The organism is Paraflavitalea devenefica, assembly GCF_011759375.1.
In the GTDB taxonomy this organism is placed as follows: Bacteria; Bacteroidota; Bacteroidia; order Chitinophagales; family Chitinophagaceae; genus Paraflavitalea; species Paraflavitalea devenefica.
Genome location: NZ_JAARML010000003.1, coordinates 115344 through 230686, shown reverse-complemented (window position 1 = coordinate 230686; position 115343 = coordinate 115344). Strand labels below are relative to the sequence as shown.

General features: G+C 46.9%; 103 protein-coding genes (2 of these 103 cut by a window edge). 64 read left to right on the top strand and 39 right to left on the bottom strand.

Annotated elements, in window-relative coordinates; genetic code table 11:
- Together HB364_RS19420 and HB364_RS19415 are read right to left on the bottom strand one after the other, a co-directional pair.
- Positions 1 to 1225, bottom strand: partial view of a hypothetical protein gene (locus HB364_RS19420; RefSeq protein ID WP_167289958.1) — the 5' portion only. The gene continues 317 nt to the left of window position 1, outside the view; only the first 1225 of its 1542 coding nucleotides appear in the window; the start codon lies at positions 1223 to 1225; its stop codon lies beyond the left edge, outside the window.
- Positions 1222 to 2262, bottom strand: coding sequence for a glycosyltransferase family A protein (locus HB364_RS19415; RefSeq protein ID WP_167289957.1), 1041 nt, complete (start codon positions 2260 to 2262; stop codon positions 1222 to 1224). Before HB364_RS19415 ends, HB364_RS19420 begins: the two co-directional genes overlap by 4 nt.
- A 108-nt stretch (positions 2263 to 2370) precedes the next feature.
- Between HB364_RS19415 and HB364_RS19410 the strand changes: the two genes are divergently transcribed.
- From HB364_RS19410 to HB364_RS19395, 4 genes are all read left to right on the top strand, one after another.
- On the top strand, positions 2371 to 3903 hold the full coding sequence (locus HB364_RS19410; RefSeq protein WP_167289956.1) for a hypothetical protein: 1533 nt from the start codon (positions 2371 to 2373) through the stop codon (positions 3901 to 3903).
- Between the two features lie 341 nt (positions 3904 to 4244).
- Positions 4245 to 5705 carry a B12-binding domain-containing radical SAM protein gene (locus HB364_RS19405; protein WP_167289955.1) on the top strand — a complete coding sequence of 487 codons (1461 nt, stop codon included), beginning with the start codon at positions 4245 to 4247 and terminating at the stop codon, positions 5703 to 5705.
- Entirely contained in the window at positions 5698 to 6507 is an 810-nt protein-coding gene (locus HB364_RS19400; RefSeq protein WP_167289954.1) for a class I SAM-dependent methyltransferase, read from the top strand. The genes HB364_RS19405 and HB364_RS19400 overlap by 8 nt, the downstream gene beginning before the upstream one ends.
- A complete protein-coding gene (locus HB364_RS19395) occupies positions 6504 to 7934 on the top strand; it encodes a B12-binding domain-containing radical SAM protein (protein WP_167289953.1) in 1431 nt (476 codons plus the stop codon). Before HB364_RS19400 ends, HB364_RS19395 begins: the two co-directional genes overlap by 4 nt.
- 11 nt (positions 7935 to 7945) lie before the next feature.
- Here the strand turns inward: HB364_RS19395 and HB364_RS19390 are convergent, their stop codons facing one another.
- Positions 7946 to 8902, bottom strand: a complete 957-nt coding sequence (locus HB364_RS19390; RefSeq protein WP_167289952.1) for a hypothetical protein — start codon at positions 8900 to 8902, stop codon at positions 7946 to 7948.
- A 160-nt stretch (positions 8903 to 9062) separates the two neighbouring features.
- Between HB364_RS19390 and HB364_RS19385 the strand changes: the two genes are divergently transcribed.
- The 3 genes from HB364_RS19385 (at position 9063) to HB364_RS19375 (ending at position 12546) form a co-directional block, all read left to right on the top strand.
- Positions 9063 to 9749 (top strand): sugar transferase, encoded by a 687-nt coding sequence (locus tag HB364_RS19385; protein WP_167289951.1) that lies wholly within the window; start codon positions 9063 to 9065, stop codon positions 9747 to 9749.
- Positions 9750 to 10315: 566 nt separating this feature from the next.
- Complete coding sequence (locus HB364_RS19380) at positions 10316 to 10870, top strand: RNA polymerase sigma-70 factor (RefSeq protein ID WP_167289950.1); 555 nt, start codon at positions 10316 to 10318, stop codon at positions 10868 to 10870.
- Positions 10871 to 12291: 1421 nt separating this feature from the next.
- Entirely contained in the window at positions 12292 to 12546 is a 255-nt protein-coding gene (locus HB364_RS19375; protein WP_167289949.1) for a hypothetical protein, read from the top strand.
- Between the two features lie 26 nt (positions 12547 to 12572).
- Here the strand turns inward: HB364_RS19375 and HB364_RS19370 are convergent, their stop codons facing one another.
- Complete coding sequence (locus HB364_RS19370) at positions 12573 to 13553, bottom strand: helix-turn-helix transcriptional regulator (RefSeq protein WP_167289948.1); 981 nt, start codon at positions 13551 to 13553, stop codon at positions 12573 to 12575.
- A 173-nt stretch (positions 13554 to 13726) separates the two neighbouring features.
- Between HB364_RS19370 and HB364_RS19365 the strand changes: the two genes are divergently transcribed.
- Positions 13727 to 14926: a phospholipase D-like domain-containing protein gene (locus HB364_RS19365; RefSeq protein WP_167289947.1), complete on the top strand. Its 1200-nt coding sequence runs from the start codon at positions 13727 to 13729 to the stop codon at positions 14924 to 14926.
- On the opposite strand, the gene HB364_RS19360 is transcribed toward HB364_RS19365, so the two are convergent.
- Positions 14897 to 15913: a metal-dependent hydrolase gene (locus HB364_RS19360; RefSeq protein ID WP_167289946.1), complete on the bottom strand. Its 1017-nt coding sequence runs from the start codon at positions 15911 to 15913 to the stop codon at positions 14897 to 14899. The two genes, HB364_RS19365 and HB364_RS19360, sit on opposite strands and share 30 nt — an antisense overlap.
- A 103-nt stretch (positions 15914 to 16016) precedes the next feature.
- Here HB364_RS19360 and HB364_RS19355 point away from each other — a divergent pair, with 103 nt between their 5' ends.
- The gene (locus HB364_RS19355; RefSeq protein WP_167289945.1) at positions 16017 to 17330 is read left to right on the top strand and encodes a gluconate:H+ symporter; all 1314 of its coding nucleotides are present in this window, start codon (positions 16017 to 16019) and stop codon (positions 17328 to 17330) included.
- A gap of 39 nt (positions 17331 to 17369) precedes the next feature.
- A complete protein-coding gene (locus tag HB364_RS19350; RefSeq protein WP_167289944.1) occupies positions 17370 to 18443 on the top strand; it encodes an oxidoreductase in 1074 nt (357 codons plus the stop codon).
- 3 nt (positions 18444 to 18446) lie between these two features.
- Here HB364_RS19350 and HB364_RS19345 read toward each other — a convergent pair whose 3' ends face one another.
- Positions 18447 to 19433 carry a LuxE/PaaK family acyltransferase gene (locus HB364_RS19345; protein WP_167289943.1) on the bottom strand — a complete coding sequence of 329 codons (987 nt, stop codon included), beginning with the start codon at positions 19431 to 19433 and terminating at the stop codon, positions 18447 to 18449.
- Positions 19434 to 19484: 51 nt separating this feature from the next.
- Here HB364_RS19345 and HB364_RS19340 point away from each other — a divergent pair, with 51 nt between their 5' ends.
- From HB364_RS19340 to bioB, 8 genes are all read left to right on the top strand, one after another.
- Entirely contained in the window at positions 19485 to 19952 is a 468-nt protein-coding gene (locus tag HB364_RS19340; protein WP_167289942.1) for a hypothetical protein, read from the top strand.
- A 97-nt stretch (positions 19953 to 20049) separates the two neighbouring features.
- Positions 20050 to 21162, top strand: a complete 1113-nt coding sequence (locus HB364_RS19335) for a M42 family metallopeptidase (protein WP_167289941.1) — start codon at positions 20050 to 20052, stop codon at positions 21160 to 21162.
- Entirely contained in the window at positions 21159 to 21341 is a 183-nt protein-coding gene (locus tag HB364_RS19330) for a hypothetical protein (RefSeq protein ID WP_167289940.1), read from the top strand. The genes HB364_RS19335 and HB364_RS19330 overlap by 4 nt, the downstream gene beginning before the upstream one ends.
- Entirely contained in the window at positions 21334 to 22719 is a 1386-nt protein-coding gene (locus tag HB364_RS19325; protein ID WP_167289939.1) for an SAM-dependent methyltransferase, read from the top strand. The genes HB364_RS19330 and HB364_RS19325 overlap by 8 nt, the downstream gene beginning before the upstream one ends.
- Positions 22716 to 24212 (top strand): sulfatase-like hydrolase/transferase, encoded by a 1497-nt coding sequence (locus HB364_RS19320; protein WP_167289938.1) that lies wholly within the window; start codon positions 22716 to 22718, stop codon positions 24210 to 24212. Before HB364_RS19325 ends, HB364_RS19320 begins: the two co-directional genes overlap by 4 nt.
- Positions 24213 to 24244: 32 nt before the next feature.
- Positions 24245 to 25738, top strand: a complete 1494-nt coding sequence (locus tag HB364_RS19315) for a sulfatase-like hydrolase/transferase (protein WP_167289937.1) — start codon at positions 24245 to 24247, stop codon at positions 25736 to 25738.
- A gap of 44 nt (positions 25739 to 25782) precedes the next feature.
- Positions 25783 to 27399 carry a hypothetical protein gene (locus tag HB364_RS19310; protein WP_167289936.1) on the top strand — a complete coding sequence of 539 codons (1617 nt, stop codon included), beginning with the start codon at positions 25783 to 25785 and terminating at the stop codon, positions 27397 to 27399.
- Between the two features lie 163 nt (positions 27400 to 27562).
- On the top strand, positions 27563 to 28567 hold the full coding sequence (gene bioB / locus HB364_RS19305) for a biotin synthase BioB (RefSeq protein WP_167289935.1): 1005 nt from the start codon (positions 27563 to 27565) through the stop codon (positions 28565 to 28567).
- 74 nt (positions 28568 to 28641) lie between these two features.
- On the opposite strand, the gene HB364_RS19300 is transcribed toward bioB, so the two are convergent.
- From HB364_RS19300 to HB364_RS19285, 4 genes are all read right to left on the bottom strand, one after another.
- Positions 28642 to 29046 (bottom strand): response regulator, encoded by a 405-nt coding sequence (locus HB364_RS19300; RefSeq protein ID WP_167289934.1) that lies wholly within the window; start codon positions 29044 to 29046, stop codon positions 28642 to 28644.
- Positions 29047 to 29312: 266 nt separating this feature from the next.
- Complete coding sequence (porQ, locus tag HB364_RS19295; RefSeq protein WP_167289933.1) at positions 29313 to 30359, bottom strand: type IX secretion system protein PorQ; 1047 nt, start codon at positions 30357 to 30359, stop codon at positions 29313 to 29315.
- Positions 30360 to 30584: 225 nt separating this feature from the next.
- The gene (gene lon / locus HB364_RS19290) at positions 30585 to 32999 is read right to left on the bottom strand and encodes an endopeptidase La (RefSeq protein ID WP_167289932.1); all 2415 of its coding nucleotides are present in this window, start codon (positions 32997 to 32999) and stop codon (positions 30585 to 30587) included.
- A 209-nt stretch (positions 33000 to 33208) separates the two neighbouring features.
- The gene (locus HB364_RS19285) at positions 33209 to 33733 is read right to left on the bottom strand and encodes a PhzF family phenazine biosynthesis protein (protein ID WP_167289931.1); all 525 of its coding nucleotides are present in this window, start codon (positions 33731 to 33733) and stop codon (positions 33209 to 33211) included.
- A 21-nt stretch (positions 33734 to 33754) separates the two neighbouring features.
- Between HB364_RS19285 and HB364_RS19280 the strand changes: the two genes are divergently transcribed.
- Together HB364_RS19280 and HB364_RS19275 are read left to right on the top strand one after the other, a co-directional pair.
- Positions 33755 to 34336, top strand: coding sequence for a Crp/Fnr family transcriptional regulator (locus HB364_RS19280; protein ID WP_167289930.1), 582 nt, complete (start codon positions 33755 to 33757; stop codon positions 34334 to 34336).
- 170 nt (positions 34337 to 34506) lie between these two features.
- Positions 34507 to 34998 (top strand): DoxX family protein, encoded by a 492-nt coding sequence (locus tag HB364_RS19275; RefSeq protein ID WP_167289929.1) that lies wholly within the window; start codon positions 34507 to 34509, stop codon positions 34996 to 34998.
- Positions 34999 to 35086: 88 nt separating this feature from the next.
- Here HB364_RS19275 and HB364_RS19270 read toward each other — a convergent pair whose 3' ends face one another.
- Complete coding sequence (locus HB364_RS19270) at positions 35087 to 35674, bottom strand: porin family protein (protein WP_167289928.1); 588 nt, start codon at positions 35672 to 35674, stop codon at positions 35087 to 35089.
- A gap of 154 nt (positions 35675 to 35828) precedes the next feature.
- Positions 35829 to 36842 carry a hypothetical protein gene (locus tag HB364_RS19265; RefSeq protein ID WP_167289927.1) on the bottom strand — a complete coding sequence of 338 codons (1014 nt, stop codon included), beginning with the start codon at positions 36840 to 36842 and terminating at the stop codon, positions 35829 to 35831.
- A 147-nt stretch (positions 36843 to 36989) separates the two neighbouring features.
- Between HB364_RS19265 and HB364_RS19260 the strand changes: the two genes are divergently transcribed.
- Positions 36990 to 37682, top strand: coding sequence for a LytR/AlgR family response regulator transcription factor (locus tag HB364_RS19260; protein WP_167289926.1), 693 nt, complete (start codon positions 36990 to 36992; stop codon positions 37680 to 37682).
- 96 nt (positions 37683 to 37778) lie between these two features.
- On the top strand, positions 37779 to 39986 hold the full coding sequence (locus HB364_RS19255) for a response regulator (protein WP_167289925.1): 2208 nt from the start codon (positions 37779 to 37781) through the stop codon (positions 39984 to 39986).
- 679 nt (positions 39987 to 40665) lie between these two features.
- Here HB364_RS19255 and HB364_RS19250 read toward each other — a convergent pair.
- Both HB364_RS19250 and HB364_RS19245 read right to left on the bottom strand, forming a co-directional pair.
- Positions 40666 to 41907 (bottom strand): metallophosphoesterase, encoded by a 1242-nt coding sequence (locus HB364_RS19250; RefSeq protein ID WP_167289924.1) that lies wholly within the window; start codon positions 41905 to 41907, stop codon positions 40666 to 40668.
- 183 nt (positions 41908 to 42090) lie between these two features.
- Positions 42091 to 42600, bottom strand: a complete 510-nt coding sequence (locus tag HB364_RS19245) for an NADPH-dependent FMN reductase (RefSeq protein ID WP_167289923.1) — start codon at positions 42598 to 42600, stop codon at positions 42091 to 42093.
- 82 nt (positions 42601 to 42682) lie between these two features.
- On the opposite strand from HB364_RS19245, the gene HB364_RS19240 reads away from it, so the two are divergent.
- The 7 genes from HB364_RS19240 (at position 42683) to HB364_RS19210 (ending at position 47775) form a co-directional block, all read left to right on the top strand.
- A complete protein-coding gene (locus HB364_RS19240) occupies positions 42683 to 43366 on the top strand; it encodes a metal-dependent hydrolase (RefSeq protein WP_167289922.1) in 684 nt (227 codons plus the stop codon).
- A gap of 101 nt (positions 43367 to 43467) precedes the next feature.
- Positions 43468 to 44268 carry a ParA family protein gene (locus HB364_RS19235; RefSeq protein ID WP_167289921.1) on the top strand — a complete coding sequence of 267 codons (801 nt, stop codon included), beginning with the start codon at positions 43468 to 43470 and terminating at the stop codon, positions 44266 to 44268.
- A 79-nt stretch (positions 44269 to 44347) separates the two neighbouring features.
- Complete coding sequence (locus HB364_RS19230) at positions 44348 to 45271, top strand: ParB/RepB/Spo0J family partition protein (protein WP_167289920.1); 924 nt, start codon at positions 44348 to 44350, stop codon at positions 45269 to 45271.
- Between the two features lie 11 nt (positions 45272 to 45282).
- Positions 45283 to 45969 (top strand): DUF5683 domain-containing protein, encoded by a 687-nt coding sequence (locus HB364_RS19225; protein WP_167289919.1) that lies wholly within the window; start codon positions 45283 to 45285, stop codon positions 45967 to 45969.
- Between the two features lie 71 nt (positions 45970 to 46040).
- The gene (gene dapB, locus HB364_RS19220) at positions 46041 to 46757 is read left to right on the top strand and encodes a 4-hydroxy-tetrahydrodipicolinate reductase (protein ID WP_167289918.1); all 717 of its coding nucleotides are present in this window, start codon (positions 46041 to 46043) and stop codon (positions 46755 to 46757) included.
- Between the two features lie 326 nt (positions 46758 to 47083).
- Positions 47084 to 47308: a response regulator transcription factor gene (locus HB364_RS19215; RefSeq protein WP_167289917.1), complete on the top strand. Its 225-nt coding sequence runs from the start codon at positions 47084 to 47086 to the stop codon at positions 47306 to 47308.
- Positions 47309 to 47364: 56 nt separating this feature from the next.
- Complete coding sequence (locus HB364_RS19210) at positions 47365 to 47775, top strand: RrF2 family transcriptional regulator (protein ID WP_167289916.1); 411 nt, start codon at positions 47365 to 47367, stop codon at positions 47773 to 47775.
- Here the strand turns inward: HB364_RS19210 and HB364_RS19205 are convergent.
- The gene (locus tag HB364_RS19205; protein WP_167289915.1) at positions 47772 to 48080 is read right to left on the bottom strand and encodes a phosphoribosylpyrophosphate synthetase; all 309 of its coding nucleotides are present in this window, start codon (positions 48078 to 48080) and stop codon (positions 47772 to 47774) included. The two genes, HB364_RS19210 and HB364_RS19205, sit on opposite strands and share 4 nt — an antisense overlap.
- Before the next feature lie 138 nt (positions 48081 to 48218).
- Here HB364_RS19205 and ahcY point away from each other — a divergent pair, with 138 nt between their 5' ends.
- The 4 genes from ahcY to HB364_RS19185 all read left to right on the top strand — a co-directional run bounded on the left by ahcY (position 48219) and on the right by HB364_RS19185 (position 51495).
- A complete protein-coding gene (gene ahcY, locus HB364_RS19200; protein WP_167289914.1) occupies positions 48219 to 49544 on the top strand; it encodes an adenosylhomocysteinase in 1326 nt (441 codons plus the stop codon).
- 393 nt (positions 49545 to 49937) lie between these two features.
- A complete protein-coding gene (locus HB364_RS19195) occupies positions 49938 to 50207 on the top strand; it encodes a hypothetical protein (RefSeq protein ID WP_167289913.1) in 270 nt (89 codons plus the stop codon).
- 19 nt (positions 50208 to 50226) lie between these two features.
- Entirely contained in the window at positions 50227 to 50736 is a 510-nt protein-coding gene (locus HB364_RS19190) for a YdeI/OmpD-associated family protein (RefSeq protein ID WP_167289912.1), read from the top strand.
- A 15-nt stretch (positions 50737 to 50751) separates the two neighbouring features.
- Entirely contained in the window at positions 50752 to 51495 is a 744-nt protein-coding gene (locus tag HB364_RS19185) for an EcsC family protein (RefSeq protein ID WP_167289911.1), read from the top strand.
- Positions 51496 to 51577: 82 nt separating this feature from the next.
- Here the strand turns inward: HB364_RS19185 and HB364_RS19180 are convergent, their stop codons facing one another.
- Positions 51578 to 51967: a winged helix-turn-helix transcriptional regulator gene (locus tag HB364_RS19180; protein WP_167289910.1), complete on the bottom strand. Its 390-nt coding sequence runs from the start codon at positions 51965 to 51967 to the stop codon at positions 51578 to 51580.
- Between the two features lie 367 nt (positions 51968 to 52334).
- On the opposite strand from HB364_RS19180, the gene HB364_RS19175 reads away from it, so the two are divergent.
- The 3 genes from HB364_RS19175 to HB364_RS19165 all read left to right on the top strand — a co-directional run bounded on the left by HB364_RS19175 (position 52335) and on the right by HB364_RS19165 (position 54884).
- Positions 52335 to 53372, top strand: a complete 1038-nt coding sequence (locus HB364_RS19175; protein ID WP_167289909.1) for a PhoH family protein — start codon at positions 52335 to 52337, stop codon at positions 53370 to 53372.
- 409 nt (positions 53373 to 53781) lie between these two features.
- Complete coding sequence (locus tag HB364_RS19170; RefSeq protein WP_167289908.1) at positions 53782 to 54183, top strand: hypothetical protein; 402 nt, start codon at positions 53782 to 53784, stop codon at positions 54181 to 54183.
- A gap of 140 nt (positions 54184 to 54323) precedes the next feature.
- On the top strand, positions 54324 to 54884 hold the full coding sequence (locus HB364_RS19165) for an inorganic diphosphatase (RefSeq protein ID WP_167289907.1): 561 nt from the start codon (positions 54324 to 54326) through the stop codon (positions 54882 to 54884).
- A gap of 102 nt (positions 54885 to 54986) precedes the next feature.
- Here the strand turns inward: HB364_RS19165 and HB364_RS19160 are convergent, their stop codons facing one another.
- Positions 54987 to 55757 (bottom strand): C40 family peptidase, encoded by a 771-nt coding sequence (locus HB364_RS19160; RefSeq protein WP_167289906.1) that lies wholly within the window; start codon positions 55755 to 55757, stop codon positions 54987 to 54989.
- Between the two features lie 193 nt (positions 55758 to 55950).
- Between HB364_RS19160 and HB364_RS19155 the strand changes: the two genes are divergently transcribed.
- Together HB364_RS19155 and HB364_RS19150 are read left to right on the top strand one after the other, a co-directional pair.
- Positions 55951 to 56517, top strand: a complete 567-nt coding sequence (locus tag HB364_RS19155; protein ID WP_167289905.1) for an RNA polymerase sigma factor — start codon at positions 55951 to 55953, stop codon at positions 56515 to 56517.
- Positions 56518 to 56547: 30 nt separating this feature from the next.
- Positions 56548 to 56907 (top strand): hypothetical protein, encoded by a 360-nt coding sequence (locus HB364_RS19150; RefSeq protein WP_167289904.1) that lies wholly within the window; start codon positions 56548 to 56550, stop codon positions 56905 to 56907.
- Here the strand turns inward: HB364_RS19150 and HB364_RS19145 are convergent.
- Positions 56904 to 57380 (bottom strand): nucleoside deaminase, encoded by a 477-nt coding sequence (locus HB364_RS19145; RefSeq protein WP_167289903.1) that lies wholly within the window; start codon positions 57378 to 57380, stop codon positions 56904 to 56906. The genes HB364_RS19150 and HB364_RS19145 overlap by 4 nt on opposite strands.
- Before the next feature lie 102 nt (positions 57381 to 57482).
- Here HB364_RS19145 and HB364_RS19140 point away from each other — a divergent pair, with 102 nt between their 5' ends.
- Positions 57483 to 59321, top strand: a complete 1839-nt coding sequence (locus tag HB364_RS19140) for a M61 family metallopeptidase (RefSeq protein WP_167289902.1) — start codon at positions 57483 to 57485, stop codon at positions 59319 to 59321.
- Positions 59322 to 59456: 135 nt separating this feature from the next.
- On the opposite strand, the gene HB364_RS19135 is transcribed toward HB364_RS19140, so the two are convergent.
- Positions 59457 to 60509 carry a hypothetical protein gene (locus tag HB364_RS19135; protein ID WP_167289901.1) on the bottom strand — a complete coding sequence of 351 codons (1053 nt, stop codon included), beginning with the start codon at positions 60507 to 60509 and terminating at the stop codon, positions 59457 to 59459.
- A gap of 273 nt (positions 60510 to 60782) precedes the next feature.
- Here HB364_RS19135 and HB364_RS19130 point away from each other — a divergent pair, with 273 nt between their 5' ends.
- Positions 60783 to 61217, top strand: coding sequence for a DoxX family protein (locus tag HB364_RS19130; RefSeq protein ID WP_167289900.1), 435 nt, complete (start codon positions 60783 to 60785; stop codon positions 61215 to 61217).
- Positions 61218 to 61255: 38 nt separating this feature from the next.
- Here HB364_RS19130 and queD read toward each other — a convergent pair whose 3' ends face one another.
- Complete coding sequence (gene queD / locus HB364_RS19125; protein WP_167289899.1) at positions 61256 to 61612, bottom strand: 6-carboxytetrahydropterin synthase QueD; 357 nt, start codon at positions 61610 to 61612, stop codon at positions 61256 to 61258.
- 102 nt (positions 61613 to 61714) lie between these two features.
- Positions 61715 to 62584: a DUF4382 domain-containing protein gene (locus tag HB364_RS19120; RefSeq protein WP_167289898.1), complete on the bottom strand. Its 870-nt coding sequence runs from the start codon at positions 62582 to 62584 to the stop codon at positions 61715 to 61717.
- A gap of 355 nt (positions 62585 to 62939) precedes the next feature.
- Between HB364_RS19120 and HB364_RS19115 the strand changes: the two genes are divergently transcribed.
- A complete protein-coding gene (locus HB364_RS19115) occupies positions 62940 to 63260 on the top strand; it encodes a hypothetical protein (RefSeq protein WP_167289897.1) in 321 nt (106 codons plus the stop codon).
- A gap of 33 nt (positions 63261 to 63293) precedes the next feature.
- Positions 63294 to 64520, top strand: coding sequence for a sterol desaturase family protein (locus HB364_RS19110; RefSeq protein WP_167289896.1), 1227 nt, complete (start codon positions 63294 to 63296; stop codon positions 64518 to 64520).
- A 248-nt stretch (positions 64521 to 64768) separates the two neighbouring features.
- Here HB364_RS19110 and HB364_RS19105 read toward each other — a convergent pair whose 3' ends face one another.
- Positions 64769 to 66688, bottom strand: coding sequence for a BamA/TamA family outer membrane protein (locus HB364_RS19105; RefSeq protein ID WP_167289895.1), 1920 nt, complete (start codon positions 66686 to 66688; stop codon positions 64769 to 64771).
- A 926-nt stretch (positions 66689 to 67614) separates the two neighbouring features.
- On the opposite strand from HB364_RS19105, the gene HB364_RS19100 reads away from it, so the two are divergent.
- Complete coding sequence (locus HB364_RS19100; protein WP_167289894.1) at positions 67615 to 68430, top strand: hypothetical protein; 816 nt, start codon at positions 67615 to 67617, stop codon at positions 68428 to 68430.
- A gap of 80 nt (positions 68431 to 68510) precedes the next feature.
- Here the strand turns inward: HB364_RS19100 and HB364_RS19095 are convergent, their stop codons facing one another.
- Positions 68511 to 71684: a ligand-binding sensor domain-containing protein gene (locus tag HB364_RS19095; RefSeq protein ID WP_167289893.1), complete on the bottom strand. Its 3174-nt coding sequence runs from the start codon at positions 71682 to 71684 to the stop codon at positions 68511 to 68513.
- A 121-nt stretch (positions 71685 to 71805) separates the two neighbouring features.
- Between HB364_RS19095 and HB364_RS19090 the strand changes: the two genes are divergently transcribed.
- From HB364_RS19090 to HB364_RS19070, 5 genes are all read left to right on the top strand, one after another.
- On the top strand, positions 71806 to 72570 hold the full coding sequence (locus HB364_RS19090) for a T9SS type A sorting domain-containing protein (protein ID WP_167289892.1): 765 nt from the start codon (positions 71806 to 71808) through the stop codon (positions 72568 to 72570).
- Between the two features lie 86 nt (positions 72571 to 72656).
- The gene (locus tag HB364_RS19085) at positions 72657 to 73397 is read left to right on the top strand and encodes a LytR/AlgR family response regulator transcription factor (RefSeq protein ID WP_167289891.1); all 741 of its coding nucleotides are present in this window, start codon (positions 72657 to 72659) and stop codon (positions 73395 to 73397) included.
- A 78-nt stretch (positions 73398 to 73475) separates the two neighbouring features.
- Positions 73476 to 74360 carry a YihY/virulence factor BrkB family protein gene (locus HB364_RS19080; RefSeq protein ID WP_167289890.1) on the top strand — a complete coding sequence of 295 codons (885 nt, stop codon included), beginning with the start codon at positions 73476 to 73478 and terminating at the stop codon, positions 74358 to 74360.
- A gap of 182 nt (positions 74361 to 74542) precedes the next feature.
- Complete coding sequence (locus HB364_RS19075) at positions 74543 to 75061, top strand: hypothetical protein (protein ID WP_167289889.1); 519 nt, start codon at positions 74543 to 74545, stop codon at positions 75059 to 75061.
- Between the two features lie 64 nt (positions 75062 to 75125).
- Positions 75126 to 75962, top strand: coding sequence for a hypothetical protein (locus tag HB364_RS19070; protein WP_167289888.1), 837 nt, complete (start codon positions 75126 to 75128; stop codon positions 75960 to 75962).
- A 66-nt stretch (positions 75963 to 76028) separates the two neighbouring features.
- Here the strand turns inward: HB364_RS19070 and HB364_RS19065 are convergent, their stop codons facing one another.
- Positions 76029 to 76907, bottom strand: a complete 879-nt coding sequence (locus tag HB364_RS19065) for a bestrophin family protein (RefSeq protein ID WP_167289887.1) — start codon at positions 76905 to 76907, stop codon at positions 76029 to 76031.
- A 635-nt stretch (positions 76908 to 77542) separates the two neighbouring features.
- Between HB364_RS19065 and HB364_RS19060 the strand changes: the two genes are divergently transcribed.
- The 4 genes from HB364_RS19060 (at position 77543) to HB364_RS19045 (ending at position 81519) form a co-directional block, all read left to right on the top strand.
- Complete coding sequence (locus tag HB364_RS19060) at positions 77543 to 77902, top strand: YciI family protein (RefSeq protein WP_167289886.1); 360 nt, start codon at positions 77543 to 77545, stop codon at positions 77900 to 77902.
- Positions 77903 to 77988: 86 nt separating this feature from the next.
- Positions 77989 to 79275: an RNA polymerase sigma factor gene (locus HB364_RS19055; protein WP_167289885.1), complete on the top strand. Its 1287-nt coding sequence runs from the start codon at positions 77989 to 77991 to the stop codon at positions 79273 to 79275.
- Positions 79276 to 79327: 52 nt separating this feature from the next.
- The gene (locus HB364_RS19050; protein WP_167289884.1) at positions 79328 to 80629 is read left to right on the top strand and encodes a hypothetical protein; all 1302 of its coding nucleotides are present in this window, start codon (positions 79328 to 79330) and stop codon (positions 80627 to 80629) included.
- Positions 80630 to 80970: 341 nt separating this feature from the next.
- Positions 80971 to 81519, top strand: coding sequence for a hypothetical protein (locus tag HB364_RS19045; protein WP_167289883.1), 549 nt, complete (start codon positions 80971 to 80973; stop codon positions 81517 to 81519).
- A 12-nt stretch (positions 81520 to 81531) separates the two neighbouring features.
- On the opposite strand, the gene HB364_RS19040 is transcribed toward HB364_RS19045, so the two are convergent.
- Positions 81532 to 82455 (bottom strand): NmrA/HSCARG family protein, encoded by a 924-nt coding sequence (locus tag HB364_RS19040; protein WP_167289882.1) that lies wholly within the window; start codon positions 82453 to 82455, stop codon positions 81532 to 81534.
- A 155-nt stretch (positions 82456 to 82610) separates the two neighbouring features.
- Positions 82611 to 83429, bottom strand: a complete 819-nt coding sequence (locus HB364_RS19035; protein ID WP_167289881.1) for an alpha/beta hydrolase — start codon at positions 83427 to 83429, stop codon at positions 82611 to 82613.
- Positions 83430 to 83547: 118 nt separating this feature from the next.
- On the opposite strand from HB364_RS19035, the gene HB364_RS19030 reads away from it, so the two are divergent.
- Entirely contained in the window at positions 83548 to 84501 is a 954-nt protein-coding gene (locus HB364_RS19030; RefSeq protein ID WP_167289880.1) for an ion channel, read from the top strand.
- Positions 84502 to 84559: 58 nt separating this feature from the next.
- On the opposite strand, the gene HB364_RS19025 is transcribed toward HB364_RS19030, so the two are convergent.
- Both HB364_RS19025 and HB364_RS19020 read right to left on the bottom strand, forming a co-directional pair.
- A complete protein-coding gene (locus HB364_RS19025; protein ID WP_167289879.1) occupies positions 84560 to 85006 on the bottom strand; it encodes a single-stranded DNA-binding protein in 447 nt (148 codons plus the stop codon).
- Positions 85007 to 85172: 166 nt separating this feature from the next.
- Positions 85173 to 86411: an alkaline phosphatase family protein gene (locus tag HB364_RS19020; RefSeq protein WP_167289878.1), complete on the bottom strand. Its 1239-nt coding sequence runs from the start codon at positions 86409 to 86411 to the stop codon at positions 85173 to 85175.
- Positions 86412 to 86607: 196 nt separating this feature from the next.
- Here HB364_RS19020 and mnmA point away from each other — a divergent pair, with 196 nt between their 5' ends.
- The 4 genes from mnmA (at position 86608) to HB364_RS19000 (ending at position 91466) form a co-directional block, all read left to right on the top strand.
- Positions 86608 to 87714: a tRNA 2-thiouridine(34) synthase MnmA gene (gene mnmA, locus HB364_RS19015; RefSeq protein WP_167289877.1), complete on the top strand. Its 1107-nt coding sequence runs from the start codon at positions 86608 to 86610 to the stop codon at positions 87712 to 87714.
- An 81-nt stretch (positions 87715 to 87795) separates the two neighbouring features.
- On the top strand, positions 87796 to 88566 hold the full coding sequence (locus HB364_RS19010; RefSeq protein ID WP_167289876.1) for a hypothetical protein: 771 nt from the start codon (positions 87796 to 87798) through the stop codon (positions 88564 to 88566).
- A 49-nt stretch (positions 88567 to 88615) separates the two neighbouring features.
- The gene (locus HB364_RS19005; RefSeq protein ID WP_167289875.1) at positions 88616 to 90589 is read left to right on the top strand and encodes a S8 family serine peptidase; all 1974 of its coding nucleotides are present in this window, start codon (positions 88616 to 88618) and stop codon (positions 90587 to 90589) included.
- Between the two features lie 286 nt (positions 90590 to 90875).
- Positions 90876 to 91466 carry an NYN domain-containing protein gene (locus HB364_RS19000; protein ID WP_208420022.1) on the top strand — a complete coding sequence of 197 codons (591 nt, stop codon included), beginning with the start codon at positions 90876 to 90878 and terminating at the stop codon, positions 91464 to 91466.
- Positions 91467 to 91499: 33 nt separating this feature from the next.
- On the opposite strand, the gene HB364_RS18995 is transcribed toward HB364_RS19000, so the two are convergent.
- Positions 91500 to 92669, bottom strand: coding sequence for an RsmB/NOP family class I SAM-dependent RNA methyltransferase (locus tag HB364_RS18995; protein ID WP_167289873.1), 1170 nt, complete (start codon positions 92667 to 92669; stop codon positions 91500 to 91502).
- Positions 92670 to 92793: 124 nt separating this feature from the next.
- Here HB364_RS18995 and HB364_RS18990 point away from each other — a divergent pair, with 124 nt between their 5' ends.
- The 3 genes from HB364_RS18990 to HB364_RS18980 all read left to right on the top strand — a co-directional run bounded on the left by HB364_RS18990 (position 92794) and on the right by HB364_RS18980 (position 97227).
- Positions 92794 to 95904 (top strand): sensor histidine kinase, encoded by a 3111-nt coding sequence (locus HB364_RS18990; RefSeq protein ID WP_167289872.1) that lies wholly within the window; start codon positions 92794 to 92796, stop codon positions 95902 to 95904.
- Between the two features lie 199 nt (positions 95905 to 96103).
- Positions 96104 to 96508, top strand: a complete 405-nt coding sequence (locus tag HB364_RS18985) for a hypothetical protein (protein ID WP_167289871.1) — start codon at positions 96104 to 96106, stop codon at positions 96506 to 96508.
- A 92-nt stretch (positions 96509 to 96600) separates the two neighbouring features.
- A complete protein-coding gene (locus HB364_RS18980; RefSeq protein WP_167289870.1) occupies positions 96601 to 97227 on the top strand; it encodes a response regulator transcription factor in 627 nt (208 codons plus the stop codon).
- A 96-nt stretch (positions 97228 to 97323) separates the two neighbouring features.
- Here HB364_RS18980 and odhB read toward each other — a convergent pair whose 3' ends face one another.
- Both odhB and HB364_RS18970 read right to left on the bottom strand, forming a co-directional pair.
- On the bottom strand, positions 97324 to 98571 hold the full coding sequence (gene odhB, locus HB364_RS18975; protein WP_167289869.1) for a 2-oxoglutarate dehydrogenase complex dihydrolipoyllysine-residue succinyltransferase: 1248 nt from the start codon (positions 98569 to 98571) through the stop codon (positions 97324 to 97326).
- Between the two features lie 87 nt (positions 98572 to 98658).
- A complete protein-coding gene (locus HB364_RS18970; protein ID WP_167289868.1) occupies positions 98659 to 101409 on the bottom strand; it encodes a 2-oxoglutarate dehydrogenase E1 component in 2751 nt (916 codons plus the stop codon).
- Positions 101410 to 101671: 262 nt separating this feature from the next.
- Between HB364_RS18970 and rpsT the strand changes: the two genes are divergently transcribed.
- Positions 101672 to 101935, top strand: a complete 264-nt coding sequence (gene rpsT, locus HB364_RS18965; RefSeq protein ID WP_167289867.1) for a 30S ribosomal protein S20 — start codon at positions 101672 to 101674, stop codon at positions 101933 to 101935.
- A gap of 406 nt (positions 101936 to 102341) precedes the next feature.
- The gene (locus HB364_RS18960; RefSeq protein WP_167289866.1) at positions 102342 to 104564 is read left to right on the top strand and encodes a S41 family peptidase; all 2223 of its coding nucleotides are present in this window, start codon (positions 102342 to 102344) and stop codon (positions 104562 to 104564) included.
- A gap of 4 nt (positions 104565 to 104568) precedes the next feature.
- Here the strand turns inward: HB364_RS18960 and HB364_RS18955 are convergent, their stop codons facing one another.
- The 4 genes from HB364_RS18955 to HB364_RS18940 are packed head-to-tail and all read right to left on the bottom strand — an operon-like array spanning position 104569 to position 108839.
- A complete protein-coding gene (locus HB364_RS18955; RefSeq protein WP_167289865.1) occupies positions 104569 to 105636 on the bottom strand; it encodes a glycosyltransferase in 1068 nt (355 codons plus the stop codon).
- Positions 105636 to 106640 (bottom strand): glycosyltransferase family 2 protein, encoded by a 1005-nt coding sequence (locus HB364_RS18950; RefSeq protein ID WP_208420021.1) that lies wholly within the window; start codon positions 106638 to 106640, stop codon positions 105636 to 105638. Before HB364_RS18950 ends, HB364_RS18955 begins: the two co-directional genes overlap by 1 nt.
- A gap of 52 nt (positions 106641 to 106692) precedes the next feature.
- Positions 106693 to 107970 (bottom strand): ABC transporter ATP-binding protein, encoded by a 1278-nt coding sequence (locus HB364_RS18945; protein ID WP_167289864.1) that lies wholly within the window; start codon positions 107968 to 107970, stop codon positions 106693 to 106695.
- Positions 107971 to 107975: 5 nt separating this feature from the next.
- On the bottom strand, positions 107976 to 108839 hold the full coding sequence (locus HB364_RS18940) for an ABC transporter permease (protein WP_208420020.1): 864 nt from the start codon (positions 108837 to 108839) through the stop codon (positions 107976 to 107978).
- A gap of 130 nt (positions 108840 to 108969) precedes the next feature.
- On the opposite strand from HB364_RS18940, the gene HB364_RS18935 reads away from it, so the two are divergent.
- On the top strand, positions 108970 to 110700 hold the full coding sequence (locus tag HB364_RS18935; protein ID WP_167289863.1) for a M14 family metallopeptidase: 1731 nt from the start codon (positions 108970 to 108972) through the stop codon (positions 110698 to 110700).
- Between the two features lie 20 nt (positions 110701 to 110720).
- Positions 110721 to 111833, top strand: a complete 1113-nt coding sequence (locus HB364_RS18930; RefSeq protein ID WP_167289862.1) for an energy transducer TonB — start codon at positions 110721 to 110723, stop codon at positions 111831 to 111833.
- Between the two features lie 129 nt (positions 111834 to 111962).
- Here the strand turns inward: HB364_RS18930 and HB364_RS18925 are convergent, their stop codons facing one another.
- The 4 genes from HB364_RS18925 to HB364_RS18910 all read right to left on the bottom strand — a co-directional run.
- Positions 111963 to 113177, bottom strand: coding sequence for an MFS transporter (locus HB364_RS18925; protein ID WP_167289861.1), 1215 nt, complete (start codon positions 113175 to 113177; stop codon positions 111963 to 111965).
- A 305-nt stretch (positions 113178 to 113482) separates the two neighbouring features.
- Positions 113483 to 113950: a carboxymuconolactone decarboxylase family protein gene (locus tag HB364_RS18920; RefSeq protein WP_167289860.1), complete on the bottom strand. Its 468-nt coding sequence runs from the start codon at positions 113948 to 113950 to the stop codon at positions 113483 to 113485.
- Between the two features lie 69 nt (positions 113951 to 114019).
- Positions 114020 to 114856: a sigma-70 family RNA polymerase sigma factor gene (locus HB364_RS18915; RefSeq protein ID WP_167289859.1), complete on the bottom strand. Its 837-nt coding sequence runs from the start codon at positions 114854 to 114856 to the stop codon at positions 114020 to 114022.
- An 18-nt stretch (positions 114857 to 114874) separates the two neighbouring features.
- On the bottom strand, positions 114875 to 115343 hold the end of the coding sequence (locus HB364_RS18910; RefSeq protein WP_167289858.1) for an alpha-2-macroglobulin family protein. 4946 nt of this gene lie beyond the right edge of the window; 469 of the gene's 5415 nt are visible here — the last part of the coding sequence; the start codon falls outside the window, past its right edge — the gene reads right to left on this strand; the stop codon is at positions 114875 to 114877.

Sequence of the window (115343 nt, the reverse complement as noted above, 5' to 3'; positions counted from 1 at the left end):
AATAGTCGCTCACCACTTTTTCATTGGCTGGCACCTTACCTACCAGTTGTCCTACCTTATTGAAGTTGGAAAAAGGATGGTCCCTGTCCTTCTCTATCGCAATGGCAGCAGCAATTACCTGGCAGATCAACAAACTATTCACGATCCACTGATGTAACCGGGCAGGTTTTTCCTCATAACAGTACAACCACCAGGCAGCCAGGAACCCAATATAAATAAGCCCGGCATACCTCGCGCACCCCAATGGAAACACGACTATGCTGATAAAGGCTGTTGCCAGCAGGTTACTGAAAAAGAGAACAGCACTCTTTTTATTTTTCCGCAGTATAAAAAATGCAGCCGTTATTATCCCCAACGACAACAACAAGGTAAAATACTTCAGCCACCGGTATTTGCTTTGCCATTCCATCAGGAACTCCGTATTCCAGAAATGTTCATCCCACCAAACCGGTATGGGTACAAATGATCTTACAGGCGATTGCGCCGTAATGATCACATTGGAAATATCCCAGCGTTCCATCCAGAAGTTGACACTCAGGGCCCCTTGGGATGGCGGGAAAATAAAATATAAGGCGGGCAACAGAAACAAAGCCCCCATCAGCAGGTGTAATGCAGTACGTTTTAGGGCTTTGTGCAATTCATAATCCCATAGCAGGAAATAAAGATGGAAACACCCGGCCAGGAGGAGGCCAAATAAATGACCATTGGACAACAACAGCAGCAATACATAATAACAGGCCATCTTGTACGGGAACGCCCGCCGGATGATGAGGCAGATACAAAAAGCCACCAATACACCTATCGCATAATTCCTGGAAAGAACAGCAAATTCAAAAGCAAAGTAATAGCCGAAAGGAATTAACAGCCTGGACAAGAGGGGAAGTGGCGCATAAAACAATATAATAAAAACAGTGGTGGAGGCAATGACGAGGTGCGCCGCCTGCACGAAAGCAAAGTTGTGGGTGAACTTTGAAATAACCCACATGATGGTGTACCAGGTAGGCGGATGCCCTTCATACCGGCTATTCCGGATCACATCGAGGTAGCCGGCGCTTCCTTTGGCAATATTCCAGCTATGGATCTCATCGCCCCAGGGCTCGTGCCTGATCATGGCATAGGCAGCCACTAACAGGTACAACAGGAAGGTGATACCTGGCAGCAGCCTCATCAGGGAGTCGCGTTCTCCCTGCGCGCGCTGTAAGTCCGTGGTTAGCTGACTATTCATAAAACAGGTTCTACTACTTTTTTATTGGCTTTGGCAGCTTTATAATAGGGATTTTTTTCCCAGGTTATTTGCCAGAAGGTTTTCATAGCAGCACGTACCATCGCGCCGTCACGCATACGTATGAACGACAGTATATTACCGGTCAAAGACCAAAGCAACCAGGTTTTACTGGCAGACCTTAATTGAGTTTTTGTTTTCATGAAATAATGCAGGGCCAGCATGCGGCGGTAGTATGTCAACGGACGCCGGAGGCGGTTTTCAGGCGCCTGGTGATGATACACAAAAGCATCATTCAATACATGCACGCCGGTAGCGGGAAAGCCCACGCTTACCCCATAATTGTCGCCTATCCCGTGCCTGTCCAGCACTTCTTCATACGGGGAGCGCAACAGCCATTCTTTCCTGATCACAGAAGCACCCAGACCATACACCGGTGTACTAAAATACGCACCGTTAAAATTGGTCACCACCGGCCACCCGGCTTTCGTAATATGATTGCCCTTACGCTGGTAATAGCTGGTGACCCGCCGAACCAGGAGATTGTTACTGCCACACAATATCTGACCCCAGATACTTAACTTAAAAACATAGCTCCATACCAGTGCAAAAGGAGAATGTACCGCATAATCGGCCTTCCATGCATCCGCTACCCATTGCATGACCAGTCCCGAAACAGCCCCCGCTTCCGGATGCCCGGCAACATGATCGGCTATCTTTTGCAGGTAGTCGGCCGGCATCTCAATATCATCATCACATAAAAAGATCCATTCCCCGCCGGCCATTTGTATGCCTTTATTGCGCTGTATGCATACCGATTTTTCGGAGGAGAGGTAATGAACAGACAAGCCGGGGAAGGCAGCAAGATCGGTAACGCTCAACCTGTCTTCTCCCGAATCAACAATAATGACTTCACGTATGGGATGGACAGACTGATGCAGGTTTTGCAATAACAGCAATACCCGCTGCTTTCTGTTACAGGTGGGAATGACTACACTTATATCCATGGTATATATAGGGCTGTAACCAACATCGGCCATGACAATGTTATAGAATTATTTCACAACACAATTCAGTGAATTGCAATAAATTAAATAAACTGTAAAGCAGGCAACCAACGCTTATATTATTCCGTATTCAGAGAATTCATGTTGAACCACTCCTATTCATCATCCCATAGCCGGCTTCCGGTATTACAAAAATCTTTCAACCTTCTACAGCATTATTCATTCTTTATAGCAGCGGCAGCCCTGGTTATTTTTGAAGGGTATGGTATCACGAGGCAAAACTGGACAGGAGATTTCTGGGACCATGCAGCCGTTATAAAAGCATTGTCGGAAGATCTTTTGCATCCTTCCCATCCATTGATCAAAGCCGATATTCCCCATGCTTTCTTTTCACCTTATGCCCTGCTGGTAGCGGCCTTTGCTAAAATAGCTCATTTGAATGCCATTCAGGCACTCAACTATGCGGCTTTTTTTAATCTACTCTTTTTCCTGTTTGCCTTTTATAGATTTTGTGCGGCCCTGTTTGGCAAAAAACGTAACGGGGTGGCCACGCTCAGCTTGCTGCTGATGCTTTTTTTGTGGGGTAAGCACCCCTTTGGGTGGAGTGGGTTCTATCATTTTATTGTACTGCACTATGTGCTGCCCTATCCTTCCACCTTCGCCATGGCCTTAACTTTTCTTATCCTCTCGTTCATGGCCAAAGAGCAGCATCCTGTGTGGTATAACCGCAAAACACCCCTGATCATCCTGCTGAACGCCATCGTATTCCTGACCCATCCCAATACAGCCAATATATTATTTATTGCTATCCTGGCTATGAACTTTTGCTGGAGCCATTACTCCTTCAAATATGCGATCCTGCGATCACTAATACTGATCCTGCCGGCTGTATTATTATCGCTATGCTGGCCTTACTTCAATACCTTCAGCCTTATCTTTGGCAATAATTACGATTTCCAGATCACCTCCAAAAGTCTTTATCACGGTGTACTCAGGATCAACTGGCCGCTTTTGTTAATACTACCGGGCTTATGGGCAGTGAAAAAAGACAAGACCATTTATTTTTTCCTGCTTTCCCTGGGTATAATGACCGCTCTCTTCCTCCTGGGGTATTTTACGCAAGTGTATGGCATCGCCAGGTTGATAGCCGGCATCATGCTGTTTGGCCAGTTCTTAATCGCGTACATCGCCATTCAATGCCTGTATGAAAAACCGGTACTGCGCGGCCGCCTCTACCTGGGTATGCTGGGTATGGCGCTGGTTGCCGCTGTATTCCTGAACCACCGGGTGATCGGTGATAATATGCATATTACCTCCGGGCATGTGTACGGGGGTTATGATTTTTTGAGGCAGCTCGTCAAAACCGATGATGTCATTTTGTCCGACAGAGGCTCCAACTCCGGCATTCCCGCCTTCAATGGCAAAGTAGTAGCCTCCGATAAACCGGCGTATTGGGTGGAGGATATGGCAGCAAGAAGAAAGGCCGTGGATGCCTTTTTCACCGGTGAAAATCCGGACTCATTGAGAAAGGCCATTATAGACCAATACGACCCGGACTATATCTTCCTCGATTATACCCGCAATACGCTCCAACCTGCTACTATTCAATGGCTACGCTCATTGGGTAAGGTAGTTTACCAAAAGGGCCAACTGGAATTGATCAGCTTACCATAATGGCTGATACGGCTGCCGGCCGGGGATTACAAGCCCGGCAATTGGAAGGCTTATGCCTGTCCACTTGCCTCTTCCTTGCCAAAACCTTCTGCCCGGATTTAGAGATATTCCGTAGATATTCCCTATATATCTCCATGATATCCCGTAGATGATCCCATCTTATAAAGAAGGGGATATCTACGGGATATTTAATGGTTAAGAACAGGATAAATACAGGTTATCCTTGAATACGGTGTATAAGTATCCCCCATCAGCAGGCAACCTAAGTACTGCAAAGCCGTAGTAGTGTAGGAACCAGGGGTGCATTGAAACTCATGGATTTGGTTAACCACAAGGCATTTATGAAGAAGATTTTATTTTCCCATTCCTATTTCCTGCGTTTCGACCCCAAACAATGGGCTACAGGCCAGCCTTATGCTCCTTTGGGTACCTTGTATGCCGCTTCCCTGATGCGGGAAAATGGGTACACCGTATCCCTGTTCGACACCATGTTTGCCCACGGCGCCGAAGAGGTGCTTCCCTCGCTCGACCATTTTCAACCGGATTTTTTTGTGATCTATGACGACGGGTTTAACTACCTCACCAAAATGTGCCTTACCAATATGCGGGAAGCCGCTTTCCGTATGAGCAAACTGGCCCGGGAAAGAGGTTGCACCGTGATTGTGTCCAGCTCCGACTCTACGGACCATTATGAACAATACCTGCAGGAGGGAGCCGATTTTGTGGTGCTGGGAGAAGGAGAAGTGACCCTCGCAGAATTGATTCAGGCAATTAATAAGGGAGCAACCAGTTTCACTTCCATACCGGGATTAGCCTACAGGCAGGGAGACGCTGTGATCAAAACAGGTAAACGGCCCGTTATCAGGGAGCTGGACGCCCTTCCCTTTCCAGCCTGGGACCTGATAGAAATAACGCCTTACCGGGCCATGTGGTTAAAGAGCTCCGGTTACTTTTCCATGAATATGGGTACCACCCGCGGCTGTCCTTTCAAATGTAACTGGTGCGCCAAGCCGATCTATGGCAACCGCTATAATTCAAGATCGCCCCAAAACGTGGTGCAGGAACTAAAGCTGTTGAAGGAACAATATCATTTTGATCATATCTGGTTTTGCGACGACATATTCGGATTAAAACCCGGCTGGGTACAGGAGTTTGCCGAACTGACCGAACAGGAAAACCTGCCATTGCGGTTTAAGATCCAGTCACGCGCCGACCTGCTGGTACAGGAAAACTATGTGCGGTCACTGGCGCGGGCCGGCTGTGAGAATACCTGGATGGGAGCAGAAAGCGGATCGCAGGAGATACTGGACGCGATGGACAAAGGCACTACGATTGAGCAGATCTATACCGCCACCAAACTGTTGAAGGAGCATGGCATCCGGCCTTCCTTCTTTATACAATTTGGTTATCCCGGCGAAACAAAAGAGGATATCCGGAAGACGATCCGCATGATCAGGGAACTGATGCCGGCCGAACTGGGCATATCGGTATCTTATCCATTGCCCGGCACGGTATTCTATGAAAGGGTAAAGAATGAACTGCAGGAAAAAGCCAACTGGACCGATTCAGATGAGCTGCAACTGATGTTCAAGAATACTTACCCGCCTGCCTTTTATAAAAGATTACACCGGCATGTCCATCATGTATACCGCACCCGGCAGGGATGGATGACTTTTAAAAAAGCATTGAAGAACCCCTTTGCCCTTAAGCTGGCGGATTATAAAAAAGTAGTGGCAGCCTGCCTGTACCTGCCGCAGATCTTTATTGGTAAATGGCAATTGAAACAACTGAGCTATGAATGAGCAAGCCGCTTTTGATGTGCTCGCAGCTGATTATGATACCTCCTTCAGCCAGAGCCTTACCGGGCAGGCACAACGCCAGGTGAGCAGGAGGTGGCTGCAGTCTTTCCTGGCAGGCAAGGGACCGCTTCGTATACTGGAGATCAATTGCGGCACAGGCGATGATGCCTTATGGCTGGCATCACTGGGGCATACAGTGGTAGCTACCGATCAATCGCCCGGTATGATCCGCGAAGCACAGGCCAAAGTGTTGCAGCAGGATCCTGCTACCAGTCCTGTGTTTATCACCTGTCCCTTTGATGAACTGGGTACTACCCTGCAGCATGAACGCTTTGACCTGGTATTTTCCAATTTTGCCGGTCTCAACTGCGTATCGCCGGACCAGCTTGCTGTACTCAGCCGGCAGTTAAAAGCATTGCTCACTGACAATGGCTATATCGCTGCCGTGATCTTTGGCAAATACTGCTGGTGGGAAACCTGCTATTACCTGTTGCGGGCAGATGGCCGCAATGCCTTCAGAAGATGGACCCGCAAGCCAGTGATGGCCGCCCTTACCAGCGAGGTAGCGCAACCTATATTTTATTATTCCGTTCGCCGGTTTATGCACAGCATGCAACCATTTTTACTGCAGGAAAAAAGGCCGGTAGGCCTGTTTATCCCACCTTCCTATATGGAACACCATATGCGCAGGAATAAGCGGGCATTTGGTTTCCTGGTAAAACTGGAACACCGTATACGCAGCGCTTCTTTCTGCAGTGCACTGGCCGATCATACTTATTTACTTTTAAAAAAGCACACACCATGAATATCGTGCTTACCCATGGGTATTTCCTGGAAGAGGACCAAAAAGAACAGGCTATTATGCGTCCCTATATACCATTAGGCATCCTCTATATTTCGGCCTACCTGGAACAGCATGGCTATAAGAACCGCGTATTCGACAGCACGTTTTCCTCTTTCGATAAGCTTTGCGCTACTTTACTGGAAGATAAACCCGGCGTGGTAGGCATCTATACCAACCTGATGACCAAGCTGAATGTATTGCGTATTGTGCGCTTTATAAAGAACCATCCCGATCTACAGCATACCAGGGTGGTGCTGGGAGGTCCGGAAGTAAGGAATCACTCGGCCAAGTTCCTGGAACAGCAGGCTGATTTTATTGTGCTAGGCGAAGGAGAGCAAACGATGCTGGAACTGGTGCAATGGGTGGATGGAACAGATCAAAAAGACCTGTCGGCCATTGATGGCATTGTGTACCTCGATGCACAGAACGGAATGCGGCAAAACCGGGAAAGAACAAAGCTGAAGAACCTCGATGAATTACCAATGCCCAACCGAAGCCTGGTAAACCTGCAATTGTATTTTGACGCCTGGAAAGGGCGGCATGGCACCAATGCCATTTCTGTTAGCACCATGCGGGGATGCCCTTATTCCTGTAAATGGTGCAGCAGGGCGGTATACGGACAAAGCTACCGGCGCAGAAGCCCGAAAGCAGTGGCCGATGAAATAGCCTGGATCAGGGAGCACTATACAGTAGACAGTATCTGGTTTGTGGATGATGTATTTACCGTGAGCCATAAATGGCTGGATGAATTTACAGAGGAAGTTACCAGCCGTAACCTGGTGATGCCTTATGAATGTATTACCCGGGCCGACCGGATGAATGAAGACGTCATCCTGAAGCTGAAAGCCAGTGGCTGCTTCCGCGTATGGATCGGCGCCGAGAGTGGCTCACAAAAGGTGATTGACCTGATGGACCGCCGGGTGGAAGTAGAACAGGTAAGGGATATGATCAGGCTGGCCAGGCGCCATGGATTACAGGCAGGCACCTTCATTATGGTGGGCTATCCGGGCGAAACGAAAGAAGATATTTACGAAACCGTGCACCATTTGAAATCAGCCGAACCCGACCTGTTCACCATCACGGTTACTTATCCTATTAAAGGCACTCCCCTGTATGCTGAAGTGGAAGACCGGTTCGTAACAGACCTGCCCTGGGAAACCAGTACCGACCGGGACATTGATTTTACGCGCACTTATAACCGCCGGTATTATGATTATGCGATAGAGATGATCAACAATGAAATGTATTATCACAAGGCATTGAAAAAGCCTTTGTCCAACCTGTTCCGCATACCCATGTTCAAGCTGAAATCGGTATGGGCGCAGCGAAAGATGGCATTGGAAGAAAGAAGAAGCTACGAGCTTCGAGCCGCGAGCCACGAGCCGTAAGCTTCGGGCAGTTACTGCGGATCGAGCCTTGCAGCTCGAAACTCACAGCTCGCCACTCGCAGCTTTTCCTGCCTCGCGTACACCGCTTCCAGCTTTTGCTGGTATTGCTCCAGGATACTTTTCTGAAAGAAGGAGGGATTGGGCCTTGCACAGTGTTTACCGGTAGTTAATCCCAATCTTACGCCGCGCATATTCAGCAGGCGCTTTTCCTCTTTTTGCTTCCACCTGCGCGTGGTAAGCTTCATCAGGTATTCATCCAGCCGGTCGCCCAGGCGGTTATTCAACAGGTATTCGAATAGCTTTTTCACCAGGTATCCCTTACCTGTATCTTTATACAACGGCATTCTATCGGCATAATTGGGATAAAAGTTCTTTGCCCAGTTATTGGCATGAAAGAAATGGCTGATAGCACCGTTGCCACAAACCGGCATAAAGGTGATGAGTTCTGTAGCCGTGAAAATATTCTGCTCTTCAATCTGTAAGGCTTCCTCATCAATATAGTAGTTCATGCAAAACCAATGCTGCTTGCCCAGCAGATAGGTGAATTTTTTAAACAGGTGCATGATGGTCCGGGCTATCCACATACGGTTGGGGGAGGTAATGATAAACAGGTCAATATCGGCCTTTTCATCGGCAAAGTTCTTGGATAGGGACCCGGAAATACCAATGCCCCGTACATAGGGGAAGTGGTACAATAGCCTGGATACACGGTGGGCAACCTTTAATAATTGCTGCGCACGCCGGTTCCCATTGGTCCGCCGGGTGATCAGCCATTCCTCCTGCTGCAAAGAATAAAAGCTATCCATACGGAAGATGGTCTTTTCCTCCACCAGGTACCCAAGCGCTGCCTTCAATTCCTCTTTGGGAAGCTGCCGGTCCAGGAAGAAATGGATCTCTGCTGCGGTAAGCGGATAATTGAACAGATCGAACCAGGCCAGAACTTTCAATATGCTATTTTCCGGTTTCAATGTTTCTCTATTTTGACGTGATGGAACCATGCTTTGAAGCAACTATTTCAGGATACTGCCGTATTCTACAATAAGTACTGTGGTTTCGGGAAAAAGGTTGCCCGGAAAGAGTGGCATCGTTTTTATTAGCCTACTTATTCTTTTTAAAGCAAATAGCGGCATGAGCACTACTATAACACTTGTTAGTCATGCGCCGGGAATAGTGACCGGCAAAAAATATTTGTCCTACCGTACCTATGTGGAAGGAAAAGCCGTTTACTTTTTCTTCAAACGTGTTATTGATATTACCGGGTCGATGCTGATGATCGGGCTGGTGTTTACCTGGTTATTCCCGCTGGTGGCCCTGCTGCTGAAGCTGGATTCGCGGGGACCTGTGTTCTTTCTGCAGAAGAGGGTGGGAAAAGGAGGTCGCTCTTTTACCTGCTATAAGTTCCGCACCATGTTTGTTAATGAAGAGGCCCATGAAAAACAGGCTGCTAAAAATGACAGCCGCATCACCCGGATCGGTTATTTGCTTAGGCAGAGCAATATAGACGAGTTGCCTCAATTTTTCAATGTATTGCTGGGCCAGATGAGCATCGTAGGCCCACGTCCGCATATGTATGCAGACTGTCACCAGTTTGGCAGCATGATCCCCCGGTATAAATTAAGGAACCTCATCAGGCCGGGTATTACAGGAATGGCCCAGGTGAATGGCTATCACGGCCCGGCAACAGATTATGACGCCATCTGCAAGCGTTATCAATGGGATATTTTTTACCTGCGCAATGCCTCTGCCTGGGTGGATCTGAAGATCATGACCAGGACGGTTGTTCAGCATCTTCGCTTGTTGGTACCCCGGCGATAGAAAGCAGTCCGGGACAGATTTAGCAGTGCAGGCATTTACGGCATGATGCTGAAACGTTTGTGCAAATCAGTGATTAAAATAAGACCCCGCTTTATATTTTCTAATAAATTGAGCGGAAAGGCTTATAATCATCAACACATAGACTCTTTTACTAAAAACTGTTAAATGCTCAATCAGTATAGCAAAATATGGTTTAATATTTCCTGCCGGTAGCCCAATAAGGGAATTTTGTAATATTGAATAATACTTTGTAAACTTGTTCCAGAAAAAATAGTATTCTCCTCCTCATTCTGGTAAAAGTAAGCTCTCAGGTAGCAATGTTTCATTGGTATGGTATCAATTGATACCACTATTGAATTATTCCTGTGTAGGTTAACGAGCAATTTGCTCAGCAACTGAATGCTCTAAAGCATTGCAAGAGCATTTACTTGTCCTTGTATTCCCTCAGTTAAAATGATCAACCCCTATCGGGTGGTTATTTATTTATTGTATTGTCCGATGTAACTGCCATGGCTGTTTTGCCTACGGGTACGTTATTGTTAAACCATTTCTAAAACCATCTGCTGATGTATCAAGAGGCGTGTACAACGATGTTAACCGAGCTTAAAGGAGAAAATCCGAAAGCTTTTGCTTTTTTCTTTGACCTGCACTACAATCCACTTTGCTATTTTGCTGAACGCCTGGTAAGGGACCAGCAGGTAGCAGAGGATATTGTGGAAGAAACTTTTATGAAACTGTGGGACAAGCGTTCCGACTTTGAGAGTGAGCATGGCATCAAAGCCTTTCTCTACATTACTACCCGGAATGCCTGTATCAACATTATCAAGCAATTGCAGCGGGACACCCTTTCACAGGCCGAAATGCTCTACCTGGCTGAGAAAAAAGAAGGTTTCGTCCTGAATGAAATGATCAGGGCGGAAGTATTGGGCGTCATTGACCAGGAATTGAACAGGCTTCCGGTGCAATGCCGGACGATACTGAAAATGAGCTATGTAAAAGGACTTAAAAACCATGAAATAGCCAATAAGCTGGATATTTCCATCCATACCGTCAGAAACCAAAAAGCAAGGGGCCTGCAACTATTGCGTACAAAATTTGAAGGCCATCATTTACTCAGCTAAGCATTTGTCTGTCGCCGTATACGTAGAAGTACTTTTTCGTGCAGTAATACCTGCTGCCCGGCAAAATACGTCGACGCAACAGAAACAATACAGCCGGGAATGACAGCTATCTGCAGCAAGCCTGCAGGCATAACCGACAAGCAGTAAAAATATATTTTGATTCTCTTTAGTACAAAATGCCTGGAAAGTTGTTTTATAAATAGACTGCTCAGGAGATAGGCAAAACGAGTAACCGAATGATGGAAGATAGTACAATAGTTGATGAAGCAGGTAACTAAAGTTCTTTACAACAATAAAGCCGAAGGGTGCATGGTATACCAGCCTGGCACCTGTAGTGCTTCAACTTTATAATAGCAGTTAGTTTTGATCTCATGTGACTGTTTGGTTGGGTCACAACAAGGGAGTGTTTCTACTCTCCCTTTATTTTCTTTCAAACTCCCGGTAGTAACCGGTAACTATATTAATACTTCAAAAAATCATATCCCAGGAATAAACAATTAAGATAGCCATCTAAAAATAAGTGAATCTATTCACAGTGTTTCCTCATGTGCATCAAGCCCTCTTCAGGGTACAGAAGAGGCGCAGGAATCCCCACGGCCGGGTAATCTTACCCGGCTATTTTTTTTGCTCTCTGCCAAGGCCATCGTCCGGAAAGCCAGCCTGCCATCAGTTCACCAGCAATAAATAGTTATCATCATTATAATCCGGGGACCGGTTATGCAAAGCCTCGCAACCACCCATTGATTCTCCTGCCAGGAGCGACAGAGCAGGAAAAAAGCACTACCATTCAATGACCTGCCTTGCAAATTATGCTGACCCTCTAACCTAAACATAACCAAGGCCTCATTGGCATAGAAACGGTATTTACCGCATAACCGGCCACCCGGATTGTAAAAGAGCTGCTACCATACGACCATTTTTCAGGCAGGCTAAAAAGGAAGGCGATTATCCTAAAAAGCCCACCGGTTAAACATACTATTCTTCCCCACCTAAATATCCAACCGATTCTGTCTCCTTGTTTATGTTATTGGGATAAAAATTTCCATAATTGACCACTAACCCATTTTTTTCGCGGATGCATTAAGGGTAAACCATTAGAGTAATCGTAATTTTAAAAATACACATCATAACTACAACTCATCTTATACGTTATTAACCAGCTATATAGAATACCTATAATATTGAACGATGGCTCAAATACCAGCACTTCATACCCATCAGCTCACTCAAATTTTAATGATATTTTTTGCACTCCCCTTTAGTACTAAAAGGCCATATAGTTGTTATAACTATAGTCGGGTATGCTTCTTTCCTCTTCCTATCCTGGTTAAACCAACCAACTGGTGGATTGGTCCACACATAAGCCATACATGCAATAACACCTTATGTCCACCAATACAGATTAACAAACTTTATATCCCATGGAAGAAAAGCAAATCAGTAAAGCGTTCCTCATTGCCGGCTTAATAAGCCGGTCCCTCTGCACAGATCCCGCCACCTGGGAAACTGAAATACTAACCACCTGGACAAAAGAAGAAGCCGATAACAAAGTATTGGCAGATGAACTAACCGACCTGGACAAACTGTACGGGCAATTAATCCATCTTCAGAAGTTCAGCCCCAGGCTCAGGTTAAAGAAAATCAATGAGCGGCTATTTGGCAATAATCACAACTGATAATACCGCCAGGCCTGCCAGACACACTACTCCCGAACTTCACTGGGCAGGATGCCAAACTTCTTCTTAAAGGCTACGGTAAAGCTTGATATGTTCTTATAACCTACGCCAATAGCAACGGCATGTACGGTCATATCTGTTTCCTGCAACAACCGGCGCGCTTTCTCCATGCGTGCTTCCAGCAGGAACTCAAAAATGGTAATGCCATATAATTGTTTAAATCCCTTCTTCAGTTTAAAATCATTCAGGCCTATAGCATGCGAAAGGGCTATTACTGTACCAGGACGATCTAAATGTTGCAGCAGGTATTCCCAGGCTTCCCGCAACTTGGCCAGCTCATAAGGTTGTAGCTTTATTTCATTCACAGGCACTCTTATAGGCGTAAGCCGGGTAACAGCCAGTAATAACAGCTTTGACAGCAATGCCTGCAAATAAGTGCTTTTGACATCGCCGGTATAAGGACAATGCAGCATATTGTGCAGGATGTCCATCATCTCCGGCGTAACATGCGCATGAATACTGTTCAGCAAACAGGAGAATCCCAATTCAGTCTTCACCAGGAATTCCTGTACGAGTGAGAAGTGAGGCATTAACTTTTCCAGGTAACTGCGGGAAAAATGAAGGTCATAGATCATGTATTTTTTCCCTTTCTCAAACCATATCTGGTTGTGCGCAGCAGGTGCATACAGAATATTGAACTGTCCTTCGGGCAGCCTTACTTTTGCAGTGCCCCGTTGCTGGAAACGCATGGTACGGTTCATGGCAACTACTAACTGGAATAACGGCACATCGGCAGTAGCAAACAACCAGGTGCTTTGCTTCATGAAATAAGCCTTGTGCCAGCAACTGAAATCCGGCCCGGCCTGCTCACTGAATAACAAGCTCCCAAAATCACCGGTGGCATATCCTTCCCGGGCTTCCGGCACACTGAAACGGGCAAAAGACGGCGGTATGGCCGACGACCAGGTTACTTCGGTATTTTCCCGTGTCAATAGAATAAGGTTCATAGTTGCTCTTTATCGTTCTCCTGCATGATCTGTACGCAAACCCACAAAAATATAGCAGTTACGGCTAACCTAAATCATAAAAGATAAGTAATTACTACTAAAAGAAGGTAGGTGCTTAAATGTAAATCACTGATTTTTTGACATAAAACAATATTTCATTAGCTTGTAGTCATATGGCTCCGGTAAGATCCAGGCCCTCATTTGCCTATACAAATCACAATACGGCCAAACTGATCCGCGGTGGTAAGGAATATTTTGCCCTGCTTGCCACGCTCATCCATAAAGCGCAGCATACGATCCATTTACAGGTATATATTTATGACGAGGACGAAACCGGCCTGACAGTGGCAGAAGCACTGATCGCCGCGGCCCGGCGTGGCGTGGCCGTGTACCTGTTGGCGGATGGCTATGCTTCGCAGGCTCTTTCGGGTTCATTCATTAAACGGCTGGAAGAAGCAGGCATCCACTTCCGGTTCTTTCAACCCATCCTTAAAAGCGATCACTTCTATTTTGGCCGCCGCCTGCACCATAAAATAGTGGTAGTAGACGCCCGGTATTGCCTGGTAGGCGGCATGAACATCAGCAATAAATACAATGATGGCCTTGACCGGCCGGCCTGGCTCGACTGGGCCCTGTACGCCGAAGGAGAAATAGCGCCGGAACTGGTAAAGGTATGCCTGGAGCTATGGACAAGATTAAAAAAAGAGCGCAATAAACTATTGTGGCAGGTGCAACCACCGGAGAAGCCGCCCAGTCATATATGCCCGGTACGGTTGCGCAGGAATGACTGGGTACAAAAGAGAAGCCAGATCACCAATAGCTATCTTGAAATGTTTAAAGAGGCCCGCTCACACATCTACATCATGTCCAGCTATTTTCTGCCGGGCATGCTGGTACGGAAAAAAATGGCCAGGGCCGCCAGAAGAGGGGTTACCATTAAACTGATCCTGGCAGGCGTATCAGATGTAAAACTGGCCAAGCATGCCGAACGGTATATTTACCGCTGGATTTTCCGGAATAACATTGAAGTATACGAATACAACCAAACCATACTACATGGCAAAATAGCCACCTATGATGGCAAGTGGGCAACCATTGGCTCCTACAACGTTAATAACATCAGTGCTTTTGCCAGTATAGAGCTCAACCTGGATGTAAATGAGGAAACGTTTGCCCGGTCTATGCAGCAACATATGGAGCAGGTCATACATAAGGATTGTGAGCAGATCACAGAAGAGGATTACCGTACCCGGTATAAATTCATGAAGCGGCTGTACCAGCAATGCTGTTACCAGATCGTGCGGGTAATTTTCTTCCTGTTTACCTTCTACTTTAAGCAACGGTCATTTAAGTCCGCGCATACGACGAAGTAAGGCCCCCACTGCTTTCCTGTCCCAGTCGGTAAACCGGCCCCGCTGTATCACCAGCGAATTCTCATCCGGCTTTTGCAGGTAATAATGAAATACAAAATGCGCCTCGGGATTTATCCACCCGATCATTTGCCCGAAACGAAGATCATTAAACACCAAGGTACTATCATACCTGTCGATCGTATAATATCCCTGGGAAAACCTCACCAGCCGGTGCAGGTCTTCCATATCTTTCACTGGTTCCAGGTACTCTTCATGGCGAAGGACAAAATGTAGTGAAGGAGTATTGGCGCCTTTATCAAACACAGAGCGGTGGCCGATATAATAGCCCTTTTCATTCTCCAGCACCACGAACCAAAGCATATTATTCAATGGCGTAGGCGTACTGAAATACCGGCTATAGGTAATTTTTTCCTGCTGTGCCACTTCCTTTACCGATCTGTCAACCGCTGTTTTATTAATAACACTCAGACCAATATAGGCGGCGCACAATATAAAAGCGCCGATCGCCCATTTCCTGCGGGCGGCATAACTGGTCCTGGCAAACAACAATACCATGAACGCAATAAAAGGCCATACTGAAAACAAAGGATCGGCCACAAACAGCAGGTGAAAAGAAACCCGGTAATGGGAAAAAGGCTCAAACCAGCCTGTGCCATATGCATTGCAGGCGTCCAGCACTACATGTACCAGCATCTCCAGGGCAAAAAACAAAGCAAATCCTTTGAAACTATAATTGTGCGGGCGATGCCACCGGTCGGCAGCCAATGCCAACAAGGGCGCTACCAGTGCAATGAATAAAAAAGAATGGGTAAAGCCACGATGCGCCAGCAAGTCATTCACAGGGTTCATCCAAAAAGAAGCTACAAAGTCTATATCCGGCAGGCTTTGGGTAAGTATTCCCCAAAACATAGCTTTCTTCCCCAACCGCCGGCCGGCAACGGCTTCACCAATACAGGCGCCCAGTACGATATGTGTAAGCGAATCCATAATGTGGCGGCAAGTTAATAATAGCAAATCACTTACCATGGGACACAGGGTTGGAATAATTGACTAAATTTAGTCAGCTGAGAGCACACCTAAAACCTTCCTCATGACGCTATTGATTGTATTGCTTTGCATCCTCTTACTCATATTACTGATCACCTGGGGAAAATGCAACCCCTTTCTGGCATTTTTAGTGGTATCCATTGTAGCCGCCTGGGGGCTGGGCATTCCCCTGGAACGCATCAACCAATCCATACAAAAAGGGTTAGGCGATACACTGGGTTCTTTAACCATCATCATTACACTGGGCGCCATGCTGGGAAAGCTGGTGGTGGAAAGTGGCGCCGCGCAAAAGATCACGTCAGTGCTCATGAAAGCATTTGGACCCAGGTACATTCAATGGGCCCTCATGATCACCGGTTTTGTGGCAGGCATTCCTTTGTTCTATAATGTAGGATTTGTATTGCTGGTGCCACTCATTTTTTCTGTTGTGTACCAGTATAAACTACCGGCAGTATACATAGGTTTGCCCATGCTGGCAGCCCTCTCCGTAACACATGGCTTCCTGCCACCGCACCCCTCTCCCACCGCACTGGTTGGACAGTTCAATGCCAGTCTCGGAGTAACCTTATTATACGGACTGGTGGTGGCCATCCCGGCCATTATTGTAGCGGGCCCTATATTTGCCAGCACCCTGAAAAAGATACCCTCCCAACCCTTACAAACCTTTCAGCCCAAACCTATACCCGACAATCAATTACCAGGAACGCTCAACAGCTTTTTAACCTCCCTGCTGCCGGTTATTTTACTGGCAGCCACTACCATACTGCCTTATATCATCAGCCTGGGAGATAAAGGCAATAGCCTGCTGACCTTTTTTGGCGACGCCAATATCGTGATGCTGGCAGCGCTGATCATGGCTGTTTTTACACTGGGCATAGCACAGGGCAAAAGCATAAAGACCATCATGGATATTTTTGGCGAGGCTGTCAAAGAAGTAGCATTGATCATATTGATCGTGGCAGGCGCTGGTATCCTGAAGCAGGTATTTGTAGATAGTGGCGTAAGCAATGAAATAGCTGGTTTGGTCAAAGGCTGGCGTATCCATCCACTGGTATTGGGCTGGCTCATTGCCACCATTATCCGCGTTTGCATAGGTTCGGCTACCGTGGCCGGCCTCACTACTGCTGGTATCCTTGCACCGGTTATAGCACAATTATCTGTCAACCCCAACCTCATGGTATTGTCTATTGGTGCAGGCAGCCTGATGTTCTCGCACGTTAATGATGCAGGCTTCTGGTTATTTAAAGAATACTTCAACCTCAGCATACGCGATACCATCCGCTCCTGGTCGGTCATGGAAACCATTGTAGGTATTATGGGCCTGATCGGAGTGCTGATACTGGACCTGTTTGTATAACGCCCTTTTAAAATTGGCTATCTTGCCAAAAAATACAGCATGGCACAACCAATCAGGGTAGGATTAGTGGGTTTTGGTATTTCGGCAACCGTATTTCACGCCCCTTTCTTTGTGACCTTACCGGAGTATGAACTGGTAGCCGTTCTGGAAAGAACGAAGAACGAATCGCAAAAAAAATATCCCTTTGTACGTGTAGTAAGAAGTATTGAAGAGCTGGTAGCCGATCCTTCTATAGACCTCATTGTGATCACTACGCCCAATGAAACCCATTTCCCTTATTCCAAAGCTGCCCTGCAGGCCGGCAAACACGTGGTAGTGGAAAAGCCTTTCACCAACACCACAGCTGAAGCAAAGGAATTGGTAGAATTGGCAGCAACCAGTGGTAAAATACTGAGCGTATACCAGAACCGGCGTTATGTAAGCGATTTCCTGACCATCAGGGACTTGCTGGATAAAAAACTGCTGGGGGATGTACATGAGTTTGAAGGACACTATGACCGTTACCGCGCAGAAGCCAGGCCCAATGCCTGGCGCGAAGCGGAGAAGCCCGGCAGTGGTATCCTGTACGACCTGGGCGCCCATCTCATAGACCAGGTGCTGTACCTCTTTGGTTTGCCGCAAAGCATTACAGCCGATATCCGGCAACAGCGCCCGCATGCCAAAGTGGATGATTATTTCGACCTGCGCCTGAATTATGGATTTACCAAAGTGATACTACATGCCGGTATGCTGGTGCGCGAACCGGGACCAAGGTATATGATCCATGGCACCATTGGTTCTTTTGTCAAATATGGTGAAGATCCCCAGGAGGCCAGGCTTAGGGCCGGGGCCTTGCCGGAAGGTGAAGACTGGGGACAGGAGCCGGCCGCTATTTATGGCCTGCTGCATACAGAAGTGAATGGTGAGCTGGTACGGCAACAGATACCTTCCCAGGCAGGAGATTATGGTTTATACTACAAAAACCTGTACAATACCATCGTACACCAGGCCCAGTTATTGGAAAAGCCTGAACATGGTTATAATACAGTGCGGATGATAGAGCTGGCTATAGAAAGCCATACCCGGCAATGCACCATACCCTGTTCAGGCCTGATCAATATACCCTACCGCTGATTATTACAGGCCTGCAACCATCAAGCTGCATCCCCGGATATCGCTGTTGTCCATCCGGCCCTGCACCTCAAAACTGCCGTCTTCATATACCCGCCCCACATCTTCTGTAGCGATAAATGAGCAGGAATAAATATTGGCCAGGTCTATTACATTGAGAATGCCACTACCTGTGGGGGTTACGGCAAACGGATCATCTTCTTCCCGTACCATCACCTTCATCCAGGGCGGACAATGCAAAATACCGGCCCCGGCAGCGTATGCCTGTGATAACAATTCCGTCATTCCATATTCTGCATGGATGGCCGGCAGACCGAATGCCGCCTTTAAAATATCGTGTACCTCCTGGCGGGTGATCTCTTCCCGCCGCCCCTTCATACCGCCGGTTTCCATAACGATCGTATGCTTTAGGGGCAGGGGGAATTTCTCCGCGAAATCCAGCAAGGCAAAAGTTACGCCGATCAGTATTGTTTTTTGCCCCTGCGCCTCCAGTTGCTGCAACAGCCCGTGCAGCTTTTCATGCTCATACAAATAAAACCCGCTGGCGCTATGGCCGCTCCGGCGGATCAATTCATCGACCATCACTACCAGGGAAGAATGCCGGCGTTCCAGGTAAGAAGGCAGCAGCCCGATAATGCACCAATCCTCCACAGGGCCATAAAACCGGCTGAAAGCCCGCATAAAGCTCCGTTGGTACAAACTCAGATCCTTCACATAATGCCGGCTGTTAATCGTTTGGGTGGTGCCGCTGCTTTCAAATACCGCCTGGGGTTCAAAGGCCGTGGTTTTTACCGTATGCGTCTTAAAGCACTGAATGGGCAGAAAAGGGATGCCGGCCAGCGATTGGACAGCCTTCCCAACTATTGGCAGGCTGTTTACGTATTGATTATAAACGGGGTTATGTTTATACTGAAAGTGAAACAGGTCAACAGCCAGTTCCTCAAAATGGGCGCTGTCCGTTGAAAAAATTTTATCTTCATGTTCACAAATCATATCATATTGTTAAACCACAAGCGGTTAAATTTGTACACAATCATGAAAAATATGCGTTATATAACCCTCTGTGCCGGTATTTTGTTGGCGTTGGCCTGTGGCAAAGATAAGCTGGAGACCAAACCATCCATAGAAATAAAGTCTATGAGTGGCGACATGATCCCGGTTAATGGGAACTTAGCCATTACCCTGAAATTTAATGATAAGGAAGGGGATGTGGATTCCCTCTATGTACAGAGAATACGCTTAAATAAAGAAAAAGACCCTCCCGGCGGAAGGACCCCACCAGATTTTTTCCACCTGCAGGTTCCTGAATTTCCCGAAAAATCAACCGGGGAGATCCTGTTAAACTTTGCCTACTCAGGTTACCTGGCAGATGCGATCACTCCCCGCGATGATCCAAACTCACCTACTGGCAAACTGGCCGACTCTATTGCTTTCCGGTTTGCCTTAATGGACAAAAGTGATCATACCAGTGATACGATCACTACTGCACAGATTGTGGTCATCCGCAACTAATGTCCCGGTAAACTTACCATATTGTTTCCCCCGTTGTGCCCCCTGCCTCTGCCATTTCCTGCAGATTTAATTACATTTGATGTTTTAAAGAATATATATGGCAAAAAAGGAGACTTCCGGATCAAAATCTGTTATTACCAAGGCGTCCATGCAATTCCTGAAAACCTACATCAACAATGCCTCTCCTGTAGGTTTTGAAAGCAGCGGTCAGAAATTATGGCTCGAATACCTGAAAGGATATGTTGATACTACTTTTGTTGATCCGTATGGGACAGCCGTTGGAGTGATCAATCCCAAAGCTCCTTTTAAAGTAGTCATTGAAGCCCATGCCGATGAAATAAGCTGGTTTGTCAATTATATCAATGCCGAAGGGTTATTGTACCTGAAGCGCAATGGCGGCGTAGACCATCAGATAGCCCCCGGACAAAGGGTGTTTATTCATGGTAAAAAAGGACCGGTGAAAGCTGTTTTCGGATGGCCGGCCATCCATACCCGCCTGGGCAATCCCGATGTGAAAGACCCCCAGCCCAAAGTAGATAACCTTTTCCTGGATACCGGCGCCCGCAACCGGAAAGAAGTAGAAGAGCTGGGCATACATATCGGCGCAGTGGTAACCTACCAGGATGGCTTCGACGAACTGGCCCATGATTATTACGTAGGCCGGGCTTTCGACAACCGCATTGGCGGATTTATGATTGCGGAAGTAGCCCGCTTGCTGAAAGAAAACAAGAAAACCCTCCCCTATGGCCTGTATGTAGTGAATGCAGTGCAGGAAGAGATCGGTTTACGGGGTGCAGAAATGATAGCCCGGCGTATTAAGCCCAATATTGCCATCATTACGGATGTAACCCATGATACCTATACGCCCATGATCAATAAAATGATCGAGGGGGATGTAGCCTGCGGCAAAGGCCCTTCACTGGCTTATGGTCCGGCTGTCCATAACAAATTACTGAGCCTGGTACAGGAAGTAGCGGAAGACAAGAAGATACCGGTACAATTAAGGACCGTATCCCGCAGTACCGGCACCGATACAGATTCTTTTGCCTATGCCAATGACGGCTGCCCCTCCGTACTAATCTCCATACCCCTGCGTTATATGCATACCACCGTGGAAATGCTACACAAAAGCGATATCGAACAAACCATACATCTGATGTATGAGACTTTATTAACTTTATCGCCTAAAACCAATCTTAGCTACCTATGATAATAACATCCATATTCCTATATGTCGATCCGGGCAGTGGCAGCTACCTTGTGCAAGCCATTATAGCTGCCATTTTGGGCGCATTGTTCTACTTTAAGAATATATGGTGGCGCATCAAGGCATTTTTCTTCAAACCTAAAAAGGATGAAACTGCCGGGAACGATACTGTAAATGACTAACTATATTACTCATCCCGCATCGTTTAAAGATCCTTCCGGCTTTGTATTCCAGGCCGGAGGAACCATCTACAGGCAGGTAAATCAGTCTTATGCAGCCACCTACGACAAGCTCATGAGTTCGGGATTATACCAGCAGCTTGTCAATAAAAAGCAGCTCATCCCCCATCGTGAAATAACAGAAAACCTTACCCAAAGCCCCGACTGGTATAAGACACTGCAGCCTGAAGCAATTCCCTTTATTTCCTATCCTTATGAATGGAGTTTTGAACAATTGCGGGATGCCGCCTTACTTACCCTAAGCGTGCTGCGAACAGCGCTCAGCCATGGCATGATATTAAAAGATGCTACCCCTTTTAATATCCAGTTCATGCGTGGCCGGCCGGTATTCATCGACACGCTTTCTTTTGATGTATATGATCATTCCAGGCCATGGGTAGCTTACCGGCAGTTTTGCCAGTGCTTTCTCTTCCCCTTATACCTGGAGCATTACCTGAAAAAAGACGTTCAGAAAATACTCAGCGCTTACATAGAAGGCATTCCGGTGGATGTAACGGCCCGCCTGCTGCCCTGGAAAAGCAACCTTAGCTTTGGCGTTTGGCTGCACGTATACCTGCAAAATACTGTTCAGCGTGGCAAAAAAGGAGGCAGTAACACCAATACAGTTCAGTTCCAGAAAAAAAAATTACTGGACCTCATCAGCCACCTCGAAAGCATCCTGCAGCGCTTCCCCGAAGAGCGGACTTATAAAACTACCTGGAACAACTACTACGAGGATAGCATACTAAGCCAGGATTACCTGCAACAGAAAGAAAAGATCTTCCGGGAGCTTTGTGAAGGGCTTACCATACAGCAGGCGCTGGACCTTGGGGCCAATGACGGTTATTTCTCCAAAATACTGGCGGCAGGGAATACGGCGGTTATTGCTACCGACGTAGACGGGCAATGTATCAACCGCCTGTACTGCGAGGTGAAGAAAAAGAACATTCCCAATATCCTGCCCCTGATCCTGGATATTTCCAACCCATCACCGGCTATTGGATTTCACAACAAAGAAAGAACAGCTTTCTTTGAACGCACCCATGCCGACCTGGTACTGGCGCTGGCGCTGGTACACCACCTTGTCATCGGAAAAAACATTCCCTTACCCATGCTGGCTGCCTGGTTCAGGGATATTGCCCCCCGCCTCATCATTGAGTTTGTTCCCAAAGAAGACGAAAAAGTGCAACAGATGCTCAGCAGCAGGGAGGATGTATTTGATCACTATACCCAGGCTGATTTTGAAAACGCTTTTTCTCCCTATTTTGACATACAGGCTTCCAAACCAATACCAGGTACACACAGGGTATTGTACCTGATGACAAGAAAAAATGCTTTATGATTCAGCAGTTAAAGCATAAGCCATTGTTTGTATTGCTGCTCCCTGTTTTTTTTGTGATACATGGCTATGCCGAGCATTTTGAGGTTATTGGCTTCCCCGATATTGCTTATTTACTGGGCGTTTATTGCATCATTACAACCCTTATTTGTTTGCTTTTCAGGTTTATCTTCCGCAATGACAATAAATCTGCCCTGATGACCAGCGCCCTTATGGCTGTCTATTTTTTCTATGGCGCCCTCTTCGATTTTCTGAAAACAAACGCTCCTGTAAATGGGCTGCACCGGTACAGTATATTGCTTCCATTACTTGGAATAGCTTTACTGACCTTCTTTATTTTTCTAAAAAAAACCAACCGGCTTCTCAGCCGCCTTGTGCTCTTCCTGAATATATTGTTATTGATCTATCTGGGTGTTGACCTCGTTACGGTTGGCTGGAAAGCCATGGACCTGAACAGCAATAAACACAATCATTACAGCCTCGCCCGGAATAACAACTGGCGAATTTCTGATTCCTGCAAAAAGCCCGATATCTACTTTTTCATCTTCGATGAATATGCCAGTTCCCGCTCATTAAGAGAAAAGTTCCACTTTGCCAACGACCTTGACAGTTTCCTCCTGTCCCGTCAATTTCGCCTGCAAAACAACAGCACCAGCAATTACAATTCCACCCCTTTTTCGATGGCTTCCATGCTGAATATGAAATACCTGGAAGGTATAGACAGCAGTGGAAAAGTAGGGAGAGAGGACTACCTGAACTGTAACCTGTTAATAAAAGAGAATGCAGTTACACAGTTCCTGGACATTAATGGTTATACCATCATCAACCTGTCTATTTTTGACCTGGCAGGCAATCCTGCCGGATTTCAACAATCTTTTCTTCCACTCAAAACAAAAATCATTACAGAAGGAACTTTATTTGCAAGAATATACCGTGACTTCGAATGGCTCTTCTTCGCCAATAAAACGCTTGCCGCTCTTTTCAATAAACCCGTCCATCCCTATCTTGAGCATAAGGATAATAATGAAACAATATTCCGGGAAGTAATCAAACAATCAGCTATTAAAAGCGAAAGGCCCCGGTTTATCTATGCTCACTTTTTCATGCCACATTACCCCTTCTTTTATGATCGCTTCGGTAATCCAAGAGCAGATTCTATCATATTAAAAGAAGCAAAGGGCGTTCATCCCCTAAGTTACATTGACTATATCCCGTATGTTAATAGCAGAATACGCCAACTGGTGGACACCCTGCAACAGAACACCCATTCATCTGCCGTGGTAATCCTGTTGGGGGACCATGGCTTTAGAAATGAGCGTGATAGCAGCATAAACGTTTTCAGGAACCTGAATGCTACTTATTTTCCGGGCGGAAACTATACGAAATTGTATGACAGTATGTCTACTGTAAATTATTTCAGGACTACTTTCAATACCCTGTTTAATCAGCAATTTCCCTTATTAAAAGACTCAAGCATCTATTTGAGGGACAAATAAGTTAACATTGTATATAACCATAACTCTTCTGCATGAAAAAAAGATTAGAAAATAAGCCTTATTTCATTATACTCATTGGTGTATTTTATCTGCTATCGCTTGTCAATCAGTACTACCCTATTCTGAGAGTAAGCGATCTCACGCTTCCTGTAGCCTTATTGCTTATTGCCATAAATGTTTTTCTATACATCATCTTTACTTTTATATTTCCAAAGCTGTTGAAATATGCGCTGCTGCTGTTATACCTGCAAATGGTCTACTTTTTCTATGGATCGCTGCAGGACTTTTTAAAAGACAATATCAATCTTTTATCCCGCTACCGGTACCTGCTGCCCTTATTGTTAGGCGTTGGGGTAATCATCTGGATCGCGCTAAAAAGATCATCTGCTTCCTTTGCGAAGCATTTCCGTTACCTCAACACCCTGTTTATAATACTGGTAGTCATTGAAGTGGTAAGAAGTATCACCATCACTGCTACAGATGGCCAGTCTAAGCTTTGGTTCAGTCAAAGAAAAGATCTCCGGATAAACACAGCCATCTGCGACACCTGTTTCAAACCGGATATCTATTTCGTTATATTCGATGGTTATACCGCGTCAAGAACACTGAAAGAATACTGGAACTATGACAATAATGGCCTGGATTCTTTCTTCCGGCAAAATGGTTTCTACTATGCCTGGCACTCAAGGAGCAACTACAACTCAACCCCTTACTCCATAGGGAGTATCCTCAACATGGGTTATCATGCTAAAAGGCCGAACAGGAAAATTGATGTTGTCCAGTTTTGCAAAGGAATAGAGAGCGTTCAAACAAACAGCGTGTGTAAAATACTGGAAAAGAATAACTACAAAATCATCAATCAATCCTGCTTTCCGCTGCCCAATCAGAAAGCGCCACTTACTATTACCTATCTTACCAGGAAGGAGAGAATACTGCTCGCTCAAACATTGTGGAGCCGGGCCATGGTTGATATTGGCTGGAACTTCCCGTTCCTAAACAGATCCTCTGGCCATGTTGCCGCACAAATAGCCCGTGCAAAATCAAACCGTTTACAGGTCACCAAAGCATACGATAGTCTCCTGAAAATCTCCGCGCAGCATTATCAGCAGCCGGTATTCGTGTATGCTCATTTTTTTGTGCCGCATGATCCTTACTTTTACGATAGTACTGGCAAGATTACACCAGATAGCACCTGGATCCATTCCAGGAATGCCAAGGAACGCTACCTTTCCCAGTTAAAATATACCAATACAATCATCAAAGACGTAGTAACTCATTTAAAAAAGGAAGGCAACAGGCCAAGGGTACTTATTATCCAGAGCGATCATGGTTTCCGCACCTATGGGAATGTAGCACTACGGCCGCTGGAATTTAATAACCTGAATGCTATCTATTTTCCGGATAAGGATTATGCGCAATTGTATGATTCTATTACTTCGGTAAACACCTTCCCTGTAGTATTCCGGAAGTATTTACACGCGCCCATTCCTTTATTAAAAGATTCAACCATATTTCTTATAAAATAGACGGCTAACCATTTTGTAACAATGAAAAGCATTACACAATCCGGATGAATGGACCTGTAATCATAACCTTTCTGAAAAAAAGAGCACTGCTTACTGCATGCCTCGGGAATACAGTCCTGTTCACCCTCCTGCTGCTGTTTACCTGGCCTGTATACCATACGGGGGATGACCTGAACATCATGAACCACCTCAGTGGCGGCTACCATACCTTACCTACTGAATGTTTACCCTATTTCAACAACTCGCATTATTTCCTTAGCCTTCCCCTCAACTACCTGTTCCGGCATCATCCTGCTGTTAACTGGTTTTCTGTATTACTACTATTGCTACAATACCTTTCGGGCATAGCTGTTTATTATCTTCTCTTATGCCGGAGAGATCTTGCCACAGCAACCCTGACATACCTGTCGGTATTTATTGTTTTTGGAACATGGATGTTCCTATACCTCAACATCTCCACCACCTCTACCGTATGCGGTATCGCCGGCCTTGCATTGATATGGCATTACTTTGAACAGCCGGTTAGAAAAAACGCCCTCCTTGTTAGCGGCATCCTTATCATCATAGCCGGCGCCATGACCAGGCTCCATACCCTGTTCCCCGTGCTGGCAACAGCGGCGCCTTTCTTCCTCCTCTTGCCGGGCATACGGAAAAAGGGGATGGCCATTGTCGCCATCGCCGGGACTTTTTTATTCATCTGGCTGCTTTTTAAAATCCAGTACCAGCATTACGCCTCCCATTGCCCGGAATGGGTACAGGAAGAACAATACAGGGAGGCCAAATACGCCAACATCAATTATTACAGAGATACTTCTTCCATACGGCAGGCTCCCTTCCAACTGGAAGCCGCTATGCTTAAAGAGTTAATGCTATTTGATACCAGCCTTCCAGGTGCACAAACACTCAATACCCTTGCCCGGCAAACAAGATCAGCCATGCCGGTCAAAACTTTTTTAAGTGCCGGCACCTGGTACTGGAATTTTGTTAACAACCGTCTATTCTTTTATGCCCTCCTCCTGGTATTCACCTGGTTTTATGCCGGTAGGCGGGAACGGTATGCTTCACTGGCAGCCATACTTACGGGCATTGGCATTGTTGCTTACATCCAGGCATTCAGGAAACATCCTGAATACCTGATAGCAGGCATTATCTATACCATCACTTATTTTTCCGTACTCACGGGGAAATATACTGTCTTCACCAATCCATACAAGGCAATAGCAAGAGCTTTCCTGTTGCTAACCCTCTTTGCCTGGGGGCTGATCCGCATCTATAAGATCAATCAACACAATGCCGCTTCCTTTCAGGAGTTCCGGCAAATACACCAGGAACTTAGCAGCCATCCGGATAAGCTCTTTGTAAACACCGGCGATGGAGCAGCCTTTAGTTATTTTTATTGTTTCGCAACACCGGCACACTATTCTTTTAGAAATATCCTCTTCCTTGATCATCCGGTTACTGCACGCCAGGCAGCCCTTTCGGCCGACTTTGGCATAATGGATATAAAAAAAGCGCCCCTGTATGACAATGTTTACTTCCGTGGGCCGGTGAAGCCTGTATTGACCCAATATTTTCAAAGGGTATTACAGCGCTCTGTTTACTATACTGATACCATACCCGGCTTTAAACATTCTGCCATTCGCAAACTAATTGTACGCTAACGATGTTATCCACAAATGCGAAAAAAATCAGGGCATACCCTCCGGTGATTGCAGAAACGAATCAAACCTAAGTCAGGGAAACTTGGTAATATTGCCGGAGCATTTGAGGTCAAACAAATAACCTAAAACATTATATTCGCTGTTAAAGTGTAAAAAATTAGCTATGATAAAATCCGACTGGACGCTATCCGAGGTAAAAGAGATCTATAACACCCCCCTGCTGGAGCTGGTTTATCGCGCTGCCACCATACATCGTCAATATAATGATACCGGAGAGGTGCAGGTATGTACCCTCTTATCCATCAAAACCGGGGGCTGTTCAGAGGATTGCGCCTATTGTCCGCAGGCTGCCCGTTATCATACAGATGTGAACGTACAGGCTTTAATGAAGAAAGATGAAGTGCTGGAATATGCCAAAAAGGCAAAAGAAGCCGGATCCACCCGCTTTTGTATGGGCGCTGCCTGGCGGGAAGTACGCAATAACCGCGACTTTGACAGGGTGCTGGACATGGTGAAAGGCGTAAATGAACTGGGTATGGAAGTATGTTGTACCCTGGGTATGCTTACAGAAGACCAGGCGCAGAAATTAGCCGATGCCGGTTTATATGCCTACAACCATAACCTCGACACCTCTTCAGAATACTATGGTGAGATCATCACTACCCGCACCTATGACGACCGCCTGCAAACGCTGGACAATGTACGCAAAGCCGGCGTATCTGTTTGTTGTGGCGGGATCGTAGGACTGGGAGAAACGCATGACGACCGGATTCAAATGCTGCATACCCTCGCTACCATGCCGCAACATCCGGAAAGCGTTCCGGTGAATGCCCTGGTGCCTGTAAAAGGAACACCGCTTGAGCACAATACCAAAGTGAACGTATGGGACATGGTACGTATGATTGCCACAGCCCGTATACTTATGCCCAAAGCTATGGTACGACTTAGTGCCGGCCGCACCAGCATGAGCATTGCCGATCAGAGCCTGTGCTTTATGGCCGGCGCCAATTCCATCTTCGCTGGCGACAAGCTGCTCACTACGCCCAATCCTACATTTGATGAGGACATGGCCATGTTTGATATGCTGGGCTTAAAACCAAGGGAAGCCTTTAAAGGCGAGCCAGAACAGGCTATTCATACCCATGCATTGGAAGCAGCTACTGCCTGAATAACAAGTACGCTATAAAAGCATAAAGCCTGAAGACTGCTCTTCAGGCTTTATTATGTAGTGATAAACCTTGGCTAATTAATAATATCAGCAATCTCTTTACAGAAATACTGCTGGCCTTCCATCACCAGCATAATAGCGCCGATCATCTCTTCCCCGGAGGAATTCTTCGTTACATAACCATTGCCCCCGGCCTGCATCAATGCATTGATATAAGAAAGGTCTGTATGTACAGAAATACCGATAATCTTAATATCGTTGGAGAATTCACGAATGGCCTTGGTGGCTTCAATACCGTTCATGGGGTCCATATTAATATCCATCAGCACCACATCCGGATGAAGGTTCCGGCAGGCTTCCACCGCCCGGAAGCCGTTTTCACAAATAGCAGCTACGGACAACCTGTTATCCCGGTTTAATACCAGCTTCCACGCTTCCCGCACCAGGCGGTGATCATCTACAATAACCACTTTGATCATTCAACGGATTTATTTTAATACGAACGCATGATAAAATATACAATTATCACTGCTCCGGCTTTGACAATTATCAACCCTTTCAGATTCATTGTTTCGTGCATACCAGGCAGTTACAAACATCCTGTCCCCTTCAGGGCATAGCTACTAAAATACTTGAATCCGGGCCAAATAAAGAAAATTGTGGCGTCTTTTTAAGAAAGTCAAAGAAAGTGGTTAACAAAATCTAAGGGTAAACAATTAATTACCAGTATCCTGATGCGGATTATTTACCGGCCGGCGCCGAAATAATCAGTCAGCTTAAGGGAAAGACCGAATTGGTTATAAGCAGTATTGTTCTGGTAATAGCTCCGGGCATACCTGATCTGGATCCTTTTAAACAAAGCGCCTGCACCCAAGGAAAAACCATTAATGCCATTGCCGGTATTGCCCACATTCAACTCCCTGCGCCGCAAGTGATTGTAACCCACGCTAACCTCTACTTTATCAGTGATATATAACTGCATGGACAATACGATATGACGAAATAATTTATCAAAAGTGAACTTTTTGTCCCCCATATTCTGGTCAAATCCATTTTCATTGTTGAAAGCCGTATCGCGATAAGCAATATCAAACAGGTGCAGGTGGTGGGCTGTGAGGGAGAATTGCAGGGGCGCCCTGGCCAACCTTTTGGAAATACCTGCCTGCAGGTCAAAAGGAAGATCGCCCGATGCTGTACCCGTATAAGCCTTGAGTTGGGCGCCCATATTTTTGATCACCAATGATGCCTGTATAAGCTGTGCTGTATCTGTATAGCTGAGGCCTGCATCCAATGCCAGCCCGGTAGAGCGGTATTGGCCATAATTGGAGTGAACAAACTTGATAGTAGCGCCATAAAACCAACGTTCCATATACTGACGGCTGGCCGACACCTGTACCACATAATCCGATGGCCTGAGATCACCGTATCGGTTACCAACCATGTCTGTTTCCGGTATAGAGCCATAATTGAAATAATTAACGCCTGCAGCAAAATTGGTTTTCCAGCCTTCATGTCTGAACCCCATCAGCAGGTGATAATTACGGATATCCCCATAAAAAGCATTGAAAACAAGATTGGCCTGTGTATGCATGGCCGGCCGCAACAGCGCAGGATTATGCCAGGCAAGACCTATATCAGCCGTTTGATTGGATACATTAATGCCGCCGAGCGCGGTTAATTGAGGCGTATTGGAGAGACGGAGGAAATTATAAACGGTGTTGCCACCCAGGGTTTGAGCCACCCCACAAACCTGTATCAGCAGTAACACCTGTATCAGCAATACTTTCCGCATGCAATAGATGCAAACGAAAATAGGTGATAATTCTCAAGGTTTTGTTAAAAAAAATTCCTCCATGGATATGGAGGAATTCCTTTAACCCTTAAAACAACCAACATGAAAAAATTTATAGTAATCTTGAATTTGCTTCGTTAATGATCACTATACTAATATAACAAGGGTTCAATTTCTTTGTTCATTTTACGAATCACAATTTTATTAAAATCCCATTAAAGGAAATTATACCAGCGCCAGTTCCAGCACCTGCTGCATCGTCTTCACAAAATGGAACTTCAATCCCTTGATAAAATTGGAATCTATCTCCTGGATATCTTTTTCATTCTGCCAGCAGAGGATAACCTCCTTTAGTCCTGCACGGCGGGCTGCCAATACCTTCTCCTTAATACCACCTACCGGCAATACCTGTCCCCGTAAAGTGATCTCACCTGTCATGGCCAGGTAAGGCTTTATGCGCCTGCCGGTTACAGCCGAGCAGATAGCCGACATCATCGTAATGCCCGCACTGGGTCCATCCTTGGGCACAGCGCCTTCCGGTACATGCACATGGATCGTTTTCTTTTCAAAAATGTGACTGTCAATATCCACCTTTTTGGCATTCGATTGCAGCCAGGTCAGTGCAGTGGTAGCGCTTTCCTTCATCACATTACCCAGGTTGCCGGTCAGCTTCAACTCTCCTTTGCCGTCACTAAGGCTGGTTTCCACAAACAGGATATCACCGCCTACATACGTCCAGGCCAAACCAACTGCCACACCGGGCATATTGGCCACCTTGTATATTTCATTGCTGAAGCGGGGCTTACCCAGTATCTTCTCTATATCATTGGCTGTAAGTGTACTCTTTACTTTGCCCTTAATAGCATATTCCTTTGCTTCATAGCGCATTACCGACGCCAGGTAACGGTCCAGTTCCCGTACGCCGCTCTCCCTGGTATAATCCTGGACAATCTTTTCCAGCACCTTATCACCTATCTTGAAATTGATATCCTTCAATCCATGCGCTTCTTTCTGCTTGGGCAGCAGGTGACGTTTGGCGATCTCGATCTTCTCTTCCACAGCGTAACCACTGAGGTCAATAATCTCCAGGCGGTCGCGCAATGCCGGTTGAATATTATTAATGTCATTCGCCGTGGCGATAAACAACACCTTGCTCAGATCATATTCCAGTTCGAGGTAATTATCATAAAAAGTATGGTTCTGCTCGGGGTCCAGTACTTCCAGTAAAGCGGAAGAAGGGTCGCCCCGGAAATCAGTCCCTACCTTATCAATCTCATCAAGGATCACTACAGGATTAGAAGATTTTATCTTGCGGAGCGATTGAACAATACGGCCGGGCATAGCGCCGATATACGTCTTACGGTGCCCCCTGATCTCACTTTCGTCATGCAATCCGCCCAGGCTGATGCGTACATACTTACGCTCAATAGCGCTGGCAATACTGCGCCCCAGCGAGGTTTTACCAATACCCGGAGGACCAATAAAACAAAGGATCGGGCTCTTCATATCACCCTTCAGCTTGAGTACTGCCAGGTATTCCAGGATACGTTCTTTCACCTTATTCATGCCATAATGGTCATGGTCAAGTACCTTCCTGGCTTTCTTCAGGTCATACAGGTCTTTTGTATAAATGCCCCAGGGCAGGTCAAGCATCAGGTCAAGGTGATTATATACCACCGAATAATCAGGCGTGCTGGGATGCATACGCTCCAGCTTCTCAATCCCCTTCTTGAACATCTCCCGGGCAGCTTCGGACCACTTCGTATTTTCTGCCTTGTTCTTCATCTCCCTGATCTCCCGGTCATTCGTATCGCCGCCCAATTCCTCTTTGATGCTCTTCATCTGCTGCTGCAGGAAATACTCCCGCTGCTGTTTATCCAGTTCCGTCTTCGTCTTCGTAGTCACCTTATTCTTCAGCTCTGCAAACTGCAACTCGCGTTGCAGTAACTGCATCAGCAGATCGGCCCTGGCTTCTATATTATTCATTTCCAGCAACTTTTGCTTCTCTATCAACTCCGTATTAAGATTGCTGGAAATAAAATGGATCAGGAAAGAAGGATTCTCAATATTCTTTAAAATAATAGCGGCATCTGAAGGAATATTCGGGGATAACTGGATGATCTGCGTGGCCAGGTCCTTGATATTGGACACATAAGCCTCAAAATCCTCCGGCTTATTGGCTATATCATCTTCTTCCAGTAAACTGATCTGCGCCTTGAAATAAGGGTCATCGGTAAGGATGCCGGCTATTTTAAAACGCTTTTTTCCTTGTATGATCACCGTGGTGCCCCCATCGGGCATCTTAATCAGTTTAATAATTCTCGCTACGGTACCAATATCTTCCAGGTCGCTGACAGTAGGGTCTTCCACATCACTGTCTTTTTGCGCCACTACGCCTACCAATTTGTCAGCCTTATAAGCATCATTGATCGCCTTAATGCTCTTATCGCGCCCCACCGTGATGGGTAATACCACCCCGGGAAACAACACCGTATTTCTCAGTGGCAATAGTGGCAATTCGCTTGGAATAACTACTTCAGGGCCGTTATCACCTTCATTTTCATTCAGAGGGATTATGGGGATAAAATCCATATCATCTTCGGGCTGAAACAATATCGAGGGTTCTTTTATACTACTCATACTACAGTTTATCAATGACAAAATAGCACGTCTATTCTTAAAATCCTTGGATTTTGAAGTGGAGGGTATATAGGTCAAGTTTAGTGCCAACCGGGTAGCAGGGATCAATACTGTCAGATTGAATGCCGGCTATACGGTAAGCACAAGGGGCACAGGACCTTACCGGTTCGACCAAAGATACAACCAATATAGGGTGCTATCGGGCCGGGTTAATGGACCGGCTCATCTGCTACAGGTTGCAGCGAAAAGATCTTTCCCTCCTGCAGATGCAGGTGAACAACAAGACGGGTCATAACGTCGGGCCTGGGGCAATAACCCAGGGAAATAACCATTTCCTCCTTCTTAATCATCACAATATCATACAGATAGCAGGCCAGGGCCCCGGCAGCCGGAACTTGGTAAAGGCTGGCAGGCTCCTGCGGCGAAGCGGTAAAAATGCAGGCGGTGGCATCAGCCTGCCCGCCGGTATGACGGCAAAAAACACAATACCCGGCCAGGCCATATTGCTCCAATAACAGGCGCAGGGGGATGGCAACAGGTCGCAGGGATTGCAGTACTTCCTTATTCCGTACTTCCAGCACCAGGAAAGCAGTGCCGGTATTTACGATCATGGGCAGGGCGGCAATATGATCGGGGGTAATACCCAGCGACCACAATACCTGCTCATTTTCTTTTACAGGGGCATACTCGGGGGCCTGTAGAACAGTACCCTTCTTGTCACTTTTCGTTTTCATATACTAACCTACCTTTAGTCCATGTATAATCTTATTCTCAAAAACATTGCCCGCTTCATACAACTCACGCCGGAAGAAACAGCACGCTTTACAGCGGTCCTTAAACCCCGCACCCTGCGTAAAAGGCAGTACCTGGTGCAGGCTGGTGATATATTCCGCTACGAATGCTTTGTGAACAAGGGTTCCCTCCGTACCTACCATATAGACAACAGCGGCCAGGAGCATATTGTTATGTTTGCTTTTGAAGACTGGTGGACGGGCGATATGTACAGTTTCCTGAGCGGGCAGCCCGCTTTATACCATGTAGAGGCCATGGAAGATTGTGAATTGCTTACTATTGAGAAAAGTCAACTGGAACAATTGTACACAGATATACCCAAATTTGATCGTTTCTACCGCATTTTGCTACAGAATGCCTATATAGCCATGCAGCGCCGCCTCAGTGAAAACATGAGCCTTTCCGCCGAAGAACGTTACCTCAACTTCATCAACCGGTATCCGCAATTTGAACAACGTCTTTCGCTCAAACAGATCGCTTCCTACCTGGGCATCACTCCTGAATCACTCAGTCGCATCCGCCGCCAGATAGCCGGCAAACCATAAAACCAGCCGATAAATCACAAGCCGGTCACCAATCAGTCAGCAACTACCACCCGCGGCAGCAACCCGAAACGGCTTATCCTATGTTAATGTTTTTTCTTACCACACGTCATTGGATATAGCTACCCTGTTGACGGATTTTTGCAAGATCATCAAAGATCAAAAAATCAGTTATGCAACAGCGATTATTAGCAACTACCAACAATTACAACTGGCTTATATTACGGGTATCCCTGGGAGTGGTCATGCTGGGACATGGACTTCAGAAAGCGTTCGGATGGTTTGGCGGCTATGGCTGGAACAATACCATGGGCTATTTTACCGGCACCGTGGGATTACCCGCCTGGCTCAGCGCACTCGTCATTCTCATTGAATCGTTAGGCGCTCTCCTATTGCTCATCGGTTTTGCCGGCAGGATCAATGCAGCCCTCATGGCCATCGTAATGGCGGGCGCTTTCTTTGTAGATCACCTGCCCAATGGTTTCTTCATGAACTGGTTTGGCAGCAACAAAGGAGAAGGGTATGAATTTGACATCCTCTTCTGGGCCATTGCCATCGTCATTACCATCAATGGCAGCGGGAAATTTTCGGTAGACAGGTGGCTGACTACCCGTACCGGTACAGCAACACAGCGCAAAACAATTAACAGGCCGGCAGTACAATAATATATAGCTGGTCAAAAAAGAAAGGTCTTGCCGGGTGTCCGCGCAAGACCTTTACGTTGGGTACTTTTGCATTGGGTACAAGAACCAATTACAAGATCGTTAATCCCAGGTACAACTGGAATCCCTGGTTCTTCCATTTATCCCTGTTGTCAATATCATTAATATCAGTTAAACCAACTACATAACGACCACCTACGCGCAGTGCACCCAGGTTCAGTTGAGCGCCGCCCAGCATAGAGAAATCGCCGCTTTTAAAAGCTTCTTTGGTTTCACCCAGCAGGTCTTTATCCTGGCTGGTTAAAATACCGAATTGAGGACCGGCCTGTAAAGAGAAAATTTTAACGGGCCGGTAAGTGAGCAGGATGGGAATACTGATATAATTCAGCTTACCTTCTACATCATTCTTACCACCGGGATACAGGTCATCAAAATTATCACCGGTACGGTAATTGGTTTGATTCCATAAAAGCTCTGGTTGAACACCCCATTTATTGCTAAAGTTGATTTCAGCAAAAGCTCCCAGGTTATAACCAAATTTGAATTCGTCGTTAAAGGATTTACCATCTACCTTAAAAATGTTGGCGCCTGCTTTGAAGCCAAGGTGAAAACCCTGGGCAAAGGTGACTGTGGTAAGGGCCAATGCGATTGTTAACAATGCCAGTGATTTCTTTTTCATATATGAAATTGATATTTGGTTCAATAAATATTTTCAACTTATATGCCAGCGAAACCAAATTGGTTGTTAATTCGTTGCATGGATAGTGAAGAAAGGTATAAAAATTCTATGCCTTGCCCTGATGCCTTGTTGCCTTTATGCCTTGTTGCCTTTCTTAAAAACTCACCCCGGCAGTAATAGAAAAGGCCATATTGAACTTATCATCCCCTTCGGGTAGATAATAATCAAACAATACCTGGGGCTGTACCAGTACTTTTCCTTTCATATAGCTGCCTCTTAACACCAAACTGGCCGACTGGGGTCTGAAATCAGACTTACCCGACAATTGCTGATTACTGGGCAGGGAATTAATGCGTACGGAACGGAATTGATAGGAATAAGAAGTATTGAAACCAAAATTCTGGGTGCCACTCGTCAGCATAAGCACCGGTATAAAACTAACATTATCATTTTTACCCAATACATCATACCAGTTAAAATCTTTGCGCAGGGAAACCGTCAATGAGAAATCCTGTATAGATTCCTCATTTTTGATCACCATATTACCAGGGTTTAAACCTAACCGGCGGAGTTGTGTTAACAACTTGGCCCGCAGTCGCCTCTTTATCTTTTCATAAGATGCCTTGCTCCCCCACCCATACGCAAAATTGACAGATGGCCGCAGCCACCATTTCTTATAAGAAAAATAAGCAAACAGCTCATGCTGCAAAGGCGTGAGGTAAAAACTCACGGAATCCTTATTCATGTAATGCGTATAAGAAACACCCGAAGAAAAAGATGGCCGGATCAGGTCATAGGATGGGCTGACCGAAAACTGGTACACATTCAGTGCACCCTGATCGCCTATCATAAAGCCTGTGGCAGAAAGCCCCAGTCCCGACTTATGAAAATAGCCGATAGACGGGGAAAATATAATCTTCCTTTCTGTGGATAAATACGCAGAATTCTTATTCTCAAAACTAAAAATACCGTTCCCGGCCCCTATACTGATATTCAAAAAGCTCTTAGGGGCTGTCAGGGAATCCAGGAAAAGGTCAAAATCCTTCATCAGGGAGTCCATAACAGCGGTCGTATCCCCGGAAGCAAATAAAGAATCCAGCGTTCCCTTTTGGGAAAACGACAGCTTTTGTAGCATAATAAACAGAACCACAAAGGAAACTTTCTTCATTTATTAGCATTTATGCCCGTAAACATTCACGTGGCAGCAGAGATAACGCAATTTGGATTAAAAAAATTATTAATGGTTTAATCATTGGCATATTTTTCATACCTTAAACTTAGCATTACCATTTTACCAACGCTCCTTCCTCTGAAAATGAAGTGCCTCATAGTCGATGATAACGATATGGCCAGGCTCATGCTTAGCCAACTGGTTACCCAGACAGGCCTGCTGGAAGTAACGGGAGAATGCCGGGACGCTATGGAAGCACACCAATACATTTCCCGCAACTTTCCCGATTTGGTATTCCTTGACATTGAAATGCCTGGTATGAACGGCATTGAACTGTTGAAATCCCTGCCCAAAAAACCGCTGATCATTTTCACCACTTCCAACAAAGACTACGCACTGGAAGCATTTGAATTAAATGTAATAGATTACCTGCTCAAACCCGTCACCTTACCCCGCCTGCTGCAGGCCATTGATAAAGCCCGTGAAGTTATGCGCCGGGACAATACCGAGGTCAATAACATAGATGATGATTACATTTTCATACGCGACAATGGCGCCCTCAAAAAAGTGAAGCTGGAAGACATATTATGGATTGAAGCAATGGGTGACTACATCAAGATATATACCCCCGGCAAATGGCATATTGTACATACCACCCTTAAAGCCGTAGAAGAAAAAATACGCTCCCCCAGGCTCATGCGTATCCACCGCAGTTACATCGTGGCGCTTGACAAAATTGATAGCATAGAAGATGGTGCACTTAACATCATGAACACCCCCATACCCGTCGCCGAAAGCTATCGTAGCCAGCTCATGAAGAAACTGAAACTGTTATAACCAACAGGCTGCGCCATCTTTGATATAACCTTGCACCTTTACTTCCGGAACATCTTTTGCTTTATCGTACATATACAGAGTATAAGCCGTCGTATTATGAAAATGAAATTAAAGCCCAAATATCTTATTGCGATCATTGTTCTATTCTTAGTGGTATTCATAGCTACCGGCATCTTTCTGCAAACAAGGCTGGAAAGCTCACTGGCGTCTGGCGATCCGCGGACCGCATCGGTATTGACCATCAGCCGCATCCTTACTTCCATCTCCGTTGCCGCCATCCTTTTTCTGAGCGTAGTGGTCATACGCCGCCTGCAACGCCAGCAGGCGCTTATCAAAGAACTGGAGCAGGCCCATACCAACGAACTGCAGGCACGCCAGAACCTGGAAAAAGTTTCCGCCGATATCTATGACCTTTACAACAATGCGCCCTGCGGTTATCACTCGCTCGACAAAGATGGTTACATCAGCGCCATTAACCAGACAGAACTCAACTGGATAGGGTATAAAAAAGAAGAAGTAGTAGGAAAAATGTTGTTTACAGATGTGTTGGATGAAGCCAGCGCCGAAATATTGAAAAAACGCTTTCCCCAGTTCAAGAAAAACGGAGAACTCAGGGAGCTTCGTTTAAACATGGTCAACAAAGAAGGGTTCATCATACCCATATCGCTCAGCGCCATTGCCATCTACAACGAACAGGACGAATACATATCCAGCCGCTCCACCGTCTTTGACGTCTCTGAACAGGAAAAAATAGAAGATGAACTAAAAGAAGCCAAACGCCGGGCCGATGAATCGGCCCGGGTAAAAGAACAGTTCCTGGCCAATATGAGTCATGAAATACGAACGCCTATCAACTCAGTCATCGGCTTTACCAACCTGTTACAGAAAACATCGCTTACGCCCGAACAGGAGCATTTCGTACACCTCGTACAATCCGCCAGTGAAAGCCTGCTTACTATCATCAATGATATCCTCGACATTTCTAAAATAGAAGCTGGTATGCTCCGTATTGAAAAAAGCCCCTTCAGCCTTCGTGGCCTCTGCAGTTCCCTCGAAACCATGTTCCAGCACAGGGTAAAAGAAAAAAGGCTTTCCTTTACCATCCATATACAGGAAAGCATTCCAGACACGCTTACCGGCGATGCAGTACGCCTTACCCAGATCCTGGTAAACCTCATCAGCAATGCGATCAAATTTACCCAGGAAGGTGGCATCAGCATCATCGTCATACCGGTAAAAGAAACCGATACCCGGGTACGCCTCCGGTTCTCCGTAAAAGACAGCGGCATTGGCATTTTAGCCGATAAGCTCGATACTATCTTCGAACGTTTTGAACAGGGAGAAACCAATACTACCCGGAAATACGGGGGTACCGGCCTCGGCTTATCCATCGTGCGCAACCTCATTCAACTGCAGCAAGGCAACATCGCCGTAAAAAGCGACGCAGGCGGCACAGAATTTTTATTCGAACTTGAATATGAAATATTACCCATGACCGACGACCAAAAGAACATACAATACCCCCACTTCGCAGAAGCAGGTAACGGGTTATTTGAAGGTGTTAAGATCCTCATCGTAGAAGACAACCAAATGAACCAGCTACTCATGAAACATACCTTCCAAAGCTGGCACCTCAACTTTGAACTGGCAGAGAACGGACAACAGGCAGTGGAAAAACTGAACCGCGAAAAATATGACCTCGTATTGCTGGATATCCAGATGCCTGTCATGGACGGCTACATCGCTGCCAGGACCATCCGCAATGACCTTAAAAGCAATATTCCCATCATTGCCATGACGGCGCATGCCATGGCCGGTGAAAGGGAAAAATGCCTCAGTCATGGCATGAACGACTACATTTCCAAGCCTATCCAGGAGAAAGAACTGCTGGGCCTGTTGAAAAAATACCTGGCCCGTCAAAAACACACCTTTGAATTCCTGAAGGCCAGCCTGCATTACATCAACCTCGACTTCCTGTATGACCTCGTCATGGGCAACAGCGCCTTCCTCAACAACATTATCCGCCAGTTCCTTAACCAGTTTCCCGGAGAAATGGACGCCCTCAGGGAGGCAGTAGAGAAAAAACAGGTTAAGCAAATTGGTACCCTCGCCCACCATATTCAATCCACCGTCTCTGTATTTGGGCGCAATACCCCCTTCTTTCGCCAACTGGAGAAAATAGAGCAACTGGCCAAGGCCAAATCCAATCCGGTCACTTTAGCCGCAGAGTTCAATAAACTCGATGATTATAAGCAACTTGTATTAAAAGAGATCAACCAGCTACTCATCCACAACGTTTTGTAGATCATTGAATATAAACCAGGATGTATTTACTCAGGTACACCAATCTATCAGCCCCACTCGCCACTAGCCATTTACCACTTGCCTTTCCTCCACCGTCAAAATAAACCACGCTGGCTACAAATTGACCGGGCTCACCGATTTCGGCAGCATACCCCTGCTGCACCGCCGTATATTTGCTATGTAATTATAAGTCAAAGGTTAAGAGATAGGGAAAGATTTTTTAACCTATGCCCCTGAGCCCTAAACTTTCCAAACTGACGATTCAATATATAACCGACCGTATTAAAAGATCAACAGGCCCCTAAACCCCTGTCGTAGCGTGAAGGAGATCGTTTTTGGCGGGTCTCATGAGATTAATTAAGTAACCCCCTCATCCTTTTGATTGGAAGCCTTAAAAGAGCCTTCTCCTGTAAAGTCCAGGTGCTCGTTTTTAGTACCGTACCCTTGCAAAGTATTCTGTGCTTATCCTGTACCCTGATCACGGCCGCAAGTGCCAGGTATACAATGACCCAACCCTAACAGTATGCCGCTTAACCGATCGTGATACCTCATTAAGAATTTGGTACAATGGTTAATGTTAACGGGTTCTGGTTCTGTAATTAGTAGCAAATTATTCCCTCCGTAGAAAAGGGCAGTTTACAAATCGTAAACTGCCCTTTGCCTTTATACCTCGTTGCCTTTACACAAGTTCAAGAAGGGTTATCTCCGGCAAAATACCCACCCTGCCCGGGTAACCGATAAATCCAAAACCACGGTTTACATACAACTTCTGTTTATCTGCTTCATACAATCCCGCCCACTGTTTATACATATACTGCACAGGGCTCCATTTAAAACCGGGGACCTCCAGTCCAAACTGCATACCGTGTGTATGCCCGGCCAGCATCAGGTCTACATCCTTATACTTGTCCAGCACCTCTGCCTCCCAATGGCTGGGATCATGGCTCATCAGTATCTTGAAAGCATATTGCTCAGTGCCCGGATGCGCCTCATGCATCTTACCATACTTGGGGAAATTGCCACGGGCGCTCCAGTTCTCAATCCCCAGCAGGGCAATCTGCTGCCCATCCTTTTCCAGTACCACATGCTCATTCATCAGCAAACGCCAGCCCATGGCGCCATGTACAGACTTCAGGCTTTCCAGGTTGGCAGCTTTTACGACGGCGCTATCCCAATGAACATAATCACCATAATCATGGTTACCCAGCGTAGAATACACGCCCATCGGCGCTTTTAACCTGCTGAAAACCTCCTTGTACTCTTCCATTTCAGTAGCGCGGTCATTCACCAGGTCGCCGGTAAACAAAATAAGATCGGGCTGCTGCTGCATAATCTTTTCAATTCCTTTCTCTACCGCCTTCCGGTCGGTAAAACTGCCGGAATGGATATCGGAAATATGCACAATCTTCAATCCTTTAAAGGCCGAAGGAAGATTCTCAAAAGCCAGTTGCAGCTTATTCACCTGGTAGCGATACTTATTGTTAAAACCATACAACAGGGTGCCAAATAAGCCGCCCCCGGCAGCAAGGCTCAGCCAGCTCAAAAAGGCAGAGCGCGTAATCCCGCCTGAACGGGCGGTAGCAGCAGTGGTATTACCCGGGAACCGGCTGATAACCCAGGCGCCTGCACGACGGATATCATCCACCGCAATAAACAGGGAGGCCAGCAGCTTACTCACGATCAGCCCGATCACGATCACAAATACATAATTCCGGATCCATTTAGGCCAGGTAGCAGCATTGCTGTAAGGCATTATAAAAATCATCGCTACAGAAACGACCGAAAGGAACCAGTAAACAGATATTACAATCAGCCGCATCCGTGGTGAGGAAGGAGCGACCACCCTGATCGCCTGGTATACATAAATATCCAACAGGATCATAAAACCGATCAGGAACCAGATAAAGCCAGCATTACGCATGAAGAAAATAAATTTAATGATCAATAAAATGAAATAACCGTCCTGTCATGGAGAACCCGCAGGCTTCCAGCAACAAAAGTTCAGATCGGTATTATTTGCATTTTTGTTCTATATCCCGGTAAGACGATCGGGAAGCAGGTATATTTTACCAGTAGTCAATTTTTTTTCAGGCTGCCGCTCCGGTTAAAAGGCTATAAACTCATCCACCTGTGTCTTAATGGCTTCCAGCGTGCCTGTATCATGAATAACGCCGGAGCCATTCAGCAGCTTATCCACAGAGGAAATGGGTAACTTATTGGGGTGCACCACCACCTTCATAAAATGGAGAATACCTGTTAAATGCTCCATGCCCCGCACATTGCCCGAGCGGCCAAGGGCCACTCCCGTCAGCAGGGCTTTCTTCCCCCACCATACCTTCTTGTAATCCGAAATATCCAGCATCACCTTCAATACGCCCGGGATGCTGCCATTATACTCCGGCGCCACAAAAATGAACTTCCTGCAAGGGATCAGCACCTCCTTTTCCAGTTGCACATACTCAGGCGTCTTCTCTACCGATTTCCAGCCCTCCAGCGATACCAGCCGGGTCTCAATTCCCTTCGCTTCCAGCAGGTCGCAATAATGTTGCGCTATCTTCCTCGTATTACTGCCCGCCCTGTTGGTGCCGGAAATGATAGTATAAAAATCATTCATGTTAAAGCATTAACAGCTAAGAAGGTTTTTGGTTCTTATTTCTTATACCGAAAACGTATTTTTGCCGTCCTGTAAAAAAATTATGAAACTAACTTATTACGGCCATTCCTGTTTTTCGGTGATCGTCAAAGATAAGAAACTGTTGTTCGATCCCTTTGTAACCTATAACGAATTGGCAAATAACGTAGTAGATGTTGATCAAATACCGGCCGATTACATCCTCCTGTCGCATGGGCATGCCGATCATATAGCCGACTGTGTACGTATCGCTACCCGCACCGGTGCCCAGGTCATCTGTAGCTGGGAAGTGGGCGAATGGCTCATGAAACAGGAGGTGACCAGTATACACCAGATGAATACAGGGGGAAAATGGAACTTTGGCCCTTTTACCGTTAAATGCGTTGTTGCCCAGCACTCTTCCGGCCTGCCGGATGGTAGCTATGGCGGTAACCCAATGGGATTCATCATCTATACAAATGAAGGAAATTTCTACTATAGTGGCGATACAGCACTCACTACAGACATGCAGTTAATACCACGTTGGGCAAAACTAAATTTTGCCATCTTACCGATTGGTGACAACTTTACCATGGATGCTGCCGATGCTGCCGAATGCGCACGCATGATAGATTGCCAGACAGTTGTAGGCGTTCACTATGATACCTTTGGCTATATCAAAATTGATCACCAACAGGCCATCAAAACATTTGCTGATGCCGGCGTTGAGTTGCAACTCATACAAATTGGTAGTACTATTGATTTATAAACATTCGAAGCAAACGTAATAATCAATAATTATTAATTATTGATTATTACGCAGAGATACAATATCCTGAACCAAACAAAAAAACAACCTTACTTAAAACAATGGCGCGAGTAATTGGAGTAGCCAATCAAAAAGGCGGTGTAGGTAAAACCACTTCAGCGATCAACGTGGCTGCCAGCCTGGCCGTACTGGAATTCAGGACCCTCCTGGTAGATGCTGATCCGCAGGCCAACAGCACCACCGGCGTTGGCTTCGACCTGCACAATATCCAGCAAAGCCTGTACGATTGCATGGTGAACGGGACCCTGGCCAAAGACGTCATCTTAAAATCCGACGTTCCCAACCTCGATGTGATCCCTTCACACATTGACCTCGTAGGTGCTGAGATCGAAATGATCAACTACCCCAACCGGGAAGGTGTATTGAAAGGCATACTGGAGCCGGTTAAAAATGATTACGATTTCGTTATCATTGACTGCTCTCCTTCACTGGGACTTATCACAGTAAATGCGTTGGTAGCAGCCGACTCCGTGATAGTTCCCGTTCAAACAGAATTCTTCGCCCTTGAAGGTCTTGGTAAGCTACTGAATACAATTAAAATAGTACAAACCAGGCTGAATACTGAGTTGATGATTGAAGGTATCCTCATGACCATGTATGATGGCCGCCTGCGCCTCTGCAACCAGGTGGTCAATGAAGTACGTAAGCATTTCGATGAAATGGTATTCAATACCATCATTCACCGCAATAGCCGCATCAGTGAAGCGCCCAGTGTAGGCAAGCCGGTCATACTCTACGATGGTCAGAGCAAAGGGGCCATGAACTACCTCAACCTGGCCAAAGAGATCCTGCAGAAAAATGACATGACCAAAATTAAACAGGAAGAAAGAATACTTGAATAAGCTGCGAGTAGCGAGCTACGAGCAGCGAGCCCCTTGCTCGTAGCTCGAAGCTCACAGCTCAAGGCTCAAAGAACAAACAATGTCAAAAGAAAAAGGTAACAATAAAGAGTTGCTGGGAAAAGGGATTCGTTCCCTATTGCAGAGTATTGACTCCGACCTGAAAAACACGACCGGCAATAGCCTCAAAACCCAGGTAGTGGAGCAGGTCACTGCCATGCAGCGCATACCGGTAGAAAACATTGAGCCCAACCCCAAGCAGCCACGCCGCGACTTTGATGAGCAGGCATTGAATGAACTGGCTGCTTCTATCAAAATGCACGACCTGGTGCAACCCATCACCGTATCCTCACTCCCCAATGGTAAATACAGGCTCATATCCGGAGAACGCCGCTGGAGAGCTTCCAAACTGGCCGGCCTTAAAGACATACCAGCCTACATCCGCCAGGCCAACGACCAGCAACTGCTGGAGCTGGCATTGCTGGAAAACTTACAGCGTGAAGACCTCAACGCCATGGAAATTGCCCTCAGCTACAAGCGTATGATGGAAGAGCTAAGCCAAACGCAGGAACAGGTAGCAGAACGCATGGGCAAAGAAAGAAGTACCGTGGCCAACTACATCCGCCTCCTCAAACTACCACCCGATATACAGGTAGCTGTACGCACCGGTGTTATCAGCATGGGACATGCGCGGGCGATCATCAACGTGGATACAGTAGATAAGCAACTCTTTATCTTCAACGAAATAAAAAGCAAAGGGCTATCCGTAAGACAAACAGAAGAGCTGGTACGCAGGCTTTACAAATCAGGTACTGCTGTTAAAAATTCGGTAAAAGCCTCTCTTCCACCTGCTTACAAGAAAATTGAAGATAACTTAGCGTCGCATTTCAGCACCAAAGTAAAACTCAATCACAACAAAACAGGACACGGCAGTATTTCTATTGAGTATTACTCCATCCAGGATCTGAATAAAATATTGGATGCAATTGGTGTCACTGCCAACTAAGTATCTTTTGCATGATCAGAGTAATTCTTGTTATTGCCGTCACCATCGCCATGCCGCTGTTGGCTTCATCACAGCGGCCAAAGGACACTACTCGCCCTGCATTGGTGGTCAGTGATACATCCGGCAAGGTCCTTGAAAAAGTGCCTGCCAAAATTGATACGGCAAAAATCAAAGACACTGCTGTCAAAAAACCCAAACACAGTCCCCGTAAAGCAGCCCTCCGCTCTGCGATCATACCCGGATGGGGACAGGTATACAACAAAAAATACTGGAAAGTGCCCATCGTGGCTGCCGCCATCGGTATCCCCGCTTACCTCGTCTACTACAACAATGAATGGTACAAAAGGACCCGCTATGCAGTAAGGGTAGCAGATGCCGGCAACAACCTGCCCATATTCCTGGATAAAGTAGATCCCGAACTACGGACATTGGTGAAAGGTAAAAATGTGAATGCGCTCATCAACTACCGCAATGAATTCCGCCGCAACATGGACTATGCCGTCCTCTTTGGCCTGCTCTTCTGGGGCCTCAATGTAGTAGATGCTACGGTAGATGCCCACCTCAAAGACTTCAATGTCAGTGACGATCTTTCCTTCCACGTAAAACCAACCATCCTGCCAGGCAATGTAGCTGGCCTTAGTTTCGTCTTCAACATCGGCAACAACAATCGCACAAAAACAATATCTTCGCTCCGCTAAAAACATACCCTGTATTATTCTGGATTCTGAATACTGGATTCTGGATTCTACATTCTTATATTCTTTTCGACATGAAAATTGCACTCATCGGTTACGGGAAAATGGGAAAGGCCATTGAAGAAATTGCCCTTCAGCGCGGACATGAAATTGTACTCAAAGTAGGCATCGAAAACCTGGAAGACAATACCATCAATAACATCCGTAAGGCAGATGTAGCCATAGAATTCACCGGCCCCGAAAGTGCTTTTGAAAACATAACACGCTGCATAGAAGCAGGCGTTCCGGTAGTCAGCGGGTCCACCGGCTGGCTGGCACGGTATGAAGAAGCTAAAACCTACGCCCTCGTTCACAAAGGCGCCTTACTATATGCCAGCAACTTCAGCGTAGGCGTCAACATCTTCTTTGCCATCAATAAAAAACTGGCCGAGCTCATGGCGCCGCACAGCGATTACAACGTATCGCTCACAGAAATACACCATACAGAAAAGAAAGACGCCCCAAGCGGAACGGCTATCACCCTGGCAGAACAGATACTCGACAAAAACACCGGAAAAAAGCAATGGGTCAACCAGCCAAGCAGCCAGGCAGCCGACCTCGTCATCCTCAGTGAGCGGACCGATCCGGCTCCCGGCACCCATATCATTAGCTATACCTCCGCCATAGACGACATCGAGATCAAACACACCGCCCATAACCGGAAAGGATTCGCAACCGGCGCTGTGCTGGCCGCAGAATTCCTCCCCGGTAAAAAGGGGATTTTTACGATGAGCGACGTGCTGGGAATTTGATCAGACACAACTATTTTGGTTAAAATTTTTTTCCTGCTCTTGAACAATTGATGTAATTTTTCAGGGCTTAACCAAAATGTCCTGCATGAAATTTAATTTCATGGCTATCAAAACCTTAGCCTTAATCCGGTCCTTTACCTCCCTTCCAGGGGTCTATCCATATTTGCCCACAAACCTATATCCCGGGAATAAGAGCCTACTTCCTTTTATTGTGCCGCTTCAGGCAACCTTGTAATAATATTTGTCATCTGATAAATCTATATATCCGGTATATGTTATATACCGGTTAACCATTAACCTTTGTCAACTGAAAATTACCTGATAATATGAAAAAGCAGCTACAGGCTACCACTAAGAATACCTCCCTTACTTTTCGTGAACTGGAAATTATCCGCCTTATAGAACGGGAATTCAACAACAGAGAGATCGCCGGGCAATTAGGCATCAGTGAGCGGACCGTTGAAACACACCGCAAAAACATCCTTCGCAAGACCCGGACCAACAATGTCATTGGCCTCATTAAATACATATATGAACATAAACTGGTCTAACTTCTTGGCTATTCAAAAAATTATTCTAACTTCTCGCCGCCAAACAAAAACGTCACATGCTTTCTAAAAAGGCCCAATACGCTTTTAAAGCATTGATGTACATGGCTGAGAAAAAAGACAATCAGCCGGTACTCATTGCAGAAATAGCCAAAAAGAAAAAAATACCATTAAAGTTCCTGGAGAATATCCTGCTGGAACTCAAAAAAGCAGGCATACTCGAGAGTAAAAAGGGAAAAGGAGGCGGCTACTTCTTTAAAGTGCCCCCCAAAGAAGTCCCTATGGCCAAGATCATGCGCCTCATAGATGGCCCCATAGCCATGCTACCCTGCGTAAGTCTTTATTTCTATGAGCGTTGTAAAAACTGTGATGAAAAACATTGCGGGCTTCACGAAACCATGATACAGGTGCGTGACGCAACCCTCAAGCTGCTGGAAAAGAAAACAGTAGCCGATATCTCCAAACATTAACCTGAATGCCGTACTGCCAGCTTCTCGATCATAGCCTCGCTGGCAGTTTCGGAACTGGGGCCAAAACCATCCACCAGGATGCCCTTTTCCCCGGTTTTGGATTCAATCGCATATACCACGGCTTCATCTGCAGGGTCAGAATTGCCCTCAAACCGGTACACTTCTGTAATCTCAAACTCGCTGGGCTGGAGGGATAAAGGGGTCGAATGACAGGTTATACACTCGTATCCCTTATTAAAATCAATAGTATACCCCCTTTTTTTCAGGCCATCAACAGCCTCGGTAACTGTGTCGTAAGTGTACATAGGAAAGTATTTGATGCACCTCAAATGTAGCTATTTTACCCACTCCCTCCCGCCCACTGGCGGGACTATTCACCACTCGCCTTTCTTGGACATTACATCCCTAAATTGTAGCTTTGCGACCTGAAATAAATAACAAATATGTCAACTATCTCAAAAAACATTGATTTCTCCTTACCCTATAAGGTAAAAGATATCAGCCTGGCTGAGTGGGGCCGTAAAGAAATTCGTCTGGCAGAAGCTGAAATGCCTGGTCTGATGTCCCTGCGCGCAGAATATGGACCTTCTCAACCCCTGAAAGGTGCCCGTATTGCTGGCTGCTTACACATGACCATTCAAACAGCCGTGCTCATCGAAACACTGATCGCCCTTGGCGCCGAAGTGAAATGGAGCTCCTGCAACATCTTCTCTACGCAGGACCATGCCGCTGCTGCCATCGCTGCTGCCGGTATTGGTGTTTATGCCTGGAAAGGTCAGACCCTCGAAGAGGCCGACTGGTGTATTGAGCAAACATTGTTCTTTGGTGGTGCAGACCGCCCCCTGAACATGATCCTCGATGACGGTGGCGACCTCACCAACATAGTATTCGACAAATACCCCGAGCTGGTTCAACATATTAAAGGACTGAGTGAAGAAACCACTACCGGTGTTCACCGTCTGTATGAAAGAATGGCGAAAGGCACCCTGCCAATCCCCGCTTTCAACGTAAATGACTCTGTAACCAAGAGCAAATTCGATAACAAATACGGTTGTAAAGAATCGCTCGTGGATTCTATCCGCCGCGCTACCGATGTAATGCTGGCTGGTAAAATAGCAGTAGTAGGTAGCTATGGCGACGTGGGCAAAGGTTCTGCCGCTTCCCTCGCAGGCGCCGGTTGCCGCGTTATCGTAACAGAGATCGACCCCATCTGCGCTCTCCAGGCCGCTATGGACGGTTTCGAAGTAAAGAAAATGATCGACGCAGTAAAAGAGGCCGACATCGTAGTAACTGCCTCTGGTTGCCGTGACCTCATCACAGAAAAGCACTTCCGTGCTATGAAAGATAAAACCATCGTTTGTAACATCGGCCACTTCGATATCGAGATCGACATGGCATGGATCAACACAAACTATGGTCATACCAAAGATACCATCAAGCCCCAGGTAGATATCTACAATGTAGATGGTAAAGACATCATCATCCTCGCGGAAGGTCGCCTCGTTAACCTCGGTTGCGGTACTGGTCACCCCAGCTTTGTAATGAGTAACTCTTTCACCAACCAGACACTGGCTCAACTGGAACTTTGGACCAATACCAGCAAATACGAGAACAAAGTATACGTACTGCCCAAGATCCTGGACGAAAAAGTGGCCCGCCTGCACCTCAAGAAGATCGGTGTGGAACTGGATGAACTGACTCCTGCACAGGCCGATTACCTCGGTATCCCCCAGGCCGGTCCGTTCAAACCCGAACATTACAGGTACTAATCGCCAACAGGCCAACATTATAGGCAATGCGGGGCTTTCAGCCCCGCATTTTTTTTGCGCTATACGAAGCTTACGCTATACGAGGCTTGCAGCCTCGTATCCCTATTATGCGGCTTGCAGCCGCATTTTTACCGCTATGCGATGTTCGCCAGCCTCGCATTCGGAATTTAATCCGTACCTTTGCAGCCACACGTTGTACCTGCCGGTACAGCAACTACCCCTCAACTTTACCTTAGACCTTTTTGGAAATCGTAGCCATAACGGCTAATAGCCGACAGCTAATCCCTAAAAGCTAAGCGCTATCCCTTCTGTGCAAAACTTTTCAGGTTATTAAGAAGGTTTTGGCAAAGTGTAGCATGAGAATTGATAACTCAAAATGTTTAATAGTAGCATATGCGCATCCAATTTGTAAAAAATATACAGTTCACCAAACTGCTGAAAGTAGAAGGCCGCCTGAGAGAGTTTAACTTCCGGAAGCTCGGCGGTGTTAATGAAGGTATTTTTACAGTTGATGTAGTGGACGACCGCGGTAACCGCATCCTCTTCCGTATGCAAAAAGAAGAGGGCGCCTGGAAAATCCTTCCCCAATCACTTCCCCGCTGGATCATGGATACAGAAGCTCAGTTTCACGACCAGATCGAAGAAGAGCTCCGCAACGTATAATGCCGTATATTAGCCCTGCTTGGTCAAATTCACGACTACCATATTACAATTCGCGGAGCAGGGCGACAAAACCGGCTGGACATACATTCTCATTCCTCCCGACATAGCAGAACAGCTAAAACCCGGCTGGAAAAAGGGCTTCCGGGTAAAAGGCAAACTGGATAGCCATGCCATCAAAGGCGTATCCTTACTGCCCCATGGCGGCGGCAGCTTCATCATGGCCATCAATGCAGCAATGCGTAAAGGCATCAAAAAACGGAAAGACGCCATGCTGAACGTGCAGTTGCAGGAAGACAAAGCTCCCTTGCAACTATCGCCTGAACTAATGGAATGCCTCAATGATGAGCCGCAGGCCCTCGCCTTCTTCAACTCCCTGGCGCCCTCGCACCAGCGGTACTTCAGCCAGTGGATCGAAAGCGCCAAGACCGAAGCCACCAGAACCAAACGCATCGCCCAGGCCGTCAATGGCCTCTCCCGGAAACTTGGCTACGGCGAACTCCTCCGCAGCCTGCGGTCACCGGAGCTTTAACGAAAATGGGTAACAATGAACAGCTACGACCACAACATACAAGCCGGTCTCAAAAAATGGCAGCGCCAGATGCTCCGCAAACCCGGCTTCATCAACCGGATTACCAGGCGTATGCAAACAAAGGTCAACAGCCTCATACCGGAGAAAATACACCAGTTGCTGACCACTACCATCAAACAAATGATACGCGCCGTACTCTTCGGTGCAGAACTTACCACGCCTCCTGTCTTGAAAGAAGCAACACTCGCTCACCGGGAAACATTAATAGAGGAAAAGATCCGTTTTTACCGCAATACAGCGGCGGCAGAAGGAGGTATCACCGGCGCCGGAGGCCTGTTACTGGGGCTGGCAGACTTCCCCTTGCTCATTGGCATCAAACTCAAACTCTTATTTGAAATTGCCGCTCTCTACGGATACCCGGTAGAAGACTACAAAGAGCGGTTATACATCCTGTATATCTTTCAACTCGCTTTTTCCAGTCATCAGCAAAGAAGGGAAGTATACCTTAAAATGGAACATTGGGCCGATCGCCGGCATCAGTTGCCGGCCAACATCCATGACTTCGACTGGCGCACCTTTCAACAGGAATACCGCGACTACATCGACCTCGCCAAAATGGCTCAGCTCATTCCGCTCATTGGCGCACCGGTAGGCATCGTTGTCAACTACCGTCTCATCCGTAAACTCGGCCATACCGCTATGATGGCCTGGCGCATGCGCTGGTTCGAAGAAAACAAAACAGAAAATCCCAAACCCTGAAACCACAACCAGCCAGGTATCCATCAACAACTTCCAACCGCGGTAGCAACGCTAAACCCGAAACTCCAAACCTGAAACCTCTTTACGCCTCCACAGCCCTGCTCTTCCGCATCACCCGTCTCCTGTGTTGTAAACCCCAGTTATGCAGCTCTTCCAGCACCTTGTTCAAACTGGCGCCATAAGCCGTGCGGGAATACTCCACCGCCACAGGTATCGTATCATACACTGTCCGCTGTACCAGTTCATTCATTTCAAGATCTTTCAACTCCTTGGAAAGCATCTTGGCAGTAATACCGCCTACTTCCCGTTGTATCTCTTTAAAGCGGAGTGGGCCGCCGGAAAGCGCCAGCAGGATCAATAATTTCCATTTGCCGTGCAAAACATCCAGTGCGTCCTGTACAGGACGCATATGGTTCTTGCATTCCGGGCTATTAAATCTTTGTTTTTCAGTAAAATCAACAAGTTGTACCATGAGGGTGTTTTTTTGGTAACTCAAAGAAACCCGGTTTACAAAAGCTAACCGGTTACAAAAGAATACCAAACAAATACAAATCGGAAAAGTTGAATAAACAGGTGCAATTCTTTTACAAAAAAGTAAAACATCCGTAATACGGATTGATACTTAACTATGTAATTTAACCAATGCAAAACACCAATAAAAACAAGCTTGCATTACCATTTAATGAAATCATAAATATCCCGAACGCAGCGATTTCCACACGCTGTTAATAAGTAACTTTGTGTTGTAGCGCTTCCAAAAATTATATTTGGAATAGCTGGAAAGGGTTAGAAGTATCGACACTAATCGGTACGCTTTTGTGAACTTAAACTGAAGTGAATTGACAGAAACTATCATTAGCCTGGACGCCGTAAACCCTATTGAGTTTTTCGGTGTAAACAACGGTAAGTTAGATATCCTCAAAAAGAGATTCCCGCTCCTCAAAATTCTTTCCCGCGGTACACAGCTCAAATTAAGCGGCTCACCCGAACAGGTGGACAATGCAAAAGAGAAAATTGACCTCATCGTTCAATATCTCCAGCGCAATGGCCACATGAGCCAGAATTACTTTGAACAAATACTTGGCGGTGATGATGCGGAAACCGTTGACAACTTCATTGAACGCAATCCCAATGATGTCCTCGTATTCGGCCCCAATGGTAAAACGGTCCGCGCGCGCACGGCCAACCAGAAAAGGATGGTACATGAGGCAGAGAAAAACGACATCGTATTTGCCATCGGGCCTGCCGGTACAGGCAAAACCTACACTGCAGTGGCGCTGGCTGTACGGGCATTAAAGAACAAAATGGTCAAAAAGATCATCCTTACCCGCCCTGCCGTAGAAGCCGGCGAAAGCCTCGGATTCCTGCCCGGCGACCTGAAGGAAAAAATTGACCCGTACCTGCGGCCGCTCTATGATGCGCTGGATGACATGATCCCCGCCGACAAGCTGGGCTACTACATGAGTACCCGCGTCATTGAAATTGCGCCCCTCGCCTACATGCGTGGTCGTACCCTTGACAATGCCTTCATCATCCTTGATGAGGCGCAAAACGCGACCGATCTGCAGATCAAAATGTTCCTCACCCGTATCGGCGCCAATGCCAAGGCCATCATCACGGGTGATATGACGCAGATTGACCTGCCGAAAAACCAAAAAAGCGGCCTGGAAAAAGCCGCCCGCATCCTGCGCAACATTGATGGCATTGCCCATATTGAACTGGATGAGGAAGACGTGGTACGTCACCGCCTCGTAAAAGCCATCATCAAGGCCTACGACAGGGATCAGAAGGAAAACCCGCCACCCGAGTACACACCCGGCAACTGGAGAGGCAACCGCCACAACAAAAACGACGAAAAACCCAATACCGAAGGGTAAAAAATAGAGAAGTCCCACCAGAAAGCCCCATGTTATATGGGGCTTTTTTTGTACCTTAAACCATGCGTTTAAAGGTCCCATACCGGCTTTCCGCCACACCCTCCTCCTCTGCCACCGGGCATACTGACAGCCTCTTTTAGACACCCTTATCGAGACCTTACCGAGACCTTGTCGAGACCTTATCGAGACTTTACCGAGACCTCCCTCCCTACCAGCTCCGAACCAGATACTACCCCCATCTATACCAGACAGGTACCTCCCCCCAACCTGCCATTAACCGCGACTATCCCATCCCCCGCCTTACCCCTTCCTCCAAAGGAGTCCTGTGTGGACCAGCAAACCCTTCATTTCCACTAAATCCATTCAATCCAATAAATCCCGGTTCAGACGAATCCTTTACTTTTGCATCATGATTAAATATCTCACAATCACCGCCCTGACAGTAGGATTGGTAGCCTGCACGGGCAGCAGTGGTTACCAGAAAGCCGAGGATGCCCAGGATGCCGGCCGCCAGTTCATACGCGCCTCCCTCGATGGCAACTATGAAAAGGCCAGATTTTACCTCCTGAAGGATGACGATAACCTTACCCTCCTCAAAAAACAACAGTCTAATTACCAGCAGTTAAGCAATGAGGACAAACGTTCTTTTGCCGATGCCAACATCAATCCGCTGGCCATCACCCCGGTAAATGATTCAGTAACCACCTATAAATACCATAACTCTTTCCATCCGCAGGATACCACCACCATTCGCATTGTTAAAATCAACAACGAATGGCTGGTAGACCTCAAATCCGTGATCAAAATGTAACCATAAGGGGGGTCACCTTCCAAAGGTGGCTCACCTTATGGTTGTACTGGAATCCACCCCTCAGACCAACCCAACAACGATTGCCATTGCCTGATTAACCTATTTACTGGTACAATTGTAAAACATTAATCGTAATCAGCATGACCACAACAGTTTCTCATCCCTGGCATGGAGTGCCGTATGGTGCCAATGCCCCCCGTATTGTAAATGCAGTGATTGAGATCCCGCAGGGCTCGAGAGCCAAATATGAAATTGACAAGGATAGCGGCTTGCTCAAACTCGATCGCGTCATATATTCCTCCTTCTATTACCCCTGCAACTATGGCTTCATTCCCCAAACCTATGGGGATGATAAAGATCCGCTGGACATCCTCGTCATCACGTCCCTGCCTGTACAGGCGCTTTGCCTTATGGAGGCTAAAGTAGTAGGCGTTATGCAGATGGTGGACAGTGGCGATGCCGATGACAAGATCATTGCAGTAGCCGCCAATGACCCGGGCGTGAATCACTACAACAATATAGAAGAGTTGCCCCGCCACTTCTTTGAAGAGCTGCGTCACTTCTTTGAAGAATACAAAAAACTGGAAAACAAAACAGTGGTAGTAGAAGAGTTTGGCGACAAATCCATGGCCCTGAAAGTAGTGCAGGATGCCATCAACACCTACAAAGAAAACTTCAGCCCCAAGCTGCTTACAAAATAAGCAGGCACTTTATAAAAAGACAAAAGAGAGCCACCTTCATAAAGTAAAGCTCTCTTTTGTCATTTATCGAAGCAAACGCACTGCCGGTTGCCGACTGCCGGTTCAAAAAAACCGCTTGATCACCCGCAACTGATGCGTGCGCTGTCCGGTATCCGTATTCACAATACCTGCATTGTCAATCTTATCAATCCGCACCTTCCCCGATGCATGAATAATCTCCTGCTCATTCAGCAAAATACCCACATGCACAATACGTCCTTCCGCATTGTCAAAAAAGGCGAGGTCGCCGCAATGCACCTCCTGTAAAAAGCCAACATCGGCTCCCTGCGTAGCCTGCAGGTAGGCATCCCGCAACAGGGATATATTAAAAAACCGGAATACCAACTGGCAAAATCCACTGCAGTCAATACCAAAAACAGAACGTCCGCCCCACAGGTAGGGTGTATTCAAAAATCGCTCAGCCCTGGCCTGTATAGCTGCCGGCGTAGGGGCCATGCCGGTAGCCTGCCAGGCACTGCCGGTTGTATATTGCAGTTTATAAGGACCTGCCTGTATTACCTCCTGCGCCGGCGCCAGGATGGGCGTGCCCATCGGTACCCAGGCCGCAACGCCATTGATCAATACCTTATCGGTCCAGTCGCCCACATACAAGCCATTATTCCTATCACCGGTCAAACTTTCTGTAATAGCCACCTGGCTGCGCTGGCACCAGCCTTCATAACCATCATGGAGGCAACGCAGCTTCACGAAATCTGCTGTCTCTTCCAGCAGCTCACCTGCCTCTCCCAACAACAACTGGCTCGTCATTTCACTTTTATGACTCGATTCAGCCCGCATAGGACTTACTGGTACAACACATACAACAAAAGCCATAATGAACGTTATATTTTAAACAAAGAAACAAAAAAACTGGAAGCAGATGTCACCCTGAGTTTGTCCAAGGGCTGTCGAAGCAGGCGACTAACAGCTAAAGGCTAAAAGCTAACAGCTAATATTACCAGCTAAACATTTATGAAAAACATTCCGGCTTGCATCTTACTAAAAGAAAATAGTTAATTTTCGCCCGGTGAAACATGACCAGTATGCACATATAACCGACCAGCAACTGTTGGAACGCTTTTATGCCGACCATAACAACCATTGGTTGGGCATCTTACTACAGCGGTACACCCTCCTGTTATTGGGTGTGTGCATGAAATACCTGAAAAACGAAGAAGAGGCCAAAGACAGTGTGCAGCAGATCTTCCTCAAAGCCATCACCGAACTGCATAAATACCGGGTGGATTACTTCAAATCCTGGCTGTACATGGTGGCAAAAAATCATTGCCTCATGAAGCTCCGCGATAAACCTGGCCGGCAAACGGAGATCAAAGAACAAATGGCAGTTACGCCGGGAGAAGACGATGGCGTACGCGCACACATGGAAAAAGACCGGCAACTGGAATTAATGGAGGAAAGCTTACAGGAACTTAACAATGAGCAGAAACAGTGCGTAACTTTGTTTTACCTGGAAAAGCGCTCCTATCAGGAAATAGCCGATCAAACCGGCTTTTCCATGATGCAGGTAAAAAGCTACATCCAGAACGGTAAAAGGAACCTGAAAATACTATTGGATAAAAAAATGAATCGTTGATCAAACAATGCACTACACCGCATAGACACCATGAACCGCGACTTGTTAAACATATTATCAAACAGTAACAAGGACATTGACAACCAGAAGCTCATGGACTACCTGGCCGGCAAACTGTCTGAGCAGGAAAAACATGAGGTAGAACGTTGGATGGTGGATAATGACTTCGCCAATGAGGCCATGGAAGGCCTGCAGGACTTTACTGCCAAAAAAGACCTCAATATATATGTAGATCAACTGAACAAGGAACTTAATCAATACATCCAGCATAAAAAACAACGCCGCGAGCGCCGCAAGATCCAGGACCAGCCCTGGACCTACCTCGCTATCTTCCTCATCCTGCTGCTCATCGTCATTGCCTACATCGTTATCAAAAAACTACAGAACTAATAGCTGATCTTATTCGGCTTCTTCATCCACTCTTCAAAAACCTTGATCGCTTCCTCCCGGCCGATATTCTCGATAGGTATCCGCCTGTTGGGCAGGGGCACATTCAGCTCCTCATAAATAAAAGAATCATCAAACCCTGCAAACGCCGCATCAAAACGCGTTCCGCCAAAAAATACCCGGTCCGGACGCGCCCAGTAAATAGCCCCCATACACATGGGACATGGCTCACAGGACGTATACAACTCACAACCCGTAAGCTGATACGTCTGCAGGTGATTACACGCATTACGGATAGCCACTACCTCTGCATGGGCAGTAGGGTCATTATTGGAAGTAACAGCATTGCAGCCCTGCCCCACGATCTCATCTCCCCGCACGATCACACAACCGAAAGGCCCCCCTTCGCCAGTATCCATACCCTTACGCGCCAGTTCAATAGCCGCCTGCATAAAACGATGTTCCCTTTCCGTCATATCAGCTTAATTTGACCCCTAAATTACAAAAATCCGGCAGGGCTTACCCGAAGACGGCCTGCCAAAATATTTCTCTATCTTGTCCATTCATAAAACTTCAAAATGAAGAAACTTCTTTTGTTTTCGCTTTGCTTATCGTCCTTGTCCGCTGTGGTTGCTCAAAAAGTGAGCTACATCGTATCCTTTCCCAACATCGTTCACCATGAAGCTAAGATCAGGGTCATTGCTTCAGACATTACCAGCAGAACAGCCATCTTCCGCATGAGCCGCTCTTCACCGGGCCGCTATGCCACCCACGAATTTGGTAAAAACGTATATGACGTCAAAGCCTTTGACAGAACAGGAAAACCCATCACCATCAACCGTATTGATGGCGATGTCTACGAAGTGCCCAGGCAGGACGGCTATGTACGGGTAGAATACACCTTATACGCCAACCATCCCGATGGCACCTATGCCGGCATTGATGAAACCAGCATCCACTTCAACATGCCCGCAGCCTTTATGTGGGTAAAAGGCATGGAAAAAGCACCTATAGACATCAAATTCGATATCCCCGAAGGGAAAAAATGGACCATTGCCACCCAGTTAAAACCGGTGAATGGCAGCCCTACCCTCTTCACTGCACCGGGATTGCAATACTTCATGGACAGTCCCACCAAAATTGGCGACCTCATCTGGAAAGAGTGGACCCTCAAAAATGCCAATGGCAAAACCTACACCTTCAGGTTGGCCATGGAAGCCAAAGCCAGTGATTCAGCCGCAACGGCCTTTGCCCGTAAAGTACAAACCATCACGGAGGAAGCCCAGGCCATCTATGGCGAAGTGCCCGCTTTTGACTACGGTACCTACACCTTCATTGCCAGCATCAATCCCTGGGTAAAGGGCGACGGTATGGAACACCGCAACTCTACCATGATCAGCATCCCTGCCGGCTTTGACGGCAACAACTACCTGCTCGATGTTTTCTCCCATGAGTTCTTCCACTGCTGGAACGTAGAGCGTATACGCCCTAAAACACTGGAACCTTTCAACTTCGAGAAAAGCAACATGAGCAATGAATTGTGGTGTGCCGAAGGCTTTACCCAATACTATGGCGACCTGCTCATCACCCGCTCCGGCTTCCAGACTGTAGACGAGTTCCTGCCTTCCCTCGCCGGCCTCATCAATACCAAGGAAAATACAGCCGGCGCCAAAAGATTTTCCCCGGCAGAAATGAGCCGTCATGCCGTATTTGTAGATGCCGGCGTAGCCATTGACAAAAGCAACTATGGCAACATGTATACCTCCTACTATCCCTATGGAGGCGCCATCGCCCTGGCCCTGGAGCTGGAACTACGCACCCGGTTCAATAACCTCACGCTCGACAGCTACATGACAGCTCTCTGGAAGAAATTTGGTAAAACAGAAGACGCCTATACCATCAGCGGACTGGAAAATGTATTGGCCGACCTTACCGGCGACAAGAAATTTGCAGAAGACTTCTTCGCCAGGTACATAACCGGCCATGAATCCTTTAACTACAAGCCACTGCTGGAAAAAGCAGGACTGGTATTAAAAAAGCCCAATGAAGGCAAAGCCTGGATAGGCAACGTGCAATACAAGGAAGGCGCCAGCCTCTCCATTGCCTCCAACACCATCATCGGCACACCACTCTACAATGCAGGCCTGGATATAGACGATCAGCTACTATCGCTGGATGGTAAGCCGGTGAAAAAGCAAAGTGATGTAGAATCCATACTGAAAGAGCATAAGCCCGGCGATGCGATCAAGATAGAATACCAGCACCGGGGCGAGGACAAAACAGCCACCCTTACGCTGGCAGGGAGCCCCTACTATAGCCTCACAACCTTAGAAAAAGAAGGTCAGACACCTACAGCCGAACAGTTGCAGTTCCGCAAAAACTGGTTCGGCAACAAAGCAAAACAACAAGGCTTCTAACAATCTTATAAAAGCAAAATGGCCTTGCAGGAATAACACCTTGCAAGGCCATTTCATTTTATTTAAACATTCAGCAGTTTAAACCAGTAACTACTTTCCAAAACCCATCCACCACTGCCGATTGCCGACTGCCGTCTACTGATACTGTATATACATCGGCTTCGGCTTCAGGCTCAGTACCTCTTCCGGCGTCATAATACGGCTGCCCGGTTCCCGGAAATCGTTCTTATAAAACAGTTTGAATCCGGTAAACTGAACAGGTTCTCTATGAATAAATGACTTGTAAGTAGTGATCTTCCTGGCCTTGGCACCCCATCCGTCCATATCCATCACGATCTGTACTTCGGGCTGTATCTTGATCTGCTTATAATTCGTAACCATCGCCTGGGTGAAGCGGTGTATCACCAGCATCTTGGGAGGCAGGTTATTCTCCTTTACAATCTTTGCCAGGTAGTTCGTCACGTAATTAATGTCAGCCGCATCAAAGCTGCCGATCACAGAGCCTGGCTTGGCGCCCGTTTTCATAGAAAACTCAGGATCAATACCAAAATGCACATGCGGCATCTTAAAATACTTCTCCAGTTGGGGCACTTCTTCCTGCACCGTTCCCAATCCCACCTGTATATCAATGAATACCAGTGCGTTGATCTTTGTTGCCATCGCCAATACCTTATCGATCTCCTTAAAAGGCATCCGCAGGCGGTACTTACCGGCAGCGCCCGGGCTTCCCTGTGCAGTAACGGCGATATAATGCAGCGCCGGCACCACTTCTACTGAAGTGTCAGCAGCCTGCCAGCGTTTCACTTCCCCCTGGAGCTTTTCCAGCATCTGTTGCTCAGGCAGTTCGCCCAAAATGCCCATCTGCTTGGAATACAGGTTGCCATAATAGGCCAGTACACGCTTCATGGGCAGGATAGCGCCGGGCAACGGGTAATCCGCCTTTACCGGCCATTTGCCGGTTGAATCACCATTTACCATCAGCTTCGTGCTGGCATCATACCAGGCTGTATCCAGTATGGTGGCTGGCGCCTCCTGTCCGGCAGGCGTCTTTTTCTCCGAAGTGTCCGTGGAATTTTGGGCAATGGCCGCTGTCTCAGCAGAGCTGGACCCGCAATTGCTAAATAAAGCAATACATACAACCGCAGAAGCATTCAATGCGGCAGCCTGGAGCCAGGTCTTTCTGTTCATAGTGAAAAACATTTTAAGGGAAGATTGGGCAGCTACTGCCTTTTGTGTTTGGTTCATAGAAGATTGCAATATACGTAACACTAAAAACGTGCCATCAATAAAAATAGTATGTAAGCGTGTATAAGTCGCTTTCGGATACCGCACACATGCATAACACCTTGCTAAAACAGGCCCGGCACAGGCCGCAAAATTAATCCCTGATGCAAGCATTAACCTGATAATAGGCGTAACTTTATAGAGATAGCATTCATTTGTTCTTTAAAATCATCTGCCATGGGTACGCTTCAACAAATCCACAACTGGAGCCTTGTGCATCATCCCCGCTGGCTGGTAGTAATACGGGTCGCACTGGGACTTTGCCTCATCTACAAAGGCATCTCCTTCATGTTTAACTCCGTCCACACCCATCAACTGCTGTATAATACCATCTTCAGCTCTTCTGCCGATGCGATCATCATCATCATTACCTGGGCGCACCTGCTGGGTGGGGTCCTCATCATCATCGGGCTGCTCACCCGCTGGGCCGTACTGCTCCAGATACCCATTCTGGTGGCCGCCATCATTATCCTGGCCAATGAATATGGCATCTTCGCTTCAGGCGCCGAACTGCCCTTTACAACCATCATCTTTTTGTTGCTGGTATTCTTCCTCGTAGAAGGCGGAGGCCCCCTGTCGCTGGACAACTACTTCAGACTGAACCCCAAGTAATGCAGGGATCTTCGGACTTCAAACCTCAGACCTCAGAGCTATTCCCCGTTATAAATTACGCCGGAAGTAGGCGTTTCATGCAACTCCAGGTGGTCCATTTCAGGCAGAAAGGGCTTCAGCCGGTTCCAGATCCATACCGCAATCAGTTCACAGGTTGGGTTCTCCAGCCCGGCTACATTATTCATGCATTTGTGGTCCAGTTCAGCTACCACCGGCTTTACAATGCCCTTCAGCACGGCAAAATCCATGACCCAGCCCAGGTGCTTATCGGGCTGCCCCTTGATCCAGATCCGCAGGCGGTAAGTATGCCCATGCATCTCCTTGCATTTATGGCCATCGGGCACATTGGGCAAATAGTGGGCAGAATCGAATGTAAACTCTTTATAAATCAGCATACAAATCCTTAAGTCGCAAAGTTACGGGCTTATCCATAAAAAAGTGGAGCTGAAAACAGCCCCACCTTCTTCAATTGGTATCTGATCTAATGGTAATTGTTACTATTTATGCAAGGTGATCGCCGGCAGATCAGTCTCCTTGTTCCGGATGATCTCTACCCCGGTGATCGTAGTATCCTGGTAGCCATTGGAGGCATTAACAAATACATCATAAGTGCCCTCCTTCAGCCCACGCACCTTGAACTCGCCATTGTGCCAGGGAATCGCATAACCCGTATCCGTCGCATTGTACACACTGATGACAGGATAGGCGTCTTTAGGCAGTACTTTGCCTTCCAGGCTGCCGGTAGTTTTTACCGTAAACACCTTAATCACCGGCCACAGCAGGAACTTACCCCTTACCGCGATAATAGACCTTGATACATCAAAGTCAAGCCATAACTGGCTGCGGCCCGGCAGGAACTCATCCCATTCCCCGCCTTTCAGCTTCAGCACAATCGTAGCCTGGGTACCGGGGAAAAGGTTCAGCGGATAAGTAACACTGTCTTTCACCAGGGAGTTATTAGTACCCAGCTCAATCTTGATCTTTTTGATCTTACCCTCAGGTATAATACCACTGGCCAGTAAAGTATCAACACCGTTGCGTAAAGAAAGCAGGTCGTACACACCTGGTACAATATCCAATGAATCCCAGTTTACGCAATGATCATCGTTGTCATCGTCATGATGGCCACGGTCATCATTATCATCGTTGCTTTTATCGCAGGTGTCAATCAATACCTGAACACTCCGGATATCAATCAAAACCTTGTCAAATAAAGCGGGATCATCAGTGAGGTACAACTTAACCTGTTGCTTACCGGCAGGCACCGGTTCATCATGCAGGGAATCATCTTTAGAACAGGCAAAGAAAACAATAGTGATAGTCACTACCATTGAGCATAAGCTCAATAGCTTTCTTTTAGTGGTCATAGTATGTAAGCGTTTTAGTGGTGAATAAAACCGTCCGGTTTTTATATTACAACTTCTATGCCTATGCCCTAAAAAGTGGATAAAAATAATATATAACCGGCATGCATCATTACCCAACCATTTGAATGTCTGTTACGTACCGCCGCCCCCGTGGTTCGTGTCCCACGGACCACCTATTCCCACCATATCATTCTCACCTGTAAAAAATAAAAGTCCACCAGTTTGGTAGACTTAATATATATTCCTATTATTGCACTCAGAATCTATTGCAGATGCTACCACAAAACTCAAAAGCACGATGTAGGTAATTCCTTATAACAGGAACATACACTCATTGTTCATCCAAACACGTAACATGAAATCTACATCCGCTTATAGCTGGCTCATAGCAGTACCGGCGCTCATCATGAACCCTTCAGACGTATTTCCGTCCAAACCGGTAAAAATAGAAGGTAACGTTATCCATAGCCTCAATGGCAGGCAGGTGGAAAATGCTTACATCTATATCATATCCGGTGAAGAAGAAGCGCTCTCCGGTAAAGATGGGGTATTCAGCATCTCTACCTGGCAGCAGCTACCGGTAACCCTTGTAGTAGAACATCCTAAATACAGGTCCCGGAAAATAAGCATCCAGGACCCCGCAAAAAGAACCATCATAAAACTCGATCCGAAATAGTCATCCGCTACTCCATAAACAATACAGTTCACTATGAAACTAAACATACTGGCCTTTGCAGTACCGCTTTTTGTTTCGTTCATGATATTGGAATATGTAGTGGCAAGGCGCAAAAAACTACCTTACTTTAACCTGCACCATTCTATTGCCAACATCAGTATTGGCATTGCCGAACGGCTGATGGATGTTTGGGTGGTTGGATTATTCTATTTCGTATACGATTACATTCAAAAACACTATGGGCTGTTCAACATAAAGCCCAACCTCTTACTCTGGATCCTGTTATTGCTGTGCACCGACTTTATGTGGTACTGGTATCACCGCCTGGCCCATGAGATCAACATCTTCTGGGCAGCCCATATCGTCCACCACCAGAGTGAGGATTTCAACTATACCGTATCGGCGCGCATTACGGTATTACAGGCCTTCATACGCACCGGCTTCTGGACAATATTGCCTTTGCTCGGATTCCCGGCGCCTATGATCACCAGTATCTTACTGGTACACGGACTTTACCCGTTTTTCATCCATACCCGGCTCATCGGCAAATTGGGTATCCTGGAATATGTGCTGGTAACCCCTTCACACCACCGGGTACACCATGCCAGCAACGAACAGTACCTCGACAAAAACTATGGCGATGTATTCATCATCTGGGATAAGCTCTTTGGCACCTTTCAAAAGGAGGAAGACAATATTGAGATCAAATATGGCTTAACGCATCCTATAAAAAGCTATAGCTTCCTGTGGCAGCACTTCCATTTTCTGGCCGAGCTTACCTACGCTATCCGGCGCACCAAAGGGGGATGGAACAAATTCAAGCTATTGTTCAGTAAACCCGAACAAATCGATCCCGCTGTACGGGAAATAGCGGAAGATCGCTTCAGGATACGGCAAAGCAATGCGCCGTTCGACAAGCCATTGAACAGGTATGTAGTATGGCAAATTGGCTTAACCATTGCCCTGCTCTTTATATTCATCCTGTTTGACCATTACCTACCATTAACACAGCAGGTACTCATCTCGCTGGCCATATTGCTGACCCTCATCAATTGCGGGGCAATCATGGAACAGAAGCAGTGGATCTATTACCTGGAGTTTTTACGCTTACTAACCCTCACCATAGGATTCATAATGGTGTATCCGGCTGTGTGGCTCAATATCCTGGCGTTGTTTGCAGCCATCCTGTTGGTGGCGTACTTCAACACCATCCGCGTGTATTACCTCCAATGGGTATATCACCGGCACAGGCGCTCCTAACATAACACGAGTTACGTGGCCGAGTGGACAGGCGAAGGTTGGCAAGACCTTCTACGGTGGTTCGACTCCACCCGTAACTGCATTGCATCGGTTCAACTTTCATACCTGAACCTCCGGGTGATGTTTCTACATCGCCTTCAATTTTATTGCATAGCAGCATGCCACTATGTGTCACATGAGTCAAACTTCTTTTTCGTATGGCAAGCAATCGTTGATGAACGGGCGGTGTTTCTACACTGCCTTTTTCTTTAATTCGCAATAATAATCTCAGGCCGCTTAATATACTGGCGGTTGTACTTGAACTTAACACTCGAATTCGCCTCTATCCGCCAGCGATCGCCAAAATAATTCTTGCGGGGAAAAAAATAGCCCTTTAACTCGATCGTCCCGAAAATAAGGCTTTCATTACGGGTGCGTATACCGCCCCCTACACTGGAGTAAAGATCACTCTTCTTGAGGTCCTGCTTTTCAGGAGTAAGTAGGGTAGCATTACCAAAAATAAAAGGAGCAAACCGGAAATTCAAAAACATCCAGGGACTAAAAAAGACAGATTCACCCTTTACTGTAGTGCGTATCTCTCCAAACGTCCTTTTCCCGTTGCGCATTTCCGGCAGGCCAAACGGGCTTTCCAGGAACAGCGGGGGATTCAGTTCTGTACCTGCCTGCAGGGTAATGCCCGCGCTGAGAAAACTACGCTGCTTCCATTTCTTGCTCAGCGTTTGCAGGCGGGAGAAAAAGTCCAGGTTAAACAGAATGTCCACATCTTCCAGCGTATTCTTATGCAGGTAGCCGCCTATGCGGGCAGTATAATTAAAATAATCTTCCTTCTCAGTGAAATAAAACCGCTGGAAATCAATGCCGGCATAAGGCCGGTCCCTTCCCTGCGTCCTTGTCCAGCCTGCAGTAAGTGAAACATCAACACCTTCAGGAACGTCTTCATTACGGCCAAAACCATACACATAACGCACCTTATAAAAATCCTGCCGGAAAATCGAAACAGAGCCCAGGGCAGCTACCCTATCAATATAGTCATAATAAAACTCCTCCGAAAACACCTTCGGCACCTCCTGGAACTGCTTCCTGAAAAAACGCACGCCCAGCAACGTACGCGTACGGCCGTTCTGGTTTTGTACATTACCCACACTATAAGCACCGGTATTCCATCCCAGCCAGGTATCATAATTAAAATAGCGATAGTGGGCGTCAGACTCATAAATAGAATCGGGGAGATACATATTTTGCGTCTTGTGGTAGGCCACCTCACCGGCATAAGTAAACCGCAGGTAAGGATGTACCAATGGCCTGATCAGCCGGGCATAATAAGTGATCTCCTCATCCCGCCCGCTGTTAAAGGCATCATTAAAATCATCGTAGCCTACATACCCATCAATAAAAGAACCGGCAATATTCCGCTTAATAAATTCCGCGCCATAACCAACCTTCTCCTTGCGTTGCTGATCATACAGCAGGCTGCCCTGCAGGCGGTCGCCCCAGCCGCCCAGGTTATCTTCCCGGATCGTTCCGCTCACGCTGGTACTATTGTGCATACGGAAGGAGCCGCCGATAGACAATACATCTTTGGTAAAAATGGTGATGTCCACTGAATCAAAACTCCTGTCGGATGACCGTATCACAATCCTGGCATCCTGCAAATAAGGCTGATCACGCAGGTGACGTTCATTATCGGCCAGCAGGTAAGGGAATACCCGGTCGCCCACCTTAAAGAACAGGTTATTCCTGATCACGTAGCCCCTTGTCTTATGATGGAAATTATTGGCCAGGTTCGTGAGCCAGTTCTTAAACGTTTTGCTGGTATCTGTAATAAGCGTACCGAAATCAAGTCCGGCGATCGTAATACTGCGGATGACCCGGCCATTATAAATACTGAAAAGCAGGTCGTTCCTGATGGGGCCGGTAACCACATCCCCGGTGGGATTATTGGAAAGCAGGTTCCGGGCCAGCTTGCCCAGCAGCCCTTTGCGTTTCAGGATAAAGCTATCAATAGAGGCCCTCTTTACGGTATCAGACTTCAGGTCGACCTTCTTAATGGCAGTATCAGGCGTTACCTGGGCCGGCGATTCTATCGCCGGCAACAGGGCCAGGGCACAACAAAAAAAAATGAATAACCACTTGAACAGCATAGCTTCCCACCTGATTATGAACGGCAAAATAAGCTTTTAGATAGAATTAGCGCTGCAAAAGCGATACCCCGCAAGTGGGTAGTGGCCAATAATGGCTTAATATTTTGTTAACCTGTGCTGAGCATTGTCACCCTGAGCCTGTCGAAGGGCCGTTGAAGGCAGTTTCTACAAACGTAGCCCGGTAAATACATCTCTTTTAAGGTCATCTACAGCCTCCGCCCAACAACTTATAGGCAATTTGCCACCATTCATTAACCAATAACTACACTTTGCTCAATACTTCTTTCTATAGGATGCTGTACGTAGTAGCTTTGTGTCAACAAAGGAACAATTAACCAGATGAACCTTATCAGACCAGAGAACCTTATCAGAATATTAAACCTTGTCAGCATGGTCTTTGTTCCTTTTGTTTTCAACACGTACCCTGTTTTCGTACCACAAAAGATGCAGAAGCAGAGGCAGAGCGGCCCGTGGGAACAGCAGTTCATTTAACCCTTATCCGTACGGCTTATCAGACAACTAAAAAAGCCGGGACTTTGTGCAGAGAGACGTGAGACAAGTATAGCAGACATTGAAAACGAATTTATTCAGGCATTACGGCAGTGAAGTATTGTGAAGGAAATCAAGTCAGCCAAACCCGTAACACCATGAATGAAGTGCAGTAAGCGAGCAAGATCAGTCCCGGTTCTTTTTTCCCAACACAGGTTACAGTTTTTTCAAAGGAATACATATTGGATGGTTTACCCAACTCCCTCTTTGTCTAAAGAGGGAGTTTTTTTATTTCCCTGTCAGCCTGAGCCTGTCGAAGGCGCTAACAACCCACCACAACCTCACCCCGTTAATTATCTCCCCGTACACACCAGTTATTCATCCCCCTTTCTTCCCCGCCCATATACACCCCAACTTTGCGACCGCATTCATTCAATCTTTAATCATTTAAATCAAACATGAAAATGAAAAATGTTAAGCACCTCGTAATGGCCCTCCTGGTAATCGTAGCAGGCATTACCTCCTGTAAAAAAGAAACCACACCTCCGGCACAGGCAGGCACCAATGAAATAACAGAAACACAAACCAATGTCCTCCTCCCGGCAACCAAATTCCGCCTCACCAAACAGGGAAATACTTATCTGCACTACCAGAACGACGGAAAACTGTGGAGGGTCATCTTCAGCCCCACCAACTACATCGAATATTCCTGGGTATTCAATGGAGTAATAGCCACCAACTACATTGACAACAAAAAATACTCTACCAATTATACGATGATCAATGGCAGTGGAAAATGCTACCACTCTACCTTTAAAAAATACAAAGGTGATTTGGTCGATTTTCAATGGAGCTGGAAATATGAATACTTCAACAACCAGCTCATCAAACAGGTAAACCCCGATGATGCAGACGAACGTTATGAATTTACCTACAATGTCGATGGAAACCTGGAAAAGATCAATTACTATAGCAAGCAGGGTGTCTTGACCAACACAACCGCCATTAAATACAATCTTGTAATTATCGGTCCGAAAGTCGACAAAAGCCCCATCAATCCCGAAACAGCAGAAATAGAAAGATACCTGCAGTTATACGGCAAATTCAGTGATTACCTTCCAATGAGCATAAAACAAACATTCATACCCAACAATACCATTACAAAAAGTACCAGCTACATCTATAGCCTCAATGAAAATGGTTATGTAAAAACCCGGAAATGGCAGGAATGGGGTATTCTTAAAGAAACAGCCGAATACCAATACCAGCAAATACGATAAGGCGCGATCAGTTAATAATGAAAAACTCCCTTGCATCATGCAGGGAGTTTTTATTTTATCAGGTCCTTAAAAATTAGGCGTTATTGCGATACCAATGGCAGGCAGATAATCACTTTGGTGCCAGTAGCTTCCTGTACACCATTATACAAGTCTACCACCTCCACACCGGCCGCTTTGCCCGTACGCTCACTGATAAGCTGCAAACGTTCCCTGGTTACCTGCAGGCCAACGCTTTTATGGGAGGTTAACTTCTTACTCTTTAATTCCTGCGCCTTGCCCCGACCTACCCCGTCATCTTCCACGATACACTCCAGGTGACCGTTGGAGGGCTGGATAGTCACCGTGATCATTCCCTTACTCTTTTTATGGGCAATGCCATGCAAAATGGAATTCTCAATATAAGGCTGTATGATCATCGGGGGCACAGAAGTATTCTCCTTGTGCAACGAAGCATCAACCTGCACAGAGAAATCAAACTTATTGTCGAACCGCAGTTGCTCCAGCTCCAGGTACAACTGCAATTGTTCCACCTCGCTGCCCAGGTTGATCCAGTCCTGCCGGGAATTGTCCAGGATCAGCCGCATCAGGCGGGCAAACTTTACCAGGTACTTCTCGGCATTGTCACTGTCGTTTTGCAGTACGAACAGGCGAATGGCATTCAAGGAGTTGTACAGGAAATGCGGGTTCATCTGCGACCGCAGGGCTTTCATCTCCGAAGAAGTAAGCCTTTCCCGGAACTCACTCTTCACCTGCTGCTCTTTCACCAGCCTTTTTTCACGCAGCTTTACGATCAGTACAATACACGCGATCACCAGCAGCCCCACCACAATCCGGAACCACCAGGTTTCCCAAAAAGGCGGCTTAATATAAATAGACAGGACGGTGGCCTCACTCCAGGGACCATCTTTATAGCGGGCTTTCACTTCAAACTGATAATCGCCGCCGCTTACGCCTGTATAAGGAGCAAAATTGCGGTTGCTGATCACCCAGTCCTTATCATAATTCACCAGGCGGTAGGCATATTCAATAGCAGCATCCTGATGCAGGCTCAGCGTAGAAAAGTCAATTGTAAAAAAGTTCTCCTTATAAGTAAGGTTCACAGAACTGTTATTCCGGTAGAGCGGCGTCAGTTTCTCAAAGACGGTAATGCCACTGATTACCGGAACGGGTTTATTACGCTTGGTATTGATCTGCAAGGGATCTACCACTATAAAACTACCCACGCTACAAAAAACCAGCCTGCCATCATTCAACAAGCACCGTCCCCCTGAGAAAAAATTATTCTCCCGTTGACCAAAATCTATATAAGGATTCTCAATGCTTTCATTCAAAGGATCGAATAGGGTATAACCTTCATAGGTCCCTATCCAGATCTTACCTTGCTTATCCGGCAGCACTGTTTTACACACATCCATAATTAGGCCGTCCGCCTCCATCCATGATTTAAAACTATTGTCTGCCGGATCAAAACGAATAAGCCCTCCACCTTCTGTTGCCATCCATACCTTGCCTCTTTCATCGGCATAAAGATCATTAATGGGCCGTTGCAAAACCAATGGCTTTTTATTCCGGTCAGGAATAAAAGATTCAAAATCATCCCTGGCCCGGTTATATTTGTACAGCCTGCCAGAGTAAGTACCCATCCATACATTACCCTGCTTATCCTCTGATATTGATTTCACATAACTGCCTTTAGAAGGATCAACATGCACACTATCCGGGTTATAACGCACACATTGCCTGGTTGCAGGATCATAGCGGTAAAGGAACTTTGACCAGGCAGAAAACCAGATCTGCCTTCGCTTGTCCATATAGGTCCAGTGAATATAGGCCTCATCTAATCGTTCTTCAGGTCCCGCAGGATTGAATTGCCTGAACCGGTGGGTAACCGGATTGAAGATATGGATACCTTCATTCGTGCTTAACCAAAGCTCATCATCAATACGGGCGATATGTATAATAGTATTAACAGCCACTTCCGTTTTCCCCCGGGCAGGTACCATGAAATGTTCATACTGGTTGGTAGTAAAGTCATAACGCACTAACCCCTTCCCTATACTGCCCAGCCATAAAACACCTTGCTCATCGGCAGCAAGGGAATTAAAGTTAGGCGACTTTTTAAGTGCTGGCAGTTGCTGTACAGGCTTGTGTACCGAACGAAAAGTATGGGCAGGATTATAAACAGACAACCCATACAAGCCGCCAATATACACAGCACCATCCCGGGTTTGCAGGGCTGCCCAGAAGAAATCAGAACCAATACTGGATGGGCTGGCTGCATCATGTGTTACCTCCCGCCAGGTTTCCTGGTTCGCTTGTTTGTAAGTCACAAAATAATGCGCACTGCTGGCCCAGGCATTGTTATTTCTATCAAAGAATAGCTGGGATAAAGGAGCAGAACTATTCCCGGGGTTATTTTTCACTATTGCATCAGTATCCGCCAATGATTTGGTATCCGGCGAATAATAAACAATCTGATTCCGGTTATAGTCACCATACACCAGTCTGCCCAGTTTATCAAAAGTCAACGGATAAGTATTGTGATTATCAAATAAGGGCAACTGCTGCGGGTTATGGCGGTAACTGAAGGCCACCTTCTTCTTTATATCAAAACAATTAATACCACTTACTGTGCCGATCCATAATAACTGATGCTTAGGATCCAGCGTCATAGCATTACGGTGCACCCGGTTTGAACTTAATGTAGTAGAATCAGCAGGATCAAATCTGTATCTTTTAAAATGATCGCTGCCCGGAATAAATTCATACAGCCCTCCTAAAGTAGTTACCCAGATAGTACCTTCATGATCACAAACAATATTGCTCACGTCATTTTCCCGGGAAGCATCCCCGGATCCTGTTGCAAGCAGGTAATTAATAAAAAGGTTACGCTCCTTATTATACCGGCTTACACCATTAGGTGTTCCCAGCCATATATCCCCTGTTTTGTCTTCACAGATGGCACTAACATTATTATGGGCCAGGGAATGAGGGTTATTACGGTCATATTTAAATACTACAAAGCGGGATCCATCATACCGGTTCAGCCCGTTGAAAGTACCTATCCAGATATACCCTTCCCGGTCCTGCCAAAGACTGTTCACCAAATTATAAGAAAGCCCGTCTTTAGTGGTAAAAGTCTTAAATACAAAGTCCTGCGACTGGGCAACAGTGAGCAGGTGCCACAAAAGGCCAATAATACCAAACAGCAGTTTTTTGTTCACGTTGGAGGCGATGGACGATAAATTGATCATTCAAAGATAGAAATACAGAAGAAGACTGCCATGTTAGTTATTAACCCAATGCTACCAGTTATTCATCTTGGCTTCCCGCCCCCTGCCATCCGCCCTAATTTGGTGGCGTAAATCAGCACTAATGAAACATCTTATACTACTCATGGCCATGTCGGGTGTACTCGCAGCAAAAGCGCAATCCCTGGAGCGGAAAACAATAGCGCCTGCCGGTGCCGACCTGGTAGCCCCCAACTGCCAAATTTCCTTCACCCTGGGGGAGATAGCCACCACTACCGTCAGCAATGGCAACCTCTTGCTTACCCAGGGCTTTCAGCAACCGCTTGCCGTAGGGCTGAACAATCCACTGCCAGTAACCCTCACTTACTTTACGGGTGCCATCAGGGAAGGTCAAACATTCCTGGAATGGAAAACAGCCCAGGAGTTCAATACCGATCATTACCAGGTAGAGCGGGCTGCCGATGGCATACACTTTACAACGTTGACCATTGTTAAAAGCAAAGGTAACAGCACCACGCCCACCTGGTACGATGCCATTGATGCCGCCCCCTTCGCCCCCGTTACTTATTATCGACTCAAGATCTTCGATAAAGACCTCAGCTTTAAATATTCTCCCATTGTCATCATCAAAAAGGAACTAACCGGCGGCGTGTCTGTATTCCCCAATCCGGTTGTAGGGAAAATTTCCATTGCCGTCAACAGCACACAGAAAATAAGTGACACCTGGTCTATCATCAACATGAGTGGTCAGCAGGTAGCGGTCAAGCCGGTAGCCCTGCAACAGGGATTGAATACCATCAACTGGGACCTGCATGCCCTGCCACCTGCTACCTATTTCATCCGGTCGGCCGGTAACACCTTCCCTGCCCTCAAAATCATTAAACAATAAACCTTACTGCAGATTTCCGATCTTTATGACGCTGCCGGGCAGGCCGCCGGAACAACTGTTATACTCACCATGAAATTAAAACAACCATGACCGCTATTATTGTTGATGACGAAAAACACTGCCGCGATGTGCTGGCCCTCTTACTACAGAAATTTTGCCCGCAGGTACAAGTGCTGGCTTCCTGCGCTGATGGTCAGGCAGGCGTGGATGCCATCACCCTTCACCGGCCCGACATGGTATTCCTTGATATAGAAATGCCCGGCATGAATGGTTTTGATATGCTGGAAGCCTGCCGCTATACCAATTTCAAGCTCATCTTTACCACCGCCTACAATGAATATGCCATCAAGGCCATTCGACACAATGCGCTGGATTATATCTTAAAACCGGTAGACAAGGATGAACTCGTACAGGCCGTACAAAGGGCCGCACAGCAACGTTCATCCCAACCCTCCAACCAAATAGAAGGGTTGATCGAATACCTCAACAGGCAAAAAGCAGGCGACCGTATTGCCCTGCCCACCCTCGAAGGCTTGCAGATACTGCAAAGCGAAGACATCTATTACTGTGAGTCCGAGGGCGGCTATACCCGCTTCTTCCTGAACAATGGCAAAGTATCGCTCATTTCCAAAACCCTCAAAGAGGTGGAAGAAGTACTGGAAAGCAAAGGATTTTGCCGTATCCACAACAGCTACCTCATCAACCTGCGCTACGTACAAAAATACATACGGGGCGATGGCGGGGAAGTCATCATGGCCAATGGCTCCAACATACCTGTATCAAGAAACAAAAAACAGGACTTCCTTAACCTCCTGGAAAAGATATAATACAACGCTAATTCATCATTTTAGTTACCTTCATTTCCAGACCCTGTAATTGATAATGAAGTCTAAAATGGATGTATAATGGTTTTTCGCGCTGCTGTCACATTGCTCGGATTATTAAAGGCCGCTTACCGGGAATTTAAAAAAAATGATCCCTTGCGCATGGCAGCCGCCACAGCATTCTTTACCACCTTTGCCCTGCCGGCTATCCTCATCCTGCTCATACAGATCTTCGGGCTCATCATGGGCCGCAGGACCATTGGCCGGCAGTTCTTCAGCGGGCTTACCGACATACTAGGCCCCAATGCAGTGGATGAAATGCGGGAAACCCTGCGCAACGTACGTTCGCTGGTACAAACCTGGTACATTGCCGCCGGCCTGTTCGTCTTCCTGCTCTTCGTAGCCACTACCCTTTTTAAAGTCATCAGGGATTCATTGAACCAGTTATGGGATATACGTATAAAAGACGGTTACGGGTTAAAACTACAGCTAAAGCAAAGAGGCAGGTCATTCATAGCCATTATCTTCGCAGGCATCCTCTTCCTGTCGGTACTCTTTGCAGAAGGCGTAATATCCCTGTTACCGGAGCGGGTGGTATTCCTGGTAAGGCTTTTAAAACAACTCATCTCCATAGCCGCCGCTACAGCCTGGTTCGCCGCCCTGTTTAAATACCTGGCCGATGGATATACTACCTGGCGTGTAACAATCGGAGGGGCCCTCTTTACCAGTTTGCTCTTTACCATAGGGAAAATGATACTGGGCGTATTGCTGTCGTACAGTGCCATCAAAAACATCTACGCCACTTCCACCTCTTTTGTATTGCTCCTGCTCTTTGTATTCTATTGCTCCTTCATGTTCTACTACGGCGCCAGTTTTCTGAAAGTATGGGCCGCACATAAACGCCAACCGGTCATTCCACACCACCATGCCCTGAAATACAAACTATCTCCTGCTGAAATGGAATAAAGAAAATAAAAACTGGCGGTCACCGGCGTTAAACTTTTGATATTTCTCACGGTCTCTTATACGTACCCGGTTTGAAACAGCGCCCTGCCCATCCTGCGGCAGTATAAGTACCTGTTTCATAATGTGGAACAATATACCCCGCCGTAAGATCGTAACTTTTTTATTTACTAAAACACACAGTTATGAAGACTATCAAAGTATGTCTGATCGCTATTTCCATGGCCGCAACATCAACGGCCAGCGCACAATTGGGATTAACAGGAGCTACATCAGCTACTGCAAAAGTACTAACAGGGATCAACACAGCAGGGGTTAGCAATGCATTAAGGGCCACTACGCTCAGCACACAAGCGGCCACCAGCAAGGCATTGCAGGCAACAAAAACGTTGACAACAGGCAGCAATGCGACTGTTGCAGGCAACACCAACACAACAGCAGCAGTAAACGCCGGCCTGGATGGGGACCTGCAGGTGAATGCCCAATCAAACAGTGAAATAAACCAAACGGTGACCAGCACTGCAAAAGAAACAATAACAGATACAAAGGAAAAAGCAGTAGAAAAAGTAAAGGAGATCAAAACCCGTACAGAGTCTGCCGTAAAATCAACAACCGGCAAAGTAGCTGAAGCAACAAGCGACAAATCTGTACAGGTAAGCTCTGCAACAACCGTTGCCACAGCATCAAAAGTTAGATCACATTAATAACAACAAACCGGGAAATCCTCCTGCGTGGAGGATTTCTTCCTTCCCTACACAATCACCTGTTATGAAAGCATTTCTGTTATACGGGTCTGTAAGCCTGCTGTCCATCTACGGATACAGTCAGGTATCCGATTCTGCTTCCACCGGCAGCAAAACAAACTTTGTTATAGGCGCCGCCTATAACTCCGCCATCAACTACTATGGCAGAACCGATAGCCTCCACAGTAAAGCATTCATTCCCTTTACCGGCATCAACTTCCGGAATGGGATCTACCTCAATGCCAGCTTTGCATTCATCAGCAATGAGCTTGCTACCAAATATGCAGCCTCCATTGTGGAAACAGGTTACCGGTTTAAGAATAAGAAAGAAAACTGGACAGGTAACATCTTTGTCAATGGCTTTTTCTATGACAAACAAAGTGGCCTGGTTCAATCGGCCCTGAAAGGTTCCGCCGGCATCAACCTATCCCATACCAATAAAATACTCAACCTCAACGTTGGCGGGGATGTAAAATGGAGTGATGCAGCAGACTTTACTGCCTTTGCAGGCCTGGACCATCTCTTCAGAACAGAGCAACTGGGCCCCGGCGTGCTCGTTATTGATCCATCTGTTTATCTCTATGCAGGTACGCAGCGTTTTACAGAAACTTATTACCAGGATAAGCAATTCCTCATTTTCCCGGCAGGGCAGGAAGCAATCACCCGGAGCAGCAGCCGGTTCAACCTGCTCTCTTACGAACTGTCATGCCCGGTAGTCTATGGTTACAAAAAAGTGCAACTGATCGTAAACCCGTCTTACGTAATACCGGAAAATCTAATTTCCGTTCCCGGGCGGCCCGATCTTTCAGAACAGGGAACCAACCTCTTTTACATAGTAACCGCCATCCGGTTTACATTATAAATAGGATAAGCTGTCACCCTGAGCAATGTCACCCTGAGCCTGTCGAAGGGTACTTTACAAAAGCAGTTACAATATTTCCCTGACATGCTTCCTGATATTATCCGCAATCTTTTGCGTAGGAAGGTCATTGGCATCATCGCCAAAGGGATCTTCAATCTCTTCCGCGATCAGCTCAAGGCTGGCCAGCACATAAAAAATAAAGGCTACTACAGGGATCGTGATATAGCCCATGCTGAACACAAAGCTCAGCGGCAGCGTCATCACATAAAAGAAAATGAACTTCTTCAGGAATACACTATAGGAGAAAGGAATGGGAGTATTCTTGATCCGCTCACAGGCGCCGCATACATCGGTAAAAGACTGCAGTTCCGCATTCAACGTAATCAGTTGATCGCCTTTAATAATACCCTCCTGGTATAGGCGGTTTACCCGTTGCAGTAACAAAGCGGCTACCTGGTTGGGTACATGCTTGGCCGCATCCAGTTGGCCCAGTTCAGGATGTTCTTTTTCATCCAGCGCCAGCCGGGTGCTCTCGGCGCCAAGGTGCCGGGAAAGCACAGAAGCATACATAGGAATGACCCGGCGGAAAAAAGCGCGGTTACCCTCATCAGTAGGCTCCAGCATGGCATTCATCTTAATAGCCAGGTTCCGGCTGTTATTGACCAGGGAACCCCAGAGCTTACGTCCTTCCCACCAGCGGTCATAAGCCGTATTTGTACGGAATACCAGCAACATCGAGATCACAAAGCTCAGTAGAGTATTCATCATCGAAATATTCTTCAGGTAATTATTCTGGCTGAGCCGGAAAATCTCAATCTCCAAAACAGCAATGATACCCGAATACACACAAATACCCAATATAAGCGGCGTCAGTGACCGTAACGTATCGGCTTTATGAAAGCGGAAAATAAAAGTAAACCAGTCTTTAGGATTATAAGTGATCATACTACAAAAATAGCCGCCTGCAGGAAATGAAAAAGAGGTTGTACAAAAGAAGCTTTAAATATTCCGTATACCGCTTACGCGGATAAACCAAAGAACGCAAAGTTTTAATCATTCATGTTCTTCATCATTGCGTTTTCCCCCTTTGTTTTATTGCGAAATAAGGCCCCTTTGACAACCTCTCATATCTTTTGGTTAGATAGCAATCGAAAGAAATGGGTGGAGTTACTCAAGGATTACCGTTTTGCCGGAGGTACGGAGTGTAAAGATCGGCTAACTGAACAGCGTAAAATTAAGGCGCTTTTTCGTAAACACCAATATTCCCGGCTGGGTTCATGACTTATTGCGCCTTACAGATCATAAGAAACGTACTATTACACAAATAATGAGTATTTTTTACATTTATTCCTGCCGGCCATGTGGAAATAGCCCATTACCAAACCCAGGCACAGCAAAACCTTTATCGTTCCATAAACCTATACAACATACTATCCTTGAAACACATAAAACCCGGCTAATGCCGGGTTTTTATAGGCGGATAGCGCTGCCCGGAAATATTTTCTCAAATTTGTCCTGCGCCTTCTTCTTTGTTCGTCATACTGGCGGCAACTGCATTATTAATCTTAAAACACAGTATTATGAAAGAGTTTATGTTCATTTTCAAAGCCCCCTATTATGAAGACCTGAATTTGAGCGCCCAGGAAGCGGAAAGCAATATGTACAAATGGATCAATTGGGTAAAGCAGCTCAGGAGCGAAGGCGTATATGTAGAAGGCCGCCCGCTGATGAAAGGAGGAAAGATCGTATCCGGTAAAAATGCCGTAGCAACGGATGGGCCTTTTGCAGAAAGCAAGGAACTCGTAGGCGGTTACTTCATTGTCAAGGCCAATAATATAGAGGAGGCCATAAAACTCACCAGGGGATATCCCGATTTCGACATCAATGGAAGCATAGAAGTACGGGAAGTAATGGTCGTGCCGAAACCAGCAGAAGCATAAAACCCAAAACACAATATACCGTTACGGATTACCAGTTGCCGGTACAGGTAACTGGTATCCGCTAACCAGCCATTCAACGCAGCAACGTGTCACACGAATCACCTCAGCAGGTTGTGGAGCATCTTTTCCGGCATGAATCCGGGAAAATGATGGCTGTGCTTACCCGTGTATTTGGTATACATAACCTCAGCATGGTGGAAGATGTGGTCCAGGAAGCATTCCTGAAAGCGGCACAAACCTGGCGTTATGGCCAGTTGCCCGATAACCCGGCAGCATGGCTCATGCGGGTAGCTAAAAACAAAGCCATTGACATCATCCGCCGGCAGCACCTGACACGTCTGTATTCAGAAGACCTCGCCCAACAACTACAGGCACAGGCCGATGAAGCAGTGGAGACAGCAGCGCAGTTTTTCCTCGATACTGAAATTGCCGACAGCCAGTTGCGTATGATCTTCGCCTGCTGCCATCCTTCCCTGAAAGAAGAAGACCAGATAGCGCTGACCTTAAAAACCATCTCCGGTTTCAGTACGGCAGAAATCGCCCGGGCTTTGGTAACCAACGAAGCCACCATCCAGAAACGGCTCTATCGAGCCAAACAATTCCTGCAGGAAGAACACATTGCTTTGGAGATTCCCATAGGCAACCAGCTCACAGAACGGCTGGAGATCGTGTATGCTGTATTATACCTGCTGTTTAATGAAGGGTATAACTCCTGTAAGGAAGATGAGCTGATACGCCGCGACTGCTGCGTGGAAGCCATGCGCCTGGTGGTCCTGCTGTCTAACCATGCGGTAGGCAACCGGCCGGCCACCTTTGCCCTGCTGGCCCTCATGTGTTTCCAGGCATCCCGCTTTGAAAGCCGCATAGGAGAAAACAATACCATCATCCTACTGCAACACCAGGACCGCAATACCTGGGATAAAGACCTTATCAACAAAGGCTTTCAATACCTCAATCATTCCTCGCAGGGACAGGAGCTGACCATCTTTCATATTGAATCGGCCATTGCAGCGGAACATTGCATGGCCGGCAGCTTCGAACAAACCAACTGGGAGCGCATGCTCTACCTCTATGACCTGTTGCTGGAACAAAAACCAACCGCACTGGTGAAGCTGAACCGCGCCATTGTACTGGCACAACTGGATCAGGCCGGACAAGCCCTCCGGGAGATCCGGCAAATTGAAGGCATTGACAAACTGTTGGCCACCCAATACCTGTACAGCGCCGTCATGGGCGACCTGTATAGCCAGGTGGGCGACTGCATCAATGCCCGTAAACTTCTACAGCAGGCGCATGAGCTCACCACTTCCCTCGCAGAAAAAAAGCTCATCCTGGAAAAGATCAATCAATTGGAGAAAATCCACCTCAGCTAAAAGAAGCCACGCTTCCTGCGATTCTAACACAACAGCGCTTTACATTTGTAGCATGAAATCATGGCTGGTATGCTTATCAGGCTTGCTCCTGTTACAATCCGTTTCCACTGCCCAATCGCGCCGGGAAGACATCTATTCCGGTTTTGTATTGTATGATAAACGGGCCTGGCTGGAAAAAGACCTCCGGGAAAACGTCATTGGCCGCACCTTCACCCAACCGGTTGACAGCAATTCGGAATACCGTTTTGAATCGGCCTGCCTGGCCATCTCCCAGTTTCAGTTTACCGGTACCGGGATCACCCAGGGCTTCGACAAGCTCTTCCTGCAATATGATTCCCTGCAATACGATACCAAAAGAGCCTTACTGGAAGCCGTATACGCCACCTATCCCAACAGCTATGCACCCCAGGTGCAAGCCATATTGCAGAAAGAAACACATCCTAAACTATTTGCGATGTGCGCTGCCTATCTCTTCCGCCAGGATACTTCCACCAACAATATCAACAATATCAAGATCAGGATGGTGGAGCAGTTCAGCAATTATGATTCTATACCATTGCTGTTAGCACTGGAAAATCACCTCAATAGCTGGCTGCCCAACAGCACACACAAAACACCCGACATAGCCGCCCTGTTTAGCTACCAGGCGGTGCGCAAACAAAAAACCATCTACTCCTTTCAACGCTGGAACCGCGATTATCCAGGCCTTGCTATTGTACAGGATGTGACCGGCCGCTTCATGCGGCATCCCGATGGCCGTTTAATGATCTTTGAGCAACTGGCACGTTCTGCTTCCAACCTGCCTTACTTCATTACCAATGGCAGCACCCCGCAGGGCATCTACAGCATACAGGGCACTGCTGTATCGGGCAATACATTCATAGGGCCTACACCCAATCTTCAACTCGTGATGCCCAATGAAAGCAACTGGGATAAATACTTCCAGCTACCGCCCTGGGAGCATTGGGACAGCACCCGGGATTCCATGCAGGCTTACCTTGAACTATTACCACCGGCCTGGAGAAAATACACACCGGCTACCGAAGCCTTTTATGCTGGTCTCATTGGCCGCACGGAGATCATTGCCCACGGCACTACCATCGACCCGGAATACTTCAAAAACAAGCCCTGGTATCCGCTCACGCCTACCAATGGTTGTCTTTGCGCCAAAGAACTATGGAATGTTTCCAATGGCCGCCTGTTGGTAAGTGAGCAGTTCAACCTCGTGAGCACTTTCATGGCCACGCCCGGCAACAAAGGCTATCTCTTTGTCATTAACCTCGATGACCAGCAGGCACCCGTCACCCGCGCCGAACTGGAGCGCTATGTAAAAGCCTATGAACGAGGGAAGTAATACAGATGCCCTGTACTGGTACACCTGGGTGGGACATTTAAAGTGCGCCTTTACCCCGGCGCTTAGCCGGAGGATAGTCGGAGGACAAGCGGTCACTGAGACCTGACGGATCTCGCTTAGCCACAGATTGTGGCAAAACCTGCCAGGTTTCCGGGCATGAGTTTCCCCTATGCAAGCCTCGCCCAATCCTTCTTTCATCCTTGTACCAACTATATATTGAGTGCGCTTTAACCTACAAGGATAGAACAAGGATCACACAAAGTTGGCACTACCCTGCCAATATACCCACTTCAGGGTATTGCCCTGACAGTCAATATTTATTAATTTCAATTTCAATATATATGGCAAGATTTACCGGCATACCGCCCATTACGGGAACCATTGGTCCCGTTTGCATCTACAAGATGTATGGAAGGTATTTTATACGTACCCGTAGCTCACTGACTGGCAAAAGGGTAAAGAAAGACCCGGCCTTCCGCAAGACCATGGAGTATGCCCGTCTGCTGGCCAAAGCCTCCCGCATAGGTTCAGCAGTATATACCGCCCTGCCGGCAGAACGCAGACAACATGCCCTGTACCGCAAGCTCACTGGCGAAGCCATGACCTGGCTAAAGTACGAGTGGAAGGAAGCAGATATTATAGCTTACCTCACCAAACAATATACCGGCCGGGAAGTACCGCCTGCCGAACCCGAAGTGGTGCAAATCCGGATGCCTTACCGCCGCGGATCAAAGCGGTTAAAAAGTACACTGCAAGACCTGATCAATCCAACACCGGAAAAGAAACTGCCGCACCGGCTTTATGCTTACCGGCTCGAAGAACGAAGGCTCCGACGGCAATACAATGCAGCACTTACTACTTATCCGTGGACCGAATATGTGATGACATGAGGAATGGATGCATTAACCGGCTACCATTCTCAACTGTTCATCAATCCTATTCATAAACGCTCCTTTATTCTTACGTACCCAGCTTTCAAATCTTTGCATAGATGGGTTTAATCCATAGCTTTCAATCAAATCCAATTGTCGTTGGGGAATGTACAGGCGTTGTACTTCAAACATGTTGGCCAATTCTTCTGCGCCGGAGAATCCAAATGCGGCATACGTATCCCTGGGAATGTAATTAAAATAGACATCCCGCTCCAATACCTTTGAAAAGATCTGTGCATATTCTGCACAAGTCAGATCTTCACCCACCACGCCTACTGTTCTACCCATATATTCCTGGGGATGGTCAAAAATGGAAGCTACCACAGTGCCAAAATCCTCCACACTAACCATAGAAAGTTTGGTATCTCCCTGTGGAAAACCAAAATAAAAACGGTCATGTTCATCTTTTTGCAATTGGAAGAAACTGAAGAAATTCTCATAATAAAATGCGATCTCGACAAATGTAGCCGGCAATTGCATTTCCTTCGTGTACTCTTTTAACGCGGCTTTCATATCGCAATGAGGAACAGGTAGCCTGCCACCACTCAACTTATTGTAATCGGGCAATGAGCTGTACACAAAATGCTGAATGCCCGCCTGCTTCACCGCATCAATAAGGTTTTTGCCTTGCTGGTATTCTTTTCCAAAATGTTCCCAGAAGTTGGTAACTCCAAAAACACCATACACATCTTTCAAAGCCTGCTGCAGGCTTTCGATGTTATCAAAATCACCTGCTGCTATTTCGGCTCCTGCCTGTTGCAATGCTTTTGCGCTGTCAGACTGAACATTCCTGGTAAGAATACGGATAGTAAATTTCTTGTTTTGCAGTAAAGCGTTGGCTATACTTCCCCCTTGTGCACCGGTAGCGCCGGTTACTAAAATGATCTTTCTCATAGCTGATAAATAATTGATACAATGTTTACGATCCGGATAACAGGGGCAAATTACCGGCGTTTATGGCCCAACACAATGAATGAAAGGTGTGAACTGGTGAAACGGGGGCATGAACTGTATATCGCTAACCAATTTCCTTTTTTATAAGAAAGCTGTCAGAATGATCTTTGTACTATTTGTATAAAGGCCTCCCGGTAATCATCGCGTTCACTCATTCCATTATGCCCGGCGCCTTGCAGGGTAATTAACGTGTCCTTTTCTTTGAAGAGCTTGCTTAATTTTACAGATGACTCATAGGATATCACCTCGTCGGCGTCACCATGGAAGAGCACAACAGGCATTTTACATTGGGGGAGGAATTGATTGGTTTCAAACTTATATTTAAGGAGAAAAGGAGGCAAAAACGGATAGTGGCTTCGCATCATGTGGGTAAGACTGTAATAAGGAGCCTGTAATAGCAACATTCGTGCTTTGCGCCGGGATGCCAGCCGGGTAGCAGCGCCTGTACCAATGGAATATCCAAGAATAATGATTGAATCTTCCTGGTAAGCAGTTTTAATACTGTCATAAACAGATTGAACATCACTATAGAACTGGTTTTGGCTGCTGATCACTCCTTCGCTTTTTCCATATCCCCGGTAGTCCAGCATAAAAAGATCATATCCTGCATCTGTGTAAAACGTTGCCACCTCACCCCAGCCATCCAGCGAACCGGCGTTGCCATGCAGGTAGAAAATAAGTCCGCGGGAACTATCAGCTTTGAATAACACCCCGTTCACCAACTTGCCGTCTTTCATCGTAAATGACATTTCCTGAAAGGGTTGATCAAACCTGAAGCGATGGTCCTTTGAAAGCTTCTCCGGGAAGAAGATCAGCTTCTCCTGCAGGAAATAAGCCAGACAGCAGATAACTACATAAAAGGCTGTTATAATGATAAGTGTGTTGACCAATAGTTTTTTTGTGCGGATATTCATATTATTAAAAGAAATGGCCTGACTGCAAATACACCAGGCTTCGCCTGTCTTTTGTAATAAAGCATATCAATATAGCGAAAGATTATTTGAGGTAGCTTTGCCGTCAAATAATTTTGTTATGTCTGCTATAAAACGCGTTAATCCTTCTTCTAATATTAACGACGATACTGGCTTCGGGAGCAACACCAACAACAAAGGAGGGCGCTTTGTCAACAGGGATGGTTCTTTCAACCTGCAAAAGGTCGGTCGACCATTGCGGGATAGGATCAGCATTTACCATACCATGTTGCACCTGCCTTCCTGGAAGTTTGTCACCGTGATCATCCTGTTCTTTATTGCTATTAACCTGCTATATACGCTCGTCTATTTCATATTGGGTCCGGGCCAGTTTACCGGCATGCTCAGCACTACCGATCAATGGCAGGTATTCAAAGAACTGTACTTTTTCAGTACCGAAACATTCACCACAGTAGGCTATGGACGTGTAAATCCGATAGGTGATGGAGCCAACTTTGTGGCATCCCTCGAATCCCTGAATGGCTTTTTATCCCTCGCTATCTTTACCGGCCTTATCTATGGGCGGTTTTCCAAACCACGCGCTTACCTGGCATTCAGTGACAATGCTGTTATTGCACCTTATAAAGATAAAACCGGGCTGATGTTCCGTTTTGCCTGCTACAAAGACCACCATACGTTAACTGATGTGGAAGTAAAAGCAACCATAGCCCTGCTGGTACAGGAGAACAGCAAAGCTGTTTATAAATTTTTTGATCTTCCGTTGGAACGCAATAAGGTACAAAGCCTTCCCATGAACTGGACAGTAGTGCACCCTATTGATGAGCAAAGCCCTTTACTGGGTTTAACAGAACAGGAACTAAAAGAAGCGGATGTGGAATTATATGTATTGGTAAAGGGATTTGACGATGTATTCTCCAATATTGTACTCAGGCGTACTTCCTATACCCACCAGGAGATCATATTCAACAGGAAATTTGTACCCATGTACCGGGAAACAGACACTACTACTATCCTGGAAATGCACAAACTGAATGAGACCATTGAGATAAAATAAAAATGCCCCCGCAATACGGGGGCATACACTTAAACTATAAAACAGTGGGTTAGTAACTTTAGAAAGGCAGGTCGTCCATCGGCTCGCTGTAATTACCGCCACCTGCTGCTGCAGGAGCAGCGCTACTGGCAGGAGCTGCATAACTATTGCCGCTGCTGTAACCACCACCCTGGCTATCACCACCTTCACCACGGCTGCCAAGCAATTGCACACTCAGCACACGTAAAGTAAGCGACACACCGGTAGTACCATCATTCTTGGAATAAGTCCTGATATCAGGCGTTCCTTCTACATACACCTGGGTGCCTTTACGCAGGTAAGGCGCAATACCCGTACGGTCGGTCCAGTAAGCACATTCCACCCAGATCGTTTTATCTTTCTGGTTGCCCTGGGCATCGCGGAACTTCTCGGTATGCGCTACGTTGAAGTTGATTACATTCTTACCATTCACTGTGTTGGTAACACAATCCTTACCCAGGTTACCGATTGCTGTTAACTTAATCATACTTAATAATTTTTAGCTTCGTACTAATTATTTGAACAGGCAATTTACAGCTTCCTGCAACGGTAACCATAAATAGTATTTTTTGTGTTAATAACATGTGTGTAGACAGACAAAGACCTGACAGAGCTTGCTCCGCACTGCGGAGTCTCACCTTAACGCAATCCGGTTATTGCTTGTTCTTCAACACAATCCAGCGGTTCAGCATATTGTGCGGCGCTTCAATAACGATCTTATAAAAATCAGCAGGCAACTGGCTCACATCAATTGTGGCCGCTCCTTTTTGAAGTGGGGTAGTAGTCATCAATGTATAATCATCCGAACCGCCCTCTTTAAAACGGTTGGTAGTAGCCACCCATATCTTCACATCACCCTTTTTTTCCAAAGCCTTCCACTGCACATGGATCTTGCCATTGTCATATACTGCCTGCGGCTGTACAGCCGACACCTTACCGGTAAGCGATACGCCATCAATCTCCATCTGCTGCGCACGGGCAGGAGTCAGGTGAAGAAAAGAAGCAACAGAAGGCATAATATCTACAATGCCTGGCTGGTGCTTACGGAAATAATCATTTAATTGTTGCGCACTCGTCACTATCCAGGTAGTCCGTTCACGGGTGCTTTGGCCACCATGATTTTTTCCCGTGGTACTGTCGCGCCCATGGTCGGTAGTAATATAAATCACCCAGTCTTCTTTAAACTGTTTCCGGCGGTATTCCATCGACTGCCAGATGCGGCCCACCTGGTTATCCATCATCTCCACCGCTTTATACATACGGTCGCCATCACCATAACGGTGTCCCATATCATCGGTATATTCCAGGTACACCCACGTAAGGTCGGGCGCTTCAGTCCTGATATAGGCAGCGGTCTGGTTGGTCACTTCTTCATCTATCAAATGAATATAACGACTGTCCTTATCATGCGGATAACGCACCGTATCCAGCTCCAACCCGTCAACATAATGGTCCAGTCGAATATTGCCCGCAGCCGGCAATCCCTCCCCCACCAGCTTCGTACGGTTATCGAGCCAGGTAGAGAATATGGCCGTTTTCTTAGCCGGGTATTGCGTTTCCATCAGCCTGAACAGGTTGTGGTAAGCATAGTTCGGCGCCTTGATATCATTGCCCCACACATTGTGCTTATTCACCCAGGTGCCCGTGAGCAGGCTATTATACCCTACGGCAGAAATAGTAGGTGTTTGGGAATAGCCGCCCTTTTCACCGCCCACATAGGCGCGGGCATAGCCACCCACTTTGGCAATACTGTCCAATACAGGCGTGGCCACTTTCTCTAACACATCGGCAGGAATACCATCTACGATCATAAAAACAGCTTTCCGGGCCCGTTGGGCGGTGGCGGAAAGGGCCAGGCAGGCAGTAACAAAAAGGATAAAAATGTGCTTCATATAAAACAGGCCATAATAGCCGCCACAAAAGTTAGGATTCTTTTGGAATAACAAGAGTTTATTGATTATGAATTTATTACACTTTCCCGCCAACCGTAAAGAGCCCCCTGTAACCAGCAACCGGTACCCGGCAACCAGAACCCACCGAACAGTTTGTATATTTGCCTGTTATTCTCCATACCAAACAAAAGCAACAATGAGTCGTAAAGGGAAAGTCCTGGTAGCTATGAGCGGCGGTATTGACAGTACCGTGGCCGCACTCATGCTCAATGATCAGGGCTATGAGGTGGTGGGCATCACCATGAAAACATGGGATTATGCCGCCAGCGGAGGTAGTAAGAAAGAAACAGGCTGCTGTAACGTAGACTCTTTCAACGACGCCCGGATGGCCGCCGTACAGCATGGTTTTCCGCATTTTATACTGGATATCCGGGAAGAGTTCGGCGACTTTGTGATCGATAATTTTGTAGATGAATACCTGGCAGGCCGCACCCCCAATCCCTGCGTCATGTGCAACACCCATATCAAGTGGCGGGCGCTGTTGAAGCGCGCCGATGCACTTGATTGTGAATACATTGCAACGGGTCATTATGGTAATATACACCAGCATGCCAATGGCCGCTATTACATCAGCAAAGGGGCCGACGAACTGAAAGACCAGAGCTATGTACTGTGGGGACTCCAGCAGGACCTGCTGGCCCGCACCATGCTGCCGCTAGGTCAATACCGCAAGCCCGAAATACGCCAGATGGCATTGGATTATGGTTATCCGGAGCTGGCCAAAAAAAGTGAGAGCTATGAGATCTGCTTTGTACCGGACAATGACTACCGCGGCTTCCTCAAACGCCGGGTGGAAGGGCTGGAACAACAGGTAGCAGGCGGCAACTTTGTAGATAAAGAGGGCAAAATACTGGGCAAGCACAAGGGTTATCCCTTCTATACCATCGGGCAACGCAAAGGGCTGGACATTGCCTTCGGCAAGCCGGTATATGTGACCAATATCATCCCCGAAACCAATACCGTTATGCTGGGCGATGAGGCCGACCTGAACCGCCATGATATGCTCGTGAGCAAGATCAACTGGCTCAAATATGATGGCGTAACCGACGGCATGGAAGCCATTACCAAGATCCGTTACAAGGATAAGGGTACATTATCAAACCTTTATACCCATGAAAAGGGGGTAATGGTACGTTTTTATGAAGATGCCAAAGGGGTAGCCCCGGGGCAAAGTGCTGTATTTTATGAGGGGGATGATGTTATTGGCGGAGGCATCATTCAAAGAGGAACACCCATGCTGTAGAGGTTCCTTCAGACCTGATTTTCAGGCAATAAATAATGCGCTGAGACGTTATCAATATCCATAGAATCTAACCGGTTTATCATGAAAAAATGCTTTACCCTGATACAATGGTGCGCCTGCCTGTTGTTCCTCGCAGTACTGAACAGTTGCGAAAAAAAGACCGACGATACAGTATATGATAAGCCGGCAGCCTATGCGCAGTTGGAACAGGGGAAATACATCATCTACCAGTTAGACTCGCTCCGTTTTGTCAACTACGGGTTGGATGAGCTCATTGTATCCTACCAGGCTAAGGACGTGGTGGAAGGAGTTACTACCGATCAGTTAGGCCGGCAGGCATGGCGGGTACAACGTTACCTGCGCGATATCAACAGCACCAATGAAAATGACTGGAAAGCCAACATCGACTACGAAATAGTACCGGGCGACAATTACCTGGAAATATACGAAAACAACCTTCGTTTTATAAAACTGCAAAGTCCCATGAAAGAAGGCTTTAGCTGGACAGGCAATGGTTATTTGCCAGATGAGCCTTTCAACCAATACGAATTCACCGCAGCCATGAACATCCATCTCTGGGACTATACCTATGAAGAGGCAGGCGCCACCATCGAACTGAATGGAAAAAATTACGACAGCACGGTTACCGTTACACAGGTACAGGATTCGTCCAACGTGCCTATTCTAAATCCGGACATGATTGCCCAAAAGACCGTTTGGGTAGAGAAATATGCCAAAAATATCGGGCTCATCTATAAAGAAGTAGCGATATGGGAATACCAGCCACCGGTTACCAACGATGGCCAAAGGGTCGGCTTTGGAATCAGGTTAACGATCTTAGACCATAATTAACCGGCAGCCACTCCTTTCTTTACAGCAGGCAATTACAAAACAAATCTGCATGAAGAAGATCTTTACGCTTATAGCGCTTATAGGTATTTGTGTTACTGCCGGGGCCCAATATTCCCGTTACATCGTCCAGTTTACAGACAAAAAAGGGACCACGCATACCTTGGCCAATCCCGCCACCTACCTCTCGGCCAAGGCCCTTGAGCGCAGAACAAAACAGCATATCTCCATAGATTCTACCGATCTGCCGGTATCAGCGGCCTACCTCGATAGCCTCCGGGCGATCTCTACTGTTACTATTCTCAATACTTCCAAATGGTTGAACCAGGTATTGATCCGGACTACCGATGCTGCCGCATTGGCTAAGATCAACAGCTTTCCTTTTGTAAAGGCTGCCGGGGCTATAGGACTAAGAACACAGGCAGGCGGCAGGCAGTACACCTCCAATAAATTCACGGAAACAATTACCCCATTAGACCAGGCAACAATTGATCAGGCAGCAGGGGTCAACGGTGCAGATGCCCTGAACTATGGCAGTAATTACAACCAGATCCATATTCACCGCGGCGAATACCTGCACAACCATGGTCTTACCGGCAACGGTATTACCATAGCCGTACTGGATGCAGGGTTCCGCAACTATACCACCAACCCGGCCATTGACAGTGTACGTTTACAGAACCGCATATTAGGTACCTGGGATTATGTGAACAATGAAAGCAGTGTTACAGAAGATCATACCCATGGCCTTTATTGCTTCAGCATCATGTCGGCCAACAGGCCTGGGATCATTGTAGGCACAGCGCCGCATGCGAACTACTGGCTGTTACGTACGGAAGATGCCGCATCAGAATACCCGGTAGAAGAACAATACTGGGCGGCAGGAGCAGAATTTGCCGACAGCGCCGGCGCCGATATGATCTCTTCCTCACTCGGGTATGTTGACTTTGATGATCCTGCCTTCGATCACAGCTACGCGCAACGCGATGGCAATACCTCCATTATTACCCGTGCCGCCGACTATGCTGCACGCAAAGGCATCATCGTTATGAACAGTGCCGGTAACAATGGCTCCAGAACCGATGACCTTAAATTTGTATCCTGTCCTGCCGATGGCGACAGTGTGGTGGCGGTAGGAGCTACCAATGCCAGTGGCGCTATTGCTTCCTTCAGCAGTTGGGGGCCAAACGGCGCAGGCCGGGTAAAACCCAATATTGTATCTGTAGGCCAGGGCACTGTATTTGCCGGCCTCACCGGCGCACCGGCATCCAGCAATGGTACTTCTCTTTCCAATCCCAACATAGCTGGCCTGATAGCTTGCTTATGGCAGGCTTTCCCCGAACTAAGCAACATGCAGATCATTGAGGCGGTACAAAAGAGTGCACACAAATACAATGCACCGGATAACCGCTTTGGCTATGGATTGCCCGACTTTAAGAAAGCCCTCGTTTCCTTATTGGAACAACAGGCTACAACCGGCAGTACGCTTAACAATTGTGTGGTAAACCTGCAATGGAGCAGTAAAGATGATACCAGTGTAACCTATATCATCGCACGAAAGCTGCCTGGCGAGATCACCTTCACTCCTATTAAACAGGTTGCCTCCGCTTCCTTAATGTTCAAAGCCAACAGCTATACCCTGCAGGATACCATTACTACACCTGGCAATGGTCTCGCAGCATACACCATCGTTCAATCTATTGGCACAGATACCACTTTTCAAATAGGTACGGTGCAACAAGCTGTCAACACAGTTTGCTTCCCGGCCAATACCATCCGCATATTGCCCAGTCCTTTTAATCAGCAGTTCACTATCGTGCTCAATACACCGGGCATCATCAACAATATGGGCATACAGGTAACTGATATGCTGGGCAGGGTCATCTATAAGCGTGTCATCAACAAGCCCGCTGGCTACTTTAGCTGGCCCATCTATACCTCCGGCTGGCAGAGCGGCATGTACCGGGTCTCACTATACGATGGCAGTAAGCGCTTTTATGGCCAGCAGGTATTAAAAATGCCATAAAACCTGGCATAACTAAACAGGGAGCAATATTTTTCAAATATTATTTTGTTATATATTTTTTCTCCTTTATCTTTATTGTACCATAGTGCTCCTGGCTTACGCATTTCTCAATTGTTATCTTTTTACTTCATAGCGAGAATGCCCTACCCAGGAGCAATTTTTTTTACCTCTAACTGCGATTTGCATGCCTCACCACAAGCATTCCGTCGCTATATTAATAGACGGAAGTTTTTTCCTTAAACGATACAATACGCTTATTAACACATCCAGGGATCATACTCCCGAAATGGTTGCCGTAAATCTTTATACCTTGGCGCGCAAGCATCTGCGTGCAGGCGACAACCTTTACCGTATATTCTATTATGACTGCATTCCTTTTGATAAGAAAGTACATAACCCGGTAACTAAAAAAATAATAGACTTTAGCAAAACCGACCAGTATAAGTTCCGGCTGACCTTCTTTGAAGAACTAAAGAAAAAAAGGAAAATAGCATTGAGGCTTGGCATGATAAAAGATTCTAAAAACTGGTCACTGAAGCCCGGATTGACTAAAGACCTGATTGATGGAAAAATAACCATCGCCAACTTAAAGGACACCGATGTGTCCTATGACTTACGCCAGAAAGGCATTGATATGAAAATTGGCGTTGATATAGCTACCCTCACCTTAAAAAAATTTGTTAGCCAGATAATCTTAATTTCCGGAGATGCTGATTTTGTCCCTGCGTCCAAACTTGCACGCAGAGAAGGTATAGATTTCATTCTGGACCCGATGTGGAACAGCATAGATGATACCCTCTTTGAACACATAGATGGCCTTCACTCAACCTGCCCGAGACCAAAGAACATACGCCTCAATAGTCACCCCATCACCTGATATCGCCGTTTTGTAGCCTTGCCACCCCAGCCATTACAGCTTTCGCATCAACGCCGCAAACATACTATCAGCCTGCTGATCATATCCTTTTAGTAATTCCATCTTTACAACCTGTAGGGAAAACTGTTGCTGCATAAAGTTTACCACCTCCTCATTTTCGGCTTTAAATACAGAACAGGTAATATACAGCAGGTGACCGCCGGGGTTCAGCTTTTCCCATACACGGTGCACGATCTTCTTTTGCAGACTGCTATAGCGTTGAATGGCGGCTATATCGAAATAATACAACTGCTCCGGCGTACGGCTCCAGGTACCGGATCCCGAACAGGGAACATCGGCAATAATGAGATCAGGTCTTATCTCAACAGGCAGGAATGAACGGGGATCACTAAGATCAGCAACAAACGATTTATACTTATTGATACCGGCTTCGGCAAAGCGTTTTTTCAGATTGGCAATAATGGATTCCCGCACATCGGAAACAGTAAGGTCAAGAGGACCTAACACATCCCAGGCCAGGATAGACTTACCCCCACTGGCCGCACAACAATCCCACACAGCAATTCCGGACTTGGAAGGTAGCAGAAACTCCCCTACCCTTTGTGAACTGTAATCCTGTATCACCGCCTCTTTATTAAGCCGGATCACCTCATCCACCTTCGACGCATTGGGCAAGGCAATACAACTTTCATTCAATCGGGTAGACAGGATACCCGCCGCTTCCAGCTTTTGCTGTACTACGGCCTGTTTACCCGGTCTTATGCGCAGGAACAGGTGAGGCTGTACAAGGAAAGAATTACAGAACGCAGCATGATCCAGTCCCCCGCTGAGGGCTTCTTTCCAGGGAAAAATATTGAGAACGGTCCCGATAGCTATCGGGAGAGCATTGAGCATTGAACATTTCTCCTCCACACTCAACGCTGCTGCCGCATTCCATTCCGGCTTCAATTGTCCCAGCATCTCATTGGGCGCGCTGGAGCACAGGAACAATCCCACCACTATCCTCTCTTCCACCGGCATATCCGGCAATACTTTTCCCAACCGGAAATAACAATAACAGAGATGGCTGATGCTCTTCCGGTCGCGCGAGCCATACTTCTTATCCTGTTTGAAGAAGTCCTTAATAAAAATGCCGAAGGGCTGCTGCCCTTTGTAACCTGTAAGAACCTGTACCGCTGTATTCAGATGAGCAAAAAATTTCATCCCGTGCAAGATAATGAATAGTGAGGGCTGTTTGTCAGGCTAGGCTGAGCCTGTCGAAGCCCTTCCCGCCTTTCCGCCTTCCCGGCTAAAACCTCCAGAAACAATCCCAATAAATTCCAGTAATTTGACTCCCGATCCTGCTTATCCCATGCATACAAGGCTCTCTATATGGTGTATTTTGCTCCTGCATATCCATGCTGCGGCACAACAGGCTACCTATTCCTTCCGGACTATTGATATTAACCAGGGGCTTTCACAAAACAGCGTCATTGATATTGCCAATGACGGGAAAGGCTTTTTATGGTTTGCCACACAGGATGGATTAAACCGCTATGATGGTAAAGGATTTGCGATCTTCCGGAAGAATTTTGACGATATCACTACCCCTGCCTATAGCCGGCTGGGAAAGATCATTCCAGGTATCAACCATGACCTGTGGCTTATTACCAGTGGGGGCAGGCTGGAAAGATTCAACCTGTATAATGATTCCTCCACTCCTTATAAAGCCCTCTCTTCAGGAACTATACTGCCGCCGGTGAGCTGCTTCCGGCAGGATGAAAAGGGAGCGCTCTGGATAGGCACGGAAAGGGATGGACTGTTTTACCATGATACCGCCACCCGTAAAACCATCCATTATACCAAACGCAATGGCCCACTGAATAGCGACAGCATTCAGTTCATCTTTCAAAGCCGTAATAAACAAAGCTGGGTGCTTACCAATAATGGCATTACTGTTATTACACCGGGCCAGTCAAAAACAACCCGGTTCCTGTACCGTACAACCGCTCCCTTTATTTCCTGTAGTGTATTGGAAGAAGATGCCACCGGCAACCTGTGGGTGGGCACCTATGCCAAAGGACTCTACGTAAAAAGCCCCCGGGATACTGCATTCAGGCCATTTACCGGTTTTAATAGCCTGCAAGCCCTGCCTGCCAACCTGGTGATACAGGCAATAAGAACTGATGAGGAAGGGTGCTTATGGGTAGGCACATTGAGCAACGGATTGTACATTATCAATATGAAAGATGCCACCGTGCGACAATTCAAATCGGATGATGACAAACCTGGTTCATTGAGTTATAATGATGTGCTTTGTATCCAGCCCGACAAGCTGGGCGGCATGTGGGTAGGTACCGACGGAGGCGGTGTGAGCCTGTATGATAAGCGCCTGAACATTTTCTCCCTGCTCTCCAAAAAGGCTTTACCCAAAAACATACCGATAGAACAGGTGCGTGCTATCACTATCGACCCTGAAGGAGGCATATGGATTGGCACTTCCTACAGTGGCCTTAGCTATGCAACCGATATAGGTAACCATAAATTGACCCGGGTAAACCTGCTGGCGGCTGCACGCAGGGCCGACAGCAGCGAGCGAATTGTTTCCCTGCATGCTGATGCCAATGACACCTGGGTGGGCACACAGGATAATGGACTTTTGATCATAGACAGGCAAACCAAAAGCATCAAAACTGCTTTTATCCCACAAGGTAAAGGGAAGTCCTGGCTGCCAGATCATACTGTATGGTGCATGCAGGCAGCCGGTAGTAACAGGGCCTGGCTGGGTACGCGGAATGCGGGCCTTTGCTTATTGGATAAGCAGCAGGGATTGATCAAAAACTTCAGGCACAACCCTGCTGATCCCAATAGCATTGCCGACAATAACGTCCGCGCCATTACACCCATCAGTGATTCGGTATTATGCCTGGGATTTGAAAACGAAGGCATACAATTCTACAATATCAACACCGAAGACTTTTCTATCCTGCCTACTGAAATAATACTACAACATGTCAAGCGTCAGAGTTATATCCTGAAATGCATTTACTTCCAATCTCCGTTATTATGGATCGGTACACTTGGAGAGGGAATGATCATTTATGATATTGTTTCGGCGAGGTCCTATACGATTAATGAAAATAAAGGTTTGCCCAACAATACGATCTATAGCATTGTTCCTGACAGGCAAGGTGCTTTATGGATGAGCACCAATAAAGGAATTACCCGTTTTATGCCTCCGGCCGACCTGGAGCAGACCAACCGCACTCATTTTAGTTTGTTTACGGTAGAAGACGGTTTGCAGGGTAATGAATTCAATACGGGCGCTTATTATGCGGATACCGATGGCACCTTGTATTTCGGCGGTACAAATGGCCTTAACTGGTTTGACCCGGCCAAATTCAATGACCTGGTTAAAAATCCATACCCGCCGGTTGTCATTACCCAGGCTACCATTAATAATGAATCCTGGAAAGGAGATACGTCTATCACCTATAAAAAAATACTAAAGCTGGCCTGGCATCAGAACTCACTCTCTTTTAACTTTGCTGCCCTGGACTTTGTAGCGCCGGGTAAATTCAGTTATTACTACCAGTTATACCCTTACGACAAGAACTGGATTGATGCAGGCAACAGGAGCTATGCAGCATACACCAACATTCCACCGGGAGAATACACTTTCAGGGTCCGGGCATTGGGACAGACTGTTAGCAAAGATGATCCCCTGGCCACCCTTTCCATCATCATCACGCCGCCCTTCTGGAAAACATGGTGGTTTATCGGCCTGTGCGTGTTGGCGCTGGGCACCTTCCTCTACCTGCTGTACCAGTATCGTATTAACCAGTTGATCGCTATGCAAAAAGTGCGGAACCGCATTGCCACCGACCTGCATGATGATATAGGATCTACCCTAACCAATATCAACATCCTATCAGAGTTAAGTCGCCAAAAGCTGAAACAGCAGGAAGAAGCGGAGCTATTCCTCAACCGTATTTCCGAGGAAGTACACAACTCAAGCCAAGCCCTGGATGACATTGTATGGAGCATCAATACCAACAATGATACACTGGAACAAACCGTAGCCCGTATGCGGCGCTATGCAGCCGAGATCTTTGATGGCGCCAACATCCATTACACTTTGCAACTCGATGAACATTTTGCAAAGCGCAAATTGAATATGGAGCAGCGCCGGGATTGTTTCCTGCTATTTAAGGAAGCTATTAACAACATCTACAAACATGCTGCTGCAAGAAATGTGTCTATCCGTGTATGGTTGGAACATAATCAATTGCGCATGACTATTGAGGATGATGGCAAGGGTTTTGATATCACACAAACTACCCACCGGAATGGATTGAAGAACATGCGTCAGCGGGTGCAGAAATGGAATGGTTCCATAAAAATACAATCCACTCCCGGCAATGGTACCTGCACAACTATTTCTTTCCTCATACAGTGATAAAATGGAAGCTATTCCTATATGAGTATTACCGCTTCGTGGTATAAAAAATGTATCCCCTTAATACATAGGGCCTGTCCTATTTCAATACTACATTGCGTTACCCGTTAAAGACGATTGACAACCGCTTCTCTTTTTCCGAACATTTGCATCGAACACCCGCGTATGGGTTATTCCTAATAATTAATATAAATGTAGCATGAAAAAGCAAAGCATTCCATCAACTTTAGGGTTGGTCATAACCTCGGTAATATTGACAGTTACAATAACAGGCTGTAATGACAATCCCCCTTGCAGATCAACCCTCGATGTTATTCCTAAACGATTTCAAACATTAACAAGGTTCACCTTAAAAGGGGAAGGGTTTCGCCCGGGCACCAGGGTCTATTTTTTTGTAAACAATCAACCCTTACCCTTGTCTTCCGACCCCAAACCATTGGGATCAGTGGTCACCAATAACCTGGGCAAATTTGATGTTGATAAGGACATTGCCTATTTATTCGGTCTCTGGGATGATAGCCGTACTCCCTGGTTTACAGCATCCGACCAGAATGGATGCAACGGTATCAAGGAGACCTCTGCGGCCTATTGGTTTGCGAGATAACCAGCCGGTTTACGGCCAGCGGTCCCTGTATCCGGTTTCATCCCTCAAATGAGCGATACCACTTAGTAGTACCAGAATCTTACCTTTAGGGTATGATAGCCAGGATTGCCATTTTTGAAGATAACGACAGGCTGCGGGAATCGCTGGCCTACCTCTTAAAAATGAATGATTACGATGTGGTAGGCGATTACAATACCTGTAATGATGCCGCCAATATTGCACGGGTATACAAGCCCGATGTAGTACTCATGGACATTGATATGCCGGGCGAATCGGGCATCCGGGGCGTACAATTGATCAAGGAAGCGCAACCCAAAACGGCAGTGATCATGTACACCGTTTTTGAAGATGATGAAAAGCTCTTCCAGTGCCTCTGCGCCGGCGCCAATGGCTACCTCCTGAAAAAGACGCCACCGGCCAGGCTCTTCGATGCTATACAGGAAGTACTGGAAGGAGGCGCGCCCATGTCGCCCACCATCGCCAAAAAAGTATTGAGCACTTTCCAGTCAAAGCCGGAAGCCAATAAATACAACCTCTCGCCCCGGGAAATAGAAGTACTGCAATGGCTGTCCAAAGGATACAGCATTAAACTCATTGCATCGGAAATGAAACTGGCTTTCGACACCGTACGCGCCCACCTGAAAAACATCTACCAGAAGCTCCATGTCAACTGTGGCAAGGAAGCCATCGCCAAAGCCCTGAGCGAAAGGATTGTATAATACTACTTTATTTACGCAACCCCTCAGCATATCTCCAAAAGAAAAGCGCCCCACCATGTGACGGGGCGCTTTGCATATAATGACTTATCGGGTAAATTATAATTCCAGCAAGGACTTCACCGGGTCTTTACCAAACAACAACAGTTCAGGATTTTCCAGTAACTCCTTCACCCTTACCAGGAAGCTCACCGACTCACGGCCATCAATAATACGGTGGTCATAGCTGAGCGCCAGGTACATCATGGGCCTCACCACTACCTGTCCGTTAATAGCCATCGGGCGTTCCTGTATCTTGTGCATGCCCAGGATAGCGCTCTGCGGCAGGTTGATGATCGGTGTGCTCATCAGCGAGCCAAATACGCCACCATTGGTGATGGTGAAAGTACCGCCCTGTAACTCTTCCATGGAAAGCTTATTGTCACGGGCTTTGCCGGCCAGCTCAATGACCTTCTTTTCTATATCGGCCATGCTGAGGCTTTCTACGTTGCGGATAACAGGTACTGTCAGGCCGCGGGGGGTAGACACCGCGATGGAAATATCGCAGTAATCATGATACACCAGTTGGTCGCCATCAATATAAGCATTCACAGCCGGCCAATCCTGTAAGGCGATGGAACAGGCTTTGGCAAAGAAGCTCATAAAGCCCAGGCCCACACCGTGTGACTCTTTAAATTTATCCTTGTACTTGTTACGGATCTCCATAATGCGGGTCATGTCAGCCTCGTTAAACGTGGTGAGCATGGCCGTGGTATTCTTGGACTCTACCAGCCTGCGGGAAATCGTCTTACGCAGTTGGCTCATCTTCTCCCGGCGCTGGTCCCTGTTGAAGAGGGCTTTACCACCGGTTACCTTACCGGGGTTGGCCAAAGCAGCCAGCACATCATCCTTTACGATCTTGCCCTGGTAACCGCTGGGGGTTACAGACTTGGGATCTACTTTCTTGTCAGCTATAATGGCTGCAGCTACAGGTGTAGCCTTAATATCATTGGAAACGGCTGTTACCGGTGCAGTAGAAGCAGGTTTTGCTTCAGCTACGGGAGCAGCCTTGGTTTCTTCTTTCTTGGCAGGGGCAGGAGCGCCATTGGAAGCGGCAGCGCCTTCGGGTTTGGGAGCTGTTTCATCTATTGAAGCCAGTACATCGCCAATATTGAGGGTATCTCCTTCCTGGGCGGCACGCTTTAATACGCCGGCTTTTTCGGCATTTACTTCAAAAGTTGCTTTTTCGCTTTCCAGCTCAGCTATCACTTCATCCCTTTCTACATAATCACCATCATTCTTTACCCATTTCAGTAAAGTCACTTCGCTGATTGATTCACCTACTGTCGGAACTTTAATATCGATCATAAAATCTGTTTCTTGTTTCTGGTTTATAGTTTATGGTACACCAGCTTTGTTACATTTTTATTTCAGCGACAAGCAAATTACTTCATTTTAAATAGAAAACGCCGTATCAATTATCTCACTCTGCTCCTGTGCATGCACCTTCATATAACCAGTGGCCGTGGCAGCGCTGGGCTGGCGGCTGATCACACCGTAATTGATCGTCTTCAGGTTCATTTGCAGGTAAGCCGCAGCGCCCATATTCAGCGGCTCTTCCTGTACCCAGAACCAGGTGGCCTTGCTGTACTTGGCATACAATGCCTCCAGTTGCTTCAGCGGCAGCGGATACAGTTGTTCCACACGGATGATGGCCGTATCTTTTCTGTCCTCTTTTTGCTGACGTTCGGCCAGGTCAAAATATACTTTACCACTGCAGAACAATACCTTTTTCACCTGGTTGGCATCGCCCACAAAAACATCGTCAATCACTTCTTTGAAACCACCCTGCAGGAACTCCTGCTGTGGTGAATAAGTACCGGGGTGACGAAGATTGGCCTTCGGCGAGAAATTGATCCAGGGCTTGCGGAACGGCCAGGCCAGTTGCCTGCGCAGGGCATGGAAGAAGTTGGCGGCTGTAGTAATATTGGTAGCTACCATATTCAGCTCGGCACACATCTGCAGGAACCTTTCCATACGGGCACTGCTGTGCTCAGGTCCCTGTCCTTCATAACCATGTGGCAGTAACATGCCCACACCATTCATGCGGTTCCATTTCTGCTCACCGGCAGCAATGAACTGGTCAATCATCGTTTGGGCGCCATTACAGAAATCGCCAAACTGCGCTTCCCACAATACCAGGGCATTGGGGTTGGCCATGGCATAGCCATATTCAAATCCCAGTACGCCATATTCGCTGAGCAATGAATTATAGATCCTGAACTTGCCTTTGGCATCGGGAATATTGCTGAGGCGGCTGTAGGCCTTATCGGTATTCTCATCACGCAGCACAGCATGGCGGTGCGAGAAAGTACCGCGCTTCACATCCTGTCCGCTCATCCGCACATCCTTGCCATCCAGCAGCAGGCTGCCGTAGGCCATTAGCTCACCGGTAGCCCAGTCTATTTTACCTTCTTCATTAAACAACTTTACTTTATCCTGTAGTATCTTTTCCACCTTCTTCAATGGCTTGAAGTCATCAGGCCATTTCATGAGGGCTTCAAATACCTTCTTGAAATCAGCATCACTAATAGCGGTGAAAGGGCTCTGGTCAAAATCATCTGCATTGGCTTTGCGCAGGGTCTTCCAGTCCAGCTCCGGCTGTTGGTAGTGATAGGGCAAAGGATTCTGCTTTACATCGTCCAGGCGTTCCTGCAGGTCGGCCCAGAACTTCTTCTCCATCTCCTTGGCCATCTCTTTGGCATCGGCTTCTCCGTTTTCCAACAGGTAAGAAGTATATTCTTCGCGGGGATTGGCATGCTTTTCAATCAAGGCATACAGGTGTGGCTGGGTAAACTTGGGGTCATCGCCTTCATTGTGACCATGACGGCGGTAACACACCATATCAATAAATACATCGGAATTAAACTCCTGGCGATAGCGGGTGGCTATCTCCACGCATTTTACCACTGCCTCTGCATCATCGCCATTCACGTGCATCACCGGAGCCTGGATCATGGCAGCCAGGGATGTACAGTAGTCAGCGCTGCGGGCATCTTCAAAATCGGTGGTGAAGCCGATCTGGTTATTGATCACAAAGTGGATCGTGCCACCGGTGTAATAACCTTCCAGGTCGCTCATCTGCGCCACTTCATACACTATACCTTGTCCGGCTACAGAAGCGTCGCCATGAATGAGGATGGGTAATATCTTATCAAAATCACTTTCGTACAATACATCCGCTTTTGCGCGGGCAAAACCAACTACCACCGGGTCTACCGCTTCCAGGTGCGAAGGGTTGGGCATCAGCTTCAGGTGAACCGTTTTATTAGCAGGCGTCTGCACCTCACTGCCATAACCCATGTGATACTTCACGTCGCCGCTGCCCATTGTCTGGTCCAGCTTGGCGGTACCTTCAAACTCACTGAAGATCTGCTCATACGTCTTACCCATAATATTCGCCAGCACATTCAGGCGGCCACGGTGGGCCATACCGATCACTACTTCCTGTACATGATGGTCGGCAGCAATATTGATAATGGCGTCCAGTGCGGCAATCGTCGTTTCACCACCTTCCAGGGAGAAACGCTTCTGGCCGATATACTTCGTATGAAGGAACTTTTCAAACAATACCCCCTGGTTCAGCTTTTCAAGGATCCGCTTTTTCTTTTCCACCGCAAAAGGCTTATTGAAATTGCGCTCCATCTCACCGGTAAGCCAATCTACCTTTTTCTGGTCACTGATATACTTAAACTCGATGCCCACGTGGGCTGCATAGCAGTTTTGCAGGTGGGTGAGGATATTACGGAGGGTGGTAGTACCCAGGCCGATCATATTGCCGGCATGGAATGTTTTATCAAGGTCTTCTTCTGTAAAACCGAAGAAGGCGAGGTCCAGGTTAGCGCCCCTGTCTTTACGGGGACGGATGGGGTTGGTTTTAGCGATCAGGTGACCCTTATTGCGGTAGCCGAGGATAAGGCGATAAGCGCCTACCTCTTTCTTCCAGTCAATACCGCCGGCAACGCCTGTAGCTTCGGCAACAGCCATACCATTGGCGCCGTTCCTGCCTTCACCGACAGCAAAGTCAAATCCTTCGAAAAATTTCTTGAGCTCCGGATCCACACTATTGGGGTCTTTCACAAAATCCTGGTAGAGACTCTCAATAAAAGCCGGAGATGAACTGGTGATGTACGAAAAATCCTTCATGAAGAAGCCATTGAATGCTAAAAGAATATAGGTATTTAAAATCGGGGTACAAATATAACCACAGATTCCCTGATTAACAGCCTATGGGGCTATTTTATTGCATTTAGATAACAAGGAATAGCATACACTTGTTCTCCACGGGGTTTTAACTGCTACCTATTGATTTTGTACCATTTGGATGCGTTTTAGAAAATAACCCCCTTTTTTTTTGATTATTCCCTGTTGGGCGTTACCTTTGCCGTCCTAAATTTTTCGAAAGAACATGGCAAATCATAAGGCTACCAAAAAAGATGTGCGTCAGGCTACCAAACGCAGGGAAAGAAACAAGTATTACGGAAAAACTACCCGTAATGCCATCCGTGACCTGAAAGCGTTGAAGACCGGTAAGGAAGCTGCTGAGCAGTTGCCTGATGTTGCCTCTATGATCGATAAACTCGCTAAAAGAGGTATCATTCACAAGAACAAGGCAGCTAACCTGAAAAGCAAGCTGACTAAGAAAGTGAATGCCCAGGTTGCGGCAAAATAGTTTTTCCGAGACTCTTTATAAAAGCTACTGTAGTCCCCTCACTCGTGATGGGACTATTTTTTTGTGTCTGGCCCTCTGTATTACACCCTCCTGCCTGGCCGCCTACACTTTACAAAAAACAAAATATGTCAATAGCTACAGAGAACTTACAGAGAACATACAGGGAACTTACAGAGAATCTATAGAGAACGTCATTTTAGGATCATCCGGGGATTACCCGTAGATTATCCCCAGGTTACCCTACCCAACCATACTGCACACCCTACTCGTCCTTACTTGTAAACAAGGCATTCCCCATAGGGTTGAGTACCTCTCTGTGACCAGTCATAGGCACTGTTCCCGGCAATTGCAGAGAATAAACTACCTGTCCGGGAAACCGCCAACTGTAAACCGAACCTTTATCATCATGAACATTCGCTTTGCTACCTACCTTTTCTTACTGATTACCAGCTTATTGACCACGCAAACTGCCTGCGCCCAGGAAGATCCCTGGAACCTGTCCCTGGATCAATTCAATATTACTTACCACAGCTTTGCCCCCTGGTACAAAACCTCTTATTACAAAAAACAATACCGGATAGCGCCCGACAGCATCACCCGCTACCAGGGTCGCTATGCCGCACGGCTTCAATATGCCCCTGAGGCGCCGGATAGGTCCGACGGGCAATTTGTAAACATCATCTATCCCGATGTGCCCTGCAAAAAACTGAAAGTCACCTTCTATGCTAAAATTGCGGGAGGAAAACCCGGCGGGGTAGGCGTATTGCTGAGCCAGGACAAAGGAGAAAAAACCACAGCATCAGACATGCTGACCATCCGCGACACCGCCTGGACCTTATATTCCCTCGAGTTGGATATGAGTAAATTCAGCTTTCCCATTGACCACATCCGTATTACAACAGGTTATAGCGGAGAAGAAAGCATGTGGCTCGACCATTTTACCATACTGGCTGATGGAAAGCCCATACAGGAAACCGCGTCTTTCTGCAAGCCGGTCAATGAAACCATACAACCACTCACCCGGGAGCAGGTTACCCGCCTGGCCCTGCTCGGGCAAATCTGGGGATTCCTGAAATACTATCACCCCGAAGTAGCCAAAGGCAACCTCAACTGGGATATGGAACTATTCCGCATGATATCCATTGCCAAAAACACAACCACCGATGCTGCCTTCAGCGATTCGCTGTTACACTGGATAGAGGAACAGGGAACAATAAAAGCCTGTCGCGACTGCTCAGCCGAAATGCCCAAAGAAGCACTCGCCTACAACATTGACCTGGACTGGATGAAAGACCCGCATCTTTCTGTTCCCTTGCAGGATAAACTACAATTCCTGCTGGCCAACCGCCACAAAGGGCCCGGGCACTATGTGAAGTACGACAGGGCCAGTAATGCACTGTTTCAAAATGAACCGGAATACAAGTGGCGCAACAGCGATTATCCCAATGAAAACTTCCGGTTGCTGGCACTATTCCGTTACTGGAACATGATCCATTACTTCTATCCCTATAAAAACATCATTGGCAAAAACTGGAATGAAGTGCTCTATACCTTTATTCCCCGCATGGCAGAGGCCAAAGATTCACTGATCTATAATACATTCCTGGTTCAATTGATCACCAGCGTGAACGACTCGCATGCCAACAGCTATAACCGGATCGTAGCCAAACAATATGAACTATACCTGCCCGTAATCACCTACATCTACAATGACGAGCTCATAGTAACGGGGATATATAATGATTCTCTTGCAGCGTTGGCGGGTTTGCAAAAAGGAGATGTGATCGAAAAAATAGGAGACCATACCATAAAACAACTCATCGAAGAAAGAAAAGGACTGATGAGCGGCTCCAACTACCCTACCACCTTACGCAGGCTAAGTTATCAGAACACCATTGCCGGTGGCAGAGAACCTCAGGTAATGCTCACGGTGCGCAGGAATGGCCGGTCTTTTACCAGGCAGGCCCAACGATATACTTACGACGCACTTAACTACCAGTATAAAAGAGACAGTACTTACTGGAAGATCTTACCGGGCAACATTGGCTACGTCAACATGGGTTTGATAGAAAGGACGCAGGTGGATAGTATGATGCAGGCATTGAAGGATACAAGGTCTATCATTTTTGATACCCGGAACTATCCCAGGAGCACAGTACAGCAGATCGCTGAGTATTTGAATGCCGCACCTGTAGCCTTTGCCATATACACCTATCCCGACTTTGATTATCCCGGCGCTTTCAGGTGGAGTAAAGAAATTTCGAAATGTGGGGCCTGGGATAAGAAAAACAATAAATTCCTGTACGGTGGTAAAATAGTGGTGCTGGTCAATGAAACTACCCAGAGCCACGCAGAATGGAGTACAATGGCCTTTCAATCGGTACCAGGCAGTTATACCATTGGCAGCCAGACCTCCGGCGCAGATGGCAATTCCTCCCTGCTCTACCTGCCCGGAGGCCACTCTACTTACATGACCGGCCTGGGCGTATTCTATCCCGATAAAACACCCACCCAGCAGGTTGGGGTAAGAATAGACAAAACTGTTAGGCCCACAGCACAGGGCATTAAAGAAGGCAGGGACGAAGTACTGGAAGCCGCTATAGCCTACATAAATGGAAAACGTTCTTAGCTAATTATACCGCCTTTACGCCTTCCTCCAAAGAGTCCTGTGGACCGGCTAAGTCTAAAGAAGCCTGTCGAAGAGTAGCACGCAACGATACTGCTTTGGAGAAATTATCTTCCATAATGCTATACTGGCGGTACGATCGAAGCCGCCGCTTTAAAAGGGTAAGTTTTAATTGGTATCCGATCCGTTCTGCAGGGCTTTTTTTACTAAAAGCATTTTTGAACAACAGGGAAGCTGTTTTCTTTACATGGTACCCAAAGCTCTTGATCAGTTCCCGGCGAAAGACCTTCCTGCTGGTACTGCCTGTTTTCAACAGGATCTTATAAGGCTCCAGTACAGAAAAGCAACGGGAGCTTTCTTCTATATACGTGAGGCAATACGCTTGCGTAAGCCTGTTGGAAGTAATAAAATGCTGGAAATACAACCTTTCATCATACCAGATGCTATAGCCGGCTAAGGCGAGTGCATAACACAACTCATAATCTCCCCCCGAACTTAACTGGTAACCTACCCGGTCGGTCAGGGCAGAAATAAAGCCATTGCGTACGAGCGCTTCATAAGCCGATTTCCGGAGGGTGGCGCCGGCGCCATACACCACTCCATCTGCTACCTGCCCGTTCTCTGTAGCCTGTGCACCGCCGGCATACAGGTTTAAGATCGTGATCCATTCCGGCGGTGGTGTCTCATAAATAAACTCTCCACGCCCACCCAGCAAACCAATAGCAGGATGCTGCTCCATGATAGAGAAAACAGTCTCTATATAGGAAGGCCCCAGCCAGTTGTCATCATCGCAGAGAATAATATATTCATAAGCGGCATGGGCAAAGCCTGTTTCCCGGGCATAAGTAAGTCCGGGCCTGGGTTCCGTTATAATTGTTAGCTCAAGGGAGGTATCATACTTTTCCCAGCCCGATTGTGCCAGTTGCGCCGTATTATCAGCAGAAGCATTGTCTACCAGGATTACCTCACAGGGTAAGGAAGCAGGAACATGTTGTTGGGCAATATGCTGAAGGGTGGCGGGCAAACGCGCAGCGCCATTATACGTGCATATCAGGATAGTAATGCCTGCCTTCATCAATTGTTTTTACGTGGTATGAATGAGGTTATATTCAAAGCCATTTTGGTATACAGCTTGGCGATCTTCCAATACATCAACGGATCTTTGTGCATCAGCAATGCTTCCTGTACCTGCGTTCTGGCTCCCTCCCGGTTATGCAGACCATACCACAGGTCATTGGCTATTTTGATAGCGTAATGGGCATAGAACTTCATCGCTTTCTTATAAAGTCTTTCCCTGTCAGGTTCCGGCAGGTACTGCTGAATAGTTTGGATCACCCATTGCAGGTCCTTCAGGTTTTTCGCAGAAGTATAAGATTGCCCGGAAATGGAAGCCATGTGGAGGCGGTAGGCAGCCAGCACGGCAGGTTCATAGGCCACCGGATAATCACGCGCAATGCGCATCCACATCTCCCAGTCTTCGCCATAATCAACGCCATAGAAACCACCCAGCTTTTCATATACCTCCCTTTTCACCGTAACCGTGCAAAACTGAAGCCGCTGCCGTTCGGCCAGGCGCAGCAACCAATTGTCCAGAATACCCGGCGTATCCATTTCAGCATCCCGGTAATACAGCGGCTTGCTGCTTTGACCTATATAAACATACCGGCAAAAAGCTGCCCCGATCTGCGGATAACGGTCAAACAGGCGTTGCATGCTATCATAATAACCAGGCTTGATAAGGTCATCGCCATGCAGAATATGAACAAGGTGTCCGGTGGCCCTGTTAATGCAGGTTTCAAAATTCCGCAAACTGCCCACATTCTGCGGCTGCCGGAAATAGCCCACCCGGCCATGACTTATCTGCTGCACCAGCGCTGCCACATCAGCATCTGTACTGCCATCATCAATTACTTCGATCTGCATCTGCTCTTCAGGCAGTGCCTGCTGCAATACAGCCTGTAGTGTTTCTGAAAGGAAACCCGAGCAGTTATAAACCGGGATCATTACCGACCAGCGGGGCCGGCTCTCCTGCTTCGGAAGCGGTTTAATAGGGGGAGGGGAAGACGGAATTCTTTCCACAGGCAAACATTAAACTTTCTTATCTATTTTCAAAGGTATGTATTACACATTGTTATTCAACATGACCTGGATCAACACCAAACCGGAAAGGAAACTGCGGACGCACAGCCCCCTTCCACTTGCCAAACCAGGTAGTGCCTTCCCGGTAATCGGCCACTTCAAAATGGATCCCCGCCTCGTGATAATATACGGGAATAGAGGTATCCCGGACGATGATCAGTGAAAAATAATAAGATCCGTCATTCAGGAAATGACCCGGGATGCGGCACTCGCCCTGTATGATCCCCGCCGGACAAACCGCCACTGGTGAAGCTACATCGAAAATGCAGTCCCCCGCATAATTATGCAGGTGCAGTCCGGCATTGAGCACCATGCCCGGTTCATTATTATAAATACTGAACTGTACGGTCAATGGCGTACGTATATCTATTACGTCGCCGGGGTTCTTAAGATCGGGGATCAGCTCAAATGACAATATCCGTACCAATTCATTACCGGGCGCTGTTGCAATATCCGCCGATTGAAAACCCAGCTTATGTTGTTGCAGGCTGCCGATATAACTGTTCACCACCTGGGCAGCAGTTCCCATCGTTACCAGCTTTCCCTGCTGCAGCCACATAGCCTGGCGGCAGAGGTGATTAACAGCCTGCATATTGTGGCTCACAAATAGAATTGTGCGGTGACTTTCATTCGCCACCTGCTGCATCTTGTCCAGGCATTTCTTCTGGAAAGCCGTATCGCCTACGGCCAGCACTTCATCCATGATCAGGATATCCGGTTCCAGGTGAGCGGCCACTGAAAAAGCAAGCCGCACATACATACCGGAAGAATAACGCTTGACCGGTGTATCGATAAACTTTTCAATACCTGAAAACTCAACGATCTCATCAAACCTTTGCTTCACCTGGGCTTTATTCATGCCCAGCAAATAGCCGCTGATATACACATTCTCCCGGCCGGTAAGCTCTCCATGAAAGCCTGTTCCTACCTCCAGCAGGCTACCGATAGTACCCTTGCCCCTCACCTGCCCTGCGGTGGGTTGAATGATCCGGGATATGATCTTTAATAAAGTAGATTTACCGGCGCCGTTATTACCAACAATACCCCATATCTCGCCCTGCCTTATCTGGAAACTGACATGGTCCAATGCTCTTACCTCCGATAAAGAATGCGCTCCCCGATTATCACCGGTATGAAAAAATGGGTCCTCCCGGCTGGTCAGGTTCTTTGTCCACCATCTTTTGAGGTCCTGGCGGAAAGAGCCTGTACCTGCTACGCCCAGCCGGTACAACTTGGATACATCCGTTGCTTCTATGACGATATCGCTCATATTGGTTATACTACATCTATCAGCCTAACGGCCTGTTTATTAAACCAGGCCAGTGAAAAAAAGAATAACAGGGTTATAGATAACGTACTATACAGCAATTGTCCGGGGGTAAACGTACCCTGCCCAAGCAAGGCATACCTGAATACCTCAAAGAGCGGCGATAAAGGATTCGCATTCACAAACCACCTAATACCCGGCGGCACCAGCGACACAGGATAGATAACCGGCGTTACAAACATGAATAGCCGGATACCCAGGTGAACAATATTCGTAAGGTCACGGTACCTTGCCGTAAGGATAGAAAATATCAGTCCGAAGGATAACGCAAAAAGGGCGGTGAGCAGCATGGCCACCGGCAGAAACAGTGTCCAGGCATTAAAAGTAACCGGGTAATCGCGCCAAAGCCAGTAATAACCAAATACGATCAGCAGCAATACCAGTTGGATCAGGAAGCGTACCACATGTGTACCGGCAACCGATAAGGGAACAATGAGGCGGGGGAAATATACTTTGCTATAGAGGTAACTATAATAAGTAAAAATAAAAGCAGTGCCGGTAAACAGGTCGTTGCACAAACCCCATAAAAGAATGCCGCAAAGAAAGAAAAGTACCGGCGGCGCCGAACCGGTAGGAATACCCATCCAGTGGCCGAATACCCACACATACACCACCAGCGTTAAAGCAGGTTGTAATATTACCCACAAGGGGCCCAGGATCGTTTGCTGGTAATTGACAAGGAAGTCCCGCTTGATAAACCGGAACAGCAGGTGCCGGTAGGCCCATAACTCATGCAGCGACCAATTGCACCAGCTACTGCGGTTACTGATTTCCCAATCCCAATGTTCATTTGTGCCGGCCTCTGACGCCATGTGCAAATATTATGCTTAAAGGTAATAAACGATTCCTGATCAAAGCCGCCTCTATAAATTTAAGTGAAAACAAGTCCTGGCCGGCTTACTTAAATTTGGCTTCCTTATTTTTATAGCATAACCAGCCAAAATGAGAACAATTCTACTGTGTTTTTGTGCCTTTATTCCGTTCCTGCTTACAGCCCAGACCATTTCCACGAAGTATGAACAATCCAATTACCAGGAAACACCCACCTACCAGGAAGCGATTGCCTGGTGGAAACAGTTGGATGAGCGATTTCCGCAGGTCAAAATGCTCACCATGGGACCCACTGATGCAGGCTTTCCCTTACACCTGGTCATTGTGTCGGCCGATAAAGACGTAGACATTGCCAGCCTCAAAAAGAAGGACAGGCGTTTTATCCTGATCAATAATGGTATCCATCCCGGCGAACCCGATGGTATTGACGCCAGCATGTTGCTGGTGCGTGATATAGTTACCCATAAAAAGACCTTACCGGCCAATTTGGTGCTGGCTATCATTCCCGTATACAATATTGGCGGCTGCCTCAACCGCAGCGCCTTTTACCGGGTAGACCAGAACGGACCAAAGGAATTTGGCTTTCGCGGCAACTCACAGAACCTGGACCTGAACAGGGATTTCATCAAAGCCGATTCCAAAGAAGCGAGGTCTTTCGCGGAGATCTTTCACTTGTGTGATCCCGATGTATTTGTAGACAATCATGTGAGCAATGGCGCCGACTACCAACATGTCATGACCCTGCTCACCTCCCAGCACAGCAAGCTGGGCGGGGCAATGGGTGAATACCTGAATAAACAATTTGAACCGGGCTTGTATGCACTGATGAAAGAAAAAGGGTACGACCTCGTGCCTTATGTCAGCTTTGGGGGTAATACACCCGATGCAGGCCTTACGGCTTACTTTGATGGTCCCCGCTACAGCAGTGGTTATGCTACTCTGTGGCACACCTTTGCCTTTGTGCCCGAAACACACATGCTGAAAAGCTATGAGCAAAGGGTACAATCCACCTATGCCCTGATGGAAAGCTTTATCGCATTCACCACTAAGAACAGCCAGGCCATTAAACAACTGCGGGAACAAACCAAACAATCAGTAAAGCAACAAACAGATTTCCCGGTTAGCTGGGTATTAAACAGGAATAAAAATGCAGAAGTTACTTTTAAAGGATATGAAGCCATCCGCAAGCCCAGCGATATTTCAGGCTTGTCCAGGCTCTATTATGACCGTAGTAAACCTTACGAAAAGCAACTGAAATATTATAACTACTTCGATGCCAAAACTACCATTAAAAAACCGGCAGCTTACATCGTACCACAGGGCTGGTGGAAGATCATTGACCTGTTGAAACTGAATAAGGTGCAGATGAAGCCCTTGGCCAGAGACACCGCGATGGAAGTGGAAGTATACCGCATTGAAGATTATAAAACCTCTCCCCGCCCCTATGAGATGCACCACCTGAACACTGATGTGAAAGTGAGTGCCAGTATGCAAAAGCTCTCTTTCCGCAAAGGCGATTACTATATCCCCATGAACCAGGTGGCCAACCGCTTTCTCATAGAAGTACTGGAACCACAGGCTGATGACTCTTACTTTGCCTGGAATTATTTTGACGGGATACTGGGACAAAAAGAAGGGTTCAGTGGCTATGCATTTGAAGATATTGCCGCACAATACCTGAAAGAACACCCTGAACTAAAAACCAAACTGGAAGAAAAGAAAGCTACGGATACCACCCTCGCCAAAAGCGCCGGCGCGCAATTGGATTTTATCTACAGGAATTCACCGTATTATGAACCGGCGCACATGCGGTACCCTGTATTCAGGATAATTGAGCATTGATTACTGAACATTCTTAGCCTATGTATAAAACAATTACTTTTTTATTGGTCGCTACCATCTGTTGCTATACCAGCCTGGCACAAAAAAAGCAACCAGACACCATCCGTAAATACCTGACCCTCGGGCTTGCCCTCACCAATAAAGCCAACGGTGAGCTACCGGCCCTGGCGGTAAAAACCGGTGATCATTGGTTATTAATGTCTGTATACCCCGATACCAATGTTTTATTGAAAGCTTATTTCCAGGATGAGAAACTAACTATTAAAGATGGGCCCTTTACACTGTATCATCCCAAAAAAGTGAAGGCGGCAGAAGGGTCTTATGAAAATAACATCAAACAGGGGCCATGGATGTTTTGGTACCCGAACGGAAAGCTGAAAGATTCAGGGGCCTACAAAAACAATCATTACACAGGAGAATGGCATAGGTGGAATGATTCGGGTCAGTTGGTATCTATTATCAATTACCCTGGCCCCGAAAACATTAATACAGTGACCATTGGTATGGGAGGAAAGTTTGACAAAAGGCCTTCCATATTGGCAGGCGATACCAGTGTTAGCATTATGCAGGGTACCGCCATGAACTTCTATCCGGATGGACAGTTGCGGGACTCCGGCGCCTACAAGCTGGACCGTAAGGACGGTGTATGGAAGAATTGGTATAAGAATGGGAACCTTGAATCAATGGGTTCCTACATGCACAACATACAGGAAGGTGAATGGGAATATTTCCGGGAAGATGGCACCCGCAGCAGCCGGGAAAAATATGTAAAAAGTAAAGTAACCGCCCTGGAGTGCTTTGATGAACAGGGCAATTTCTATGGCAATACCTGCGCTATTCAGAAACCACCGGTACCACAGGGCAAATTCCTCGACTTTGACAAATATGCCCTGGACAATATGTTCTGGCCCGAGGAACTTAAAAGAACCGATATCGAAGGCACAGTGCATATAAAATATACCATTACCAAAGAGGGCAAACTGAAGGACCTGAAAATACTATCATCACCACATAAACTCATGTCGGATGAGGTCATCCGCTTCTTCAATACCATCGGGCAATGGTCACCGGCAATTTCGCACAACCGGCCTATTGACTACACCGTTCGATACCAGGTACCTTTTTACCGGTAAGAAGGAATTCCCGGCCAAAAGTGCAGTCATCCTTGGTTTTAAAATGATCAGGCAATAATCAATATTATTAATCAGTAACTATTGATTATTGGGGTACGCCTGATGCTGACACAACAATGCCATAATTATTTAACGCAGCTTCTGGTGCTTTGCCAGTCGCTGTGCAATAAAAAAAGTACTGGCCACAATGGCCACGCTTAAATAACCTACCCAGTTATACCGCTGTATCTTCCCATTGGCGCCTTCCACCACGATCAAACCTGCGATAATGGAAGCCAGGCCGGTAAACAATTGCTGGAAAGAAGAAATAAAACTCATGAACTGCCCGCGCTGTGCCGGGTTCACCACCGTAGTGATCATGGCCTGCGCCGGTATATTACGGCCGGAAGAGAACACAAACCATACAGCAAAAATGGCCAGTACGGCTACAAAGGGAATACCCGGCATATTCGTAATGAAAAAGATAGGCGCCAGCGAGCACAACATACAAATAGTAAAGATCCTGAACTTACCATACTTGTCAGACAACTTACCAATGATAAACGACGACACCAACGTACAGCCGCCCCCAATCATATAAATGAGGGGTGTTTGTGTCTTGGTAAAGCCTTTATTAAATTCCATGTAGGGATTAATAAAAGGTATGATCATAAAGTGGCCCAGCATGAGTAAGCCCGACAGGAACAAAGCTGTTAACTGCGCCTTATTATCTACAATATCACCCAATACTTTAGACACATCGGGTTTATAAGGCGCCTCTCCGGCGGTTACAGGCGCCAGGTGCACCTTCATAGACGGGAGGAAACGGATAATAAAAGGCACAATACAGGCTCCCAGGATGCCGATAAAGATAAACGGCGCATGCCAGCTAATAAGACTGGCCAGGTACAGGCTGAAGGGAACACCCACAATAGACGCTACAGAAAAAGCCATGAAAATAGTCCCCATCGCCTGCCCTCTTTTTTCATAAGGGAATATATCGGCAATGATAGACAATACCTGCGCACCGATCAATCCGCCAAATACCCCTGTCAGTACACGGGCAGCCATCAGCAGGCCGGGACCAGGGGCAATACCGCAACATACCGTACCAATAATAAAACCGCAATAGGCAAAGAGCAATACCTTCTTACGGTCAAAGCGGTCAACATAAAAAGCAGCGATCAATCCTGATATACAGGCCGTAACAGGATAAGCTGCTACTATCCAGCTAAAAAAATGGGTAGATATCTTGAAATACGGCATGAGGTAATTACCCAGGGGCATCATGATCATGAAATCAAGTATATGGGTAAAATTCAGGCAGGCTAATATGAAGAGAATGATCCTTTCCTTGCGACTCATAAAATCATGCTGGTTTTAATCGTTAAGACACATCCATAAACAATCTTTTCCCGGTATTGTTGGGAACAACAATCTTATTTTACGCAGTATGCTCCGGCTGTAATCCAGGTGGGGGAGATGCAAATATCCGCAATGGGACGTAGTAAAGCAGGACGTTTTGAGCCAATGGCAGTAATAAGTGGATGGATTGAAGGAAAAGGCGTATCACTTGTATAAACAACAATAATCAATAATTATTAATAAATAACTATTGATTATTGTTGCCATTCTATGGTTATACCGTCTTTATCGTAAGCGCCCCACTATTAATTGGCCGCAGCTTTTTCCCTTACCTGATAACCACCAGGCACCGTACCAAAAGAACGTACAAGGCGGTTCCATGTATTGATCTGTGCAATCACCAGGGTAAGATGGGCAATTTCCTTTTTAGAAAAATACTTGTCCAGCTCATCATGAATATGATCGCTGTGCTCTTCCGCGGGCAGGTGGGTCAGCGTTTCTGCAAAAGCCAGGGCCGCCTGCTCTTTGGGTGTATAATAGGGTGTCTCCCGCCAGGCTGATACGGAGTAAAGCCGCTGGGGTGTTTCGCCTATATGAATAGCTTCCTTGTAATGCATATCAAGGCAATAAGCGCAACTGTTAATTTGTGACACCCTGAATTTCAGCAGCTTTACCAGTTTCTGATCAAGCCCTGATTTGGCAATATAGGCTTCTACATTGGCCATGAGCGGGTACATGCCTTCAGGCCACTCTGAATGGGGAATCCTTTCCATATTATTTTGTTTTTATGATTTATATATAGAAAACAAAACAGGGAAAGCAAACGTGACAGGTTCCGGCAATTATTTTTGAAGCTCTTTTAATTTATCGGGATTGCGCATAAAATAAAAGTTCTCCACCTGCCCGTCCCGGATGGAAAAGATCTGGCAGGTAACCAATTGTCCATTGTGGTAATAGAACAAGGCAGGCTCATGATTCACTTCTCCTTGTTCAATACGGGTCTCTTTATAACTCTTGGTGAAAACACCCACCAGGAAGCTGATAACGGATTTAATGCCCATGAGCGGTTTGGTAGCGGCCACTGCCTTTCCACCTCCGTCTGACAGGAGGACCACCTCATCATGCAGCATTTGCTCCAGTTGCCGGGTATCGCCTTCCCGGATGGCGGAAAGGTATTTATCAATATAACCTGTTTGTACAGGTTGGGGCTGACGGCTAACGGGCGTCCCTTTTTGAAGTTGTACTTTGGCCCGGCTCAACAGCTTCCTGGAGTTTTCCACACTGATGTCAAGCACACCGGCAATCTCTTCATGGTCATAATCGAATGCCTCTTTGAGAATGAAAACAGCCCGCTGCCGGGCATTCAGTTTCTCCAATAACACCATCAGGGAATACGATAACACCTCTTTTTGCACAATGGCCGCATCGGCCTTTTCCGTAGCTACCGGTTCCGGCAGCCAGGGACCAGTATACGCAGCCACGATCTTCTGTTGCCTTTTCTTGGCATTAATGGAAAGGTTAACAACTGTACGTATTAGGTAGTTGCGCTTATCCTCGATCTTATCACTGTCTATATCCATGAACTTCAGGAAGGCATCCTGCACCACGTCTTTTGCTTCTTCATAAGATCCGAGGATATTATAAGCGTAAGTAGTCAACAACGGCCTTAACTCTTCCATAGCTATTTATTCTATTTATTACTGTGTTACCCGTATAACCCCTGCACCATTATAAGAATGGTATTCTCCATTATACATGGCATCGGCGCTTACAGGTCCCATATGATACAAGCCGGGCGATACCGCACGCACCGCATAATAATACGTTTGTTTCGTGCTTTGCAGGTTTACAAACAGGTTAATCCGGTCATCACGCACATCCAGCGCCGTGGGCGTATGGGCATCTTTGATCCAGTCCATACCTGGTATCTCTTTCGTACGCGGGTTCTCTATTTCAAACCCGGCCGGCAACAGGTCAGCAATCACTATATTGTCCACATCTCCGCTGTAGGTCTTTTCCAGTGTGATCTGCACCACGATCATATCATTTTGCTTAAAGCTGTTGCCACTCACCACCCGGCCATAACGGTCAAAGAATTTCCGGCGTACCCGGATATAATTGTCTTCCTCTTTATAGCTGCCGCTCGCACTGATGCCTTCACTCTGC

What these genes read in the sequence shown, in the direction of transcription:
- HB364_RS19350 (WP_167289944.1), top strand. Translation starts at nt 17,370, where the DNA reads ATGGCACAACCAATCAGGGTAGGATTAGTGGGTTTTGGTATTTCGGCA.
- queD (WP_167289899.1), bottom strand. Translation starts at nt 61,612, where the DNA reads ATGCTGATTTATAAAGAGTTTACATTCGATTCTGCCCACTATTTGCCC.
- HB364_RS19120 (WP_167289898.1), bottom strand. Translation starts at nt 62,584, where the DNA reads ATGACCACTAAAAGAAAGCTATTGAGCTTATGCTCAATGGTAGTGACT.
- HB364_RS19150 (WP_167289904.1), top strand. Translation starts at nt 56,548, where the DNA reads ATGAACCGCGACTTGTTAAACATATTATCAAACAGTAACAAGGACATT.
- HB364_RS18915 (WP_167289859.1), bottom strand. Translation starts at nt 114,856, where the DNA reads ATGGAAGAGTTAAGGCCGTTGTTGACTACTTACGCTTATAATATCCTC.
- ahcY (WP_167289914.1), top strand. Translation starts at nt 48,219, where the DNA reads ATGTCAACTATCTCAAAAAACATTGATTTCTCCTTACCCTATAAGGTA.
- HB364_RS19030 (WP_167289880.1), top strand. Translation starts at nt 83,548, where the DNA reads ATGTCTGCTATAAAACGCGTTAATCCTTCTTCTAATATTAACGACGAT.
- HB364_RS19070 (WP_167289888.1), top strand. Translation starts at nt 75,126, where the DNA reads ATGAAAGCATTTCTGTTATACGGGTCTGTAAGCCTGCTGTCCATCTAC.
- HB364_RS19090 (WP_167289892.1), top strand. Translation starts at nt 71,806, where the DNA reads ATGAAACATCTTATACTACTCATGGCCATGTCGGGTGTACTCGCAGCA.
- HB364_RS19340 (WP_167289942.1), top strand. Translation starts at nt 19,485, where the DNA reads ATGCGTTATATAACCCTCTGTGCCGGTATTTTGTTGGCGTTGGCCTGT.
- HB364_RS19020 (WP_167289878.1), bottom strand. Translation starts at nt 86,411, where the DNA reads ATGAAGCACATTTTTATCCTTTTTGTTACTGCCTGCCTGGCCCTTTCC.
- HB364_RS19385 (WP_167289951.1), top strand. Translation starts at nt 9,063, where the DNA reads ATGAGCACTACTATAACACTTGTTAGTCATGCGCCGGGAATAGTGACC.
- HB364_RS19380 (WP_167289950.1), top strand. Translation starts at nt 10,316, where the DNA reads ATGTATCAAGAGGCGTGTACAACGATGTTAACCGAGCTTAAAGGAGAA.
- mnmA (WP_167289877.1), top strand. Translation starts at nt 86,608, where the DNA reads ATGAGTCGTAAAGGGAAAGTCCTGGTAGCTATGAGCGGCGGTATTGAC.
- HB364_RS18985 (WP_167289871.1), top strand. Translation starts at nt 96,104, where the DNA reads ATGAAAAAGCAAAGCATTCCATCAACTTTAGGGTTGGTCATAACCTCG.
- HB364_RS19405 (WP_167289955.1), top strand. Translation starts at nt 4,245, where the DNA reads ATGAAGAAGATTTTATTTTCCCATTCCTATTTCCTGCGTTTCGACCCC.
- HB364_RS19140 (WP_167289902.1), top strand. Translation starts at nt 57,483, where the DNA reads ATGAAGAAACTTCTTTTGTTTTCGCTTTGCTTATCGTCCTTGTCCGCT.
- HB364_RS19335 (WP_167289941.1), top strand. Translation starts at nt 20,050, where the DNA reads ATGGCAAAAAAGGAGACTTCCGGATCAAAATCTGTTATTACCAAGGCG.
- HB364_RS19250 (WP_167289924.1), bottom strand. Translation starts at nt 41,907, where the DNA reads ATGCGTAATGCTGGCTTTATCTGGTTCCTGATCGGTTTTATGATCCTG.
- HB364_RS19045 (WP_167289883.1), top strand. Translation starts at nt 80,971, where the DNA reads ATGGCAAGATTTACCGGCATACCGCCCATTACGGGAACCATTGGTCCC.
- HB364_RS19000 (WP_208420022.1), top strand. Translation starts at nt 90,876, where the DNA reads ATGGTTGCCGTAAATCTTTATACCTTGGCGCGCAAGCATCTGCGTGCA.
- HB364_RS19375 (WP_167289949.1), top strand. Translation starts at nt 12,292, where the DNA reads ATGGAAGAAAAGCAAATCAGTAAAGCGTTCCTCATTGCCGGCTTAATA.
- bioB (WP_167289935.1), top strand. Translation starts at nt 27,563, where the DNA reads ATGATAAAATCCGACTGGACGCTATCCGAGGTAAAAGAGATCTATAAC.
- HB364_RS19180 (WP_167289910.1), bottom strand. Translation starts at nt 51,967, where the DNA reads ATGGTACAACTTGTTGATTTTACTGAAAAACAAAGATTTAATAGCCCG.
- HB364_RS19245 (WP_167289923.1), bottom strand. Translation starts at nt 42,600, where the DNA reads ATGAATGATTTTTATACTATCATTTCCGGCACCAACAGGGCGGGCAGT.
- HB364_RS18940 (WP_208420020.1), bottom strand. Translation starts at nt 108,839, where the DNA reads ATGGCGTCAGAGGCCGGCACAAATGAACATTGGGATTGGGAAATCAGT.
- HB364_RS19270 (WP_167289928.1), bottom strand. Translation starts at nt 35,674, where the DNA reads ATGAAAAAGAAATCACTGGCATTGTTAACAATCGCATTGGCCCTTACC.
- HB364_RS19060 (WP_167289886.1), top strand. Translation starts at nt 77,543, where the DNA reads ATGAAAGAGTTTATGTTCATTTTCAAAGCCCCCTATTATGAAGACCTG.
- HB364_RS18935 (WP_167289863.1), top strand. Translation starts at nt 108,970, where the DNA reads ATGAGAACAATTCTACTGTGTTTTTGTGCCTTTATTCCGTTCCTGCTT.
- HB364_RS19040 (WP_167289882.1), bottom strand. Translation starts at nt 82,455, where the DNA reads ATGAGAAAGATCATTTTAGTAACCGGCGCTACCGGTGCACAAGGGGGA.
- HB364_RS19095 (WP_167289893.1), bottom strand. Translation starts at nt 71,684, where the DNA reads ATGATCAATTTATCGTCCATCGCCTCCAACGTGAACAAAAAACTGCTG.
- HB364_RS19205 (WP_167289915.1), bottom strand. Translation starts at nt 48,080, where the DNA reads ATGTACACTTACGACACAGTTACCGAGGCTGTTGATGGCCTGAAAAAA.
- HB364_RS19035 (WP_167289881.1), bottom strand. Translation starts at nt 83,429, where the DNA reads ATGAATATCCGCACAAAAAAACTATTGGTCAACACACTTATCATTATA.
- HB364_RS19010 (WP_167289876.1), top strand. Translation starts at nt 87,796, where the DNA reads ATGAAAAAATGCTTTACCCTGATACAATGGTGCGCCTGCCTGTTGTTC.
- HB364_RS18995 (WP_167289873.1), bottom strand. Translation starts at nt 92,669, where the DNA reads ATGAAATTTTTTGCTCATCTGAATACAGCGGTACAGGTTCTTACAGGT.
- HB364_RS19370 (WP_167289948.1), bottom strand. Translation starts at nt 13,553, where the DNA reads ATGAACCTTATTCTATTGACACGGGAAAATACCGAAGTAACCTGGTCG.
- odhB (WP_167289869.1), bottom strand. Translation starts at nt 98,571, where the DNA reads ATGATCGATATTAAAGTTCCGACAGTAGGTGAATCAATCAGCGAAGTG.
- HB364_RS18945 (WP_167289864.1), bottom strand. Translation starts at nt 107,970, where the DNA reads ATGAGCGATATCGTCATAGAAGCAACGGATGTATCCAAGTTGTACCGG.
- HB364_RS19075 (WP_167289889.1), top strand. Translation starts at nt 74,543, where the DNA reads ATGAAGACTATCAAAGTATGTCTGATCGCTATTTCCATGGCCGCAACA.
- HB364_RS19235 (WP_167289921.1), top strand. Translation starts at nt 43,468, where the DNA reads ATGGCGCGAGTAATTGGAGTAGCCAATCAAAAAGGCGGTGTAGGTAAA.
- HB364_RS19185 (WP_167289911.1), top strand. Translation starts at nt 50,752, where the DNA reads ATGAACAGCTACGACCACAACATACAAGCCGGTCTCAAAAAATGGCAG.
- HB364_RS19165 (WP_167289907.1), top strand. Translation starts at nt 54,324, where the DNA reads ATGACCACAACAGTTTCTCATCCCTGGCATGGAGTGCCGTATGGTGCC.
- HB364_RS19135 (WP_167289901.1), bottom strand. Translation starts at nt 60,509, where the DNA reads ATGAACAGAAAGACCTGGCTCCAGGCTGCCGCATTGAATGCTTCTGCG.
- HB364_RS19285 (WP_167289931.1), bottom strand. Translation starts at nt 33,733, where the DNA reads ATGAAAACGAAAAGTGACAAGAAGGGTACTGTTCTACAGGCCCCCGAG.
- HB364_RS19325 (WP_167289939.1), top strand. Translation starts at nt 21,334, where the DNA reads ATGACTAACTATATTACTCATCCCGCATCGTTTAAAGATCCTTCCGGC.
- HB364_RS19255 (WP_167289925.1), top strand. Translation starts at nt 37,779, where the DNA reads ATGAAAATGAAATTAAAGCCCAAATATCTTATTGCGATCATTGTTCTA.
- HB364_RS19160 (WP_167289906.1), bottom strand. Translation starts at nt 55,757, where the DNA reads ATGGCTTTTGTTGTATGTGTTGTACCAGTAAGTCCTATGCGGGCTGAA.
- HB364_RS19065 (WP_167289887.1), bottom strand. Translation starts at nt 76,907, where the DNA reads ATGATCACTTATAATCCTAAAGACTGGTTTACTTTTATTTTCCGCTTT.
- HB364_RS19330 (WP_167289940.1), top strand. Translation starts at nt 21,159, where the DNA reads ATGATAATAACATCCATATTCCTATATGTCGATCCGGGCAGTGGCAGC.
- HB364_RS18930 (WP_167289862.1), top strand. Translation starts at nt 110,721, where the DNA reads ATGTATAAAACAATTACTTTTTTATTGGTCGCTACCATCTGTTGCTAT.
- HB364_RS19315 (WP_167289937.1), top strand. Translation starts at nt 24,245, where the DNA reads ATGAAAAAAAGATTAGAAAATAAGCCTTATTTCATTATACTCATTGGT.
- HB364_RS19100 (WP_167289894.1), top strand. Translation starts at nt 67,615, where the DNA reads ATGAAAAATGTTAAGCACCTCGTAATGGCCCTCCTGGTAATCGTAGCA.
- HB364_RS19145 (WP_167289903.1), bottom strand. Translation starts at nt 57,380, where the DNA reads ATGACGGAAAGGGAACATCGTTTTATGCAGGCGGCTATTGAACTGGCG.
- HB364_RS19225 (WP_167289919.1), top strand. Translation starts at nt 45,283, where the DNA reads ATGATCAGAGTAATTCTTGTTATTGCCGTCACCATCGCCATGCCGCTG.
- HB364_RS19355 (WP_167289945.1), top strand. Translation starts at nt 16,017, where the DNA reads ATGACGCTATTGATTGTATTGCTTTGCATCCTCTTACTCATATTACTG.
- HB364_RS19395 (WP_167289953.1), top strand. Translation starts at nt 6,504, where the DNA reads ATGAATATCGTGCTTACCCATGGGTATTTCCTGGAAGAGGACCAAAAA.
- HB364_RS18925 (WP_167289861.1), bottom strand. Translation starts at nt 113,177, where the DNA reads ATGAGTCGCAAGGAAAGGATCATTCTCTTCATATTAGCCTGCCTGAAT.
- HB364_RS19115 (WP_167289897.1), top strand. Translation starts at nt 62,940, where the DNA reads ATGAAATCTACATCCGCTTATAGCTGGCTCATAGCAGTACCGGCGCTC.
- HB364_RS18960 (WP_167289866.1), top strand. Translation starts at nt 102,342, where the DNA reads ATGAACATTCGCTTTGCTACCTACCTTTTCTTACTGATTACCAGCTTA.
- HB364_RS19310 (WP_167289936.1), top strand. Translation starts at nt 25,783, where the DNA reads ATGAATGGACCTGTAATCATAACCTTTCTGAAAAAAAGAGCACTGCTT.
- HB364_RS19005 (WP_167289875.1), top strand. Translation starts at nt 88,616, where the DNA reads ATGAAGAAGATCTTTACGCTTATAGCGCTTATAGGTATTTGTGTTACT.
- HB364_RS19050 (WP_167289884.1), top strand. Translation starts at nt 79,328, where the DNA reads ATGAAATCATGGCTGGTATGCTTATCAGGCTTGCTCCTGTTACAATCC.
- HB364_RS19085 (WP_167289891.1), top strand. Translation starts at nt 72,657, where the DNA reads ATGACCGCTATTATTGTTGATGACGAAAAACACTGCCGCGATGTGCTG.
- HB364_RS19365 (WP_167289947.1), top strand. Translation starts at nt 13,727, where the DNA reads ATGGCTCCGGTAAGATCCAGGCCCTCATTTGCCTATACAAATCACAAT.
- HB364_RS19230 (WP_167289920.1), top strand. Translation starts at nt 44,348, where the DNA reads ATGTCAAAAGAAAAAGGTAACAATAAAGAGTTGCTGGGAAAAGGGATT.
- HB364_RS19415 (WP_167289957.1), bottom strand. Translation starts at nt 2,262, where the DNA reads ATGGCCGATGTTGGTTACAGCCCTATATATACCATGGATATAAGTGTA.
- HB364_RS19275 (WP_167289929.1), top strand. Translation starts at nt 34,507, where the DNA reads ATGCAACAGCGATTATTAGCAACTACCAACAATTACAACTGGCTTATA.
- HB364_RS18980 (WP_167289870.1), top strand. Translation starts at nt 96,601, where the DNA reads ATGATAGCCAGGATTGCCATTTTTGAAGATAACGACAGGCTGCGGGAA.
- lon (WP_167289932.1), bottom strand. Translation starts at nt 32,999, where the DNA reads ATGAGTAGTATAAAAGAACCCTCGATATTGTTTCAGCCCGAAGATGAT.
- porQ (WP_167289933.1), bottom strand. Translation starts at nt 30,359, where the DNA reads ATGCGGAAAGTATTGCTGATACAGGTGTTACTGCTGATACAGGTTTGT.
- HB364_RS19300 (WP_167289934.1), bottom strand. Translation starts at nt 29,046, where the DNA reads ATGATCAAAGTGGTTATTGTAGATGATCACCGCCTGGTGCGGGAAGCG.
- HB364_RS19260 (WP_167289926.1), top strand. Translation starts at nt 36,990, where the DNA reads ATGAAGTGCCTCATAGTCGATGATAACGATATGGCCAGGCTCATGCTT.
- HB364_RS19345 (WP_167289943.1), bottom strand. Translation starts at nt 19,433, where the DNA reads ATGATTTGTGAACATGAAGATAAAATTTTTTCAACGGACAGCGCCCAT.
- HB364_RS19110 (WP_167289896.1), top strand. Translation starts at nt 63,294, where the DNA reads ATGAAACTAAACATACTGGCCTTTGCAGTACCGCTTTTTGTTTCGTTC.
- HB364_RS19265 (WP_167289927.1), bottom strand. Translation starts at nt 36,842, where the DNA reads ATGAAGAAAGTTTCCTTTGTGGTTCTGTTTATTATGCTACAAAAGCTG.
- HB364_RS19360 (WP_167289946.1), bottom strand. Translation starts at nt 15,913, where the DNA reads ATGGATTCGCTTACACATATCGTACTGGGCGCCTGTATTGGTGAAGCC.
- HB364_RS18920 (WP_167289860.1), bottom strand. Translation starts at nt 113,950, where the DNA reads ATGGAAAGGATTCCCCATTCAGAGTGGCCTGAAGGCATGTACCCGCTC.
- rpsT (WP_167289867.1), top strand. Translation starts at nt 101,672, where the DNA reads ATGGCAAATCATAAGGCTACCAAAAAAGATGTGCGTCAGGCTACCAAA.
- HB364_RS19280 (WP_167289930.1), top strand. Translation starts at nt 33,755, where the DNA reads ATGTATAATCTTATTCTCAAAAACATTGCCCGCTTCATACAACTCACG.
- HB364_RS19210 (WP_167289916.1), top strand. Translation starts at nt 47,365, where the DNA reads ATGCTTTCTAAAAAGGCCCAATACGCTTTTAAAGCATTGATGTACATG.
- HB364_RS19025 (WP_167289879.1), bottom strand. Translation starts at nt 85,006, where the DNA reads ATGATTAAGTTAACAGCAATCGGTAACCTGGGTAAGGATTGTGTTACC.
- HB364_RS18970 (WP_167289868.1), bottom strand. Translation starts at nt 101,409, where the DNA reads ATGAAGGATTTTTCGTACATCACCAGTTCATCTCCGGCTTTTATTGAG.
- HB364_RS19195 (WP_167289913.1), top strand. Translation starts at nt 49,938, where the DNA reads ATGCGCATCCAATTTGTAAAAAATATACAGTTCACCAAACTGCTGAAA.
- HB364_RS19320 (WP_167289938.1), top strand. Translation starts at nt 22,716, where the DNA reads ATGATTCAGCAGTTAAAGCATAAGCCATTGTTTGTATTGCTGCTCCCT.
- HB364_RS19215 (WP_167289917.1), top strand. Translation starts at nt 47,084, where the DNA reads ATGAAAAAGCAGCTACAGGCTACCACTAAGAATACCTCCCTTACTTTT.
- HB364_RS18955 (WP_167289865.1), bottom strand. Translation starts at nt 105,636, where the DNA reads ATGAAGGCAGGCATTACTATCCTGATATGCACGTATAATGGCGCTGCG.
- HB364_RS19170 (WP_167289908.1), top strand. Translation starts at nt 53,782, where the DNA reads ATGATTAAATATCTCACAATCACCGCCCTGACAGTAGGATTGGTAGCC.
- HB364_RS19080 (WP_167289890.1), top strand. Translation starts at nt 73,476, where the DNA reads ATGGTTTTTCGCGCTGCTGTCACATTGCTCGGATTATTAAAGGCCGCT.
- HB364_RS19400 (WP_167289954.1), top strand. Translation starts at nt 5,698, where the DNA reads ATGAATGAGCAAGCCGCTTTTGATGTGCTCGCAGCTGATTATGATACC.
- HB364_RS19130 (WP_167289900.1), top strand. Translation starts at nt 60,783, where the DNA reads ATGGGTACGCTTCAACAAATCCACAACTGGAGCCTTGTGCATCATCCC.
- HB364_RS19240 (WP_167289922.1), top strand. Translation starts at nt 42,683, where the DNA reads ATGAAACTAACTTATTACGGCCATTCCTGTTTTTCGGTGATCGTCAAA.
- HB364_RS19410 (WP_167289956.1), top strand. Translation starts at nt 2,371, where the DNA reads ATGTTGAACCACTCCTATTCATCATCCCATAGCCGGCTTCCGGTATTA.
- dapB (WP_167289918.1), top strand. Translation starts at nt 46,041, where the DNA reads ATGAAAATTGCACTCATCGGTTACGGGAAAATGGGAAAGGCCATTGAA.